The sequence below is a fragment of the Streptomyces sp. NPDC088387 genome (assembly GCF_044753385.1).
Lineage (GTDB): Bacteria > Actinomycetota > Actinomycetes > Streptomycetales > Streptomycetaceae > Streptomyces.
On the sequence record NZ_JBIVNC010000011.1, the window covers coordinates 1 to 110,718 of the forward strand.

112 protein-coding genes and 3 pseudogenes (1 of these 115 only partly in view) are annotated in these 110,718 nt (G+C 70.4%); 55 read left to right on the forward strand and 60 right to left on the reverse strand.

The genetic code is table 11. The features are described 5' to 3' along the window. Positions 1-92 precede the first annotated feature (92 nt). Genes ACIQAC_RS27100 through ACIQAC_RS27115 form a run of 4 tightly spaced genes read right to left on the reverse strand, consistent with a single transcriptional unit; the run spans position 93 to position 3,749 of the window. Positions 93-761, reverse strand: coding sequence for a response regulator (locus ACIQAC_RS27100; protein WP_402195131.1), 669 nt, complete (start codon positions 759-761; stop codon positions 93-95). Further along, positions 758-2,011: a histidine kinase gene (locus tag ACIQAC_RS27105; protein ID WP_402195684.1), complete on the reverse strand. Its 1,254-nt coding sequence runs from the start codon at positions 2,009-2,011 to the stop codon at positions 758-760. The genes ACIQAC_RS27100 and ACIQAC_RS27105 overlap by 4 nt, the downstream gene beginning before the upstream one ends. Positions 2,012-2,028: 17 nt before the next feature. Next, complete coding sequence (locus tag ACIQAC_RS27110) at positions 2,029-2,817, reverse strand: ABC transporter permease (protein WP_402195134.1); 789 nt, start codon at positions 2,815-2,817, stop codon at positions 2,029-2,031. Next, entirely contained in the window at positions 2,814-3,749 is a 936-nt protein-coding gene (locus ACIQAC_RS27115) for an ABC transporter ATP-binding protein (RefSeq protein WP_402195135.1), read from the reverse strand. Before ACIQAC_RS27115 ends, ACIQAC_RS27110 begins: the two co-directional genes overlap by 4 nt. 95 nt (positions 3,750-3,844) lie before the next feature. Between ACIQAC_RS27115 and ACIQAC_RS27120 the strand changes: the two genes are divergently transcribed. Beyond that, the gene (locus ACIQAC_RS27120) at positions 3,845-4,408 is read left to right on the forward strand and encodes a GNAT family N-acetyltransferase (RefSeq protein ID WP_402195137.1); all 564 of its coding nucleotides are present in this window, start codon (positions 3,845-3,847) and stop codon (positions 4,406-4,408) included. A 52-nt stretch (positions 4,409-4,460) separates the two neighbouring features. Here the strand turns inward: ACIQAC_RS27120 and ACIQAC_RS27125 are convergent, their stop codons facing one another. From ACIQAC_RS27125 to ACIQAC_RS27150, 6 genes are all read right to left on the reverse strand, one after another. Further along, positions 4,461-6,017 carry a type VI secretion protein gene (locus ACIQAC_RS27125; protein WP_402195139.1) on the reverse strand — a complete coding sequence of 519 codons (1,557 nt, stop codon included), beginning with the start codon at positions 6,015-6,017 and terminating at the stop codon, positions 4,461-4,463. A 9-nt stretch (positions 6,018-6,026) separates the two neighbouring features. Next, positions 6,027-7,436: an ATP-binding protein gene (locus ACIQAC_RS27130; RefSeq protein WP_402195141.1), complete on the reverse strand. Its 1,410-nt coding sequence runs from the start codon at positions 7,434-7,436 to the stop codon at positions 6,027-6,029. 9 nt (positions 7,437-7,445) lie between these two features. Beyond that, the gene (locus ACIQAC_RS27135) at positions 7,446-8,984 is read right to left on the reverse strand and encodes an SCO6880 family protein (RefSeq protein ID WP_402195686.1); all 1,539 of its coding nucleotides are present in this window, start codon (positions 8,982-8,984) and stop codon (positions 7,446-7,448) included. 23 nt (positions 8,985-9,007) lie between these two features. Continuing rightward, a complete protein-coding gene (locus ACIQAC_RS27140; protein ID WP_402195143.1) occupies positions 9,008-10,324 on the reverse strand; it encodes a hypothetical protein in 1,317 nt (438 codons plus the stop codon). Continuing rightward, positions 10,314-11,162 (reverse strand): hypothetical protein, encoded by an 849-nt coding sequence (locus ACIQAC_RS27145; RefSeq protein WP_402195146.1) that lies wholly within the window; start codon positions 11,160-11,162, stop codon positions 10,314-10,316. Before ACIQAC_RS27145 ends, ACIQAC_RS27140 begins: the two co-directional genes overlap by 11 nt. 253 nt (positions 11,163-11,415) lie before the next feature. Continuing rightward, entirely contained in the window at positions 11,416-11,724 is a 309-nt protein-coding gene (locus tag ACIQAC_RS27150) for a hypothetical protein (RefSeq protein WP_151483054.1), read from the reverse strand. A 660-nt stretch (positions 11,725-12,384) separates the two neighbouring features. On the opposite strand from ACIQAC_RS27150, the gene ACIQAC_RS27155 reads away from it, so the two are divergent. Continuing rightward, complete coding sequence (locus ACIQAC_RS27155) at positions 12,385-13,332, forward strand: NlpC/P60 family protein (protein ID WP_402195688.1); 948 nt, start codon at positions 12,385-12,387, stop codon at positions 13,330-13,332. A 255-nt stretch (positions 13,333-13,587) separates the two neighbouring features. Continuing rightward, positions 13,588-14,295, forward strand: a complete 708-nt coding sequence (locus ACIQAC_RS27160; RefSeq protein ID WP_402195149.1) for a phosphatase PAP2 family protein — start codon at positions 13,588-13,590, stop codon at positions 14,293-14,295. A gap of 143 nt (positions 14,296-14,438) precedes the next feature. Here ACIQAC_RS27160 and ACIQAC_RS27165 read toward each other — a convergent pair whose 3' ends face one another. Next, the gene (locus ACIQAC_RS27165; RefSeq protein WP_402195152.1) at positions 14,439-16,007 is read right to left on the reverse strand and encodes an FAD-binding oxidoreductase; all 1,569 of its coding nucleotides are present in this window, start codon (positions 16,005-16,007) and stop codon (positions 14,439-14,441) included. A 552-nt stretch (positions 16,008-16,559) separates the two neighbouring features. Here ACIQAC_RS27165 and pstS point away from each other — a divergent pair. From pstS to pstB, 4 genes are all read left to right on the forward strand, one after another. After that, positions 16,560-17,687 carry a phosphate ABC transporter substrate-binding protein PstS gene (gene pstS / locus ACIQAC_RS27170; RefSeq protein ID WP_402195155.1) on the forward strand — a complete coding sequence of 376 codons (1,128 nt, stop codon included), beginning with the start codon at positions 16,560-16,562 and terminating at the stop codon, positions 17,685-17,687. Positions 17,688-17,814: 127 nt separating this feature from the next. Then, positions 17,815-18,822 (forward strand): phosphate ABC transporter permease subunit PstC, encoded by a 1,008-nt coding sequence (gene pstC / locus ACIQAC_RS27175; RefSeq protein WP_402195157.1) that lies wholly within the window; start codon positions 17,815-17,817, stop codon positions 18,820-18,822. Then, positions 18,819-19,874 (forward strand): phosphate ABC transporter permease PstA, encoded by a 1,056-nt coding sequence (gene pstA, locus ACIQAC_RS27180; RefSeq protein ID WP_402195159.1) that lies wholly within the window; start codon positions 18,819-18,821, stop codon positions 19,872-19,874. Before pstC ends, pstA begins: the two co-directional genes overlap by 4 nt. Positions 19,875-19,918: 44 nt before the next feature. Beyond that, positions 19,919-20,695, forward strand: coding sequence for a phosphate ABC transporter ATP-binding protein PstB (pstB, locus tag ACIQAC_RS27185; RefSeq protein ID WP_402195162.1), 777 nt, complete (start codon positions 19,919-19,921; stop codon positions 20,693-20,695). A 450-nt stretch (positions 20,696-21,145) separates the two neighbouring features. Here pstB and ACIQAC_RS27190 read toward each other — a convergent pair whose 3' ends face one another. Together ACIQAC_RS27190 and ACIQAC_RS27195 are read right to left on the reverse strand one after the other, a co-directional pair. Beyond that, positions 21,146-22,144, reverse strand: coding sequence for an anion permease (locus ACIQAC_RS27190; protein WP_402195164.1), 999 nt, complete (start codon positions 22,142-22,144; stop codon positions 21,146-21,148). 9 nt (positions 22,145-22,153) lie between these two features. After that, entirely contained in the window at positions 22,154-22,774 is a 621-nt protein-coding gene (locus ACIQAC_RS27195) for a DUF47 domain-containing protein (RefSeq protein ID WP_402195166.1), read from the reverse strand. A gap of 230 nt (positions 22,775-23,004) precedes the next feature. Here ACIQAC_RS27195 and ACIQAC_RS27200 point away from each other — a divergent pair, with 230 nt between their 5' ends. Continuing rightward, positions 23,005-23,364 (forward strand): metal-sensitive transcriptional regulator, encoded by a 360-nt coding sequence (locus ACIQAC_RS27200; protein WP_402195167.1) that lies wholly within the window; start codon positions 23,005-23,007, stop codon positions 23,362-23,364. Positions 23,365-23,423: 59 nt separating this feature from the next. On the opposite strand, the gene ACIQAC_RS27205 is transcribed toward ACIQAC_RS27200, so the two are convergent. Together ACIQAC_RS27205 and ACIQAC_RS27210 are read right to left on the reverse strand one after the other, a co-directional pair. Continuing rightward, entirely contained in the window at positions 23,424-23,600 is a 177-nt protein-coding gene (locus ACIQAC_RS27205; RefSeq protein WP_402195170.1) for a hypothetical protein, read from the reverse strand. A gap of 113 nt (positions 23,601-23,713) precedes the next feature. Further along, positions 23,714-24,550, reverse strand: a complete 837-nt coding sequence (locus tag ACIQAC_RS27210) for a hypothetical protein (RefSeq protein WP_402195172.1) — start codon at positions 24,548-24,550, stop codon at positions 23,714-23,716. Between the two features lie 198 nt (positions 24,551-24,748). Between ACIQAC_RS27210 and ACIQAC_RS27215 the strand changes: the two genes are divergently transcribed. Then, the gene (locus ACIQAC_RS27215) at positions 24,749-24,922 is read left to right on the forward strand and encodes a hypothetical protein (protein ID WP_402195175.1); all 174 of its coding nucleotides are present in this window, start codon (positions 24,749-24,751) and stop codon (positions 24,920-24,922) included. Between the two features lie 45 nt (positions 24,923-24,967). Here the strand turns inward: ACIQAC_RS27215 and ACIQAC_RS27220 are convergent, their stop codons facing one another. The 7 genes from ACIQAC_RS27220 to mshD form a co-directional block, all read right to left on the reverse strand. Continuing rightward, positions 24,968-25,387 carry an NUDIX hydrolase gene (locus tag ACIQAC_RS27220; RefSeq protein WP_402195176.1) on the reverse strand — a complete coding sequence of 140 codons (420 nt, stop codon included), beginning with the start codon at positions 25,385-25,387 and terminating at the stop codon, positions 24,968-24,970. A gap of 40 nt (positions 25,388-25,427) precedes the next feature. After that, positions 25,428-26,609: a CHAD domain-containing protein gene (locus ACIQAC_RS27225; RefSeq protein ID WP_402195178.1), complete on the reverse strand. Its 1,182-nt coding sequence runs from the start codon at positions 26,607-26,609 to the stop codon at positions 25,428-25,430. Then, positions 26,590-28,935: an RNA degradosome polyphosphate kinase gene (locus ACIQAC_RS27230; protein ID WP_402195180.1), complete on the reverse strand. Its 2,346-nt coding sequence runs from the start codon at positions 28,933-28,935 to the stop codon at positions 26,590-26,592. The genes ACIQAC_RS27225 and ACIQAC_RS27230 overlap by 20 nt, the downstream gene beginning before the upstream one ends. Before the next feature lie 193 nt (positions 28,936-29,128). Next, positions 29,129-30,106 carry an ABC transporter permease gene (locus ACIQAC_RS27235; protein WP_402195182.1) on the reverse strand — a complete coding sequence of 326 codons (978 nt, stop codon included), beginning with the start codon at positions 30,104-30,106 and terminating at the stop codon, positions 29,129-29,131. Continuing rightward, the gene (locus ACIQAC_RS27240) at positions 30,103-31,023 is read right to left on the reverse strand and encodes an ABC transporter ATP-binding protein (RefSeq protein WP_402195184.1); all 921 of its coding nucleotides are present in this window, start codon (positions 31,021-31,023) and stop codon (positions 30,103-30,105) included. The genes ACIQAC_RS27235 and ACIQAC_RS27240 overlap by 4 nt, the downstream gene beginning before the upstream one ends. After that, entirely contained in the window at positions 31,020-31,406 is a 387-nt protein-coding gene (locus tag ACIQAC_RS27245) for a GntR family transcriptional regulator (protein ID WP_402195689.1), read from the reverse strand. Before ACIQAC_RS27245 ends, ACIQAC_RS27240 begins: the two co-directional genes overlap by 4 nt. Positions 31,407-31,506: 100 nt before the next feature. After that, complete coding sequence (gene mshD, locus ACIQAC_RS27250; protein ID WP_402195186.1) at positions 31,507-32,433, reverse strand: mycothiol synthase; 927 nt, start codon at positions 32,431-32,433, stop codon at positions 31,507-31,509. A 172-nt stretch (positions 32,434-32,605) separates the two neighbouring features. Between mshD and ACIQAC_RS27255 the strand changes: the two genes are divergently transcribed. Continuing rightward, positions 32,606-34,423, forward strand: coding sequence for a bifunctional metallophosphatase/5'-nucleotidase (locus ACIQAC_RS27255; protein WP_402195187.1), 1,818 nt, complete (start codon positions 32,606-32,608; stop codon positions 34,421-34,423). Between the two features lie 185 nt (positions 34,424-34,608). Here the strand turns inward: ACIQAC_RS27255 and ACIQAC_RS27260 are convergent, their stop codons facing one another. The 6 genes from ACIQAC_RS27260 to ACIQAC_RS27285 all read right to left on the reverse strand — a co-directional run bounded on the left by ACIQAC_RS27260 (position 34,609) and on the right by ACIQAC_RS27285 (position 40,310). Then, the gene (locus ACIQAC_RS27260; RefSeq protein WP_402195189.1) at positions 34,609-36,081 is read right to left on the reverse strand and encodes a sensor histidine kinase; all 1,473 of its coding nucleotides are present in this window, start codon (positions 36,079-36,081) and stop codon (positions 34,609-34,611) included. Next, positions 36,078-36,809 carry a response regulator transcription factor gene (locus tag ACIQAC_RS27265; RefSeq protein ID WP_402195191.1) on the reverse strand — a complete coding sequence of 244 codons (732 nt, stop codon included), beginning with the start codon at positions 36,807-36,809 and terminating at the stop codon, positions 36,078-36,080. Before ACIQAC_RS27265 ends, ACIQAC_RS27260 begins: the two co-directional genes overlap by 4 nt. A gap of 152 nt (positions 36,810-36,961) precedes the next feature. Continuing rightward, a complete protein-coding gene (locus ACIQAC_RS27270; protein ID WP_402195193.1) occupies positions 36,962-37,141 on the reverse strand; it encodes a hypothetical protein in 180 nt (59 codons plus the stop codon). A 10-nt stretch (positions 37,142-37,151) separates the two neighbouring features. Further along, positions 37,152-38,219 (reverse strand): S1C family serine protease, encoded by a 1,068-nt coding sequence (locus ACIQAC_RS27275; protein ID WP_402195195.1) that lies wholly within the window; start codon positions 38,217-38,219, stop codon positions 37,152-37,154. A gap of 183 nt (positions 38,220-38,402) precedes the next feature. Then, the gene (locus tag ACIQAC_RS27280; protein WP_402195197.1) at positions 38,403-39,425 is read right to left on the reverse strand and encodes a LacI family DNA-binding transcriptional regulator; all 1,023 of its coding nucleotides are present in this window, start codon (positions 39,423-39,425) and stop codon (positions 38,403-38,405) included. Between the two features lie 96 nt (positions 39,426-39,521). Then, positions 39,522-40,310 carry a winged-helix domain-containing protein gene (locus tag ACIQAC_RS27285; RefSeq protein WP_402195198.1) on the reverse strand — a complete coding sequence of 263 codons (789 nt, stop codon included), beginning with the start codon at positions 40,308-40,310 and terminating at the stop codon, positions 39,522-39,524. A 183-nt stretch (positions 40,311-40,493) separates the two neighbouring features. Between ACIQAC_RS27285 and ACIQAC_RS27290 the strand changes: the two genes are divergently transcribed. The 8 genes from ACIQAC_RS27290 (at position 40,494) to ACIQAC_RS27325 (ending at position 46,156) form a co-directional block, all read left to right on the forward strand. Beyond that, positions 40,494-41,345 (forward strand): alpha/beta hydrolase, encoded by an 852-nt coding sequence (locus ACIQAC_RS27290; protein ID WP_402195200.1) that lies wholly within the window; start codon positions 40,494-40,496, stop codon positions 41,343-41,345. A gap of 56 nt (positions 41,346-41,401) precedes the next feature. Next, positions 41,402-41,656 carry a MoaD/ThiS family protein gene (locus tag ACIQAC_RS27295; protein WP_402195202.1) on the forward strand — a complete coding sequence of 85 codons (255 nt, stop codon included), beginning with the start codon at positions 41,402-41,404 and terminating at the stop codon, positions 41,654-41,656. An 8-nt stretch (positions 41,657-41,664) separates the two neighbouring features. Continuing rightward, a complete protein-coding gene (locus ACIQAC_RS27300) occupies positions 41,665-42,891 on the forward strand; it encodes a hypothetical protein (RefSeq protein WP_402195204.1) in 1,227 nt (408 codons plus the stop codon). 156 nt (positions 42,892-43,047) lie between these two features. Next, positions 43,048-43,791 carry a DUF2993 domain-containing protein gene (locus ACIQAC_RS27305; protein ID WP_402195207.1) on the forward strand — a complete coding sequence of 248 codons (744 nt, stop codon included), beginning with the start codon at positions 43,048-43,050 and terminating at the stop codon, positions 43,789-43,791. Positions 43,792-44,239: 448 nt separating this feature from the next. Further along, complete coding sequence (locus ACIQAC_RS27310; protein ID WP_402195209.1) at positions 44,240-45,085, forward strand: sulfurtransferase; 846 nt, start codon at positions 44,240-44,242, stop codon at positions 45,083-45,085. Between the two features lie 36 nt (positions 45,086-45,121). Beyond that, positions 45,122-45,409 carry a DUF1416 domain-containing protein gene (locus tag ACIQAC_RS27315; protein WP_004986406.1) on the forward strand — a complete coding sequence of 96 codons (288 nt, stop codon included), beginning with the start codon at positions 45,122-45,124 and terminating at the stop codon, positions 45,407-45,409. A 90-nt stretch (positions 45,410-45,499) separates the two neighbouring features. Continuing rightward, positions 45,500-45,760, forward strand: coding sequence for a DUF3099 domain-containing protein (locus tag ACIQAC_RS27320; RefSeq protein WP_402195211.1), 261 nt, complete (start codon positions 45,500-45,502; stop codon positions 45,758-45,760). Between the two features lie 9 nt (positions 45,761-45,769). Then, entirely contained in the window at positions 45,770-46,156 is a 387-nt protein-coding gene (locus tag ACIQAC_RS27325; protein WP_402195213.1) for a VOC family protein, read from the forward strand. Positions 46,157-46,180: 24 nt separating this feature from the next. On the opposite strand, the gene ACIQAC_RS27330 is transcribed toward ACIQAC_RS27325, so the two are convergent. Next, entirely contained in the window at positions 46,181-46,543 is a 363-nt protein-coding gene (locus tag ACIQAC_RS27330; protein ID WP_402195216.1) for a DsrE family protein, read from the reverse strand. Positions 46,544-46,709: 166 nt separating this feature from the next. On the opposite strand from ACIQAC_RS27330, the gene ACIQAC_RS27335 reads away from it, so the two are divergent. From ACIQAC_RS27335 to ACIQAC_RS27365, 7 genes are all read left to right on the forward strand, one after another. Then, positions 46,710-47,447, forward strand: a complete 738-nt coding sequence (locus ACIQAC_RS27335; RefSeq protein ID WP_402195217.1) for a hypothetical protein — start codon at positions 46,710-46,712, stop codon at positions 47,445-47,447. After that, complete coding sequence (locus tag ACIQAC_RS27340) at positions 47,444-48,334, forward strand: hypothetical protein (RefSeq protein ID WP_402195220.1); 891 nt, start codon at positions 47,444-47,446, stop codon at positions 48,332-48,334. Before ACIQAC_RS27335 ends, ACIQAC_RS27340 begins: the two co-directional genes overlap by 4 nt. Next, positions 48,331-49,350 (forward strand): hypothetical protein, encoded by a 1,020-nt coding sequence (locus tag ACIQAC_RS27345; RefSeq protein WP_402195222.1) that lies wholly within the window; start codon positions 48,331-48,333, stop codon positions 49,348-49,350. The genes ACIQAC_RS27340 and ACIQAC_RS27345 overlap by 4 nt, the downstream gene beginning before the upstream one ends. 63 nt (positions 49,351-49,413) lie before the next feature. Further along, the gene (locus ACIQAC_RS27350) at positions 49,414-49,545 is read left to right on the forward strand and encodes a hypothetical protein (protein WP_402195718.1); all 132 of its coding nucleotides are present in this window, start codon (positions 49,414-49,416) and stop codon (positions 49,543-49,545) included. A gap of 25 nt (positions 49,546-49,570) precedes the next feature. Then, positions 49,571-50,146 carry an FABP family protein gene (locus tag ACIQAC_RS27355; RefSeq protein WP_402195225.1) on the forward strand — a complete coding sequence of 192 codons (576 nt, stop codon included), beginning with the start codon at positions 49,571-49,573 and terminating at the stop codon, positions 50,144-50,146. Positions 50,147-50,162: 16 nt separating this feature from the next. Continuing rightward, positions 50,163-50,600 (forward strand): Fur family transcriptional regulator, encoded by a 438-nt coding sequence (locus ACIQAC_RS27360; RefSeq protein ID WP_402195227.1) that lies wholly within the window; start codon positions 50,163-50,165, stop codon positions 50,598-50,600. A 9-nt stretch (positions 50,601-50,609) separates the two neighbouring features. Beyond that, positions 50,610-51,575 carry a YgfZ/GcvT domain-containing protein gene (locus tag ACIQAC_RS27365; RefSeq protein WP_402195229.1) on the forward strand — a complete coding sequence of 322 codons (966 nt, stop codon included), beginning with the start codon at positions 50,610-50,612 and terminating at the stop codon, positions 51,573-51,575. Between the two features lie 285 nt (positions 51,576-51,860). Here ACIQAC_RS27365 and dtd read toward each other — a convergent pair whose 3' ends face one another. Further along, positions 51,861-52,286, reverse strand: a complete 426-nt coding sequence (gene dtd, locus ACIQAC_RS27370) for a D-aminoacyl-tRNA deacylase (RefSeq protein ID WP_402195232.1) — start codon at positions 52,284-52,286, stop codon at positions 51,861-51,863. 178 nt (positions 52,287-52,464) lie between these two features. Between dtd and ACIQAC_RS27375 the strand changes: the two genes are divergently transcribed. Both ACIQAC_RS27375 and ACIQAC_RS27380 read left to right on the forward strand, forming a co-directional pair. Beyond that, entirely contained in the window at positions 52,465-53,052 is a 588-nt protein-coding gene (locus ACIQAC_RS27375; protein WP_402195234.1) for an aerial mycelium formation protein, read from the forward strand. Positions 53,053-53,130: 78 nt separating this feature from the next. After that, positions 53,131-54,387, forward strand: coding sequence for a GNAT family N-acetyltransferase (locus ACIQAC_RS27380; protein WP_402195237.1), 1,257 nt, complete (start codon positions 53,131-53,133; stop codon positions 54,385-54,387). Between the two features lie 301 nt (positions 54,388-54,688). On the opposite strand, the gene ACIQAC_RS27385 is transcribed toward ACIQAC_RS27380, so the two are convergent. After that, positions 54,689-54,874 (reverse strand): hypothetical protein, encoded by a 186-nt coding sequence (locus ACIQAC_RS27385; protein ID WP_402195239.1) that lies wholly within the window; start codon positions 54,872-54,874, stop codon positions 54,689-54,691. A 158-nt stretch (positions 54,875-55,032) separates the two neighbouring features. On the opposite strand from ACIQAC_RS27385, the gene ACIQAC_RS27390 reads away from it, so the two are divergent. Beyond that, complete coding sequence (locus ACIQAC_RS27390; RefSeq protein ID WP_402195241.1) at positions 55,033-55,944, forward strand: winged helix-turn-helix domain-containing protein; 912 nt, start codon at positions 55,033-55,035, stop codon at positions 55,942-55,944. 32 nt (positions 55,945-55,976) lie between these two features. On the opposite strand, the gene ACIQAC_RS27395 is transcribed toward ACIQAC_RS27390, so the two are convergent. Beyond that, positions 55,977-56,165, reverse strand: a complete 189-nt coding sequence (locus ACIQAC_RS27395; protein ID WP_402195243.1) for a hypothetical protein — start codon at positions 56,163-56,165, stop codon at positions 55,977-55,979. 232 nt (positions 56,166-56,397) lie between these two features. Between ACIQAC_RS27395 and ACIQAC_RS27400 the strand changes: the two genes are divergently transcribed. Both ACIQAC_RS27400 and ACIQAC_RS27405 read left to right on the forward strand, forming a co-directional pair. Beyond that, positions 56,398-57,270, forward strand: a complete 873-nt coding sequence (locus ACIQAC_RS27400) for a GntR family transcriptional regulator (protein ID WP_402195245.1) — start codon at positions 56,398-56,400, stop codon at positions 57,268-57,270. Beyond that, a complete protein-coding gene (locus ACIQAC_RS27405) occupies positions 57,270-58,019 on the forward strand; it encodes an HAD family hydrolase (RefSeq protein WP_402195247.1) in 750 nt (249 codons plus the stop codon). Before ACIQAC_RS27400 ends, ACIQAC_RS27405 begins: the two co-directional genes overlap by 1 nt. Here the strand turns inward: ACIQAC_RS27405 and ACIQAC_RS27410 are convergent. Further along, complete coding sequence (locus tag ACIQAC_RS27410) at positions 58,010-58,192, reverse strand: hypothetical protein (protein WP_402195248.1); 183 nt, start codon at positions 58,190-58,192, stop codon at positions 58,010-58,012. The genes ACIQAC_RS27405 and ACIQAC_RS27410 overlap by 10 nt on opposite strands. A 30-nt stretch (positions 58,193-58,222) precedes the next feature. On the opposite strand from ACIQAC_RS27410, the gene ACIQAC_RS27415 reads away from it, so the two are divergent. The 4 genes from ACIQAC_RS27415 to ACIQAC_RS27430 all read left to right on the forward strand — a co-directional run bounded on the left by ACIQAC_RS27415 (position 58,223) and on the right by ACIQAC_RS27430 (position 63,974). After that, positions 58,223-58,750, forward strand: coding sequence for a hypothetical protein (locus tag ACIQAC_RS27415; protein WP_402195250.1), 528 nt, complete (start codon positions 58,223-58,225; stop codon positions 58,748-58,750). Between the two features lie 213 nt (positions 58,751-58,963). Next, entirely contained in the window at positions 58,964-61,189 is a 2,226-nt protein-coding gene (locus ACIQAC_RS27420) for a phosphotransferase family protein (protein WP_402195693.1), read from the forward strand. A gap of 9 nt (positions 61,190-61,198) precedes the next feature. Beyond that, on the forward strand, positions 61,199-61,867 hold the full coding sequence (locus tag ACIQAC_RS27425; RefSeq protein ID WP_402195252.1) for a TetR family transcriptional regulator: 669 nt from the start codon (positions 61,199-61,201) through the stop codon (positions 61,865-61,867). 52 nt (positions 61,868-61,919) lie between these two features. After that, entirely contained in the window at positions 61,920-63,974 is a 2,055-nt protein-coding gene (locus ACIQAC_RS27430) for a HelD family protein (protein WP_402195254.1), read from the forward strand. Positions 63,975-64,002: 28 nt separating this feature from the next. Here ACIQAC_RS27430 and ACIQAC_RS27435 read toward each other — a convergent pair whose 3' ends face one another. Together ACIQAC_RS27435 and ACIQAC_RS27440 are read right to left on the reverse strand one after the other, a co-directional pair. Then, complete coding sequence (locus ACIQAC_RS27435) at positions 64,003-64,827, reverse strand: nitroreductase/quinone reductase family protein (RefSeq protein ID WP_402195257.1); 825 nt, start codon at positions 64,825-64,827, stop codon at positions 64,003-64,005. A gap of 556 nt (positions 64,828-65,383) precedes the next feature. Beyond that, positions 65,384-66,298: an NAD(P)-dependent oxidoreductase gene (locus tag ACIQAC_RS27440; protein WP_402195260.1), complete on the reverse strand. Its 915-nt coding sequence runs from the start codon at positions 66,296-66,298 to the stop codon at positions 65,384-65,386. Between the two features lie 65 nt (positions 66,299-66,363). On the opposite strand from ACIQAC_RS27440, the gene ACIQAC_RS27445 reads away from it, so the two are divergent. Then, positions 66,364-66,705 (forward strand): winged helix-turn-helix transcriptional regulator, encoded by a 342-nt coding sequence (locus ACIQAC_RS27445; protein ID WP_402195262.1) that lies wholly within the window; start codon positions 66,364-66,366, stop codon positions 66,703-66,705. A gap of 120 nt (positions 66,706-66,825) precedes the next feature. Here ACIQAC_RS27445 and ACIQAC_RS27450 read toward each other — a convergent pair whose 3' ends face one another. The 5 genes and pseudogenes from ACIQAC_RS27450 to ACIQAC_RS27470 all read right to left on the reverse strand — a co-directional run. Then, a complete protein-coding gene (locus ACIQAC_RS27450; RefSeq protein ID WP_402195264.1) occupies positions 66,826-67,422 on the reverse strand; it encodes a DinB family protein in 597 nt (198 codons plus the stop codon). Between the two features lie 57 nt (positions 67,423-67,479). Beyond that, positions 67,480-68,001 carry a putative immunity protein gene (locus ACIQAC_RS27455; protein WP_402195265.1) on the reverse strand — a complete coding sequence of 174 codons (522 nt, stop codon included), beginning with the start codon at positions 67,999-68,001 and terminating at the stop codon, positions 67,480-67,482. 70 nt (positions 68,002-68,071) lie between these two features. Next, positions 68,072-68,962, reverse strand: a complete 891-nt coding sequence (locus ACIQAC_RS27460) for an RNA polymerase sigma-70 factor (RefSeq protein WP_402195695.1) — start codon at positions 68,960-68,962, stop codon at positions 68,072-68,074. A gap of 101 nt (positions 68,963-69,063) precedes the next feature. Further along, entirely contained in the window at positions 69,064-70,275 is a 1,212-nt protein-coding gene (locus ACIQAC_RS27465) for an NAD(P)/FAD-dependent oxidoreductase (protein WP_402195268.1), read from the reverse strand. Between the two features lie 348 nt (positions 70,276-70,623). Then, positions 70,624-71,019, reverse strand: a pseudogene (locus ACIQAC_RS27470) (FAD-dependent monooxygenase); the annotation flags it as partial. A 222-nt stretch (positions 71,020-71,241) separates the two neighbouring features. Here ACIQAC_RS27470 and ACIQAC_RS27475 point away from each other — a divergent pair. Further along, positions 71,242-72,144, forward strand: a complete 903-nt coding sequence (locus tag ACIQAC_RS27475; protein ID WP_402195269.1) for an NADP-dependent oxidoreductase — start codon at positions 71,242-71,244, stop codon at positions 72,142-72,144. Positions 72,145-72,197: 53 nt separating this feature from the next. On the opposite strand, the gene ACIQAC_RS27480 is transcribed toward ACIQAC_RS27475, so the two are convergent. Further along, positions 72,198-73,067, reverse strand: coding sequence for a GNAT family N-acetyltransferase (locus tag ACIQAC_RS27480; RefSeq protein ID WP_402195272.1), 870 nt, complete (start codon positions 73,065-73,067; stop codon positions 72,198-72,200). 84 nt (positions 73,068-73,151) lie between these two features. Next, complete coding sequence (locus tag ACIQAC_RS27485; protein ID WP_402195274.1) at positions 73,152-73,943, reverse strand: hypothetical protein; 792 nt, start codon at positions 73,941-73,943, stop codon at positions 73,152-73,154. Between the two features lie 12 nt (positions 73,944-73,955). Here ACIQAC_RS27485 and ACIQAC_RS27490 point away from each other — a divergent pair, with 12 nt between their 5' ends. After that, positions 73,956-74,276, forward strand: coding sequence for a hypothetical protein (locus ACIQAC_RS27490; RefSeq protein WP_402195275.1), 321 nt, complete (start codon positions 73,956-73,958; stop codon positions 74,274-74,276). A gap of 98 nt (positions 74,277-74,374) precedes the next feature. Here the strand turns inward: ACIQAC_RS27490 and ACIQAC_RS27495 are convergent, their stop codons facing one another. Further along, the gene (locus tag ACIQAC_RS27495) at positions 74,375-74,788 is read right to left on the reverse strand and encodes a DUF5958 family protein (RefSeq protein WP_399345417.1); all 414 of its coding nucleotides are present in this window, start codon (positions 74,786-74,788) and stop codon (positions 74,375-74,377) included. A gap of 64 nt (positions 74,789-74,852) precedes the next feature. Next, positions 74,853-75,614: an SMI1/KNR4 family protein gene (locus ACIQAC_RS27500; RefSeq protein ID WP_402195277.1), complete on the reverse strand. Its 762-nt coding sequence runs from the start codon at positions 75,612-75,614 to the stop codon at positions 74,853-74,855. Positions 75,615-75,803: 189 nt separating this feature from the next. Here ACIQAC_RS27500 and ACIQAC_RS27505 point away from each other — a divergent pair, with 189 nt between their 5' ends. The 3 genes from ACIQAC_RS27505 to ACIQAC_RS27515 all read left to right on the forward strand — a co-directional run bounded on the left by ACIQAC_RS27505 (position 75,804) and on the right by ACIQAC_RS27515 (position 77,517). Then, positions 75,804-76,295, forward strand: coding sequence for a helix-turn-helix domain-containing protein (locus ACIQAC_RS27505; RefSeq protein WP_402195280.1), 492 nt, complete (start codon positions 75,804-75,806; stop codon positions 76,293-76,295). An 83-nt stretch (positions 76,296-76,378) separates the two neighbouring features. After that, a complete protein-coding gene (locus ACIQAC_RS27510) occupies positions 76,379-77,047 on the forward strand; it encodes a hypothetical protein (protein ID WP_402195283.1) in 669 nt (222 codons plus the stop codon). A 128-nt stretch (positions 77,048-77,175) separates the two neighbouring features. After that, on the forward strand, positions 77,176-77,517 hold the full coding sequence (locus ACIQAC_RS27515; RefSeq protein WP_402195696.1) for a DUF2516 family protein: 342 nt from the start codon (positions 77,176-77,178) through the stop codon (positions 77,515-77,517). 244 nt (positions 77,518-77,761) lie between these two features. Here the strand turns inward: ACIQAC_RS27515 and ACIQAC_RS27520 are convergent, their stop codons facing one another. The 3 genes from ACIQAC_RS27520 to ACIQAC_RS27530 form a co-directional block, all read right to left on the reverse strand. Then, positions 77,762-79,117, reverse strand: a complete 1,356-nt coding sequence (locus ACIQAC_RS27520; RefSeq protein ID WP_402195285.1) for a PP2C family protein-serine/threonine phosphatase — start codon at positions 79,115-79,117, stop codon at positions 77,762-77,764. Positions 79,118-79,580: 463 nt separating this feature from the next. Further along, positions 79,581-80,663, reverse strand: coding sequence for a C40 family peptidase (locus ACIQAC_RS27525; protein WP_402195698.1), 1,083 nt, complete (start codon positions 80,661-80,663; stop codon positions 79,581-79,583). A gap of 224 nt (positions 80,664-80,887) precedes the next feature. Further along, complete coding sequence (locus ACIQAC_RS27530; protein ID WP_402195288.1) at positions 80,888-81,700, reverse strand: class I SAM-dependent methyltransferase; 813 nt, start codon at positions 81,698-81,700, stop codon at positions 80,888-80,890. A gap of 245 nt (positions 81,701-81,945) precedes the next feature. Between ACIQAC_RS27530 and mshA the strand changes: the two genes are divergently transcribed. From mshA to ACIQAC_RS27545, 3 genes are all read left to right on the forward strand, one after another. Next, positions 81,946-83,286 carry a D-inositol-3-phosphate glycosyltransferase gene (mshA, locus tag ACIQAC_RS27535; protein ID WP_402195290.1) on the forward strand — a complete coding sequence of 447 codons (1,341 nt, stop codon included), beginning with the start codon at positions 81,946-81,948 and terminating at the stop codon, positions 83,284-83,286. Between the two features lie 14 nt (positions 83,287-83,300). Then, positions 83,301-83,804 (forward strand): YbjN domain-containing protein, encoded by a 504-nt coding sequence (locus ACIQAC_RS27540; RefSeq protein ID WP_402195292.1) that lies wholly within the window; start codon positions 83,301-83,303, stop codon positions 83,802-83,804. Between the two features lie 120 nt (positions 83,805-83,924). Then, a complete protein-coding gene (locus tag ACIQAC_RS27545; RefSeq protein ID WP_402195294.1) occupies positions 83,925-85,691 on the forward strand; it encodes a glycosyl hydrolase family 28-related protein in 1,767 nt (588 codons plus the stop codon). On the opposite strand, the gene ACIQAC_RS27550 is transcribed toward ACIQAC_RS27545, so the two are convergent. Continuing rightward, positions 85,661-86,416 carry an AraC family transcriptional regulator gene (locus tag ACIQAC_RS27550; protein WP_402195297.1) on the reverse strand — a complete coding sequence of 252 codons (756 nt, stop codon included), beginning with the start codon at positions 86,414-86,416 and terminating at the stop codon, positions 85,661-85,663. The two genes, ACIQAC_RS27545 and ACIQAC_RS27550, sit on opposite strands and share 31 nt — an antisense overlap. A 130-nt stretch (positions 86,417-86,546) precedes the next feature. On the opposite strand from ACIQAC_RS27550, the gene ACIQAC_RS27555 reads away from it, so the two are divergent. Continuing rightward, the gene (locus ACIQAC_RS27555; protein ID WP_402195299.1) at positions 86,547-87,092 is read left to right on the forward strand and encodes a DUF2000 family protein; all 546 of its coding nucleotides are present in this window, start codon (positions 86,547-86,549) and stop codon (positions 87,090-87,092) included. A 19-nt stretch (positions 87,093-87,111) separates the two neighbouring features. Here ACIQAC_RS27555 and ACIQAC_RS27560 read toward each other — a convergent pair whose 3' ends face one another. After that, positions 87,112-88,401 carry an MDR family MFS transporter gene (locus tag ACIQAC_RS27560; protein WP_402195302.1) on the reverse strand — a complete coding sequence of 430 codons (1,290 nt, stop codon included), beginning with the start codon at positions 88,399-88,401 and terminating at the stop codon, positions 87,112-87,114. Between the two features lie 161 nt (positions 88,402-88,562). On the opposite strand from ACIQAC_RS27560, the gene ACIQAC_RS27565 reads away from it, so the two are divergent. Then, on the forward strand, positions 88,563-89,324 hold the full coding sequence (locus ACIQAC_RS27565) for a phosphoglyceromutase (protein ID WP_402195303.1): 762 nt from the start codon (positions 88,563-88,565) through the stop codon (positions 89,322-89,324). 665 nt (positions 89,325-89,989) lie between these two features. Here ACIQAC_RS27565 and ACIQAC_RS27570 read toward each other — a convergent pair. Together ACIQAC_RS27570 and ACIQAC_RS27575 are read right to left on the reverse strand one after the other, a co-directional pair. Further along, a pseudogene (locus ACIQAC_RS27570) lies at positions 89,990-91,265 on the reverse strand (tyrosine-type recombinase/integrase). Beyond that, positions 91,265-91,468: a helix-turn-helix domain-containing protein gene (locus ACIQAC_RS27575; protein ID WP_402195305.1), complete on the reverse strand. Its 204-nt coding sequence runs from the start codon at positions 91,466-91,468 to the stop codon at positions 91,265-91,267. Before ACIQAC_RS27575 ends, ACIQAC_RS27570 begins: the two are co-directional and overlap by 1 nt. Between ACIQAC_RS27575 and ACIQAC_RS27580 the strand changes: the two genes are divergently transcribed. Both ACIQAC_RS27580 and ACIQAC_RS27585 read left to right on the forward strand, forming a co-directional pair. Beyond that, positions 91,413-91,796 (forward strand): hypothetical protein, encoded by a 384-nt coding sequence (locus ACIQAC_RS27580; RefSeq protein ID WP_402195307.1) that lies wholly within the window; start codon positions 91,413-91,415, stop codon positions 91,794-91,796. The two genes, ACIQAC_RS27575 and ACIQAC_RS27580, sit on opposite strands and share 56 nt — an antisense overlap. A 412-nt stretch (positions 91,797-92,208) precedes the next feature. Beyond that, the gene (locus tag ACIQAC_RS27585) at positions 92,209-93,408 is read left to right on the forward strand and encodes a protein kinase family protein (protein ID WP_402195309.1); all 1,200 of its coding nucleotides are present in this window, start codon (positions 92,209-92,211) and stop codon (positions 93,406-93,408) included. 48 nt (positions 93,409-93,456) lie between these two features. On the opposite strand, the pseudogene ACIQAC_RS27590 reads toward ACIQAC_RS27585, so the two are convergent. The 5 genes and pseudogenes from ACIQAC_RS27590 to phoU all read right to left on the reverse strand — a co-directional run. Further along, positions 93,457-93,654: pseudogene (locus tag ACIQAC_RS27590) on the reverse strand (hypothetical protein); the annotation flags it as partial. 31 nt (positions 93,655-93,685) lie between these two features. Further along, positions 93,686-94,372, reverse strand: a complete 687-nt coding sequence (locus ACIQAC_RS27595) for a hypothetical protein (protein WP_402195310.1) — start codon at positions 94,370-94,372, stop codon at positions 93,686-93,688. 849 nt (positions 94,373-95,221) lie between these two features. After that, a complete protein-coding gene (locus ACIQAC_RS27600) occupies positions 95,222-95,713 on the reverse strand; it encodes a hypothetical protein (protein ID WP_402195313.1) in 492 nt (163 codons plus the stop codon). A gap of 991 nt (positions 95,714-96,704) precedes the next feature. Continuing rightward, positions 96,705-96,860, reverse strand: coding sequence for a hypothetical protein (locus tag ACIQAC_RS27605; RefSeq protein WP_402195316.1), 156 nt, complete (start codon positions 96,858-96,860; stop codon positions 96,705-96,707). A gap of 109 nt (positions 96,861-96,969) precedes the next feature. Further along, on the reverse strand, positions 96,970-97,659 hold the full coding sequence (gene phoU / locus ACIQAC_RS27610) for a phosphate signaling complex protein PhoU (RefSeq protein ID WP_402195318.1): 690 nt from the start codon (positions 97,657-97,659) through the stop codon (positions 96,970-96,972). 265 nt (positions 97,660-97,924) lie between these two features. On the opposite strand from phoU, the gene ACIQAC_RS27615 reads away from it, so the two are divergent. Further along, complete coding sequence (locus tag ACIQAC_RS27615; RefSeq protein WP_402195319.1) at positions 97,925-99,253, forward strand: sensor histidine kinase; 1,329 nt, start codon at positions 97,925-97,927, stop codon at positions 99,251-99,253. Then, a complete protein-coding gene (locus tag ACIQAC_RS27620) occupies positions 99,250-99,930 on the forward strand; it encodes a response regulator transcription factor (RefSeq protein WP_073941673.1) in 681 nt (226 codons plus the stop codon). Before ACIQAC_RS27615 ends, ACIQAC_RS27620 begins: the two co-directional genes overlap by 4 nt. Positions 99,931-100,042: 112 nt before the next feature. Here ACIQAC_RS27620 and ACIQAC_RS27625 read toward each other — a convergent pair whose 3' ends face one another. Continuing rightward, positions 100,043-100,768, reverse strand: coding sequence for a DUF461 domain-containing protein (locus ACIQAC_RS27625; protein ID WP_402195322.1), 726 nt, complete (start codon positions 100,766-100,768; stop codon positions 100,043-100,045). Positions 100,769-101,417: 649 nt separating this feature from the next. Here ACIQAC_RS27625 and ACIQAC_RS27630 point away from each other — a divergent pair. The 6 genes from ACIQAC_RS27630 (at position 101,418) to ACIQAC_RS27655 (ending at position 107,864) form a co-directional block, all read left to right on the forward strand. Beyond that, on the forward strand, positions 101,418-101,900 hold the full coding sequence (locus ACIQAC_RS27630; protein ID WP_003953493.1) for a CarD family transcriptional regulator: 483 nt from the start codon (positions 101,418-101,420) through the stop codon (positions 101,898-101,900). Between the two features lie 264 nt (positions 101,901-102,164). After that, entirely contained in the window at positions 102,165-102,917 is a 753-nt protein-coding gene (gene ispD / locus ACIQAC_RS27635) for a 2-C-methyl-D-erythritol 4-phosphate cytidylyltransferase (RefSeq protein ID WP_402195324.1), read from the forward strand. After that, complete coding sequence (gene ispF, locus ACIQAC_RS27640; protein WP_402195326.1) at positions 102,907-103,404, forward strand: 2-C-methyl-D-erythritol 2,4-cyclodiphosphate synthase; 498 nt, start codon at positions 102,907-102,909, stop codon at positions 103,402-103,404. Before ispD ends, ispF begins: the two co-directional genes overlap by 11 nt. 231 nt (positions 103,405-103,635) lie before the next feature. Beyond that, a complete protein-coding gene (gene cysS / locus ACIQAC_RS27645) occupies positions 103,636-105,036 on the forward strand; it encodes a cysteine--tRNA ligase (protein WP_402195329.1) in 1,401 nt (466 codons plus the stop codon). Between the two features lie 104 nt (positions 105,037-105,140). Beyond that, positions 105,141-106,082 (forward strand): 23S rRNA (guanosine(2251)-2'-O)-methyltransferase RlmB, encoded by a 942-nt coding sequence (gene rlmB / locus ACIQAC_RS27650; RefSeq protein WP_402195332.1) that lies wholly within the window; start codon positions 105,141-105,143, stop codon positions 106,080-106,082. A 117-nt stretch (positions 106,083-106,199) separates the two neighbouring features. Beyond that, complete coding sequence (locus ACIQAC_RS27655) at positions 106,200-107,864, forward strand: DoxX family protein (RefSeq protein ID WP_402195334.1); 1,665 nt, start codon at positions 106,200-106,202, stop codon at positions 107,862-107,864. Between the two features lie 119 nt (positions 107,865-107,983). Here ACIQAC_RS27655 and ACIQAC_RS27660 read toward each other — a convergent pair whose 3' ends face one another. From ACIQAC_RS27660 to ACIQAC_RS27670, 3 genes are all read right to left on the reverse strand, one after another. After that, positions 107,984-108,715, reverse strand: coding sequence for an NDP-sugar synthase (locus tag ACIQAC_RS27660; RefSeq protein WP_402195335.1), 732 nt, complete (start codon positions 108,713-108,715; stop codon positions 107,984-107,986). A 265-nt stretch (positions 108,716-108,980) separates the two neighbouring features. Further along, positions 108,981-109,433, reverse strand: coding sequence for a hypothetical protein (locus ACIQAC_RS27665; protein WP_402195699.1), 453 nt, complete (start codon positions 109,431-109,433; stop codon positions 108,981-108,983). 257 nt (positions 109,434-109,690) lie between these two features. Then, on the reverse strand, positions 109,691-110,718 hold the 3' portion of the coding sequence (locus tag ACIQAC_RS27670) for an ABC transporter ATP-binding protein (protein WP_402195338.1). 61 nt of this gene lie beyond the right edge of the window; only the last 1,028 of its 1,089 coding nucleotides appear in the window; the start codon falls outside the window, past its right edge — the gene reads right to left on this strand; the stop codon is at positions 109,691-109,693.

Genomic DNA, 110,718 nt, shown 5'->3' on the forward strand with positions numbered 1-110,718 from the left:
TGGTACTGCAGGGGGGACCCTGTGGGAGAGTAGGACGCCGCCGAACAATTATTGAGGAAACCCCGCATCTTCGGATGCGGGGTTTTCTGCGTTTAGGGGACCAGTTTTGTTTCGTACGCCAGGATCACTGCCTGGATGCGGTCCCGGGAACCCGTCTTCGCCAGGATGCGGCTGATGTGGGTCTTCACCGTCGACTCGGCCAGGTGCAGGCGGGTGGCGATCTCCGTGTTGGTCCAGCCCCTGCCGATGACCGTGAGGATTTCGCGTTCGCGGTCCGTCAGGGGTGCGAGGCGTGGGTCCGGGCCGGGGTCCGAGGCACCACCCTCGGACGGCGTGGGCAGGAAGTGGACGTAGGCGTCCAGGAGGCGGCGGGTCAGGGCCGGGGCGACCACCGCGTCACCCGTGGCCACCGCGCGGATGCCGGACAGGAGTTCCTCGGGCTGGGCGTCCTTCACCAGGAAGCCGGAAGCGCCGGCGCGGAGGCCGGCGTAGGCGTATTCGTCGAGGTCGAACGTGGTGAGGATGAGGACCCGGGTGCGGTTGCCGGTGGCGGTGACGCGGTGGGTGGCCTCGATGCCGTCGAGTCCGGGCATGCGGATGTCCATGAGGACGACGTCGGGGTGGAGTTCGGCCGTCATACGGACCGCCTCCGCTCCGTTCCCGGCCTCGCCGAGGACCGTCATGTCGTCCTGGCTCTCCAGCAGCATGCGGTAGCCGAGGCGTTGCAGCGGCTGGTCGTCGGCTATGAGGACGGTGGTCACTGCGGGGGTTCCTCCGGTAGGTGCAGATGGATGCGCCAGCCCCGGTCCGGGTGCGGGCGTGGGCCGGCCTCAAGTGTGCCCCCGTAGAGGGATGTTCGCTCGTGCATGCCGGGGAGGCCCTTGCCCTCGCTGTGTGAAGGGAGCTTCTGTGTGCCTCGGCCGGTGTCGGTCACGGTGAGGGTGACGGCGCCCTGGGTCTCGTAGGCGAGGGTGATGTGGGCTGTGGTGCCGGGGCCCGCGTGTTTGAGGGTGTTGGTGAGGGCCTCCTGGACGATCCGGTAGACGGTGAGCTGGCGGCCTGCCGGGAGGGACGCGGGGGTGCCCTTTGTGGTGAGGGTGATGGGGAGGCCGGCCTTGCGGACGCCGTCGAGGAGGGGTTCCAGGTCGGTGAGGGTGGGTTGGGGGGAGCGTTGTGGCTCCGCCGCCGTACCGGTGTCCTCGTCGAGGATGTCCAGGAGGCGGCGTAGCTCGTCCAGGGCCTGGCGGCTGGTGGTGCCGATGGCCTGGAGGGCCTGGGCGGCGCGTTCGGGGGACTTGGCGGCGGCGTAGCGGCCGCCGTCGGCGAGGCCGGTGATGACCGAGAGGTTGTGACCGATGATGTCGTGCATCTCCCGGGCGATACGGGCGCGTTCGGCGGCGGTGGCGAGACGGGCCTGCTGGTCGCGTTCGATCTCCAGGCGCCGGGCGCGGTCCTCCAGGGCCTCGGTGTGGTCCCGTCGGGTGCGCACCGCGATGCCGACGGCGGCGACCAGGGCCAGGGACATCAGCTGCGGGACGACGTCCTGGTCCCAACTGCCCCTGGGATGGCGGACGGCGGTCACGACGACCGGGGCCGTGGTCACCGCCGCCGCCCACCACAGGGTGCGCAGCGGCAGCCGCAGGGCGATCTGGAAGACCACCACGAGCTGGAGCAGCGCGGCCTGGAGGACCGCGCCTGACCAGGCGTTGACGAGGGCCACCGGGGCCATGACCAGCAGGACCGCGAGGGGGTGGCTGCGGCGCCGGACGAGCGGGACCGTGAGAGCGAGGCTCATCGTCAGGACCAGCCAGCCCGGCGCGTGCGGGTCGCGGGCGATGTTGCGCCAGCCGTCTCCGGTGTAGTCGATCAGGGCGGCCGTCACCCAGAACGCGGTGAAGTGGGCGTCCCACACCAGCGGGTGGCGCCGGTCGAGGGCGCGCACCCGCTGGATCGTGCGGTGGACGTACTGGGTGAGGGGTTCTGTCGTCCGGTCCTGGGCCACGGGGTCCATGGTCGCCGCTCGTCGGCTCATACGTCCCGGCGCCTCAGCAACAGGGCCGCCGCCCCCAGCGTCGCCGCCGCCCACAGGGCCAGGGCGAGCAGGGCCGCGCCCGCCGAGGTGCCGCCGGGTGCCGGGTCGGCCTGGGTGAGGGTCTCCAGGGCCTTCGCGGGGAAGTAGCGGACGGTGTCGTCGATGACGTCGTACGGGAGCATTCCGAGGACCTCCGGGAGGACCATGACCGCGCCGATCAGGACGCCGATGGCGGCCGGGACCGAGCGGACGAGGGCACCGATGGCCAGGGCCATGACACCGAGGAGGGCGAGGCCGGCGGCGTTCCCGACGAGCGCGCCGGCCACGCCCGGGTCGCCGAGGGACGCGGACCTGCCGGTGCCGTCGAGGAGGGGCTGGGCGGCGGTGAAGGTGACGAGGTTGGTGATCAGGACGGTGACGAAGGAGAGCGCGGCGATGATCGCCGCCTTGGACCACAGGACGGGCAACCGGCGCGGTACGGCCGTCATGGTGGAGCGGATCATGCCGGTCGAGTGCTCGCCGGCGGTGGCGAGGATACCGAGTACACCGACGATGATCTGCGAGAACTGCATACCGAGCAGGACCAGCAGGACGGGGTCGATGTCGTCGTCGCCTCCGCCGGACTCGAAGGAGCCGGCGATCGCGAGGCCGGTGGCGAGGGTCAGCGCGAGGGTGAGGGCGAGGCTGACCCAGGTCGAGCGGAGTGTGCGGAGCTTGTGCCATTCGGCGTGCAGGACGCGGGCCGGGGTGACGCGGTGGGCGGCGGGTGCGGTGATCGTGGTCATGCGGCTGCTCCTGCCGGGGTCCTGGGCGTGGCGAACTCGACCGAGTCGCGTGTGAGATCCATGAAGGCCTGCTCCAGGGAGGCGGCCTGCGGGGTGAGTTCGAGCAGCGGGATGCCGTGGGCGGCGGCCGTGCGGCCGATGTGCCCGGCGTCCGTGCCGTGGACGTGCAGGGTGTCAGGCGTGTCAGGGGTGCCGGTGGTGATCTCGACGCCGGGTGCGGAGAGCAGTCGTACGAGGGTGCCGGCCTCGGGGGTGACGACCTTGACGGAACCGGCTCCCGACTGCCGTACGAACTGCTCGACCGTGGTGTCGGCGAGCAGCCGGCCGCGGCCGATGATGATCAGGTGCTCGGCGGTCAGCGCCATCTCGCTCATCAGGTGGGAGGAGACGAGGACCGTACGGCCTTCCGCGGCGAGGGACTTGAGGAGGGTGCGGATCCACAGGACGCCCTCGGGGTCGAGGCCGTTGACGGGTTCGTCGAGGATCAGGACGCCCGGGTCGCCGAGCAGCGCGGCGGCGATGCCCAGGCGCTGGCCCATGCCGAGGGAGAAGCCCTTGACGCGGCGGTGGGCGACCTCGGTGAGGCCGGTCAGTTCGAGGAGGTGGGTGACGCGGGCGCGTGGGATGCCGTGGGTGAGGGCCAGCGCCATGAGGTGGTGGTGGGCGGTGCGGCCGGGGTGGACCGAGCGGGCCTCCAGGAGCGCGCCGACCTCGGTGAGGGGCGCGGGGTGGGCGGCGTAGGGGCGGCCCGCGATGGTCGCGCCGCCGCGGGTCGGGGTGTCCAGACCGACGAGCATGCGCATGGTCGTGGACTTGCCGGCGCCGTTGGGGCCGAGGAAGCCGGTGACGGTGCCCGGCCGGACGGTGAAGGACAGGTCGTCGACGGCGGTCCTGCCGCCGTAGCGCTTGGTCAGGTGCTCTGCCGTAATCATGGGTCGATCGTCGGCCGCGGGGGGTGGGCGTCGCGTCGGACCGCGGGCAGTATTCCAGGTGAGGGGCGTAGTACCCGGGTACTACCGTGGCCCGTATGAGCACCGACATCGAAGAGCGGTACGTGGTCCGGTCGATCCGTGCCGACGAGTGGCCGGCGGCGAGGGAGCTGCGGCTGGCCGCGCTGCGGGACCCGGTCGCGCACCTGGCGTATCTGGAGACCTACGAGCAGGCACTCGCGCACCCCGAGTCGTTCTGGAGGGAGCGGGCGGAGCGGTCCGCGGAGGGCGCCTCGCAGTCGCAGCAGATCATCGCGGAGGGGCCGGACGGACAGTGGGTGGGCACGCTGACCGTACTGATCGAGGAGGCCGGCACGAAGGACTGGGCCGGGTTTCCGGTCGAGCGGCGGCAGGGGCATGTCGTCGCGGTGTTCATGCGGCCCGAGCACCGCGGCTGCGGGCTGACCGAACTGCTCTTCGACGAGGGACTCCAGTGGGCGTGGCGGCAGGGAGTGGCGCGGGCGCGGCTCATCGTGCACGAGGACAACGGGCGGGCGCGGGCGTTCTACCGGCGGACCGGGTTCACCCCGAGCGGGGTGACGGTGCCGCTGCCGGGGAGCGCGGGGGAGACGGAACTGGAGTACGTGCTGGAGCGGCCCTGAGCGGCCCCGAGCGGGCCAGCGGCGCGGTGGACCTCTGCGCCGACGACTGCGGTCAGCCCACCGGGAGTTCGGTGTTCGGCCAGCGTGACCTGGCTTGCTCCCGGGAGCGGATGAGGGCCAGGGTCGGCAGGCCGAGGTCCGCGCCGGTCGACAGCAGGTCGGGGAGGCCCGGTACGGGGGCCACCGCGGCGATGTCGTCGAGGACCAGGGTCATTGGTGGGTCGAGCCGACCGGCCGATGACCGTTCGGCCATGTGCCGGCCGTGCTCGACCACGCTGGAGACGAGGGCCGTCAGCAGGGGCATCGCTCCCGGGTTCGCCCTGGGGTCCTCGATGGATTCACCGACCACATAAAGCGTGCCCCCTTCGTCCACGAAGGAATCCAGGGAGAGCGCGTCGGCTCGGTTGGGTGTGCAGGCCTCGCGGACGTTGACCGTGAAGAGCGCGGACAGGGCGCGGCCGACCAACTCCTGTGCGATGTCCCGGCGTTCGGGATGCGCGGTGAGCGCGGCCTCCAGTTCGCCCGCGGCGCCGGCGGCCGCCTTGGGGTGGGTGCGGAGGGTGCGTACGGCGTCCTGGATCTGGTTGCCCTGGGCCCAGCGGTGGACGTGGCGGACGGTACGGCCGTCCAGTGCGGCGGCGTGCAGGCAGCTGCGCAGGAGGGTCTGCGCGGTGTCGGCCACCGCCTGGTCGATCTTCGCGGTCGGGCGGACCGGGGCGAGCAGGGCTGTCGCCCGTGCGAGTGCCGTTGCCTTGTCCTCGCAGCCGGTTGTGGGGGACCAGTGGAGGCGGGCCGGGGTGTCGCAGCGGTGGGTGGGGTCGTAGAGGAGGACGGGGCCGAGTTTGGCGCGGGCGTCCTTGGTGTCCTGCCAGAGGGTGGGGTTGGAGGTGACGATCAGGGCAGGGCCCTCGGCGTCGCGGATTGCCTGGGTGGCGGTGGTGTGGCGGTGTTCGGGGGTGTCGAAGAGGACGGCGGCGCCGTCGGTGCGGGTGCCTGTGCCGGCTGGTGTGGGTGGTTTGCGCAGTTCCCCGCGCCCCTGGGGTGTTGAGGGTTGCTGGTCGGGTGCGGGTGGGTGGGGCTGAATCGCGCCGTTCCCCGCGCCCCTGGGGGTGTGAGGGTTGTCGGTCGGGTGCGGGGCGGGCGGTGCCATGAGAGGCTGCTGGACCGGCACGGCCGGCTGGATCGGTGCGGCTTGCTGGACCGGCACGGTCCACTTCTCGTAGGCCTGTTCCGTCCGGTCCGCCCGCGCCCGAGTCCGTACCGCCTTCCACCGTGCCAGCGTGCCCATCACGAACACCGTCAGCACGACCAGGATCATCAACTGCCCGATGAGTAGGCCCCAGAACAGGCCGTAGCCCGATAGCTGGTCGGCCGGGGTGTCGGGCCAGGCGGCCGCGATGTCGTGCGGCTGGGCGACGAGGGCGCGGATGGCCAGCGGGGAGCGGGCGTAGGTCACGGCGTGGGGCCACGCGCCGTGCGAGAACAGGCCGGCGAGACCGGTCGCCGTCCACACCAGCACGGTCATGCCGAGCAGGAACGCGAGTATGCCGACCAGCAGGCCGTCCGGGACGCCGCCCTGGCCGTCCTGACGGTGATCGTCCCGTCTCACGCCGCCCCCTTATGCCACCGTCGACTCGGAGTCACCGAGGTGTTGTTCCACAAAGGCCGCCGCGCGTTCCTCCGCCTCCAGCTCGGCGGCGCGCAGGGCGTCGTCGGCGTGTTCGGCGGAGGTCTGGGTCATCGCGCGGTCGGTGAAGACCAGCGGGCGTTCGGTGTCGGTGATCAGGTGTTTGACCACCTGGACATTGCCGTTGACGTCCCAGACGGCGATACCCGGGGTGAGTGACGGGATGATCTCCACGGCCCATCTGGGCAGCCCGAGGACCTTGCCGGTCGCGCGGGCCTCGTCCGCCTTCTGGGCGTAGATGGTCCGCGTCGACGCCATCTTCAGGATCGCCGCGGCCTCCTTGGCGGCCGCCCCGTCCACCACGTCGGAGAGATGGTGGACCACCGCCACGAAGGACAGACCGAGGCGGCGCCCGAACTTCAGCAGCCGCTGGAACAGCTGCGCCACGAACGGGCTGTTGATGATGTGCCACGCCTCCTCGACCAGGAAGATGCGCTTCTTGCGGTCGGGGCGGATCCAGGTGTGCTCCAGCCACACGCCGACGATCGCCATCAGGATCGGCATGGCGATGGAGTTGCGGTCGATGTGGGACAGGTCGAAGACGATCAGCGGCGCGTCCAGGTCGATGCCGACCGTCGTCGGACCGTCGAACATGCCCCGCAGGTCACCGTCGACGAGCCGGTCGATGACGAGGGCGACGTCCAGGCCCCACGCGCGTACGTCGTCTATGTCGACGTTCATCGCCTCGGCCGACTCCGGCTCGGGGTGCCGTAGCTGCTCGACGATGTCGGTGAGGACCGGCTGGCGTTCGACGATCGTCTCGTTGACGTAGGCGTGCGCGACCTTCAGGGCGAAGCCGGAGCGTTCGTCGAGGCCGTGGCCCATCGCCACCTCGATGATGGTCCGCAGCAGGGCCAGCTGACCGGTCGTGGTGATCGCGGGGTCGAGCGGGTTGAGCCGGATGCCGTGGTCCAGGGCGGCCGTCGGGTCCAGCCGGATCGGCGTTATGCCCAGCTCCTGCGCGATGAGGTTCCATTCGCCGACGCCGTCCTCGCCCTGGGCGTCGAGGACCACGACCTGCCGGTCGCGGAAGCGGAGCTGGCGCAGTACGTACGTCTTCTCCAGCGCCGACTTGCCGTTGCCGGACTCGCCGAGGACCAGCCAGTGCGGGGCCGGGAGCTGCTGGCCGTAGAGCTGGAAGGGGTCGTAGATGTAGCCCTTGCCGGAGTAGACCTCGCGGCCGATGATCACGCCGGAGTCGCCGAGGCCGGGGGCCGCGGTCGGCAGGTAGACCGCCTGGGCCTGGCCCGTGGACGTGCGCACCGGGAGCCGGGTGGTCTCGATCTTCCCGAAGAGGAAGGACGTGAAGGCCTCGGTGAGGACGGACAGCGGATCCCGCATGTATGGCCCCTACCTTCGAATGCCGGTGGCGAACGGGAGCGTGTTCACAAAGGCCCGGTGGTGCTCGCGGTCGCACCACTCCAGCTTCAGATACGACTTTCCGGCCGACGCCCTTATCGTCCGCTTGTCGCGCTGGAGTGCCTCCGGGGAGCGGGAGGAGACGGTGATGTACCCGACCAGGTTGACGCCGGCCGCGCCGGACGCGAGGTCCTCGCCGCGCTGGTCGAGGCGGTTGTGGGCGGCGATGTCGCGGGGGTCGACGGTCCGGTTCATCTTGGCGGCGCGGGACGCCTCGGCGTCGTCGTTGGTCTTCTCCGTCAGCATGCGCTCGATGGCGATCTCGGTGGGTTCGAGGTCCATGGTGACGGCGACCGTGCGGATGACGTCCGGGGTGTGGACGAGCAGCGGGGCGAGGAAGTTGACGCCGACGGGAGTCATCGGCCACTCCTTCACCCAGGCCGTGGCGTGGCACCAGGGGGCGCGGGTGGACGACTCGCGGGTCTTCGCCTGGAGGAAGTTCGGGTCCATGGCGTCGAGTTCGGCCGGCCAGGCGTTGCGCTTGGTCATCGCCTGGATGTGGTCGATGGGGTGGTCCGGGTCGTACATGGAGTGGACCAGGGAGGCGAGCCGGCCCTGGCCGAGCGGCTGGCGTACGCGGATGTCGGCTTCCTGGAGCCGGGAGCAGATGTCGGTCAGCTCGCGGGCCATGACGACCGCGAGTCCGGAGTCCCGGTCGGCCTTCCCGCCGTGCGGGCGGGCCGCGCGGGCCATCGCCTGGGCCTCGGCGGCCAGTTCACGGTTGTAGTGCATACAGGCCACGAGATAGGCGCGGTGCTGCTCGCTGCTGGTCGACACCATCGACTGGAGCTGGTCGTACGACTCCTGCAACCAGGGCAGCGCCTTCTCGTCGCCGCGCACGGAGACGTCCTTGGCGTGGGCGTCCGGGTCGGCCGGCAGGGTGCGGGCGAGCATCTGGATGCGGGTGACGAATCCGTCGCCGTTGGCCACGTGTTTGAGCAGGGTGCCGAAGCGGTCGACGAGGGCTTCCTGGTCCTCGCTGTCGCGCAGGCCGACGCCGGGGCCCTCGATCTCGATGGCGGCGGTGACCGTCTTGCGGTCGGCGTGCAGCAGTACGGCGATCTCGTCGGGCCCGAACGGGGCGGCGAGCCAGGTGATCCGGCCGATGCCGGGCGGCGGGCCGATCTCCACCTCGCGTCCGTCGATGCGGGTGCCGGCCTCCATCACGCCCGAGCGGTAGGCGGTGGTCGAGCGCAGGGTCCGCTTGTAGCTGCGGTTGATCTCGAACCACTTGTAGAACGTGCGGCGCTTGTAGGGGACGTAGACCGCCGCGAAGGCGACCAGCGGGAAGCCCATGAGGAGCACGATGCGCAGGGACAGCACCGGGACGAGGAGTCCGCACATCATGCCGAGGAACGCGCCCGTGATGATCAGCGCGATCTCGCCGGTCTCGCGGTTGCGGCCGACGATCGCGTTCGGCCGGGCGCGGCCGATCAGATAGGTACGGCGGGGCGCGACCGGATGGGACAGATGAGCCGAGTGGGAATCAGCCGTCAACGCCCTTCACCTCCTGTGCTCTTGCGGTTGTTGCCGGCGTGCGGGGTGTTCACCGGGCTGGGCGCGCGCGGTGCCGGGGCGGCGGAGGGGACCGTTCCACCGCCCCCGGAGGAGGGACGTGAGCTGTGCGCGGCGACTCCGCCGGCGGCCTGGTTGGCCGGGCGGGCGCCGGCGCCGGACTGGCCGCCGTTGTTGTCGGCGCGGGAGCTGTGGGTCTTGATGCCCTGCGCGACGAGGGTGGCCGGGGAGCTGATCACGGCGGCGGCCTTGCCCTCGGCGCCCTGCATGATCCGGTTGTTGCGGGAGCCGGCGATCTCGTCGCCGAAGCCGGGGACGAAGCGGTAGATCATCGCGGAGGCGAAGATGGCCAGCAGGATGATGGCGAGGCCGGAGACGACGGCGGAGAAGGCGTCGGGGCCGTCGTCGGCGGAGAGCGCGCCGGCCAGCCCGAGGACGATCACCACGACCGGCTTCACCAGGATGACGGCGATCATGATGCCGGCCCAGCGGCGGACGTGGCCCCACAGGTTCTTGTCGACGAGCCCGGCGTACACCACCGTGCCGAGCAGGGCGCCGACGTAGAGCAGGGCGGCGCGGATGACGAGTTCCAGCCAGAGCACACCGGCCGCGACGATCGACACCAGGGAGACGACGATCAGCATGATCGGGCCGCCGCCGATGTCCTCGCCCTTCTCCAGGGCCGCGGAGAAGTTGCCGAAGAAGACGTCGGTCTGGTCGCCGGTGGCCTGGGCGAGGACGTCGCTGATGCCGTCGGTCGCGGAGACCACGGTGTAGAGGATCAGCGGGGTGAAGGCGGAGGCGAGGACGGTCAGCCAGAGGAAGCCGATGGCCTCGCCGACGGCGGTGGCGAAGGGCACCCCGCGCACCGCCCGCTTGGCGACCGCGAGCAGCCACAGCAGCAGGGTCAGCACGGTGGACGCGGCGAACACCACGGCGTACTGCTGGAGGAACTGGGGGTTGGTGAAGTCGACGTTCGCCGTGTCCTGCACTGCCTCGCTGAGCTTCTCGACGGTCCAGGACGCGGCGTCGGCGCAGCCCTTGGCGAGGGAGGACAGGGGGTCGGCGGTGTCGGTGAGGTTGTTGGGGGTGGAGCCGCCGGTGCCGGCGTCGCTGCCGCGCTCGCAGTAGCGCTTGGCCTCACCGGAGATGAGCTCGCACTCGCTGTTGCTCGGGGACGGCGTGGGGCTGGGTGTGGGCGCGGCCAGCGCCCGGGTGGCGAACAGGACCAGTGACGTCTGTACGGCCGCCACGATGCCGGCGAGCCTGAGCGCGCGCTGCGCGTTACCGGGCATACGTGAAGCCTCCGTACTCCTCGATGGCCTTGCTGATCTCGTCGGAGGTCGCGGCCCGGTCGTCGCCCGGGACCGGGGCGGGGCCGTCCGTCTGCGTGTCCTCGGTGATCTTCCAGTCGCCGTCGGCCCAGCGCAGGTCGAAGGTCCAGGTCTTCCACGTGGAGGTCACGGGGTCGGTGGAGCGCTCGCCGGACATGCCGATCATGCCCATGTACCAGACGGCGACCTTGGTGGTGGCGTCCGTGTACGCGCTGACCGTGGTGCCGACCGGGACGACCCGGGAGACGAAGGTGTTGCCGGTGGGCGGGTTGCCGTTCGCGTCGAGGCCCATGGTCTTGAGGAAGTCGGCCGAATAGGCCTGGTCCATGGGGGCCTTGAGCCGGGCCGCGGCCTCGGCGGTGAACAGGCCGTCCACGAGGGCGTGCCGGGCGTCCTTGTGGAACATCTGGGTCGAGCCGAGCGCCACCGCGTAGTTGGCGGCGGCGGACTGGGCGCCCTGCTCGGTCCGTGGGAAGCCGGACGGGACGCCGTTGTTCGTGGTCTGCACGGGCTGGGTGCCGCTCGGGGCGGTCGTGGAGGTCTGCGGTCTGTCCTGGCTCTCGGCGGCCGAGCCGGCGGAGTCGCCGCCGCCGCGGTTCGCGAAGGCGATCGCCGCGATCAGCACCACCACGACACCGACGACCGTGACCAGGCTTCTGGACGAGGAACGGCCGCGCCGGGCGCCGCCGTAGGAGTCGCTGTCCGGGAGCCGGGTGCGGGTGGTGCCGCTGCCGCCGTACTCGCCGGAACTCTCCGCCCGCGCGGAGTCGCCGTAGCCGTGGTCGTCCCCGAGGCTCATGCCGCGTACGCCCCCTCGACGTCGTAGCCGTAACCGCCGTACCGGAAAAACGTGTCGCCGTACGACGGTAGCCGTGCTGGTTCCCGCGCGGGCGCGGTGTGGTGACTCGACATCAGGGAAACGCAACCTCAGCCGGTGGGCACGACGGGTGGGTGGAGTGGAGGGGGACCGGGCGTGCCCGGACGGGACAGGGGACCGCCAGTGCGTCTGCTGACCGTGCGTCACGCGCGGGCACGTGCCTGGTGGTGCGCGGCTACACGGCCATGCCGTACACGATCGTGAACAGGGTGCCGAGGGAGCCGATGATGAAGACCCCGGTGAGGCCGGCGATGATCAGGCCCTTGCCCTGCTCCGCGCTGAAGGTGTCGCGCAGGGCCGTGGCGCCGATGCGCTGCTTGGCCGCGCCCCAGATGGCGATGCCCAGGCAGAGGAGGATGGCGACCGCCATCACCACCTCGATCATCACCCTCGCCTCGTTGCCCAGGCTGCCGAAGGGGCCCCAGTCCGGAGCGATCCCGCCGATGATGGTGTTGATGTCTCCCTTTTCGGCCGCAAAGAGCATGTAAGTCACCGCCCCTGTTGGGTAGTTCCGCAGTCCCCTGCGGTGTGCAGAGGTCAGGCCTCATTCTCGCCGACGATGGCGCCCGAGTATGTCGACTTGGCGTCATCGGCTGGCGGGTTTCGTACGAAAACCACTTATGGTCACTCTGTGTATCACGGCAGGTCACGCCGGGCAACGAAGTGGGAACGGAACCTGTCGTGTGGTGCCGTCGTTGAGCCCCTCTGTGCCCCGGACCGTTTGTGACGGTCCGTCGGGGGCGAGGTCGCGCCCATGTTCTGCGGGTGAAGGCTATATCCGCGCGCGCGGCGGCGGGTGACGCGGGGGCGCGGGAGACCGCCGATGTGCCGGGTGTTGGCGACCGGCGCCAAAAAAGGCCGGAAAGCGATCCCCCGGCGGCGGCGGGCGGCCGTCGGACGACCGCGCCGCGGACGGGGACGTACGGCGGTCGGGGGCCGCCGTGTTCTCGAAGGTGAAGCCCGGACGGGCCCGCGCGGGCCGTGCGGAGGCGGGGCCCGACGGGTGCCGAACAGGCCGGAAAATGGCCGACTCGGCGGCCACATGGGCGAAGTGGCCTTGAACGGGGCCGGGATGGGGGAAGGTTGAGACGTGCGGAAATGGTGGGTCGGTGGCGGCATAGCGGTCGCGCTCGGGCTGAGCTTCATGATGCTGCTCGTCGTCGGGGTGTACGTGATCGCCGGGAACGTCGCGGGCGGTGTGGGCGGCGGGACGAAGGCACTGGCCAAGGGGTCGGTGCCCGCCGCCTATCAGACGTTGGTGCAGAAGTGGGGCAACCTGTGCCCCGCGATCAACCCGGCCCTGCTCGCCGCGCAGCTCTACCAGGAGAGCGGCTTCAACCCCACCGCCAAGAGCCCGGCACAGGCGCAGGGCATAGCGCAGTTCATCCCCGGGACCTGGGCGACGCACGGGATCGACGGCGACGGTGACGGCGACCGTGACGTGTGGGACCCGCAGGACGCGATCCCCTCGGCCGCCACGTACGACTGCGAACTCGCCTCGTACGTCAAGGACGTGCCCGGCAACGCCACCCACAACATGCTCGCCGCCTACAACGCGGGCGCGTACGCGGTCATCAGGTACGGAGGCGTCCCCCCGTACAAGGAGACCCAGAACTACGTGCAGATCATCACCACGCTGGAGGAGAGCTTCGCCGCGCCCGTCGGCCGGGTCGACCCCTCCGAGCAGGCCGCCGGCGCCATCCACTACGCCCAGCAGAAGCTCGGCACGCTCTATCTGTGGGGCGGCAACGGTACGGCGGACCAGGGCGGGCGGTTCGACTGCTCGGGCCTGACCAAGGCGGCCTACGAGAGCGTCGGCATCACCCTGCCCCGGGTGGCCAACGACCAGTACAACGCGGGACCGCATCCCTCGCGGGACGAACTGCTCCCCGGCGACCTCGTGTTCTTCTCCGACGACCTCACCAATTCCCGGGCCATCCGCCACGTCGGTATCTACGTCGGTGGCGGGTACATGATCGACGCCCCGCGTCCCGGCGCCGTGATCCGGTTCGACCCCGTCGACACCCCCGACTACTTCGGTGCGACCCGGGTCACCGAGGATGGCGCGAAAGCGCTCCCCACAAACGTCTGAGCCGGGTCGAAAACGGTTCGAACCGAGTGTGAACCTGCCCCCTGAGCTGCGATGATGAGTCTCTCTTCGATAACGTCTGAGTGATCTTTCGGTGGAGTGTGGAACGTACTGAGAAGGGCCGTGCGTTTCTGTTCACGTAGTCGAGCGGACGTGTGACAGGACCGGTCCCACCAAGCGGATCTACAGACCACGGGGGTGGCAACACGGCGCGTACCCACGCGCGCCGGAAAGAGGACGACGAAGGGGCCGCTGAACATGGCTGGACTCGCGCTATCCGGGTCGAACCCCGACGTCGAGCTGCTCTACGACATCAATGGCCTGGCCAAGGACGCCCCGCAGTGGCTCGACCGGACGGTGGCGTACGTCGGTGAGTACGGGCTGCTGCTCGCGCTGGTCCTGCTGGTGCTCGGGGGCTGGTGGTCGGTGCGGCGCCGGTCGCCCAGTGCGGAGGAGGCGGCGTCGTCCGTCGCCGCGCTGATCTGGGCGCCGCTCGCGGCGGGTGTCGCCGTGCTGGTCAATGTGCCGATACGGGGGTTCGTGGAGCGGCGGCGGCCCTTCCTCGACCATCAGGGGCTCGACGTCCTGGTGTCCGGCAAGACCGACTTCTCGTTCGTGAGCGATCACGCGACGATCGCGATGGCTCTGGGCGTGGGGTTGTTCGTCGCCCATCGGCGGCTGGGGCTTGCCGGGATCGCTGTGGCGCTGGTCGAGGGGTTCTGCCGGGTGTACATGGGCGTGCACTATCCGACGGACGTGGTGGGGGGATTCGCGCTCGGCACGGCTGTTGCTCTGCTGTTGTCGCCGGTTGCGTCGGCGTTGTTGACGCCGGTCGTACGCGCGGTTGCGGCTTCGCCTGGGATCGGGGGGGTTGTGTGGCGCCGGCCCCGGGGGGTTGGGGGTGTGGTGGCCGGGGACTGTGCGGAGGAGTCTGCCGGGGGGCGTGAGAGGGATCTTGCGGCCTAGGGGGCGGGGGCGGGTGCCGGTGCCGGTGCGAGTGTCGGTGCGGGTGCGTTGTGGCTTGTCGCGCAGTTCCCCGCGCCCCTAGGTGGGTGGGTGTTTCTGGGTTGGAGAGGTTCCCCGTGCCTGGGTTGGAGAGGTTTCCTCTCTTACAGGGACTGGGGGTATGTGAAGAACTTTTGTGGGTCGTACTGCTTCTTCAGTTGGGCCAGTTTCGGGGCTGCTTCTCCGTAGTAGGCCTTGCGCCAGTTGGGGAGGGTGGGGTCCGTGTAGTTCTGGTAGGCGGCGCCCGAGGCGTGCGGGGCCATGGACTTGTGGGCCTTGGTCAGCCAGGACTGGGCCGTGGTGCCCGTCGTGCCGGCGCGCCAGGAGACGATGTACTGGGCCAGCATCCGCGAGCGGCGGTGGACGAAGGCGGTCGCCGTGGGGGAGACGCGGTTGATCGCGCCGCCGAGTGCCGTGAAGGCGATGCTGCCCGCGCCGCCGCGTACCGCGCGCATCTGGGACATCAGGGTCTGGATGCCGGCGGCGGACAGGGAGCGGTCGAAGAAGTCGGAGCGGGCGGCGTACGTCTCGCGGCCCAGCGCGCCCTGCGGTGAACGGCCCGGGGTCGGGCCCGGAAGGTGGCACTGCGCGTCCTTGGTGAACGACGAGCAGCCCGCGTACACCTCCATCGCGTCCTCGTAGCCCCGGCGGCGCAGCGAGACGTTGCTCGCGGAGGCGCCCACGCGGTCGGCGAGACGGTCGACGGCGTTCTGGAGTTCGCCGTACGTGCCGAGGGAGAACGCGGCGACGGAGATCGTGGGGGTGCCGCCCTCGGCGTTGGCGAGGTGCAGCGACGACCAGATCTCGTCCGGCTGGGACGGGCCCCACTCCTGCCAGGCCCTGATGACGGCGGCGGCGCGCGACCAGGGCCAGGAGAGGTAGGCGGAGACGGCCTGGGGCGCGGGGTGGGTGCGGAAGCGCAGCTCGGTCACCACGCCGAAGTTGCCGTTGCCCGCGCCGCGCAGGGCCCAGAAGAGGTCCTTGTTCTCGCGGGCGTTCGCCACCAGCTGCTTGCCGTCGGCGGTGATCAGCGTGGCCTGGGTGAGGCTGTCGCAGGTCAGTCCGTAGGCGCGGGAGACGACCCCGTGGCCGCCGCCGAGGGTGAGCCCGGAGACGCCGACGGTCGGGCAGGAGCCGGCCGGGATGGTCACTCCGCGCGCGGCCAGGGTGCGGTAGACGTCGATCAGCTTGGCGCCCGCGCCGACGACGGCCTCGTTGCCGCTCGCGCGCACCCGGTTCAGCTTGGAGACGTCGACGATCAGCCGTCCGTTGCCGGAGGACCAGCCCGCGTAGGAGTGGCCGCCGTTGCGGATGGCGACCTTGAGGTCGTGGGCGCGGGCGTACGTCACCGCCGTACGGATGTCGTCGGGGTGGGCGACGTAGGCGACGGCCGCCGGCTTGAGGGTGTCGAAGCGGGTGTTGTAGAGCTGCCGGGCCGCCGCCCAGGAGGCGTCACCCGGGCGGATCAGCGGGCCGTCGAGATCGCGGGCGAGGCCGGCCCAGTTCGCGGCGGCCGTGGCGGCGGCGGTGCGCACCGCCGTGCCGGTGCCGGAGGACGCGGCGGGCCCGGTGCCGGACGCCGTGGCGTCCGCCGGTCCGCTGCCGGTGGTGCAGGATGTCGCCGCCGCTGTGATGAGTGCGGCAGCGCCGCCGATGAACGTACGCCGCTCCATGTGGTGCCCCTCGCGTCGGCGCCGTTCCCCTGAGCGGGACGTCGCTTGCCGTACGTCGAAAACGCGCCGATTCCGGCGAGCGAAAGCGACGCTTCCTGTGGAACGAGACGGTGCCGCGGCATTCGGGGTTCCCGGGGCGGGAGGGGCGTTGCGCGGAGTGCCCCGAGGGGCCGCGGGGCCGGGTGCATTGGTGTAGCGTCAGCCCGGAAAGTCCTGTTTGTCCCTCATGGTTGAGCTCGCGACGCTGGTTGGCAAGGGGGCGGCGGAGGGCCGGAAGGGAAGCGGGGATTCCGTTTTGTCCGGCTCGTGGCGGCCCCGCGTGACCGGTTCGATGCCGGGACCGTCACGTGCTCTCCCCGTGAGCATTCCGTGACCTAACCACAAAGTCCCGAGGGGTTCACGCCTCGTTCACTTTCGGCCATAGGCGGCTTCACCTGATCTGCCTAATTTCGGCCCTACCGATGCGACGCGTGCTCGAAAGCATGTCCGCGTCACCAAGACTTCGCACGCCGCCGGATTCAGGACGGCGGCTCCTGGAAGGACATTCCGAAAGTGAAGCTTCAGCGCATGAACCGGCGGGCCCTCACCCTCGGTGCTCTCGCCGTCTCCGGCGCCCTGGCCCTCACGGCGTGCGGCTCGGACGACACCGGCACCAGCGGCAGCGACAGCAGCGCCTCGTCGACCGGTGCGGCCAGTGACATCGCGTGTGACGACGCCAGCGGCCAGATCCTCGCCGACGGCTCCTCCGCGCAGAAGAACGCCATCGACGCCTGGGTCAAGCAGTTCACCCAGGCCTGCAACGGCGTGCAGATCAACTACAAGGGCGGCGGCTCCGGCGCCGGTGTGACCGCGTTCACCCAGGGCACCGTCGCCTTCGCCGGCTCCGACTCCGCGCTGGAGCCCGAGGAGATCGAGGCGTCGAAGCAGGTCTGCTCCGGCGGCCAGGGCGTCGACCTCCCGATGGTCGGCGGACCGATCGCCCTCGGCTACAACGTCCCGGGTGTCGACAACCTCGTCCTGGACGCGCCGACCCTCGCCCAGATCTTCGACGACAAGATCACCAACTGGAACGACGAGGCCATCGCGAAGCTCAACCCCGACGCGAAGCTTCCCGACCTGAAGATCCAGGCGTTCCACCGTGCCGAGGACTCCGGCACCACGGACAACTTCACCAAGTACCTGATCGCCACCACCCCGGACAACTGGAAGTACGAGGGCGGCAAGGCCTGGCAGGCCAAGGGCGGCCAGGCGGCCACCGGTTCCGCGGGCATGGCCCAGCAGGTCAAGCAGAACTCCGGCGCCATCGGCTACATGGAGCTCTCGTACGCGAAGGACCTGTCCGTCGTCGCCGTCGACACGGGTGCGGCCGAGCCGGTCCAGGCCTCCGTCGAGAGTGCCACCAAGGCCGTCGCCGACGCCAAGGTCGTCGGCACGGGCAAGGACCTGGCCCTGGAGCTGAACTACGCGACCAAGGCCGACGGCGCCTACCCGATCACCCTGGTCACGTACGAGATCGTCTGCGACAAGGGCAACAAGTCCGAGACGCTGCCCGCCACGAAGGCGTTCCTCACCTACATCGCGAGCGAGGACGGCCAGCAGCTGCTGGCGGACAACGACTACGCCCCGATGCCGGCCGACATCATCGCCAAGGTCCGGACCACCATCTCCGAGCTGAGCTGACCCGAGTGCGGTCCGGTCCCCGTCCGGGGCCGGGCCGCACCGTCCGGTGCACCGCCGCCCGGAGCCGCTCCTCGTACGCGGCTCCTCCGAGCCGCGCGAAGCGCGGTTCCGCAGACCGGAGACTCCGATGGACATAACGACGAAGAACACTGACGCACCTCCCCCCGCACCACAGCCTTCCGACCCCGAGCAGAAGCGCGCCGCCCGCGGCGCGACCCGGCCCGGAGACCGTGTCTTCCTCGGTCTCACCCGCGGGTCGGGCATCCTGCTGCTCGCCGTCATGGCCGCCATCGCGGTCTTCCTCACCTGGCGCGCGGCCGTCGCGATCAGCAAGGACGAGGGCAACTTCCTCACCACCTTCGAGTGGAACACCAACCTCCAGCCGCCGGTCTTCGGCATCGCGGTCCTGGCCTTCGGCACGGTCGTGTCGTCGATCATCGCCATGGTCATCGCGGTCCCGATCGCCGTCTCCATCGCGCTGTTCCTCACGCACTACGCGCCGCGCCGGCTGCGCGGGCCGATCGGCTACGTGATCGACCTGCTCGCCGCCGTGCCGTCCATCGTGTACGGCCTCTGGGGCGCCCTGGTCCTGGTGCCGCACATGGCGGGGCTGTTCGGTTGGCTCGACACCTACTTCGGCTGGACCGGCATCTTCGAGTGGTCGGGCGGCGCCCCGCGCTCGATGCTCACCGTCGGCATTCTGCTCGCGATCATGATCCTGCCGATCATCACCAACGTGAGCCGTGAGGTCTTCCGGCAGGTCCCGCAGATGCACGAGGAGGCGGCCCTGGCGCTCGGCGCCACACGCTGGGAGGTCATCCGCATGGCGGTGCTGCCCTTCGGCCGCTCCGGTGTGATCTCCGCGTCGATGCTCGGCCTCGGCCGCGCGCTCGGCGAGACGATGGCCGTGGCGACCGTGCTGTCCCCGAGCTTCACCATCGAGGCCAGCCTGCTCGACCCGGGCGGCGGCACCTTCGCCCAGAACATCGCCAGCAAGTTCAGTGAGGCCTCGGAGTTCGGGCGGGACGCGCTCATCGCCTCGGGTCTGGTCCTCTTCGTCATCACGCTGCTGGTCAACGGCGCGGCCCGCGCGATCATCGCCCGCCGCAGTGAGTACTCGGGGGCCAACGCATGAGCAACGCCGTCATCGACCAGAAGCCGCACACCCTGCGCGGCGCGACCCTGCCCAAGTGGACGCCGTACGCGGTGGCCGGCGGCTCGATCGTGCTCGCCGTGGCCATCGGCCTGGGCGCCGGCCTCGACAGCCGGGTCCAGTGGGGCCTGATCGCCGCGATCCTGTTCCTCGTCATCACCTTCGGCGTCGCTGCCAGGGTCGAGGGCAAGCGGCAGGCCAAGGACCGGATCGCCACCGCGCTGGTCTGGGTCGCCTTCCTGCTCGCCGTCGTACCGCTGGCCTCCCTGGTCTGGGAGACCGTCGAGCGCGGTGTGAAGGTCCTCGACATCTACTTCCTGACCCACTCCATGGGTGTGGTCGCCGACTCCGAGGTCGGCGGTGGCGCCTACGCCGCCATCCTCGGCTCCCTGGAGCAGGTCGGCCTGGCCACGGCCATGGGCGCTCCGATCGGTATCTTCACCGCGATCTACCTGGTGGAGTACGGACGCGGCAAGCTCGCCAAGGCCGTCACCTTCTTCGTCGACGTCATGACGGGCATCCCGTCGATCGTCGCCGGTCTGTTCATCCTCAGCATCATGCTGATCTTCGACATGCAGCCGTTCGGTTTCGCCGGCTCGCTCGCCCTGGCCATCCTGATGATGCCCGTGGTCGTCCGCTCCACGGAGGAGATGCTCAAGCTCGTACCCAACGAGCTGCGCGAGGCCTCCCTGGCGCTGGGCATCCCGAAGTGGCGCACCATCCTGAAGGTGGTCCTGCCGACCGCCATCGGCGGTATCACCACCGGCGTCATGCTGTCGGTCGCCCGTATCGCGGGTGAGACCGCGCCGGTGCTGCTGCTGGTGTTCGGCAACCCCTTCATCAACGCCAACCCCTTCGAGGGTGCGCAGGCCTCGCTGCCGCTGTACATCTACCAGCAGTATCAGCAGAGCCAGTCCGAGGCGGCGTACGACCGTGCGTGGGCAGCGTCGCTGACGCTGATCGCGTTCGTGATGATCCTGAACCTGTTGGCCCGCGGCATCGCCCGCTGGAAGGCCCCGAAGACCGGTCGCTGACGCGGCCATGAAGCGACCGATTTCCGAAAGAAGCAGTGATTTCCATGGCCAAGCGCATTGATGTCAGCGGCCTCAGCGCCTACTACGGCTCGTTCCTGGCCATCGAGGACATCTCGATGACCGTCGAGCCCCGTTCCGTGACGGCCTTCATCGGCCCGTCCGGCTGCGGCAAGTCCACGTTCCTGCGCACGCTCAACCGGATGCACGAGGTGACGCCGGGCGGCCGGGTCGACGGCAAGGTCATGCTCGACGAGGAGAACCTGTACGGCGCCGGGGTCGACCCCGTGGCCGTACGGCGTGAGGTCGGCATGGTCTTCCAGCGGCCGAACCCGTTCCCGACGATGTCGGTGTACGACAACGTCGCGGCCGGCCTGAAGCTGAACGGTTCGTACAAGAAGTCCCAGCTGGACGACATCGTGGAGAAGTCGCTCAAGGGCGCGAACCTCTGGAACGAGGTCAAGGACCGTCTGAACAAGCCGGGTTCCGGGCTCTCCGGTGGTCAGCAGCAGCGGCTGTGCATCGCGCGGGCGATCGCCGTCGAGCCGAACGTGCTGCTCATGGACGAGCCGTGCTCGGCGCTCGACCCGATCTCCACGCTCGCGATCGAGGACCTCATCGGTGAGCTCAAGGAGCGGTTCACGATCGTCATCGTGACGCACAACATGCAGCAGGCTGCGCGGGTCTCCGACCGTACGGCGTTCTTCAACCTCGCTGCCGTGGGGCAGCCGGGGAAGCTGATCGAGATCGATGACACGGAGCGGATCTTCTCCAATCCGTCTGTGCAGGCTACGGAGGACTACATCTCCGGTCGGTTTGGCTGAGGCCGGCCGTTGGGACCCCTCGCGGTGCTGCATGGCGGTGCCACCGCGAGGCAGAAGAGGGCCCGCCCCCTTTGGGGGGCGGGCCCGTTTCGCATCCCGGACGCGCGGTGCCTGCGGCGGCGGTGCGTTTGCGGGTGCGGGGTGCCTGCGGCGGCGGTGCGTTTCCGGGTGCGGGTGCTTCGTGGCTGGTTGCGCAGTTCCCCGCGCCCCTATCGCCTCGCGGGGGCGTCGGGTGTGTGGCGGGTGCGGGTGCGTTGTGGTTGCTCGCGCAGTTCCCCGCGCCCCTATCGCCTCGCGGGGCGCCGGTTGTGTGGCGGGTGCGGGTGCGTTGTGGTTGCTCGCGCAGTTCCCCGCGCCCCCAAGACGGCGGCGTTCACCGGAGGTTTTTTTAGGGGCGCGGGGAACTGCGCGACCAGCCACGACGGGCCCGCGGGGAAATGTTTGCCGGGGTTACAGGAATGCCAGGTAGACGATTCCGTAGGCGCCGGCTGCCACCAGCCCGGCCGCCGGCATCGTGATGAACCAGCCGAGGACGATGTTCTTGGCGACGCCCCAGCGCACCGCGTTCACCCGCTTCGTCGCTCCGACGCCCATGATCGCCGACGTGATGACGTGGGTCGTGGAGATCGGGGCCTTGAAGAGGAACGCCGTGGTGAACATGATCGCCGCGCCGGTCGTCTCCGCGGCGAATCCCTGTGGGGGGTCCAGTTCGATGATCTTGCGGCCCAGCGTCCGCATGATCCGCCAGCCACCGGCGTACGTGCCCAGCGACAGCATCATCGCGCAGACGATCTTCACCCAGACCGGGATCGGGTCGCCGTAGTCCTCCACGTCGGCGATGACCAGGGCCATCACCACGATGCCCATCGTCTTCTGGGCGTCCTGGAGGCCGTGGCCGAGGGCCATACCGGCGGCCGACACGGTCTGCGCGATACGGAAGCCGCGCTTGGCCTTGTGCGGGTTGGACCGGCGGAACATCCACATGATCGCGGTCATCACGAGATAGCCGACGCCCAGTCCGACCAGCGGCGACACGAACATCGGGATGATGACCTTGTCGAAGACACCGTGCCAGTACACCCCCGTACCGCCCGCGAGCGCGGCGCCCACCAGGCCGCCGAACAGGGCGTGCGAGGAGGACGAGGGCAGGCCGAAGTACCAGGTGATGAGGTTCCAGGTGATCGCGCCGAGCAGCGCGGCGAAGAGGATGCCCATCCCCTTCGAGCCCTCGGGGGTCTCGATCAGCCCCTCGGAGACGGTCTTGGCGACACCGCTGCCGAGGAACGCGCCGGCCAGGTTCATGACCGCGGCCATCAGCAGCGCGGCCCTGGGCGTCAGGGCCCGGGTCGACACGGAGGTGGCGATGGCGTTCGCCGAGTCGTGGAAGCCGTTGGTATAGGTGAAGAACAGCGCGACCAGGATGGTCACGACCAGGGCAAGAGTGTCCATGGCCGGGCCTCAGGACTCCTTTACCGCGATGGTCTCCACCGTGTTCGCCACGTGCTCGAAGGCGTCCGCGGCCTCTTCGAGGACATCCACGATCTGCTTCAGCTTGAGGACCTCGATGGCGTCGTACTTGCCGTTGAAGAGGTGGGCCAGCAGCTTGCGGTGGATCTGGTCGGCCTGGTTCTCCAGGCGGTTGACCTCGATCCAGTACTCGGTGAGGTTGTCCATCGTGCGCAGGTTCGGCATCGCCTCGGCCGTCAGCTCGGCGGCCCGCGCCAGCACCTCGATCTGCTGCTCGACGCCCTTGGGAAGCTCCTCGACGTTGTAGAGGACGACCAGGTCGACGGCTTCCTCCATGAAGTCCATGATGTCGTCGAGGCAGGACGCGAGGTTGTAGATGTCCTCGCGGTCGAAGGGCGTGATGAACGAGGAGTTCAGCTGGTGGAAGATCGCGTGTGTGGCGTCGTCACCGGCGTGTTCCGCTGCCCGCATACGCTCCGCGATCTCGGCCCGGGCAGACGCGTCCGCCCCGAGCAGTTCCATCAGGAGTTTCGAGCCCGTGACGATGTTGTCCGCGGATGCGGCGAACATGTCGTAGAAGCTCGTCTCCCGGGGGGTCAGACGAAAGCGCACGTGGGGTCCTCTTGGTGCTTCGGTTTCGGTCAGGCTGATGCTAGGCGCATCATCCGGCCACGGCTAATGGGCCGTCCCCCAGTGTCGCCCATAAAGCAGACTTGTCGGCACGGGGGCGGTACGAGGTCGCGGCCCGGCCATTGCCGGAGGCGTTGGCCAAAGGCCCTATACCCAGGAGAATTCGCTACCATATACCCAGTAGGGGTATGTGTCTGGAGCTGGAGGACGCGATGACGACCACAGAGGCCGGCGCGGGAGCGCCCTCCGCCCCCGTGACCGGGGAAGTGGTCACGGACCACGACCGCGGAGTGCACGGCTACCACAAGCAGAAGGACGAGCACCTGAAGCGGCTGCGCCGGATCGAGGGGCAGATCCGCGGTCTCCAGCGGATGGTCGACGAGGACGTCTACTGCATCGACATACTCACGCAGGTCTCCGCGTCCACGAAGGCCCTCCAGTCCTTCGCGTTGCAGCTCCTGGAGGAGCATCTGCGGCACTGCGTGGCCGACGCCGCCGTCAAGGGCGGCGACGAGATCGACGCCAAGGTCGAGGAAGCGACGAAGGCGATCGGGCGGCTGCTGCGCACCTGAGCCGCGGAAGTGGCCGAAAACCGGCGGGTGGGCACTCGGTGTCCGCCCGCCGGTCGCGTTCAGCCGCTCTGCGTGCCGCGCTCCTCGGCCACCCGCAGCACCTCGTCGATGCTCTCCAGGCTGAGCCGGTCCTCGTGCGCGGCCGAGGCCGCGATGATCAGCTCTCCGCAGAGCTCGATCTCGGCGAGGGCCACGTAGTCCTGTACTGCCGTACCGCCGACCGGAGCCACGTGCATCACCTCGTCTCTGCCGTCACCGACTTCCTAGAGTAGGGAGCCGTCAACACAACGCGCATGGCACGGACGGGCTAGTTCTCGCGCCCTGGGGCGGGTCGTCCCTGGGGGCCCGCTCACTCCTCGGCGATTCTGCCGGCGTAGATGTCCGCGCGGTCCGGCAACCGTACGTCCACCCGGACCCCGAAGTCGTACAGCAGGGTCGTCGAGGCGACCGCCACGGTGCCCCTGTCGCGTCCGCCGACAAAGCTGAAACGGTGCCTGACCTTGCGGATCCTGCCCTCGTCGTCGAGGAACACGTCGAACGGGACCGCGGCCGTGGCGAACCCTTTCGCCGCCGCGCGCAGCGAGTCACGGCCGCCCGCGGAGGCGCCCTTCGCGGCCAGTGCCAGATCGGCGGTGCCGCGGTAGTGCCGGACCTCGGTGCCCGCGACCTCCGTCTCGCCGACGTACGTCGCCGTCCGCGCCCCGCGCAGCACCTCGGCCGCGGCGAACGGGTCGGTGGCCCCGCCGGTCACCAGGTTGCCGTCGGACAGGGAGGCGGTCTCGACCCGGACCCACTTGTCGGCGGGGACTCCGGCGCCGCGGTTCTTCATGAACAGGGCGCCCGGCGCGAGCAGTTCGGTGATGGGCGGGTCCTCGCCGCGGCCCGCCGGGTCCTGCGGCAGCCGTACCTTCAGCTCGCCGAGGCGGCGGGTGTAGTCGTAGACGCCCTCGCCGCGGATGGTCACACGGGTGCCGCCGGTCGCCATCTCCATCGACGTACGGGCCTTGGAGGTGCCGGCGTCGACCAGGGCGTCCGCGGCCCGGTGCAGGGCCGGGACCGGATCGGGGGCCGGCGCGTCGTCGGCGACGGCACCGCCGCCGGAACAGCCCGCGGCGGCCAGACAGACACCGGCCATGAGCCCCGCGACGACCGTGCCGCCCGCCTTGCCGTGCTGCCAACGCGCCATCTGCCGCTACCCCCAGCCGTCCGTGTCCCGGGCCCGCCGTCGTTCCGGTTAACGACGGGTAGGAAGCGCCGTCACGCTCGCCGCAGGGGAAGGGGGTGCCCCGGACACGGGGGTCCGCTCCGGCGTACGCAAGGGTCGTTACACGACCTCGACGCGCGCCATGCGCACTGTTTACCCGGCCTCGCTACCTTGGAGGACGTGACACACGAGGAGCGGTCCGCCGCCCCGCAGGACCTTCCGGAACACCGCACGAGCACCGTCGAACGGGGCCCCTTCTGTCTGGCCAGCTGCGTCTGCGGCTGGCGGGGCCCGGCCCGGCGCGCCCGCAGCCTGGCGAGAACGGACGCCCAGGGCCATCTGACGGCCGGGTGAGCCCTGCCCGCCGGTACCGGCTCCGGCCCCCTGGAGCCGTGCCGGTCAGTTCCCCGTGTGTTCGAGCGCGCGGACCAGTTCGGTGACGAGGTCCTGGTCACGAGGCTGGGTGAGGCGGGTGCGGGCCTCCTCCGGGGTGAGCCAGAGGATGCGGTCGACCTCGTCGTTCGGGGCGAAGGCGCCGCCGGTCGCCTCGGCCGCCCAGTAACGCACCTCTTTGGGGCGGCCGTTGGCGAGGTAGCGGGTGGTGCTGAGCTCGGTGCCGGGCGCCGCGGTGTAGCCGGTCTCCTCGGCCACCTCGCGCAGCGCCCCCGCGAGCGCCTCCTCGCCCCGCTTGAGCTTGCCCTTCGGGTGGGACCAGTCGTCGTACTTCGGCCGGTGGACGAGACAGAGCCGCAGTCCGCCGTCGAGCGGTGAGCGGCGCCACAGGAGACAGCCCGCCGCCAGGACCGTGGTGTCGTGCATACGGGTCACCCCTGAGCTCGTCGTCCTGTGGTCCGCCCGGTCAGGGCGTCCTCACCGTTTCCTTCTGCCACGCCTGCTGGAACGCGAACCGGGCCGCCTCGACCTCGTGCCGCTGGTCGGCGTGGAGCACCCCGAGGGCGTACGCCGTCGCCGGTGCGATCCGGGGGGTGCGCGCCGCCTGGGCCGCGGCGGACGCGGCCTCCGAGGCGTCGCGGTGCCGGTTGAGGGCCTGGCCCGCCTCAAGCAGCCGGACGTCGTCGGGGGTCTGGCCGCGGAGCACTTCCAGTGCATAGCGGTGCAGGCGGAGCAGGAGGCGGACCTGGTGCCAGGGGGCGTCCTGGGGGTGCGGGGCCGGGTCCGGGGAGAGGCCGTGGATGAGGGCCTCCGCGTTGTAGGGGTGGCCCGCCTTGACGAGGGGGAGCGCGGCTACGGCGTCCGTGAGGCGTTCCTCCGCGGCGGTGGCCGGGGTGTGGAGGGGGGCCGTCGTGGCCGTGGCGGTGAGGGGGACCTCGCTGGCGAGGACGGCGACCTTGTCGGCGACCGCGTGGAAGCGGCTGCTGCCGAGGGCCTGGAGGGCGGTGCTGTGTGCCCTTGTCCGGGCCAGGGTGAGTTGGCGGTCCAGCAGCGCGCCTGCCTTTGCCGCGCCGACTGTGAGGTTGCCGCGCTCCTGGGGGGCCGTCGGGTGGGTGGGTGCGCCGGCGTTGCCTGGTGCCGCTGCGCCCACCCGTGCCGCCCCAGCGGCACGACTGCCCGCAGCTGCGTCGGTGCGACTGCCCGTAGCTGCGTCGGTGCGACTGCCCGCGGCTGCGTCGGCACGACTGCCCGCAGTTGCGTCCGTGGTTTGGGTGGGGAGTTGGGGGGTGCCCGAGAGGCGGTGGAGGGCTTGGAGGAGACGGTCCAGGCGGGACTCGTAGGCGTGCTCCAGGGCCAGCGTGCCGGAGAGCCAGGCCAGTTCGGGGCGGATCGCCTCCGACCAGTCGGGGTCCAGCAGGGGACGGAAGGTGTGCAGGCTGCCGCTGATGCGGCGGGCCGAGCGGCGCAGGGCGCGCGCCGAATCGACGGACTCCTCCGTGCCGTTGTGGTGTGCCCCGGCGCCGGTCTCCCGGTGCTGCCGGAGGGCACGGAGGAACTCCGTGGCCTGGGCGCGCAGGTAGCCCGCGAGGGCGTCCCCCGTCACCGCCCCGGTCAAGGGCTCCGTCTGGTCAAGGTGTTGCTGTGCCACGCCGGCGCCTCCGGGCGTCTATGAGCGTCTCCTGGACGTTCCGCAGTGGCCCGCCGTCCGCGTCGGTCGCGTGCCGGGTCCACTCGCCGTCCGGGCCCAGGTGCCAGGACGCGGTGGCGTCGGACATGCCCGACTCCAGGAGCCGGTTGAGCGCGGCGCGGTGGGCCGGCTCGACGACCCGGACGAGGGCCTCGATGCGGCGGTCGAGGTTGCGGTGCATCATGTCGGCGCTGCCGATCCACACCTCGGGTTCTCCTCCGTTGCCGAAGGCGAACACGCGGGAGTGTTCCAGGAAGCGGCCGAGGATCGAGCGGACCCGGATGTTCTCCGAAAGGCCCGCTACTCCGGGGCGCAGCGCGCAGATGCCACGCACCCAGATGTCGACGGGTACTCCCGCCTGGGACGCCCGGTACAGGGCGTCGATGATGGCCTCGTCGACGATCGAGTTGACCTTGATACGGACGTGGGCGGGACGTCCGGCACGGTGGTGCTGGACCTCCTTCTCGATCCGTGAGACCAGGCCGCCGCGCAGGGATTTCGGGGCGACCAGGAGCCGGCGGTAGGTCTCGCGGCGCGAGTAGCCGGAGAGCCGGTTGAACAGGTCGGACAGGTCCGCGCCGACCTGCGGGTCGGCGGTGAGCAGACCGAGGTCCTCGTACAGCCGGGCCGTCTTGGGGTGGTAGTTGCCGGTGCCGACGTGGCAGTACCGCCGCAGGGTGTCGCCCTCCTGGCGGACCACGAGCGACAGCTTGCAGTGCGTCTTGAGGCCGACCAGGCCGTAGACGACGTGGCAGCCGGCCTCCTCCAGTTTGCGCGCCCACTCGATGTTGGCGTGCTCGTCGAAGCGGGCCTTGATCTCCACCAGGACGAGGACCTGCTTGCCGGCCTCGGCCGCTTCTATGAGCGCGTCGACGATCGGGGAGTCGCCCGAGGTCCGGTACAGGGTCTGCTTGATCGCGAGGACGTCGGGGTCCTTGGCCGCCTGCTCCAGGAAGGCCTGGACGGAGGTGGAGAAGGAGTCGTACGGGTGGTGGAGCAGGACGTCGCGCTGGCGCAGGGCGCCGAAGATGTCTGCGGCGGAGGCCGACTCGACCTCGGCGAGATCGCGGTGGGTGCCGGCGATGAACCGGCGGTACTTCAGCTCGGGCCGGTCCAGGCGGTGGATGCGGAACAGGCCGGTGAGGTCGAGCGGGCCGGGCAGCGGGTAGACCTCCGCCTCGGTGATCTTCAGCTCGCGCACCAGCAGGTCGAGCACCTCGCGGTCGATGGACTCCTCGACCTCGAGTCGCACCGGCGGGCCGAAGCGGCGCCGCATGAGTTCCTTCTCCAGGGCCTGGAGGAGGTTCTCGGTGTCGTCCTCCTCGACCTCCAGGTCCTCGTTGCGGGTGACCCGGAAGGCGTGGTGCTCCAGCACCTCCATGCCCGGGAACAGCTCTTCGAGGTGGGCGCCGATGATGTCCTCGATCGGCACGTACCGGCCCGGGGAGCTCTCCAGGAAGCGGGCGAGCAGCGGCGGCACCTTCACGCGGGCGAAGTGCCGGTTGCCGCTGACCGGGTTCCGTACCACCACGGCCAGGTTCAGGGAGAGGCCGGAGATGTACGGGAAGGGGTGGGCCGGGTCGACGGCCAGCGGGGTGAGGATCGGGAAGATCTGGTTGCGGAAGAGCATGAACAGGCGGGCCTGTTCCTTCTCCGCCAGCTCGTTCCAGCGGACCAGGTGGATGCCCTCCTCGGCGAGTGCCGGGGCGACGTCCTCGTGGAAGCAGGCGGCGTGCCGGGCCATCAGCTCGCGGGAGCGGGCCCAGATCATCTCCAGGACCTGGGACGGCTGGAGGCCGGAGGCGGAGCGGGTGGCGACGCCGGTGTCGATGCGGCGCTTGAGTCCGGCGACCCGGACCATGAAGAACTCGTCCAGGTTGCTGGCGAAGATCGCGAGGAAGTTGGCGCGCTCCAGGAGCGGGGTGTTCGGGTCCTCGGCGAGTTCCAGGACCCGTTCGTTGAAGGCGAGCCAGCTGCGTTCCCGGTCGAGGAAGCGGCCCTGGGGCAGCTGCGTCCCGTCGTCGGCCGAGTCGTCGTACGCGTCGAGGTCGGCGTCGATGTCGGGTTCCAGGTCGGAGACCGTGGCGGCCACCGTGTGCGGGCGGTGCGCGGCGAGGGAGCCCACGGAGGGCTGGGGGTGCTGGGTCTCGGCCTTGGGGGTGGTTTGCTGGCTCATGGACCCATTCTTCCGCGCGCCGACGCTAACGGGCGCGTCGGAGGGCGCTGGCGGGAGCGCGACGACCATTCCCTCGGGGGTCGGTGACGGCTCGGGCACGGCGGGGTTCATTGGCAGAGCGTCGCAAGACCGTCTGAATCAATGGTTACGGAGACATGACGTGCGGGATAGCGGGGGGCGGCTCGCGGGGGTCGAAAGGCGGTCCGCCCGGGTGAGCACAAGCGCCCCGGCGGGTGTACGTCCTTCCCGCTCGTGACGGGACGTACACCCACCGGGGTGGGACCGGGCCTGTGCGGCGCCCGCCCTAGGCGACCCGGCGCCGCAGGATACCGAACGCCGCCCAGATCGCGAGCCCGGCGACGGCCAGGAGGACGGCCGTCTCCACGAGCTGGAGTGGCCAGAAGTGGGCGGGCGGGTGGAATTCCCGGTAGTAGCCGACGACGCCCTCCCGGACCTGGCACTCGACGTTGTCGAGGCAGAGCGGGTCGGTGATCCGGTCGCCGGAGGCGGTGAGGGCGCCCTCGTCGACCATGGTGCCGTTGATCGGCGGGTACTCGTTCGGGTCGGTCACCGTGTCGACCGGCCACAGCCGCGGGCGCAGCTCGTTCACGGCCCCGGTCACCACCAGCAGGCCCAGCACGCCCAGGGTGAGTCCGGAGGAGGCCTTGCGGGTGAGCATGCCGGCCAGCACGCCGATGGCCAGGGCCAGCAGGGCGTAGGCGGTGGCGATCGTGCCGTTGGTGGTGAAGGTGGGGCTGTTGTGCCACTCGCGGGTGTTGGTCGCCTCGCGCAGGAAGCCGTCGGCGGACCACAGCAGCCGGTGCAGCAGGGTCAGCACCAGGGTGCCCGAGGCGATCACCACGGCGGGCAGGGCCAGCTTCGAGGCGAGCCAGCGGGCCGGGGTCACGGACTGTGTCCAGGTCAGCCGGGCGGTGCCCTGCTCCAGCTCGCGGCCGATCAGGGAGCTGCCCGCCCACCCGGCGATCAGGATCGGGGCCACCAGGAGCAGGCCGGTGGCGAGACCCCAGGCCATGTCGTAGCGCTGGAAGGCGCCGCCGCTGGTGTCGCAGAGTCCGGGGGAGCAGTCCATCCGCCGGAACACGTCCTCGGCCGCGTCGACCCCGAACCCGTACGCCCACAGCAGGGCGCCACTGCCGACGGCCACCAGCATCGCCCAGAACCACAGCGCCGACCGGTGCAGCCGCAGCAGCAGCCAGGTCATCCCGCGGGGCCCGCCCCGCTCCGCCTCGGCGGGCGCGATCGTCGCGACGGTGGCGGTCATACGGCGGCCTCCTCGGCGTCGGTGGTGTGGGTCCCGTTCGTCCCGTCGACCGTGTCGATCACGAGTTCCGGGGCGTCCGGCGAGCGCAGGTGGGCGAGGACCAGTTCCTCCAGGGACGGCTCGGCGCTCTGCCAGCCGTCGCCGAGCGGGCCCCGCGGCCGGACCAGCGCGGTGACCTGGCGGCCGGCCGTGCGGGACTCGACGACCGTGTGCGGGGCGAGGCCGGTGGCCGCGGCGCCGGTGACCAGCGCGTGCGCGGCCATCAGCTCGTCCAGCGGGCCGGCGAGCCGGACCCGGCCGCCGCCCAGCAGCACCAGGTGGTCGCAGGCGTTCTCCAGGTCGGCGAGGATGTGCGAGGACATCAGGAGCGTGGAGCCGTGCTCGGCGGTCTCGGCGAGGAGGGTGCCCATCAGCTCGTGCCGGGCGAGCGGGTCGAGGTCGGCCATCGGCTCGTCGAGCAGCAGCAGTTCGGGGCGTTTGCCGAGGGCCAGGGCGAGGGCGACGCGGGTGCGCTGACCGCCGGAGAGGCTGCCGACGCGGCCGTCCGGGTCGAGGTCGCCGCCCGCGACGATCCGCCCGGCGACGGCCGCGTCCCAGCGGCCGGGGTTGAGCTCACGGCCCATACCCAGGGTCTCGGCGACGCTGAGCTTGGCGTGCAGGGGCTTGTCCTGCGCCACGTAGGCAAGGCGTGTGCGGGCTTCGGCCGGGGTGGTGCCGAGGACGGTGACCGTGCCCTCGGTGGGGCGGAGCAGTCCGGCGACCAGGGCGAGCAGGGTGGACTTGCCCGCGCCGTTCGGGCCGACCAGCGCGCAGACGCGGCCGGCCGGCAGCCGGAAGCCGCACTGGTCCAGGGCGGGCCTGCCGCGCCGCCCGTACCGCTTGCCCAGCGCGGCCGCCTCGATGGCGGTGTCGGTCATTCCTGGTCCCCCTTGAAGTGCTTGTCGAGTACGGACGTGAAGAGCGCGGCGACGTCGTCCCGGTCCAGGCCGGCGGCGTGTGCCCGCCGGGCCCACTCCTCCAGCTCGGCGTGGAGCGGCGAGTCGGCCGGTGCCGTGCCGAGGGTGCGGCGGACGAAGGTGCCGAGGCCGCGTCTGGCCTCGACCAGACCGTCACGTTCCAGCTCGCGGTAGGCCTTGAGCACGGTGTTCGGATTGATGGCGGTGGCCTCGACGACCTCGCGGGCCGTCGGGAGCCGGTCGCCGGGCTCCAGGAGACCGAGGCGGAGGGCCTGTTTGGTCTGCTGCACGATCTGGAGATAGGTGGCGACGCCGGAGCGCCGGTCGATCCGGTAGTCGACCACGCGGACAACCACCCTTTCACTAATTGAGTAGTGAAAGGGTGGTGCAAAAGAGGGGGCGGCGTCAAGTCGCCGCCCCCTCCTCGTCCCCGAAGCGGTGCCCTCAGGTCTCCGTGCGGTACATCAGGTCCGTCTCGTACGTGGTGAAACCCAGCCGCTCGTACACCGTCACCGCCGCCTTGTTGTCGGCGTCCACGTAGAGCATCGCCGTCGGCAGTCCCCGGGCCGCCAGGTGCCGCAGGCCGATCGTGGTGAGCGCCTTGCCGAGGCCGCCGCCCTGGGCCTCGGGGTCGACCCCTACGACGTACACCTCGCCCAGTTGCTCCTCGGCGTGCACCTTCGTCCAGTGGAAGCCGACGACCGTGCCCGCGCGCTCCGCGAGGAAGAAGCCGGCCGGGTCGAACCACGGCTCGGCCTTGCGGTCGTCGAGGTCGCGCTGGGTCAGCGAGCCCTGCTCCGGGTGGTGGGCGAAGGCCGCCGCGTTGACGGCGAGCCAGGCCGAGTCGTCCTGCCCGGGGACGAACGTCCGCACGTCCACACCCGGCGGCAGCACCGGCTCGGGCAGTTCGAGGCCGGTCAGCGGCCGCCGCATCTGGCGCAGTTCACGGAACAGGGTGAGGCCGAGGACCTGGGCGAGATGCCGGGCCGCGGAGTGGCCGCCGTGCGCCCAGACGCGCAGCCGCTTGCCGGAGACGGCGAGCAGGGCCGAGCCGAGCGCCCGGCCGTGTCCGTGCGCTCGGTGCGCGGGGTGCACGACCAGCTCGGCGGCGGGCGCCTCGACCGGGTCGGTGTCCTCCAGCTGCGCGTAGCCGACGAGTTCGCCGCCGACGGTGAGCAGCAGATGCGTGATGCCCGGGCGCTCCCCGCCGCGCAGTTGCAGCCTGCCCTGCTCGGACACCGCCTGCTGCCCGTCGGAGCGGGCGGCCTCGGCGAGCAGTTCGAGCACGGCGGCGGTCTGCCCGGGAGTGAGTGCCGTGAGGGTCTCGATGGTCCGGGCGTGGCCGCCCTGTGCGCTGTCGTCGCTGGTCATGGATACGAGGGTACGGGGCGGCCGGTGCGGTCGAGGGGTACGGGAAACCATCGGGCCGTGGCCCACTGGAAACCATCATGTAACCCTGAAACCCCTGTCGCGCTACGCGCGTTGACTTTAGGCTGCGCCCCGGAACCGGCACATCTCAGCAGAGACCCACAGGGGGCGACGTATGCCACTCATCTCCCAGCCCGACCGGCGCGTCAGACGCCGCACGACCCGGCTGCTCGCCGCGGTCGCCGGCCTGACCACGGCGGGCGCGCTCGCCGCGACGGCGCTGCCCGGCACCGCCGCCGCCGGCGAGGACGGCCGGCAGCCGACCCGGCACCTGCCGAGCCGCTACCAGGACGTCCAGCTGCTGTCCTTCAACGACCTGCACGGCAACCTGGAGCCGCCGGCCGGATCCGCGGGCCGGGTCACCGAACTCCAGGCCGACGGCACCACGAAGACCGTCGACGCGGGCGGCGTCGAGTACCTCGCCACGCATCTGCGCGACGCGCGCAAGGGCGAGAAGTACTCCATCACCGCGGCCGGCGGCGACATGGTCGGCGCCTCCCCGCTGATCTCGGGCCTGTTCCACGACGAGCCCACCATCGAGGCGCTGAACAAGCTCGACCTCGACGTGACGAGCGTCGGCAACCACGAGTTCGACGAGGGCGCCAAGGAACTGGGCCGGCTCCAGAACGGCGGCTGCCACCCCACCGAGGGCTGCTACACCGACAAGAAGTTCAAGGGCGCCGACTTCCCCTACCTCGCCGCCAACGTCCTCGACGAGAAGACGAAGAAGCCGATCCTCAAGCCCTACTGGGTCTGGAAGAAGAACGGCGTCAAGGTCGGCTTCATCGGCGTCACCCTCGAAGGCACGCCCGACATCGTCTCCGCCGACGGCGTCAAGGGCCTGGCCTTCAAGGACGAGGTCGAGACCATCAACAAGTACGCCAGGGAACTCCAGAGCCAGGGCGTGAAGTCCATCGTCGCGCTGGTGCACGAGGGCGGCTTCCCGGCCTCGCAGGCGTACAACTACGACTGTGACTCGCCCGGCGCCGGCGACGGCATCTCCGGTCCGATCGCGGACATCGCCAAGAACGTCACCCCGCAGGTCGACGCGCTCGTCACCGGCCACACGCACGCCGCGTACGTCTGCACGGTCCCGGACCCGGCGGGCAACCCGCGTATGGTCACCTCGGCCGCGTCCTTCGGCCGCCTCTACACCGACACCACGCTGACCTACGACCGTCGCACCGGTGACATCGCCCGTACGGCCGTCGAGTCCGCGAACCACGTGGTCAGCCGGGACGTCCCCAAGGCGCCCGACATGACCTCGCTGATCGGCAAGTGGAACACCCTCGCGGCCCCGATCGGCAACCGCGCCATCGGCCACATCTCCGCCGACATCGGCACCTCCGGCACCGAGTCCCCGCTGGGCGACCTCATCGCGGACGCGCAGTTCGCGTACGGCAAGGAGCTGGACCCGGAGACCGACCTCGCGCTGATGAACCCCGGCGGCATCCGCGCGCCCCTGACCTACGCGGCCAACGGCAGCGAGGGCGACGGTGTGGTGACGTACGCGGAGGGCTTCACGGTCCAGCCGTTCGCCAACACGGTGAACCTGCGGAGCGTGACCGGCGCGCAGCTGATCCAGGTGCTCAAGGAGCAGGTGAGCGGCGCCAACGCGGCATCGCCGAAGATCCTTCAGGTCTCTTCCCAGCTGACGTACACCCTCGACCTGACCAAGAGCGGCGCCGACCGGGTCGTCACCGACTCGATCAGGGTGGGCGGCGCGGCCGTCGACCCGACGGCGGTCTACCGCGTCGCGGCCAACAGCTTCCTCGCGGCCGGCGGCGACGGCTTCCCGACGCTCGGGCAGGGCACGGGTGAGCTGGTCGGCTCGGACGATCTGGCGGCGCTGGAGAAGTATCTGACGGCGAACTCGTCGGCGGCGGATCCGATCGAGCCGCCGGCGGCGAATCGCATCACCGTTGTCAGGTAGCGGACCCTGGTGATCTGAACACCCTCACGAGGCGGGGCCTGGAGTGTGACACCGGGCCCTGCCTCGGTCGTTTCCGGCGGGGTGGGTGGGGTGGGTGGGGTGGTGGGTATGTGCGGGTGCGTTGTGGCTTGTCGCGCAGTTCCCCGCGCCCCTGAGGCGGGCCGGGGTCTCGGTGGCGGGTGTTGTTACGCCGTTTCCGGTGGGGGTGTTGGGGCGCCCGGCAGTCTCACCGTGGCCACCGTGCCGCCACCGTGGGCGTGGGTCAGGGTTACCTCGCCGCCGGCCTGGCGGATCGTGCGGGCGACGATGGAGAGGCCGAGGCCCGAGCCGGGGAGGGCCCGCGCGCTGGGGGAGCGCCAGAAACGGTCGAAGACGTGGGGGAGTTCCTCGGCGGGGATGCCGGGGCCGTGGTCCCGGACCGTGAGGACACCGTTGGTCAGGGCGACCTCGATCGTGCCGCCCTCGGGGCTGAACTTCACCGCGTTGTCGAGGATGTTGACGATCGCCCGCTCCAGCGCCGCCGGCTCCGCCCGCACGTACCAGGGCCGGACGTGCGCGCTGATCGTCAGCTCCGGACCGCGCAGCCGCGCCCTGCGCAGCGCCGCCTCGACGGTCTCCTCCAACGACACCACCTGCACCCGCTCGCCCCGCTGGCCCTCCGAACGCGCCAGCTCCTGCAAGTCGCCGATCAGGGCGGCCAGTTCGGTCATCTGGGCCGTCACCGACGCGAGCAGCGCCTTGCGGTCCGCCGCGGGGATGGGGCGGCCGGTCTCCTCACTGCGGGTGAGGAGTTCGATGTTGGTACGGAGTGAGGTGAGGGGGGTGCGGAGTTCGTGGCCCGCGTCGGCGATCAGCTGCTGCTGGAGGTCGTGGGAGGCGGCCAGCGCCGAGGTCATGGAGTTGAAGGAACGGGACAGCCGGGCGACCTCGTCCTCGCTCTCCTCGTCGACCGGGATGCGGATCGTGAGGTCCTCGGTACGGGCCACGTGCTCGACAGCCTCGGTGAGCCGGTCCACAGGGGTGAGCCCGGCACGGGCGACGGCGAGTCCGGCCGCGCCCGCCACCAGGACCCCGATGCCGGAGACCACGAGCAGCAGCAACGCCAGGTCGTTCAGGGTCTTCTCGGTGGACTTCAGCGGGATGGCCACGAGGAGCGCGGCGTCCGGGACGACCTTCGGGGCGGGGTCGGGCTCGCCGGGGGTGGGCAGCTGTTGCAGCAGCAGCGGCATCGTGAGCACCCGTACCGAATTGCCGTCGCTGTCGGTGCCCGTGCGGAAGACACCGTTGGGGTCCGAGTCGCGGGCGACCGCCTGGTCCTTGTCGTTGGTCTTGACGAAGCCCCTGGAGTCGGAGGACACACAGGCGGTCCCGTCCGACTGGACCAGTTGGAGGTAGTAGTCGTTGGGCCTGTCGAGGCCGGTGTCCGAACCGGCCGGCTCCTGTGTGCAGTTCGCCAGTACCGACTGGATCACGCTGCCCCGCTGCGGAGTGCTGGCCTGGGCCAGATCGTTGTCCACCTCCTGGTACAGCCGCCCCCGCACCACGAACCAGCAGCTCACCGATACCGCCGCCACCGCGAACGCCACCGCCGCCGCGACCAGCAGGGCCAGGCGGGAGCGGATCGGCAGGGACCTGACGCGGCGGAGGAACCCGCTCACTCGGCGCCGCCCTGGCGCAGGACGTACCCCACGCCCCGCACGGTGTGCACGAGGCGCGGTTCGCCGCCGGCCTCGGTCTTGCGGCGCAGGTACATGACGTAGACGTCGAGGGAGTTGGAGGAGGGCTCGAAGTCGAAGCCCCAGACCGCCTTGAGGATCTGCTCGCGGGTGAGGACCTGACGCGGGTGTGCCATGAACATCTCCAGCAGGGTGAACTCCGTACGGGTCAGCTCCACCGGCCGGCCCGCGCGGGTCACCTCCCGGGTGGCCAGGTCCATGCGCAGGTCGGCGAAGGTGAGGGCCTCGTCGTCGGGGGCGTCGCCGCCCGCGCCCGGGTAGGAGCTGCGGCGCAGCAGCGCGCGGATCCGGGCGAAGAGCTCGTCGAGTTCGAACGGCTTGACCAGGTAGTCGTCGGCGCCGGCGTCCAGGCCGGTGACCCGGTCGCCCACGGTGTCCCGGGCGGTCAGCATCAGGATCGGGATGGTGTCGCCCGCGCCGCGGATCCGGCGGGCGGCGGTCAGACCGTCCATGCGGGGCATCTGGATGTCGAGGACGACGAGGTCGGGCCGGTACGCGGCGGCCTTCTCCAGGGCGTCCGCGCCGTCGACCGCGACCTCCGTGTCGTAGCCCTCGAAGGCGAGGCTGCGCTGGAGCGCTTCGCGCACCGCCGGCTCGTCGTCGACGATCAGGATGCGCTGGGGGTCACGGTCGCCATCGGCGGGGCTCATGCTCGTGTCCTCGGGTGCGGTGGGAAGGGGCCGGTCGACGTTCTCAGCAATCAGCGTCGCATGTCGGCCGGTCGTGCCGGTAAGCCTTCGTACGGGATCCACCGTGCCGGACGGGCCGGACGTGTCGGACGTGCCCGACGTGCCGGACGTCGTCAGCCGCGCAGGGTGCGGCTGCGGCGGGCGGTCACCCGGTGGGTCCCGGGCCGGCTCGCACCCGGAGCCAGCTCGGGTGCCCGGGTGCGCGGGCCGTGCAGTTCCGTCGCCACCTCCAGGGCCAGGGCGTAGGAGGCCGGGTCGGTCCCGTTCGTGCTGTGTGTGATCTGCCGGATCATGAGGTCTTTCCTAACTTCCGGAGCCGCCGGCCCGCAGGGTGTCCAGGTCGGCCTTGACCGTGTTGATCGGGATCGCGAAGCCGAGGCCCACGCTGCCCGCGTCGCCGGAGGAGGAGCCCGCCGCCGAGTACATCGCGGAGTTGATCCCGATGATGTTGCCGTTCATGTCGATCAGCGCGCCGCCGGAGTTGCCCGGGTTCAGCGAGGCGTCGGTCTGGAGGGCCTTGTACGTCGTCGTCGAGTTGCCGGTGTCGCCGTTGAACTGCTGGCCACCGAACTCGAACGGCCAGCCGCCCTGTCCGCCCTGCTGTTGCTGCTGGCCCTCGTCCGTGGAGACGGTCACGTCGCGGTCGAGCGCGGAGACGATGCCGCTGGTCACCGTGCCGGTCAGGCCCTCGGGCGAACCGATCGCCACGACCTCGTCGCCGACCTGGACGCCGCTGGAGTCGCCGAGGGTCGCCACCTTCAGACCGGAGGCGTTCTCCAGCTTGATCAGGGCGAGGTCCTTGGCGGGGTCGGTGCCGACGACCTGCGCGGTGTACGTCTTGCCGTCGCTGGTGGAGACCTTGACCTCGGAGGCGCCGGCCACGACGTGGTTGTTGGTGACGATCTCGCCGTCACTGGTGATGATCACGCCGGAGCCGGTGGAGGAACCGGCGTTCGAGGTGGCGTTGATCTCGACGATGCTGGGGCTGACCGCCTTGGCGACACCGGCGACCGTGCCCTGCTGGCTGGACGGGACCACGTTGGTGCTGGTGGAGCTGGAGGAGGCCACGGTGTCGGAGCCGGTCAGCTCCTGGATGCCGTACGCCGTGCCGCCGCCGATCGCCGCCGCCACGATCGCCACGGCCGCGATCAGCGCGATCGGGCCCCGGGTCCGCTTGCGCGGCGCGGCGTGGGCGGCGGGCTCGTGCAGCAGCGCGGTGGGCGCGCCCTCGGCGGCACCGGCCTGCGGCTGGTACGCGGGCGGCGGCGGCCACTCGGGGTTCACGGGAGAGGATGCGTGCTGCTGGGGACCCTGCTCAGGGTTCGTGTGCTCGCTGTCGTACTCGCCGTCGCGGCGGAAGCTCTCGGTCATGTCCATGAGCTTCCCGCCCGCCCATGAGAGCTTCCTGAGCGCCCGCTGAGAAGCCCGCCAGAACCTCGTATGCCCGATATAAGGGCGTTGCTCGGCGTTGAGGGCGCCTTCTCAGGCGCCGTTCAGAGAAACCCACCCAGGGGCGCGACAAGCCACAACGCACCCGCACCCGGCCTGCGACGACTACTCACACCCACAGGACCGGCGCGTCACCAACCGCGAAGGAAACACCTTCAGCCGCTCCCGTCGCGAACCCGCGACCCGCAACCCGTCGTCCAGGACCAGATCCACCGCGGCCCGCGCCATCGCCGACCGGTCGGAGGCGACCGTCGTCATCGGCGGATCCGCCAGCGCCGCTTCCTTGATGTCGTCGAAGCCGACCACCGCCAACTGCCCCGGCACGTCGAGGCGGAGCTCACGGGCCGCGCGCAGCAGCCCGATCGCCTGGTCGTCGGTGGAGCAGAAGACGGCCGGGGGCCGCCGCGGCCCGGACAGGATGTCGAGGGCGACCCGGTACGCGTCGTACCGGTTGTACGGCGCCTCGAACAGCCGCCCCTCCGTGGACAGCCCGGCCCCGCTCATCGCGCGCCGCCAGCCCTCCACGTGGTCGGAGACCGGGTCGCCGACCGACGGCGTCTCCGCGGTGCCGCCCATACAGGCGACGTAGTCGTAGCCGTGCCCCAGCAGATGCTCGACGGCGAGCTGCGCGCCGTTGACGTCGTCCAGCACGACGGCGACGTCGTCGATGGCCTCGGGGCGTTCGTGCAGCAGCACGACCCGGGCGTCCCAGGCGTCGATCTCGGCGGCGGCCAGGTCGTTCAGCGCGTGGCTGACCAGGATCAGACCGGAGACCCGCATCCCGAGGAAGGCCCGCAGATAGTGGACCTCGCGCTCGCCGATGTAGTCGGAGTTGCCGACGAGCACCATTTTCCCGCGCTCGGAGGCGGCCTGTTCGACCGCGTGCGCCATCTCCGCGAAGAACGGCTGGCGTGCGTCCGGCACGATCAGGCCTATGAGGTCGGTGCGCCGCGACGCCATCGCCTGGGCCACCCGGTCCGGGCGGTAGCCCAGTTCCTTGATGGCGGCGAGGACACGCTCGCGCGTGGCCGGGGCGACCGGCCGGGGTCCGTTGTTGATGACGTAGCTGACTACGGCCGTGGATGTTCCCGCCAGCCGTGCCACGTCATCTCTTGTCACCTTGGCCACGCGCGGAGTCTACGCGGATGGACCCGCTCTGGGCAGGGCGTAAGCAAGCCCGGCTGCGGGCCCCCGGCGGGCGCCCGCACCCTGCCCGAGCGCCTCCTACGCCTTGGCCGGCACCTCGGCGGGCGCCTCTGCCGCGACGGCGGGTGCGTTGTCCGCATCCTCCGGCTTTGGCCGGGCCGCCTTGGCCTTCGCCTCGTCCGCGGCCCGGTCCACCTTCTCCGGGGTAACGAATCGATAACCGACGTTGCGCACGGTACCGATCAGCGACTCGTGCTCGGGGCCGAGCTTCGCGCGCAGCCGCCGTACGTGCACGTCCACGGTCCGGGTGCCGCCGAAGTAGTCGTAGCCCCAGACCTCCTGGAGCAGCTGGGCGCGGGTGAAGACCCGGCCCGGGTGCTGCGCGAGGTACTTCAGGAGCTCGAACTCCTTGAAGGTCAGGTCCAGGACCCGGCCCTTGAGCTTGGCGCTGTACGTCGCCTCGTCCACCGACAGATCGCCGTTGCGGATCTCCATCGGGGAGTCGTCGTTGACGATCTGCTGGCGGCCGGTCGCGAGCCGCAGCCGGGCCTCAACCTCGGCGGGTCCCGCGGTGTCCAGCAGTACGTCGTCGATGCCCCAGTCCGCGGTGACCGCGGCGAGGCCGCCCTCCGTCACCACGAGCATGAGCGGACAGCCGGGGCCGGTGGAGCGGAGCAGCTGACACAGGCTGCGGACCTGCGGCAGGTCACGGCGGCCGTCGATCAGGATGATGTCGGCACCCGGGGTGTCGACGAGTGCGGGCCCCTCGGCGGGGGCCACCCGCACGTTGTGCAGGAGCAGGCCGAGAGCGGGGAGCACCTCCGACGACGGCTGGAGGGCATTGGTCAGGAGCAGCAGAGAACTCATACGTCTGGTTCCTCCTCGGTCCCTGCGAGGACGTGTGCGGTGCATCACTGCGCTGCGATCCCGAAGGCCCCGTACACACCGGCGGTCACCTGGGGTTTCCCGCTTCGTATACAACGCTTCCGAAAGCACAAAAGGACCCGGGGGCTTCGCTGCCCGAGTCCTCTGCCGAGCAGAATAGCCCACATGAGCAACGGTCCGGCAGGCCATGCGGCACGATCCATCACCGTTCGTCCGAAGGATGAGACGGCCGGGGGTGGCAGACCCACCCCATCACGGACGTTTCTGCACACCGCCGACGGTGTGCGGATCGACGCCGTATACGACCGGGGTGACGTCGTATACGACACGTTGACGTCACGCTCCGACCATGTGGCGTTCGTCGTCGCCCACGGGTTCACCGGTGATGTGGACAAGCCGCACGTCCGCCGGGTCGTCGACGCGCTGCTGCCGTACGGCGCCGTCGTCACGTTCTCCTTCCGCGGCCACGGGGCCTCCGGCGGGCGTTCCACGGTCGGCGACCGCGAGGTGCTCGACCTGGTCGCCGCCGTGGCGTGGGCACGGGAGCAGGGGCACGAGCGGGTGGTGACCGTCGGCTTCTCGATGGGCGGCTCGGTGGTGCTGCGGCATGCGGCGCTGCACGCGCAGTCGACCGAGGCGGTGGTGTCGGTCAGCGCGCCGGCCCGCTGGTACTACCGCGGTACGGCGCCCATGCGGCGCGTGCACTGGCTGGTCACCCGCCCCGAGGGCCGCCTGGTGGGGCGGTACGGGCTGCGCACCCGGATCCAGCACCGCGGCTGGGACCCGGTGCCGCTCTCCCCGGTCGAGGCCGTGCCCCGGATCGCGCCGACGCCGCTGCTCATCGTGCACGGCGACCGCGACGGCTACTTCCCGGTGGACCACCCCCACATGCTGGCCGCGGCCGCCGGTGACCACGGCGAACTCTGGCTGGAGCCGGGCATGGGCCACGCCGAGCACGCGGCCACCGACGAACTCCTCGCCAGGATCGGGCGCTGGGGGGTCGAGCGGGCGGGCTAGCCTGACCGTGTTCGATGCCGAACCAACAGGACCGACAGGACCGACAGAGGGACGTCATGGCAAAGGTCACCGTGCGGTACTGGGCCGCCGCGAAGGCCGCGGCCGGGGTGGGCGAGGAGCCGTACGACGCGGCCGACCTCGCCGAGGCGCTCGCCGCCGTGCGCGAGCGACACCCCGGGGAACTCACGCGCGTGCTGCGGCGATGCTCGTTCCTCATCGACGGTGACCCCGTCGGGACCCGGGCGCATGAGACGGTACGGCTGGCCGAGGGCGGCACGGTCGAGGTGCTTCCGCCGTTCGCAGGAGGGTGACCGGACCGATGAGCAACCAGCCGTACGAGGGCTCCTACGAGGGGCAGCGGTACGACGCGCAGCGGTACGACGGGCAGGTGTACGACGGGCAGCGGTACGACGCGCAGCGGTACGACGGGCAGGTGTACGAGGGGCAGGGGTACGACCCTTATGCCGCTCAGCCGCAGCCGCAGCCGCAGCCTCAGGCGCCGCCTGCCGCGTGGCCCGGCAACGAGCAGTACGGGTACGAGGATCCGCAGGCTCAGCAGTACACCCAGCAGTGGCAGGGGCAGACCTGGGAGACGCAGGTCCATGCGCCGGTGGCGGATCCGGCGGAGACGTCCTATCTGCCGCCCCAGCAGCCGTACCAGCCGTATGACAGCGGGGCGGGTCATCCCGTGACCGGCGTTGCGGCTCCTGCTGCTGGGGGCGCGCCTGCCCAAGGCGGCGGCACGGGCGAGAGCGGGTACGGGCCCGCGACCCTTGCCGGGAATTCTCGGGTTACCGATGCTCAACGGGCGCGGCTTGAAGGGCGGTCGCCGATCATCGAGCCCGGGGGGCAGCCCGCCGCGCTCACCGCGCTGATCGGCATACTGCTGGCCGCAGCCGCGCCGATCGGATCGTTCGCGCTGGTCGTGCCGCTCGTCGCGCTCCAGGCGCTCACCGCCGCCGGCTGGTTCCGGCTGAACGGGATGTGGCCCGCCCGGCAGGGCATCGCGCTGGCGTTCGCGGGCGCGCTCACCGCCGACGTGGCGCTGCTGGCGCTCGGCCGCGACCAGGGCGCCGCCGCGATCCTCGGCACCCTCGGTGTCTGGCTGCTGCTGACGATCGTCATGCAACTGCGTTCGCACGCCGACCCGGACGAGCGGATGTACGGACTGATGGCGACGGTCGCCTCGTCCGCGCTGGCGATCCTCGCGACCGGATTCCTCGCGGCGGAGCCGGAGGCGGTGAGTGTCGGGGCCGCCGCCGTGGCCGTCGCGCTGCTGGCCCGCGCGCTGCCGCTGCCCACCCCGGCCTCCGTCGTGGTGTCGCTGCTGGCCGCGGCCGGCGCGGGCATCGCGGTGGGCGGGGCCACGGACTACGGCACCCCGGGCGCGCTGCTCGGCGCGGGCGTCGCCGCCTGCGCGCTGATCGGCCACCGGGTCGCCTCGTACGACTATCCGTCGCGCTTTGTGCACTTCACGGCCGGTGTGGCGCTTCCGCTGGCGGCCGCGGCGCCGGTGGTGTGGGTGCTCGGGCGCGCCCTGGGCTGAGGTACTGCCGGACGGCTCCCACGGGGCCGGTGAACGGGGCCCGGACGCGGCCCTGTTCGCCGGCCCCGTTCGTCACAGGTGATCGACAATCGTGCGTCGACCCTTCCCGCCGGGGTTACCGTGACTGCCTTCCGTGACGATGCCGAGGTGGGGAACATGCGTGCACTGCGAATACTTCTGATCGTCGTGGTGATCCTGGGGGGCCTGTTCGTCGGAGCCGACCGGCTGGCGGTGAACTTCGCCGAGGACGAGGTGGCGAGCAAGCTCCAGAGCACCGAGAACCTCGCGCAGACCCCGGACGTGTCGATCAACGGTTTCCCGTTCCTCACCCAGCTGGTCGGCGGCTCGCTCGACGACGTGGAGATCGGTATCGACGGCTACGAGGCCGTCACCGGCGACGACGGCCAGAAGATCCGGATCGACGACCTCGACGCACAGATGAAGGGTGTCGAGTTCTCCGGCGACTACAGCTCCGCCACGGCCCGGACCGCGACGGGCACCGCCCTCATCTCGTACCCGGAGCTGCTGAAGACTGCCCAGTCCTCCGAGGACACCGAGGTCGCGCCCGGTGTCACCGCCAAGGTCGTCGGCCTCTCCGACGGCGGCAACGGGAAGATCAAGGTGGCGGTCGAGGCGACGGTCCTCGGCAACAAGCTGCCGGCCCCGGTGTCGGTGCTGAGCACGGTCACCGTCGTCGACGGCGACAACGTGCGGGTGAAGGCCGACGCGCTGCCCGAGATCGGCGGGGTGCAGATCGCCGAGGACCAGATCCGGGCGATCACCGACTTCGAGCAGTCCATCCGGGACCTGCCCGGTGGCATCCAGCTCGACAAGGTCGAGGCGGCGAAGGACGGTGTCGAGATCTCGGTGAAGGGTTCCGACGTCCGGCTCGCCGGGTAGGACGGCAGGCGGCCCCGGCGGGCAGAGCCCCACGAGGGGTCGCCGGGGCTCACCGGGACGCCGTGTCCGAAGGGCGAGACGCGGCCGTCCGTACCGTAGAAGCGTGGACGGCTCCCGGGCCCGGGAGCCGTGCGGCGGCGGCCCGGACCCGTACGTATTCCCGAATGGCGGACGATCGTGTCTCAGCATGCGACACACCGGTGACATGCCCCGAGTCCGTCCCTACGATCGAGGCCATGAAGCGTCAGGCGGACCTCACGAAGCGGCGGGCAGTAGACCTGTGCCGCGTCGCCGCCATGCTCTGTCGCGCTTTCTGATCCGCGGAGGCGTTCTGTCCTCCGCCCTTCCCGCACCGCCCTGCTCAGGGCACGCGTGCGCCGCCCCCGATGCGTGAGCGCACTTCTCTACTTCGCACGCCCCGCCGTAACTGCCCCGGAGGAGAAAGAGCATGAGCCGCAGCGACGTCCTGGTAGACGCCGACTGGCTTCAGGAGCACCTGGAGGATTCGTCGATCGTCGTGGTGGAGGTCGACGAGGACACGTCCGCCTACGAGAAGAACCACATCCGCGGCGCGATCCGGATCGACTGGACCAAGGACCTCCAGGACCCGGTCCGCCGTGACTTCGTGGACCAGGCCGGCTTCGAGAAGCTGCTGTCCGAGAAGGGCATCGCCAACGACCAGACGGTGATCCTCTACGGCGGCAACAACAACTGGTTCGCCTCCTACGCGTACTGGTACTTCAAGCTCTACGGCCACGACGCGGTCAAGCTGCTCGACGGCGGCCGCAAGAAGTGGGAGCTGGACGCCCGCGAGCTGGTCGCCGGCGACGAGGTCCCCGAGCGCGCCAAGACCGACTACAAGGCGAAGGCGCAGGACACCTCGATCCGTGCCTTCCGCGACGACGTGGTCGCCGCGATCGGCGCGCAGAACCTGGTCGACGTGCGGTCGCCCGACGAGTTCAGCGGCAAGCTGCTCGCGCCGGCCCACCTGCCGCAGGAGCAGTCGCAGCGTCCGGGCCACGTCCCGTCCGCGCGCAACATCCCGTGGTCGAAGAACGCCAACGACGACGGCACCTTCAAGTCGGACGACGAGCTCAAGGAGCTCTACGCCGAGGAGCAGGTCGACCTCGCCAAGGACACCATTGCGTACTGCCGCATCGGCGAGCGCTCGGCCCTGACCTGGTTCGTGCTGCACGAGCTGCTCGGTGTCGAGAACGTCAAGAACTACGACGGCTCCTGGACCGAGTACGGCTCCCTCGTCGGTGTGCCGATCGAGCTCGGCGCCAATAAGTAAGCACGTCCCGACCTTCAAGACCTCTGGAGAGAAAGCATGTGTGGAGCGAAGGCCGGCGGCCCCGACGCCTCGACAATCAAGCCCGGTGAGACCACGATCCAGGGCCAGGTGACCCGCGACGGCGAGCCCGTGACGGGTTACGTCCGGCTCCTGGACTCGACCGGCGAGTTCACCGCCGAGGTCCCCACGTCCGCCACGGGCCAGTTCCGGTTCTACGCGGCCGAGGGCACCTGGACCGTCCGCGCCCTCGTGCCCGGCGGTACCGCCGACCGCACGGTCGTCGCCCAGCAGGGCGGTCTCGCGGAGGTCGCGATCGCGGTCTGACGGACCCCGTCAGCAGCAGGAGGGGCCGCATTCTCCGGGTCGTACACCGGAGGTGCGGCCCTTCCGCGTTCCCGGATCTACGCTGGAGGTATGTACGCGCGCCGGAGGCATGCCTACTTCGCGATGATGGGGACCTGCATCGGTCTCTTCGTGCTGGCGTGGGGCGTGGTGCGGATCTGGTCGGTGCCGGCCGCGGTCGCCATGTGTGTGGTGGCCATGGTGATCCCGCCCTTCGCCGCCATGGTCGCCAACCGCCGGGGTCCCGAGGACCGCTGGTGGGACGACCCCTCCGGCGATCCCAAGTCCGACGAGTGGTGGGACGAACTGGACGGCAAGAAGCGGCGGCAGTAGGAAGGCCGTATGCCGCCTCCGAGTCTGTCGACGGTCGTCCTCGACTGCGCCGACGCCCACCAGCTCGCCGCGTTCTACCAGCAGTTGCTGGGCTACGCCGTGGTCCGGGAGGAACCCGACTGGGTGCTCATCGGACCGCCCGAAGGGGCCGGCGGCACCCACCTCGCCTTCCAGGCCGAGCCCGAGTACGTCCCGCCCACCTGGCCCACCCGCCGGCCCGGCGAGCAGCAGATGATGCTGCACCTCGACATCGAGGTCGACGACCTGGCCGCCGAGACCGAGCGGGTGGTGGCGGCGGGGGCCCGGCTCGCGGAGTACCAGCCGCAGGACGACGTACGGGTCCTCTTCGACCCGGCGGGCCATCCGTTCTGCCTGTGGACGTCCAAGGAGCCGTGACTCAGACGTCCGAGGAGCCGTGACTCAGTAGACGAGCGCCTGTGTCTCGTCGCCCAGGGCCTCCTGCACGAAGAGCTGCGCGCCGGCGATCCGTACGCCCTCGATGACGTCCTTCTCGCTGATGTCGCGCCGGGCCGCGCACTGGGTGCACAGGGTGAGCCGGCCGGCCGCGAGGATCGAGTCGATCAGGTCGGGCAGCGGCGCGGCGTGCGGCAGCTCGAACTCGGCGGCCCGGCCCGGCAGCGCGAACCACGCGGACTCGCCGGTGAGCCACACGGACACGTCCACCCCGCTGGCCACGGCCACCGCCGCCACCGTGAACGCCTGCGAGCAGCGCTCGGGGGCGTCGGCCCCCGCGGTCACCTTGATCACGAGCTTCTTCGCCATGCCTGAATCGTAATCAACTCCCTTACAACCCGGGCCCCGAGCCATGAGTCACCTGTGACGCGCGTGAATGGAATCCGCGCTTCATGTCCTGTGGGGGACGAAATTGGAAGACTCTGAAAGATCGGAAACGGCGGAGGCCGGGGGGAGCCCGGAGGCCGCGGGGGCCGTGGCGGCTCCGGCGCAGCCGGACGCCGGGCCGCGCCGTCGTGGTCGCACCACCTTGCTGATCGGCGTCGCGGCCGTGCTCGGTGTGGTCGCCGGCACCTGCACCGGATACCTCGTCCAGGCGGACCGGGAGCCGACCGCGCTGCCGCCGCTGTCGCAGCCGGTGCTGCCGCAGTCGACCGGCCCGGCGCCGGAGCCGCTCTCGGCCGACCAGGACCGCAGGCTCCGCACCGACGGCGACCTGCGCAAACTGCTGCTGAAGCGGCCCGCGGGGGCGAAGGAGGCGGACTGGCTGCCCTCGTCCGACGGGTGGATGGACATGGCGACGTACGCCGGTTTCTACACCGAGCCCGGCGCCCGGTTCAGCTCCCTGGTCACCGACGAGTTCCGCCGGGCCGCCGTGGCGGGCTGGGAGGTCGGCAACTCGTACACCGTGGAGATCAGGCTGGTGCAGTTCCGGCAGGAGGAGTCCGTCGCCGCGGCCGACGCCGTCAGCAGCCACCAGTCCTGGGCGGACGCCGACACCAAGGGCGACAGCTGGACCATCCCCGGCACCGACGACGGCATGGCGTACGTCCACGCCGACCCGGTGCAGGACCCCGGCTACGAGCCGCTGTACGCGGCCGAGGCGCACGCCTGGCGCGGGGACATCGCCATGGAGATCTGGATCTACGGCGACCGGCCGTTGGCCAAGAAGACGGTCATGGACCTGGCCGAGCGGCAGATGGAGCGGCTGTGAGCACAACCGGAACACCGCAGGACCGGCCGCAGGACCGGCCGGAGGACAGGCCGGAGGACAGGCCGGAGGACGGGACGCTGCCGGCGGAGGGGGCCGAAGGGCCGGACACGTCGGCCGTGCCGGCCGTACCGACCCGCAGGACGCTGCGGCCCCGGCGGGTCGCCGCTGTCGCCGGTTGTCTGGTGCTCGCCGGTGCGGTGGTCGCCGGGGTGAGTACGACCGTCGTGGCCGTGCAGGGGGCCGACCGGGACGCGGGTGCCCCGCGCTGGCAGTTCCCGAAGAGCGAGGCCGAGGACGGGAAGGCGCCGACGGCCACCGGGCTCGCCGCCACGCTGGTGCCCTACGGCACCGACGGCTGGGTCCGCGGACCGGACATCGGCGAGTACGGCTCCGACGTGCTGCTCAGCGGCGCCCAGGCCACGGCCATGCGGAAGGAGGCCCTGAAGGGGATGCCGCGTTCGGTGCGCGAGGAGATGGAGAAGGAGATCGACCGGCGGCCCTCCAAGGGCCTGGCCATGCGCAGCTACTTCAGCGGCGGCACGGTGTGGGACCCCGGCAGCGACCAGGTCTTCTCGGTCAACGTGGTGCTCGCGCGGATGGAGAGCAGCAGCAGCGTCCGTGAGCTCTCGCGGACCCAGCGGGAGCTCTTCGACGCGTTGACCGACGCCAAGGGGCCCAAGGTCAAGGGCCACGAGAAGGACGCCGCGTGCTTCGAGGCACCCGGGGAGAACGACGAGGAGATCAGCGGAGTGTTCTGCACCGCCTACGCGGGTGACGTACTGGTCACCGCCTCGGCGGCCGGGCCCGCCGACGCCGACCTCGGCGACGTCGCCGTACTCCTGCGCACCCAACTCGACCGGATCGCCGAGCCGGGGAAGGCGATATGAACGACCAGACCACAGCACCCGACCCGACCACCGAGCCGGCCTCGGCGCTCGTCCCCGACTCGGTCTCGGAGCCGGTGTCCGGACCTGTCGCCCGGCCGGTGTCCGGGCCCGTTTCCGAGCCGGTCACCGGACCTGGCCCCGACTCGGTCTCCGAGCAGGTCGCCGGACCGATCGCCGGGCCGGTCGCCGCATTGGCCCCGGACGGTGTCCAGGGCGACGCGGTCGCCGTCGTTCCGGCCCCGCCCCCGGCGCCCCGCGACCGGCGTGCGCTGCGTGCCGCGGGTCGCTGGGTTGCCGCTGTTGCCGTGTTCGCGGTGCTCGGTGGTGCCACTGCGTACGGGATCTCCGGTATGGACCGGGAGGACGTGCCGGGGCTGGCCACGGAGTCGGACGGGCGGTGGGACTACCCCGAGCTGACCCGGCCGCCGCTGCCCTCCGGCAGCCCCGGGCCCCTCGCGGACTCCAACCCGGCCGGCAGCCACTACGCCGATCTGCGCGCCCTCCTGCTGCCCGCCCCCGCCGGGGCGACCCAGGACAAGGCGCTGCGCGGCGCGGACGGCTGGCTGAAGACGGAGGACTACCTGGCCGAGTTCGAGGCCGAGTACCGGGAGCCGCTGGGGCAGAAGCTGGCCGACACGGGCCTGCGGCACATCGCCGCCCGCGGCTGGACCACACCGGACGGCATCCGCACCCGGATCTACCTCCTCCAGTTCGGCACCAAGCAGATGGTGGACCAGGAGATCGCCAGCGAGGCCCTGGCGTTCTCCGCCCCCACGTACTCGGTACGCGGCTCCCACGACTCGGTCTACGACGAGCACTTCCCGGACCGGGCCTCCGTCGCCGGAGTCGACCGCACCGCCTACGCCGAGGCGAAGCCCTACGGCGCCGAGCAGGTGCGGGAGGCCTATCTCGCCGCCGGTGACGTGTACGCCGTGATCCTTCAGTCGGGCAAGGGCGGAGTGCCGACCGTGCCGTTCCGGCAGACGGTCGTGCTCCAGAGCCAGCTGCTGGGCTGACGTCCGCGGACGGACCTCGCACGGAAGGCCGGGCCCCGGCCGCGTAAGCTGGGGCCCGGCCTTGTGCACACGTACCCGCTCACCAAGGAGCACCCCGTGATCGTCTTCTTCGAAGCCCTGCTGGTCCTGGTCTGCGTCGGCGTTCTCGCCTTCACCGGTCTGGCCGTGAAGAAGCTGTACCAGGGCCAGCGCTGACCGACGTATCTAGGAACCGCTTCTCATGATCGAGATCCCGTCCGACCTTCACAAGGACCTCGTCCCGCTCGTCTTCCTGCTCGGCAACTGGGCCGGCGCGGGCGTGCACGACTTCCCCGGCTCCGAGAAGTGCAACTTCGGGCAGGAGGTCACCTTCAGCCACGACGGCCGGGACTTCCTGGAGTACCACTCCCACACCTGGGTCCTGGACAAGGACGGCGACAAGGTCCGCCCGCTGGAGACCGAGCACGGCTTCTGGCGCATCAAGGACAGCCGCAAGGTCGAGGTGACGATGACCCGCGACGACGGCGTCATCGAGATCTGGTACGGCGAGCTGGCCCACCAGAAGCCCCAGATCGACCTGGTCACGGACGCCGTCGCCCGTACGGCCGACTCCCGCCCCTACACCGGCGGCAAGCGTCTGTACGGCTACGTCAAGAGTGACCTCATGTGGGTCGGCGAGAAGCAGACCCCCGAGGTCGAGCTGCGCCCCTACATGTCCGCGCACCTGAAGAAGGTCGTCTCGCCGGAGGACGTCGAGCGCTGGGCCAAGGCCCTTCCCGACGACATGCCGGACGATGGGATCGCCTTTTTCAAGTAGTCCTACACTTGCGGGTGTGGTGAGCACCGACTGGAAGACTGATCTGCGGCAGCGCGGTTACCGCCTGACCCCGCAGCGGCAACTTGTGCTCGAGGCCGTCGACACCCTGGAGCACGCGACCCCCGACGACATCCTCGGCGAAGTACGGAAGACGGCGTCGGGGATCAACATCTCCACGGTCTACCGCACACTGGAACTGCTGGAGGAGCTCGGGCTGGTCAGCCACGCGCATCTCGGGCACGGGGCGCCGACCTACCATCTCGCGGACCGGCACCACCATCTGCACCTGGTGTGCCGGGACTGCACCAACGTCATCGAGGCCGACGTCGAGGTCGCCGCCGACTTCACCGCCAAGCTGCGCGAGCAGTTCGGCTTCGACACCGACATGAAGCACTTCGCGATCTTCGGGCGGTGCCGCGACTGCACGCTCAAGAGTTCAACCACCAAGTCGTAGGCTGGGTGCATGAAGAGCCCCCTGCTGAGCCTGCCCGGCGCCGTCCCCGCCGAGGGTGTGGACGAAGGCGTCGCCGCCCACTACGGCGAACTGTTCCGTGAGCAGCGCGCCCTCGCCGAAGGCACCGGTTTCGTCGACCTCTCCCACCGCGGTGTCGTCGCGGTCTCCGGCGCCGACCGGCTGAGCTGGCTGCACCTCCTGCTCACGCAGCACGTCAGCGAGCTCCCGGCGGGGGAGGCCACCGAGGCGCTGGTGCTCTCGGCCAACGGGCACATCGAGCACGCGCTGTATCTCGTCGACGACGGCGGCACGGTCTGGGCGCATGTCGAGCCCGGCACACAGGAGGCGCTGATCGCGTACCTGGAGTCGATGAAGTTCTTCTACCGCGTCGAGGTCGAGGACCGCACCGCCGACATCGCCGTGGTGCACCTCCCGGCCGGCTCCATCACCGAGCCCCCGGCGGACGCGGTGGTACGGGAGACGGCGTACGGCCGTGATCTCTTCCTGCCCCGCGCGGAGCTGGAGTCCTTCGCGGACAAGGCGGGGCCGGCGGCCGGGATCCTCGCCTACGAGGCGTTGCGGGTCGAGCAGCACCGGCCGCGGCTCGGTTTCGAGACCGACCACCGGACCATCCCGCACGAGCTGGGGTGGATCGGCACGGCGGTGCATCTTCAGAAGGGCTGCTACCGGGGGCAGGAGACGGTCGCCCGCGTCCAGAACCTGGGCAAGCCGCCGCGGCGGCTGGTCTTTCTCCACCTCGACGGCAGTGAGGTGCTGTTGCCTGCGGCGGGGACGGAGCTGCGGCTCGCTACGGACGAGCCGGACGGGCGGAAGGTCGGGTTCATCACGACCTCGGTGCGTCATCATGAGCTGGGGCCGGTGGCGCTTGCCCTGGTCAAGCGCAATGTCCCTGCGGACGCCCGCCTGATGGCCGACACCACGGCAGCGGCCCAGGAGATCGTGGTCGAACCCTGACGCCGGCGGCGTGGGGCGCGAGTACGGGTGCGGGTCCGTGGTGGCCGGTCGCGCAGTTCCCCGCGCCCCTGGGGGCGACCGGTCGTGGTGCGTGTGCGGGCCCGTGGTGGCTTGTCGCGCAGTTCCCCGCGCCCCTTAAGCCTTCCGGCTCGCGCCCGTCAGAAGCGCACCGCAGCTCGCGTGCCCACTGCCCGCCGTAGCCGCGGGCAATCGTGCCGCAGGGCGGCACCCGGCCCACAGAAGGCGGCACCACGGCGGCGCCGGGTTGCGCAGACGCCCGGTGCGTCACATCTCCAGCAACACCGTGAAGGGGCCGTCGTTCGTCAGGGACACCCGCATCTGGGCGCCGAAGCGGCCCGTTGCCACCGTTGCGCCCAGTGCGCGGAGTTGTGCCACTACCTCGTCCACCAGCGGCTCGGCGACATCGCCGGGCGCCGCCGCGTTCCACGTCGGCCGACGGCCCTTGCGCGCATCCCCGTACAGCGTGAACTGGCTGATCACCAGCAGCGGCGCCCCCACATCACTGCACGACTTCTCGTCGGAGAGCATCCGCACGGACCACAGCTTGCGCGCCAGCTGCGCCGCCTTCTCGGGGGTGTCCTCGTGCGTCACCCCCACCAGCACGCACAACCCCTCCCCGGCGATCTCCCCGACCGTCTCGCCGTCCACGACGACACTCGCGCCGTCCACCCTCTGCACCACCGCTCGCATACGCCCATCATGCCGGGCCGCACCCCACGCCCCGCAGCGGGGAAGGGGATCATCCGCCGAGCCGACTTTCTCTACGCCAACCCCCCATCTGGGGCCGATCGGGGGCACTCGGTCACATAGCGGCCCTTTGGGGTGGCACGATGCTGGCACACGCCGGTCGAGGGGACGGTTGAGGCACATGAGCACACCGAGTATGGGGCAGCCGCCCGGCGCGGTCTCGCCGTCGAGGCCGCCCGCGCAACGCACCGACAGCCCACCACTGCCCGCCACCGGGCCAGGCCTGACCGCGCTGAGCCTGCCGGAGCTGCGCACCCTGCGCCGCGACGCCCAGCGCGACGAGGCCGACCTGAGCTACGTACGGCGGCTGCTCCAGGGCCGTATCGACATCCTGCGCGCGGAACTGGCCCGCCGCGGGACCGCGTCCCCGGTGGCGCCCGGCGAGGCGTCCGTGGTGCAGCGGCTCTCCGAGATCCTCGCGGACGGACCCGCCCGGCACCGTTCGTCGGCCCGGCACGTCACGCTGGGCATCCCGCAGGGCGAGGAGTACCGGCGGCTGGCCGCCGAGATGCTTGCCGAGGTCGAACTGTCGGCCCTGGACGCCCGTACGGACCTGGAACTGACCACGGCGATGGGCCGCCTCGTCCGCTACGAGCAGCAGGTGTCCGGACGCCGCCAGAGCCTCCAGCGCACGGCCGACGAGTGCAGCGCGGAGATCGGCCGCCGGTACCGCGACGGCGAGGCCCAGGTCGACGACCTGCTGACCTGAGCGGCCGGGGGGAGGGCCGGCCCGTCGGGCGCCGGAAAAACACGCGACACCCGCGCACCCTCCCTCTACCGTGACCTCATGAGCCGCAGTGACGACATCGACGTACGTCCGATCACCGAGGCGGAGATCGCCGACTGGACCCGGGCGCTGAACACCGGGTTCCTGCGGCCTTCCGTGTCCTCCGAGGCGGAGATCGCCGAGCGGGCCACGTACATCGTGCCCGAACGTACGCTCGGCGCCTTCGACGGCGGCCGCTGTGTGGCGACCTTCCGTTCCTTCGCGCAGCAGCTCACGGCCGTCGGCGGCAAGGTGGTCCCCGCGGACGCGATCTCGAACGTCGCGGTCACCTCCACCCACCGCCGCCGCGGCCTGCTCACCCGGATGATGGCCCACGACCTGGCGGCCGCGAAGGAGCGCGGCGAGGTCGTCGCGACGCTGATCGCGGCCGAGTACCCGATCTACGGACGGTTCGGCTTCGGCCCGGCGACCTGGACCTCCGAGTGGGCGATCGACGTGGCGCGCACCGGTCTGGACCCCCGGGCGCCGGTGCCGGACGACGGCGGACGGATCGACCTCGTGGACGGCGAGGACGTCCGCAAGCTCGGTCCCGAACTGTACGAGCGGCTGCGCCGCGTCCGCCCCGGTGTGATCGACCGCGACGAGCGTTGGTGGCAGGTCCACACGGGTGCGCTGCGCCTCGACCGTTCACCGTGGTCGGATCGTTTCTACGCCGTGTACCGCTCGGCGGACGGTGAGGTCGAGGGGCTCGCCGTCTACGGGTGCGACGACCACTGGGGTGAGACCAAGCAGCCGCTCAACACGGCCACCGTCCAGAGCCTGATCGCGGTGACGCCGGCGGCCGAGCGCGCCCTGTGGCACCACCTCTGCTCCATCGACTGGATCACGCAGGTGAAGACGGGCTGGCGGGCCGCTGACGACCTGGTCCCGCTGCTGCTGCCCGACCCGCGCGCCGCCCGGCTCGTCACGCACGTGGACTGGCTGTGGGTGCGGATCCTGGACGTCGTACGGGCGCTGGAGGCGCGGACGTACGAGGCGGAGGGGGCGCTGGTCCTTGAGGTCGTCGACGCGGGCGGGCTGGCCGGCGGACGGTACCGGCTGGAGGCGTCGGCGGCGGGGGCCTCGTGCGCTCCGACCACCGCGAGTGCCGATCTGACGCTGGACGTCGGTGAGTTGGGCACCCTGTGGCTCGGTGACGAGTCGGCGGTGCGGCTCGCGGCGCTGGGCCGGGTGCGGGAAGAACGAGCGGGCGCCGCCCGGTTGGCCGACGCCCTGCTGCGTACGTCCAGGCGGCCTTGGTGCCCGGACATCTTCTGAGGTCTCCCTTCTGCCGACGACGGTGGCTCACGCATCCGTAGCGTGCTCTTCAGTTGTGGTGGTGCATCCGTTTCTGCGGGTGGTGCTGTTCAGTTGTGATGCTGTTCAGATGTCGTGCTGTTCAGTTGTGGCTGTACATCCGTAGCGTGCTTTTGAGTTGTGGCTGTGCTGTTGTCCCTCTTCGGTTGTCGATGTTCAGTTGTGACTGGGCCGTGGTGCAGACCGACCGGACTCCCGGCTCCCCTCCGGAAGGGAGCCCGATCAGCCGTACTCGGGGCCGGCGGCGCGCGCCGGGTGGGTGTCAGCCGGACTGGGCGAGCAGCATCACGAGGATGATGGCGCCGATCCCGCCGAGCATGGTGCTCCTTGCCTTGATGCCGACGGTCAGCGCGACGAACGCGATGATCCCCATCGGCCCGTACTTCCACTCGATGAGCTGCTCGAATCCGATGATCAGGGCGGCCAGGACGATGGCGACGAGTGGCATGACGGTTGCTCCTAACGATCCCCCTGGTGGCCAACCTCCTGAAAGCTTGACCATGTTGTAGAAGTTGGCGACCAACTTCACAGTACTTATCTCCGCTTGGAAGCGTCTCATAACCACCTTTCCCTGAACTGCCCAAAGATGGCGGGAAGTTGTAGTGTTTGGTTGTGGACCCGGAACACGGCTCCGTCAATGGCAGAAAAAGGCCCCAGCGGTCCCATGCGACACACCGCGAGGTGGCCGAGGAGCTGCGCGCCCGGATCAGGTCCGGGGCGCTGCGGCCGGGCCAGCGCATGCCCACACAGGCCCAGCTCGCCGAGGAGTTCGGGGTGGAGCGCGGGGCCGTGCGCGAGGCGCTGCGGCTGCTCCAGGCCGAGCGGCTGCTGACCAATGTCTCCAAGGGCAGCCCCGCGACGGTCGCCCCGGACGTCGGCAGGGCCCTGACCGGCGCGTCCGCCGAACCGCAGCCGACCACGGTCGCGCTGGCCCCGCGGATAGCGGACGCGTTCGCCGCCCCGCACGTCGAGATCGACGCCCTGTGCCTGACGTCGATCTCCCTCACCCTCGCGATCGGCGAACCCCTGCGCCGAATCCACACCGGCGAGCTGAAACCGGCCAAGGTCGACGTCCGCGTCCTGCTGCCCTCGCGCGACATCGAGCTGGCGTTCCCGGTACCGGTGGGCGGCCGCGGCGACCGCGACCCGGTCCACCCCCGCTGGCTCGCGCAGCGCAACGCGCAGGGACAGGTCCTCCAGCACAACCTGCTGGCGCTGCGGTCCAGCCACGGCATCGACGTGCACGTGTCCTTCCGCGCGCTGCCGTTCACCCCGCCGGTGAAGCTGTACCTGCTCAACGGCTCGGAGGCGCTGTTCGCGTACTACACGCTGTCGCGGCACGAGCAGGAGATCGACCACGAGCAGCTTCAGATGTACGACGCCCAGGGCACCCAGTCGGTGCTGTTCGGCTTCGAGCAGGGGGCCGGGCTGCGGGACACGACGTTCGTCGAGCAGTCCCACGTGTGGTTCAACGCGCTGTGGGAGACGATCAGTTCGGAGCTGCTGCTCACGAGCTGACGTCTCCCACGGGTCGGGGCCCCTGCGCGGGGCTACATGGCCGGGCGGGTGACCAGGAGGGCGAGCACCACCGCGCCCGCGGAGGTGATGGCCGGGCTCTTCGCCTTGATGCCTATGGTGAGCAGCAGCAGGCCGACGATGCCGGCGGCGCCGTACTTCCACTGGACGATCTGCTGGAACCCGACGACGAAGACGGCGGAGAGGAGGGTGAGGACAGGCACGGTGGTTCCCCCTTCGGGCAGCCGGGGCGGGACGGGCGTGGGGGTTCGGCGCTGTACTGCGGTGGTGCGGGGACGGGGTGCGGCGAGTTGGTGAAGTCTCCGTGCGGAGGAGGCAAAGCTTCCGCCAACTCCCTGGAGTTGGTTACCAACTCTGACTAGGTTGTCCCCACTTGGTAACCACTCATAAACAACTTTTCAGCAACTCCCCTTAGATGGATCTAAGTTGTAGCGTTTGGTCGTGACACAGGAGAACGTGGCAGTGAACGGCAGCAGAAGGCTCACGCCCCAGGAGATCGCCGACACCCTGCGCGAGCGCATCCGCCGCGGCGACCTCAAGGCGGGCGACCGCCTGCCCACCCAGGCCGAACTCGCCGAGGAGTTCGGGGTGGAGCGCGGTGCCGTCCGCCAGGCCCTGCGCTCACTCCAGGACCTTGGGCTGCTCACCAACGTCAGCAAGGGCAGCCCACCGCGGATCGCCGAGCCGGCCCGCATCAGCGACGACCCCCGGCCGACCATGGTCGCCCTCTCCCCACGCCTCGGCGAGGCCTTCTCCGCCGCGCACGTCCGCATCGACGCGGCCTGTCTCACCGCCGAGACCCTGATGCTGGCCATGGGCGAACCCCTGCGCCGCATCCACGCCGGTGAGCTCAAGCCCGACAAGGTCGACGTCCGGGTACTGCTGCCGTCGCGCGACATCGACCTCGCCTTCCCGGTCTCCGTCGAGGGTGACGACAGCGAGGTCCACCAGCGCTGGCTCTCCCAGCGCAACGCCCAGGGCCACGTCCTCCAGCACAACCTGCGCTCCCTGCGCAACTCCCACGGCATCGACGTCAACATCCGCTTCCGCGCACTGCCGTTCACCCCGCCGGTCAAGCTCTACCTGCTCAACGAGGCCGAGGCGCTCATCGCGTACTACACGATCACCCGCCGCGAGGAGGCCACGGACACCGGGACCCTGGAGATGTACGACACCCTGGGCACCGACTCCCTGCTGTTCTCCTTCCGCCGGCGGGCCGCCCAGCGCGACGCCGCGTTCGTGGACGAATCCCAGAAGTGGTTCAACGCCCTCTGGGAAACCATCACCACGGACCTGACACTCTCCTAGTGACTTCTGATACGAGGCAGACGGAACAGGCGGCGGCGAGCACCGAGAACCAGGCGGAGGGACTGCGGGACCTCGTCACCCGGGCCCAGGTGGTCCTGTGGGACTTCGACGGACCGGTCTGCCGGCTCTTCGCGGCGCACCCGGCGGAGCGGGTGGCGACCGAGATGGTGGAGTGGCTGGAGGGCCGCGGACTGCGCGGCCTGCTCACCGAGGGCGACCGGAAGTCCCTCGACCCGCACGCCGTACTGCGCGCCGTGGACCGCCGGCACCCCAGCAGCGACCTCGTCGTCGAGCTGGAGGAACGTCTCACCAAGGAGGAACTGCGCGCCGCGGCCTCGGCGATGCCCACCGCCTACGCCGACATCCTGATACGCACCTGGACCGCCGTCGGCTCCCGCCTCGCGATCACCACGAACAACTCCCCGCGCGTGGTCAACAAGTACCTCACCAGCCGCGACCTGGTCCCCTGCTTCGCCCCCCACATCTACGGCCGCACCCGCGACCTGCAACTCCTCAAGCCGGACCCGCACTGCCTCAACAGAGCCCTGCGCGCCATGGGCTGCGCCCCCTCCGCCGCCCTGATGATCGGCGACACCCCCTCCGACCTCGCGGCCGCCCGCAGCGCCGGAGTCCCTTTCCTGGGCTACGCGCGTAACGAGGACAAGGCCCAACTGCTGCGCAGCGCGGGGGCGACGGCGGTGGTGGGGTCACTGGAGCCGGTACTGAGAGCGGTACGACTTCAGGCCTGAGTCATCATCAGCGCCAGCAGGACCGCGGCCCCGACCGCCAGTCCGCTCCGCCGCGCCCGGATCCCGACGCCGATCACGAACAGCAGTGCCACGCCGACGATGCCGAGCCGGGCCTGTGCCGTCATCGCCAGCGAGAGTTCGATCAGTCCTCGGACCACCTGGAACAGGAGCACGCCCCCCACATCCCTATCGACGTCTACACGTTGACCTCAGAAACTCTCGACACCCACATCAGGCTTCAGACGGAACGGAATTGCGGCGGTTTCATCGCCCCCGAGCGGATCACCCTGCGGATGCTCCTGCCCTCCGAGACGCTCGCCCTGCCCTACCCGACGCATCAGGGCGACCGCGCGGATCCACGCCCCCGGCAGCGGCTGCGGGGCATCACGGACCGTCATACGGAGTCCCTGCACGGGGCGCTGGTCGAACTGCGCACCGAGCGGCTCGTCCCGTCCGTCGAGGTGGAGGTGCGCCGGGTGGATCTGACCCCGGCCTTCAAGCTCTACCTGCTCAACGGTGACGAGGCCCTGCACGGGATGTACCGGGTGGTGGAGCGCCCCCTGGTCCTGCCCGACGGGGAGGAGATCGTGGCTCTGGACGCCCTCGGAGTCGGCGCGACCCTGACCCGTCACGTGAAGGACCGCGACCCGAATTCGCCGGGATCGGTCTTCGTCGACAGCATGCAGTCGTGGTTCGACTCCGTCTGGGACCTGTTGGCAGAACGGTCTTGAGGGGTGCGCTAGCATACGCGCACCGTGTGAGCAACTGCTCGCGTCCGTACGTATGGGATGGCGATCGGCCAGCCTCGAATACCCGACGCGGGAGGAGCGGCACCCCACCCCCCCTGTGTCGGTCCACCCCGGCGACTCCGGTCGTGCGGAACACCAGTCGAGCCAGTTAGCGTTTGCCAGAACCGTCCCCTCATGCGAGTACCGGAGCGGCCCGTGGGCGCACCACCTGTTCCCCGACATCTACTCGGGGAACGTGCTGCCGGTGATCCCCACGGCCCTGCACTCAAAGCGTTCGTGACGGGAGCGGCCCAGTACGGGCTGGAGAGCAGCGGACACCACAACCGCAACTACGTGCTGGCGTTACCGGAGGACATGGCACGGGTGCTGGGGCAGAAGCCCGGTACGTCCGTGACCGTCCGCCTCAGACGGACCGACGCCCTGCCCGTGGTCATCCGCACCTGGCAGGACGAGACCCAGATCCTCGACGCGATCCGCGGCTTCCTGCCACACGCCCCGCAGTGCCTGGCCAAGGGGAAAGGGTTCGCCGTCCACAGCCATGTGGAGGGGGTGCCGCTGTCCACGGTCTGCCCGAACGAGAAGCCCGTCGACACCCTGCTGATGAAGGCGCTCGCCGGGCTGCTCGCCGAGACCACCCGCGTCCGCCGCGGCGCGCTGCCCCGGCTGCCGGCCAGCTGGCCCGCCAACCACTCCGACAGCCGCGGATTCCTCCAGACGCTCGCCCACATGGCGGACAGTCAGATCCGCCAGCCCAACAGCCGGGTGTTCGACGGCCTGTTCAAGGCGCTGGGCATCCCCGAGGACGCGCTGATCCGGCTGCGCGAACGCGTCCCCGCCATGGCCCGAAGGCCGTACAGCCTGCTCCACGGCGACCTGCACCGGGACAACGTGATTACCTCCTACGGCGGTGACCCCCCGCTGATCTGCGTCGACTGGGAGCTCGCCACCTACGGCGACCCCCTGCACGACCTCGCGACCCATCTCGTGCGCATGCGCTACCCGGCCTTTCAGTGGGGCCAGGTCGTCGACGCCTGGGCCGAGGCGATGCAGGAGTTCCGGCCCGCCGCCGTCAACGGCGTCGGCAAGGACCTGCGCCACTACGTCGACTTCGAACGGGCCCAGTCCGTCTATCCCGACGTGATGCGGGCCGCCCGGTCGCTGGAGGTTTCGTCGGACCAGAAGACCCTCGACGAGGCGACCGACTCGGTGCGCCGCGCGCTGGAACTGGCGGAGCGTCCGCTCCGGCTCGGTAGTCTGCCGGGCCGCAAGGAGATCGAGTCGACCCTCTACCGGTGGCGGGCCTCGCGGCGCGCGACGCTCGGCGTCGACTCCGGCCCGGTCGCCGGGGCGATGCGCTGGGATCCGGACCGCCGGGTTCCCGAACGCGGGACGTTCCCGCACTCCTACGTCGAGTCCGCGCTCCGCGAGGAGGGCGCCGTACCGGCCAGCCGGGTCTTCAAGGGCACCGCCCACCTCAACTCCGTGGTCCGGGTACCTGCGTACAAGAAGCCGGTGGTGGTGCGCCGCAAGGTCGCGGGCGCCTGCCGGCGCGAGCCCCGCTACCTCAGCGAGCACGCCGTGCTCGCCGCGATCGAGAAGTCCGGGGCCGAGGTCGCCGCTCCACAGGTGCTGGCGCTGGGCACGGGCTATCAGGACGAGCCCTTCACCATCCACACCTACGCCGGCCCCTACAGCGGCCCGCTCGACCTGGACCGGCCGCCCAACCACCCCGTGCACGGACTGCTGCCGCACGAGGCGGACGGGCTCGTCGACCAGCTGCGCGCCCTGACCGAGGTGGACTACCGCAGCATCGACCCGACCGCGGGCGAGGGCGGCTTCCACCACTGGCTCTGCGACCAACTGGTCCTGCTGGTGGACGCGCTGCCCAAGGAGTCGCAGCACCTGGCCCGGCTGCTCGGCCTGCCCGACGCCCCCCGGCTGCGCGAGATCCTGTCCCGCCACTCGGTGACCCACCGCACGCCCGCACTGCTGCACGGCGACCTCAACCCGTGGAACCTGGTGCGCCGCGACGACCGGCTCGCACTGACCATCATCGACTGGGAGATGGCCCTGGTCGGCGACCCGCTGTACGACCTGGTCCGGCACATGCACCTGACGCCGACCCGGCCGGAGATTCGCGACCGGATGTTCCGCCGATGGGCGGGCAACCTGCCCGGGGGCCACACATTGGACTGGGAAAAGGACTGGCGGGTCTACCGGTCGCTGGAGATCGTCCGGTCCGCGTACATCGACCTCGACCGTCTGGTCACCAGCGCCAGCCTGGACGCGCCCAACGTCCGCCGGGCCGTGGACTCCTACGCCATGACCCTGGCCGTGGCCACGGGTGCGCTGGGATTGCCGGTCCGGCCGACGGCCAATCCCCACCTCGCGCGCGCCCTGGCCTGGCCGGCCGATGCGTAGGCTCTCCCCATGACCCCCGGCGGCCTGCGTGAGCGTAAGAAGCAGCGGATGTACGAAGTCGTCTCCGACATCGCCGTCCGGTTGTTTCTGGCGCGTGGGTTCGACGCCGTGTCCGTCGCCGAGGTGGCGGCAGCGGCCGAGATCTCCAAGCCGACGCTGTTCCGGTACTTCCCGGCCAAGGAAGACCTCGTCCTGTACCGGATCGCCGATCACGAGGACGAGGCCGCCCGGGTCGTCGCCGGCCGGGCGGCGCCGCTCGCCGCGTTGAAGGCGCACTTCCTGGAGGGGCTGGAGCGGGGCGATCCCATCACCGGGATCAGCGACCACCCCTCGGTACTCGCCTTCCACCGGCTGCTGTACGGCACTCCGTCCCTGGTCGCGCGGATGTACGGCCATCTGGAGCGGTCCGAGGCCGCGCTCGCCGAGGCGCTCGGCGGGGACGGGGACGCGCGGCTGGCCGCCGGGCAGATCGTCGCCGTACAGCGGATCCTCGCGCAGGACAACTTCCGGCGGATCACGGCCGGGGAGTCCGTCGCCGAGGTGCGGGCGGATGCGGTTGTCGCCGCCGAGCGGGCCTTTCAGCGGCTTGAGGACGGGCTCAGCGGGCTGAGTGGGCTGAGTGGGCTGAGTGAGTCGCGAGGGTCTGGCGGATCGGGTGCGGCGTCCGGCGCGGAATAGTAGACCGGTAAAGAATTTAACTCGGTTACGTTATTCGAGTACGCTCGCTCGAATGACGGCACCCGAACCCGCCCTCAGCCCACCCGCCCCCACCCATCAGGCCCTCGTCGACGAGCGTGCCCACCACGACGTCTGCCGGGCCGCGCTCGCCGCCATGGTCGCCGGAGCGGACGAGCAGGTCGTCGTCGGTGCCGACGTCTCCGCCTCCGGAGCCGACGCCGAAGTGCTCGGCCACCGGCTGCGCAGTCAGGCCAAGGCCCTGCACGAGCTTCCCGAAGGGCCCCTGTTCTTCGGCAAGTTGGACTTCTGCGACGGGAGCCAGGAACAGGCCCTGCACATCGGACGGCTCCGGATCACCGAGCACCCCTCCGCCCCGCCCCTCGTCGTCGACTGGCGCGCCCCCGTCTCCCGCGCCTTCTACCAGGCCGGCCCCCGCGACCCCCAGGGCGTCGCCGTCCGCCGCCGCTTCGGCTGGGCCGCCGGCAGCCACGGCGACTCCGCCGATCTGACCTCCCTGGAGGACGAGTACCTCGACGCCGGCCGCCCGCCGGCCGCCGGCACCATCGTCGCCCGCGAGATCGAACGGCCCCGCGTCGGGCCGATGCGCGACATCGCGGCGACCATCCAGCCCGACCAGGACGATCTCGTACGGGGAGACCTCGCGCTGTCCGTCTGTGTGCAGGGCGCCCCGGGCACCGGCAAGACCGCCGTCGGGCTGCACCGCGCCGCCTACCTCCTCTACACCCACCCCCAGCGCATCCGCCGCGGCGGACTGCTCATCCTCGGACCCAACCGCACCTTCCTGACCTACATCTCCGCGGTCCTGCCCGCCCTCGGCGAGACCGGCGTACGGCAGTCCACCCTGCACGACGAACTGGCCGACGCCACCGGGCACTTCGCCACCGCGACCGACCCGCCCCGCGCCGCGCTCCTCAAGCACGACGCCCGGATGGCCGAGGTGCTGCGGCGGGCCCTCCACGCGCGCGTCGATGCCGACGCCCACGGCGGTGAGGGGCCGGTCGTGCCGGACGGGTCCTACCGGTGGCGGGTGCCCGCGGACGAGGCGGCCGCGATCGTCGCCGGGGTGCTCGCCGAGGAGCCGCCGTACGACGTGGGGCGCGAGCGGGTGCGCACGCGGCTCGTGGAGCGGCTGCGGCGGCAGGTCGAACGGCGGGCCGGGCCCCCGCCCGCCGCCTGGGTACGGAAGGTCGAACGCGCCCTCACCCCGTACGTCGACGCCGTCTGGCCCCGGGTACGGCCCGAGGAGGTCGTCGCCGGGGTCCTCGGGGAGGGGGACGTCCTCGCGCGGGCCGCACACGGGGTACTGGAAGGTGACGAGCAGGAGGCACTCCTGTGGCCCCGGCCGCCCCGGTCCTGGAAGTCCGCCCGCTGGTCCGCCGCGGACCTGGTGCTGCTGGACGAGGTCGCCGGGCTGATCGCGCATCCCGAGGGGTACGGCCATCTCGTCGTCGACGAGGCGCAGGACCTGTCGCCGATGGAGTGCCGGGCGATCGCGCGCCGGGCGGTGTTCGGTTCGCTGACCGTGCTGGGCGATCTGGCGCAGGGCACCACCCCGTGGGCCGCCCGCTCGTGGGCGACGAGCCTGCGCCATCTGGGCAAGCCGGACGCCACCGTCGTACCGCTGACCACGGGGTTCCGCGTCCCGGCCGAGGTGGTCGGGCTCGCCAACCGGCTGCTGGCGCGGCTGGACGTGGACGTACCGGCCGGGCGTTCCCTGCGGACGGACGGCGAGCTGCGGATCCGGGACGCCGGTGGTGATGTGCCCGGTGCGGTGGTGTGTGCCGTGCGGGAGGCGGTCGGGCGGGAGGGGTCCGTGGGGGTGATCGCCGCCGACCGGCACGTTGACGGGCTGCGCTCCGCGCTCGCCGACGCCGGGATCGAGACCGCCGGGCCCGACGAACTCGGCGCCCGGGTCGCCGTGGTGCCCGCGAGTCTCGCCAAGGGGCTGGAGTACGACCATGTCGTCGCCGTCGAACCCGCGGCGATCGCCGACGCCGAGGACCGGGGCCTGCACCGGCTGTACGTGGTACTGACCCGGGCGGTGTCGCGGCTGGACGTGGTGCACGGGAGGCCGCTGCCGTTCTGAGCGGCGCGGCGGCCTCCCGCTCCGGCCGTCAGCCGAGCAGCGGCATCAACTGCTCCTCCTCGTACGCCAGATGGGCCTCCAGCGCGGTCGTCAGGCGTTCGACCTCGGCGCGTACGACGGGGACCGGCTCGTCGCCCATGACCACGCGGCGCAGCTCCTCGACCAGTTCAGTGATGCGTTCGTGCTCCTCGTTCAGGCGCACGAGGGTCGGGGCCGCCTCGGGATACCGGCCGGCCAGGGCGGGGAACATCGCGATGTTCTCGCCGGTGTGGTGGTTGTCCAGGCCGTGGCAGAAGGTGAGGCAGTTGATCCGCAGCTGGGCCACCAGGTGCGTACCGCCGTCGGTCAACTCCTTGCGGATCATGTCGAGTTCACGGCGGAACGCGTCGTGGACGACCTTGAGCGCCTCGGCCATGGACCCGGCGTTGATGTTCGGCGGGCCCGGTACCTCCTGGAGGGCGACGACCGGGATCAGCCGGTCCGTCCCGCGCTGGTAGTCCGCCCAGCCCTCGTCCGACTCCACGGCCCGCGCCCACGCCCGGTCGCGTTCCTCGCCGGTCAGGACCTCCGCCTCCGCCTCGTAGGTGAAAGCGCCGTTCTCGACCGTCACGCGGGGCTCGGCCAGCAGGTTGTGGTACCAGGCGGGGTGTCTTGGTGAGCCGCCCGCCGTGGCGATGACCAGGATCCGGTCGTCACCGTCGGCGAGATAGCCGACGGGGGTGGTGTGCGGGGCGCCGGAACGGGCTCCCGTGGTGGTGAGCAGAATCAGCCGCGCGCCCTCGAAGTAGCCGCCTACGCGGCCGTGGTTTGCGCGGAACTCCTCGATGACCTGCTGGTTGAAGTCGTTGGGCATGCTGGGGTGTGGTCTCCTTCTCTGGCCCTGGATGGTGGTGAGGGTGAAGAGAAGAAGACGGCGGGCTCCTGGCCCGCGCCGGCCTCACTCAGAGGCCGGGCAACCCACTCGTTCACGGCGCGAGGCCGACCCGGCAGTCATGACAGAGAATTTAGCGGGGGGACTGGCCGTCGGGCAACGTGGTTTTTCGCGGGCGGGCGAGGGCGGGCGCGGGCGGGCGGGTGCGGGCCGGTGGGGCCGGTGCGAGCCGGTGAGGCCGGGTGCGGGCCGGTGGGGGCTGATCGCGCAGTTCCCCGCGCCCCTAAAAGCAAAAGCCCTCCCCGCGCATCCGCGGCCCCCCGTTGCAGCCGCGCCCCCACCCAGCCGCGCCCCCACCCAGCCACGCGCCCCACCCAGCCGCGCGCCCCACCCAGCCGCGGGCAGTCGTGCCGCAGGGCGGCACGGGTGGGCGCGGCGGCACCCCGTCGGCGCCGGGCTGCGCAAAACCCCGCCGAACGCGCACCCGTCGGCGCCCATCACGCCGGCCCACAAGGATTCCGGCGTTTCACGGATGTGCTCAGTGTCGGGACAGCAGTTCCGTCACCCTCAGGAACCCGTCCGAGCCATGACCCTCGGCGATGACCCGGCGGGCCAGCCCCTCCGTCACCCGCATCACGCTCGAGTCGATGCCATGTGCCTCGGCGGCCCGCACCACATGGGCCATCGTCGACACCGCGGACGTGATCGGGTTCAGCTCGCCCGAGTACGTGCCGTCCTCCACGTTCCCCGACATCTCCTCGAACAGCGGCGGCAGAATCGCGCCGATCCCCTGCGCGAACGGCGACAGCTCCCGCGGGCTGATGCCCTCCGCCCGCGCGAGCGCCAGCCCGTGCGCGAAGCCGGACATCGCCGTCCAGAAGATGTCGAGCAGCGCGAGGTCGTAACCGGCGGCCCGCCCGATGTCCTCCCCGAGGTGGGTGTGCGCGCCGCCGAGCGCGTCGAGGACCGCCCGGTGCGTGCCGTACAGCTCCTGCGGGCCGCTGTACAGGAACACCGCCTCGGGCAGCCCGATGGTCGTGACCGGCGTCATGATCGCGCCGTCCAGGTAACGCACGCCGTGTGCGTCGGCCCAGGCGCCCAGGTCACGGGCGCGGTCGGGCGTGTCGGCGGTCAGGTTCACGACCGTACGGCCCTTGAGCGCGGCGGCCACCTCGTCGCGGCGCAGCACGGTGTCCACGGCGTCGTAGTTCACCACGCAGACCACGACCAGATCGCTCGCGGCCACCGCCTCCTCGGGCGAACCGGCGGCCACGGCCCCGCGCTCCACCAACTCGCCGGCCCGCCCGGGAGTGCGGTTCCATACGGTCGTACGCAGACCCGCCGCCAGGAACGCTCCGGCGAGCGCCCGGCCCATCGGGCCCAGACCGAGGACGGTCACGGCAGACTGGTCGGGGGAGGGGTTTTCGTGGGTGGACAGTCCGTGCGTGGACATGGATCAACTCTCCTGGAATAAGCAGGCTAAAAGGCGCAAAACGGTGTGTGAGGAGTCAGCTCGACATGACACGCGGCCGAGCCCGTGATGTGAACGTCTGTGGTGTGACCGCCGCGATCTCCGTGATCGACGGCAAGTGGAAGACGGCCCTGCTGTGGGCGCTGGAGTCCGGCCCGCACCGGCCCGCCGAGCTGCGCCGGCGGCTGCCCGGGCTCAGCGAGAAGGTGCTGACCCAGGCACTGCGGGAGATGGCGGAGGACGGTCTGGTGCACCGAGAGGCGTACGACGTCCTGCCCCCGAAGACGGTCTACTCCCTGACCGACTTCGGCCGTGAACTGGCCGAGGCCCTCGCTCCTCTCTCCGACTGGGGCCACCGCCGCCTGGACCGGCTGACGGCGACTTCCTGATCACGGGAACAGCCTCGCCCGGAACGCGCCGGGTGCCAAGTACCCACAAAAAAGTGGGTGTTCGCCGTCCCGACGGCCTCCCCGCCCCTACAACCTCCCTGCCCCTACAGCCTCCGCGCTCTACGACTTCCCCCCGGGGGCCTCCCGCGCCGCCCGCTCCAGCCGCGCCCGGTACTCCTCCCACCACACCTCGTCGCCCGGCGCCATGCTGGTGTTGTTCCGGCCCATCCCGACCGAACCGTCCATGAGTTCACGCAGGATGTCGGCGTGCCCGGCGTGCCGCTGGGTGTCGGCGATCACGCGGACCACGGCGTGGTGCAACGTCACCTCGGCCCGGTCGCCCGGCCACCAGGGCACCCGGCCGACGGTGTCCAGCGGCAGCGCGTCGATGGTCGCGTCCGCGTGGGCCCAGGCGCGTTGGTAGAGCCCCACGATGTCCGCGCGGGTCTCGTCGGCGGTGGCCCACATGTCGGCGTTGGCCTCCGCCAACTCCTCCGTGGAGGGCAGCACTTCGTCCGACGGCCGCCCGAACGTCTCGCCCAGATAGCCCAGTTCCACTCCGGCCGCGTGCTTCACCAGCCCCAGCAGATTGGTGCCGGTCGGTGTCGACGGCCGCCGCGCGTCGTACTCCGAAAGCCCCTCCAGCTTCCAGAGCAGGGCATCGCGCGCGGACTGAAGATAGAAGTGAAGGTCGCTCTTGGCGTGGGACGGAGTCATGGGGACAGTCTGCCGCTCGGGCCCCCGACTTCCGAGGCTCGCGCGACGGGCGGGCGCTCAGGCCCTGAGGGCCGTCTCCAGTCGGTCGCGCAGCACGTCCAGCCGGCTGCGGCCGGGTGTGAAGGCGGGCAGCCGGCGCAGGATGCCGCCGACCGCGGGCGGCGCATGTTCGATCGCCCAGCGGATCTCCTCGTCTCCGGCGGTGAGGTCGCCACCCGCCGCGAGTTCGGCCGCGCGGGCCGCCTGCATCGCCGGCGAGACGGCGTGCTTGGCCTGGTGAGGGGTGGCCAGGGCGTGGATGTACGGGCTCGCCGCCGCGTAGCCCGCGGCGCGGGCGGCGGCGGTCGCGGCGGGATCGCCCACGTCCCGGGCGGCGGCCAGGGCCGCGTGCGCGAGGGCGCGCAGCGGACCCCGTTCGATCTCCTGGCGGGCGTAGGCGCGCACGGCGTCGAGGGCTTCCCGGGGGCGGGTGTCCGCGGGTGCCGCCGCGTCGAACAGGGCCTGTACCCGCTCGGCGCAGTCGGCCGTCCAGCCGCCGAGCAGCCGGCGGTCCTCGTCGCTGATGGTCACTTCGGTCACCCGCACATCCTCCTGATTTCCCCGGCGCCTGTCGCCGCGGTTTCCGGCGGCCGGGCCGGCCAGGGGGAGTTCAGCGCAGGGTGAGCGGGGTCTCGGTCGTGACGTGGGTGAGTTTCTCGGGGTTGCGGACGTAGTAGAGGCCGGTGACGCGGGCGTCCTCGATGAGCAGGGCGACGACACCGTCGAGTTCGCCCTCAAGGTGCAGGACGAAGCCCGGACTGCCGTTGACCAGGATCGGCGCGAAGGTGACCGGGTCCTTTCCGAGGCCGCCGAGGATGTAACGGGCCACCTTGTCGCCGCCGATGATCGGCCGCAGCGCCGCCTGCCGGTGCCCGCCGCCGTCCGTCAGCAGCACCACGTCGGGGGCGAGTACGTCCAGCAGGCCCTGGATGTCCCCGGTCGCGACCGCGTTGCGGAACGACTCCAGGGCGGCCCGGGTCTGGCGCGCGGAGACCACCTTGCGGGGGCGGCGCGCGTCCACGTGCCGGCGGGCGCGGTGCGCGATCTGCCGTACGGCCGCGGGGGTCTTGTCGACGGCGGCCGCGATCTCGTCGTGGCTGACATCGAACACCTCGCGCAGGACGAACACCGCGCGCTCGGTGGGCGAGAGGGTCTCCAGGACCAGCATCAGCGCCATCGACATACTCTCCGCGAGCTCCGCGTCCTCGGCGACATCGGGCGAGGTCAGCAGTGGTTCGGGCAGCCAGGGACCTACGTAGGACTCCTTGCGGCGGGACAGGGAGCGCAGCCGGTTGAGCGCCTGGCGGGTGGTGATCCGGACCAGGTAGGCGCGCCGGTCACGCACCTGTTCCTGGTCCACCTCGGCCCACCGCAGCCAGGTCTCCTGAAGGACGTCCTCGGCGTCGGCCGCCGAGCCGAGCATCTCGTAGGCGACGGTGAAGAGCAGGTTGCGGTGCGCGACGAAGGCGTCGGTCGCCGGGTCGGTGGGGCGCTCGCCCATGTCCCTGTCCATGCCCGTGTCCATGCCGCCGTCTGTGCCCCTGTCCGTGCTCACGTCCCTGTCCTCCTTCTCCTTGTCCCTCATGGCTGCCCGTCGTCCTTCTAGGCAGCCGGTTCGGTGGCCGCCGCGGGCGCCGCCTTGCCCCGCCCGGACTTGATCTGCTGCCCGCGCTTGGCGCCGCCCGAGACCTTGTGCAGTCGGTACGAACCCGGCTTGCGCGCCTCCCCGGCCAGCTGCTTGACGATGCTCGCGCAGACGAACTCCTTGATCTTCGCGCCGGTGCGGCCCGCGATGTGGAACGGCACCGCGGTGTCGTCCCGGTGGGCGAACTGGAAGATGCCCGCCCCGCGGCCCAGGCTGATGCACTGCCCGGCGAAGAGCGCGTTGAGGTCCGAGGGCCGCTCGCCCGCGATCCGCGCCAGTACGGTGTCCGCGGCCCGCGCGCCCATCGGCATCGCCGCCTGGCAGCTCATCCGCAGCGGCAGCCCCGACGGCGCCGCCGAGTCGCCGGCCGCGACGATCCGCGGGTCGTCGACGCTGGTCAGCGTCTCATCGGTGAGCAGCCGGCCCACGGAGTCGGTGCTCAGCCCGCTGCGCACGGCCAGGTCCGGCACACCGAACCCGGCGGTCCACACGGTCACCTCGCTCGGCAGCTCACGGCCGTCGGCGAGCCGTACGGTGTCCCCGGTCACCGACGTCACCTTGGCGCCGGGCCCCTGGATCACGGTCACCCCGAGCGCGGCGAGGCGTGCGGCGACCGCGCGCCGGCCCCGGGTGTGCAGATACGGGCCGAGGATCCCGCCGCACACGAGGGTGACCCTCCTGCCTGCCTCGCCCAGTTCGGCGGCGGTCTCGATGCCGGTCGGACCGGCTCCGACGACCGTCACCGGGGCCGTGGGGGACGCCTCGTCGAGGGCCGGCCGCAGCCGTAGTGCCTCTTCCAGGCCGGCGATCGGGTAGGCGAACTCGGCGGCGCCGGGGACGCGTTGGTCCACGCTGCCGCTGCCCACCGCGTAGATCAGGTAGTCGTAGCCGACGGCCCCGCCGGTCGCGAGCGTCACGCGGCGCCCGCCGGCGTCGATCCGGTCGACGCTGTCGATCACCAGCCGCACGTCCTCGGCCAGGACGTCCCGGTACTCGACGACCGCCTCGCCGGTACGGCCCGCCAGTTGGTGCAGCCGGATCCGCTCGACGAACGTCGGGCGCGGGTTGACGAGCGTGACGGTCACGTCGTCGCGGTGCGTCAGGCGGTTGGCGGCCATCACGCCGGCGTAGCCGCCGCCGACCACCACGACCTGGGTGTTCTCACTCACGGTGCCTCCTCGGTTGGTGTTCGAAAGGGAGACACCGGGGACGCGCCGAATTGTGACATGACGTGACTCAGGTCACACCTGGCGCCCCACTCCGGGCCGTGTCGCCCCGCTCCGCCCCCGCCGCCCAGGCCACGTGCCCGTCGGGGCGGATCAGGGCGGCACGGACGCCGGCCCAGGCGGGGCGGGCCTGATCGAGGGTGTCGAGGGTGTCGAGGGGGGCGCGATGGACGGCGATCGGGGGTGCCGGGCGGTCGGCGGAGGCGCGGTGGGCGGAGGCGCGGTCGGCGGTAGCGCGGTCCGTGAAGGCGCGGTCGGTGGAAGCGCGGTCCGTGAAGGGCCGGTCCGTGCGGGGCCGGTCTGTGAAGGCGCCGTCCGTGAAGGGCCGGTCCGCGAAGGACCCATCCTCGAATGGCCCCGCTCTTCGAGGATCTCCTCGGTACGGGCCTGGGGGAGGGCGAGGGTGAACGGGAAGGGCGTGTCCAGGCCGCTGAAGTCGAGCCGTTTCTCCAGCGCGCCGAAGTGGCCGCTCGGGATGCGCAGGTCCTCGGCGACGAACTGCTCGTGCAGTCCGCGCGTGGCCAGGATCTCGATGGTGCGCGGGTGGACGGTGAGCGCCTTGGAGAGCTGGTCGATCTCCGTACGTTCCTCGACGACCGTGACGGCGACTCCGCCCAGCCGCAGCTCCCCGGCGAGCCAGAGGCCGACGGGGCCCGCGCCGGCGATGACGACGTGCTGCTGCTCCATGAGCTCCACCTCTTGGTCGGCGACCAACAATGCCCGTGCACAGTCAACTAGGTCAATGACCAAGGCGCAAGCGTGCGACGCGAGGGAGGGCGGGGGTCGTGAGTGGGGGTCGTGAGTGAGGGCCGTGAGCGAGTGCCGCGTGTGTGCCGGCGAGCCGGGATTGCCGACCCGGGGGAGGCTGGACCTCGGGCGGCAGGCCCCGTACAGAGATCGGAGCGAGTGATGAAGGCAGTCCGTTTCAGCCGGTTCGGCGGCCCCGAGGTGCTGGAGATCGTGGATCTCCCCGACCCGCATCCGGGTCCCGGCCAGGTCCGGATCGCGGTGCACGCGGCCGGCGTCAACCCGAGCGACTGGAAGAAGCGCAGGGGCATGATGGACCAGGAGCTTCCGCAGACCCTGGGCTCCGAGGCGGCGGGCGTCGTCGACGAACTGGGCCCCGGCGTCACGGACGTGGCCGTCGGCGACCGCGTCTTCGGACTGTCCGACGCGGGCGCGGCCCAGGCACAACTGGCGGTCCTCGCGCACTACGCGCCGGTCCCGCCCTCGCTCGACCTCCCCGGCGCCGCCGCGCTGCCGGTCGCCGTCGAGACGGCCGTACGCGCGCTCGACCAGCTCGGCGTCGGCAGCGGCGGCACTCTGCTGGTCAACGGCGCCTCCGGGGGCGTCGGCAGCTCGGCGGTGCAGTTCGCGGTGGCCCGCGGCGCCCGTGTGATCGGTACCGCGAGCCCGGCGAACCAGGACTACGTCCGCTCCCTGGGCGCCGAGCCGGTCACCTACGGCGAGGGACTGGTCGACCGGGTGCGCGCACTGGCCCCCGACGGGGTCGACCTCGCCCTCGACGCGGCCGGGAGCGGGATCCTGCCCGAGCTGATCGACCTCACGGGCGGCGCCGAACACGTCCTTACGGTCGCCGACTTCGCCGGTGCGCAGCAGTACGGGGTGCGGTTCAGTACGGGTGAGTCGGGCCGCGCGCTCCACGTACTCGCCGAACTGGGCGACCTGGTCGAGTCGGGCCGCTTCTCCTTGCCGGTCGCCCGGACCCTCCCGCTCACGGAGGTCGCCGAGGCGCAGCGCGAGAGCGAGGAGGGCCATGTGCGGGGCAAGCTGGTGCTGCTGGTGAACTGAGCCGGGCGCCCGCTCAGCCGGCTTCGGGGGCTTCGGGGGCTTAGGTCGGGGGCTTAGGGGGCTTCGTGGATCTCGTACGAGGCCCAGTCGGCGAGCGGGCGGTAACCGAGGCGCTGGTAGAGGGCGTTGCTGGTGGGGTTGGACTGGTCCGCGAACAGGACGACGTCCTCTGCGCCCTCGGCCAGCGCGGCGCGGGTCACGGCGGTCGTCACGGCCGCCGCGTAGCCGCGGCCGCGCAGATGGGCCGGGGTGTAGACGATGTCCACCTGGACCTGGCCGCCGATGTTCGGGTTCAGGCCCGCGACGGAGACGGGGGTGCCGTCCGGGGTCTCCCAGAGCGTGTAGCGCTTGTCGGCGAAGCGGGTGTCGGGCCAGGTGCCGGCGTCGATGGTGACGTCCTCCCCGACGGCCCGGGCGAACTCCCGGCACCAGAACATGACTTCGTCGAGATCCCGCTCCCCGAGGACACGGGCCCGGCCGGCCGGCATCGGGTCCGGCAGGACGAGTCTGTCGAGCCCGTACAGCCGCACCTGGGTGTCGCGGAGCTTCGCCGTCGCGCCGGTGTACCACTGCCAGGCCTTGACGAAGGCGGCGGCCGTGTCGTCGTCCGCGCCGACGCTCGGCAGGGGCTCGCCGAGGGCGGCCAGCCGGGCGGCGAGCGAGTCTGCCTGCTCGGCGGTGAGCGGGGAGGGGGCGATGCCGCGGGGCGGGAGCCGGTAGAAGGTGGCGCGGACCTCGCCGGCCTCCTCCAGTGCGCCGAACAGCGGCGCATCGCATCCGTACGCCGCCGCCCCACGCGTCCGCACCCGCTCGGCCCAGGTCAGCTGCATGACATGCAGACCGGGCCGCGACCGCAGAAACCCGCCGGCCCGGCCGAGGAAGTCGTCCACGTCATCGGTGAGATACCAGTTGTCAGAAGCCATGCCTCATCGTTCCCCAGCCCCGCCGAGAGCCCCACGGATTCCCGTCAATCACGGCCCAGAGACCAAGCCGTCCCGAACGCGGCCTCAACGCCGCCCCCAACGCCCCCGCCGACGAGCACGCCCCCCGGCCCGCCACTGGTCGGCCAGCACCGCCGCGACGGCTGCCACCACCCGCTCATCAGCCCGGCCCGTCGGCGAGGACAGACGGGTCTTGCGGTGATCGACCAGCCCCCAGACCCCTTGATCCCGGTAGCGGATCCGCATCCTCTCGACCGTCCGCGCGCTCACCGTCCAGCCCAGGGCACGCAACTCGGTGGCCTTCGCGGCAATCCGCTCCTCCAAGATATGCAGGGCCGGGTCGTACTCCGGCCGTGGTCCCGCCCCGGCTCCGATGCCGCTTTGCCGCTCGGACTCCAGCTCCAGTAGATGCTGTTTCCAGGCGGTGGCTTTCTCTGCCTCCAGCGGCGGAACGGTGTCCAGCAACGCGAAGGGCGCCACTACCGGTGGCCCGTCCCGCTGACTAAGGAACTCGAAACCTTCGGCGGCCAGTAGGTGAGGCAGCAATACCAGACTCGCCCGACCAGCCTCGTCGGCCAGCCGCACCAGCAGGCTGGCCCAGAAGTCGTCATCGCCTGGCCGTAGGACGCCTTCCTCCTCGGGCTCGAAGTCGTAGGGGGAAACGTCCAGGTGTTCTGGGAACAGCCCGAGTTCGCGGGCGCGAGCTAGAGCTCCTTGGCAGAGTCTGCTGCTGCCGACGTAGAGGTACTGGTCCCACCCGACGTGCACTGCGAAAACGTCTTCCACCTCCAGCCGGCACCAGGCGCCGCTGTCGCGCAGCATGAGGCGAATCAGCTCCAGCCCGATGTCCAGCGGCATCTCTGCTCCGTCGTGGAAGTCGGCAAGACCGCCGGGAAGGAGCCTGTCGAGATCGAAGCCGTCCAGAGATCTCTCAACGCCGAAGTGAGCAAGAGACGAGACCTCCGGCTCGCGGACAGACAGATGGTCGATGCTGGTGTCCGCGGCGAACGCCTTGACCGCCTGAAGATAGGCCGCCTCGATCTCGCCGTGATCGCTGATGCTGTCCTCGGTGCCGGTGTAGTGCCCGTGATCGTCACGGTCGGCGGGGTCGTACTTGCTGACGCGATAGACCTAGGGGAGCTGCACATCGCCATCTTCCAGCGCTTGCTGAGGAAGTGCCACGGCATTTGAGACAAGGGCATCGGTGCGCCCTCTGAGACCCATCCGAATTTTGCTGGTCAGCACGCTGCGTGGTGACACGAGCCGCGAGATCCTACAAGTGCGAGGGATCAGGCCGAGGCTTCGGGGGTGTCGACAGACAGGCGATGCCACGCGTGGCCGCAACCGTCGGAGCAGAAGCGCTCTCGTCGGCGTTCGTCGGCGACGGCCAGCACCGCGATCAGTAGCCGGAATGACTTGAGGCGCTCGTCGTGCGGGGTGAGACTGGCGATCTTTCCGAGCTGCTGGTCGATCCGCCCCCGTGTGATCAGAACTGCCGGTGTGTGCGTGGCGCGAAGTCCGGCGCGTCGGATGCTTTCCGGGCCGTCCTCGGCAGTGGCGCGGGCCTGAATGCAGAAATGTGACAGGAGGCACAGGGTGTTGGACTGCTCTTCAGCGGAGAGGCTCTCGAACCACTCGATTCCCTGTGGCATCGGCCGAAGCTCTTGGGCGAGTTCGTTGAGAATGATGTACGGATCAGCCATTCTCACGCCCCCGTTGCGCTCCATTCACAGTCTTTCCCGGTCATCCAAGCAGACCCTCGGGTGCCTAGAAAGGCAGTTCGTCGGCTTCCAACGGCTCTGAGTACCCACGTACCCAGGGGCTGGGGAGGGCGGTGCAGAGCGACTCCAGGTCGGCGAACGTACTTCCCCGAACGTGCAGCCAGCTGTGGTCACTCAGTCCGTCGAGCCGCAAGAGCTTCCCCGGCGCGGAGAACCAGCACACGGGTGACTCTTCCTTCCCCGTCCACATCGGGTACTCGGGAAAGTCCACCGGCGCGAACCGGCTCGGCAGCTCTCGAATCAGGCTGGCGGGAAGTTCGCAGGCGTTGTAGAGCCGTCCTTCGCTGCCAAGCAGCGTCTCGCTGAGTATCAGCTCGACACAGGCCAGGGAGACCCGCTCCAGGAAGGGGACCCAACCATCCCGTGACTGGACGAACACCGGCGGATCGTCCTGACCGAGGTCCCGCCGCCGTACTCCCCAGAAAGCGCACCCCTGATTCTCGCTGCGGAAGACGAGCACTCCACCGAACTCGTCGTGCACGAACAGCTCAGAAGGGCGCAGCAGCGGGTCCTGGTTGCCGGTGAGGTCGTGACGCGTACCGAGAAGCGAGTACGCCTCGCGCAGCGCGGTCGGCAGTGCGAGCCCCAGCGTCTCCTCGGCCCGCTCCAGCTCCTCCGGTCTCGTACCCGCGCTGTCGGCGAGCGGCTCCGCCCACGCTGCGGCAAAGTCCCGAACGAAGGCCCAGGCTCCCGCCCTGTCGGGTATCCCGCCGCGCAGAGCGTGAGCCACATCGAACACGTCAACCATGCGGTGGACCGTACAGGCCAGCCAGCTTCGCCGGGACTCCGCCATGTCGTTTGCCAGAACCACTGGGACTCGCCACATCTATTGAGAACGGACAGTCCTCCTCAGTCGCAGCGCCCCGTCACCCGGGTGGCGCGTGCTTTTGCAAGCGGATGCTTGCAATAGTTAGCAAGGTTGGGGCACAGTAGGGGCATGGCATCGCTCAACGTCGGCAATCTCGGTGAGTATCTGCGCGAGCAGCGGCGCAACGCGCAGCTCTCGTTGCGGCAGCTCGCCGACGCCGCCGGGGTGTCGAATCCGTATCTGAGCCAGATCGAGCGCGGGCTGCGCAAGCCGAGCGCGGAGGTGCTGCAACAGGTCGCCAAGGCCCTTCAGATCTCCGCCGAGACGCTGTACGTGCGAGCCGGCATCCTCGACGCGGAGCGGGACGGGGAGGAGCACCGACGGGAAGGCGCGACGCGCGCCGTCATCCTCGCCGACCCGACGCTGAACGAGCAGCAGAAACTGGTGCTGCTCCAGGTCTACGAGTCGTTCCGCAAGGAGAACGGCCACGTGGCCGACGGCCACCCGCTCACGGCGGCCACCACGGACACGGATGCCCGCACCGACGGCGACGACGCCGTCGTACGCGGCCCCAGAGCGGCCGACGGCAACGATGCCGGCCCGCAGCAGACAGCCGGTTGAACCGGACCAGGGAGAAACCGGCGCCCCGCCGCGGACCACCACCAAAACCCTCAGCCGAACGCGAATCCGGGAGGACCATCACCATGGCCATCACCGACGACCTGCGCAAGACCTTCAGCGACCCGACCCCCCTCTACTTCGCCGCCGGCACCGCCGACCTGGCCCTCCAGCAGGCGAAGAAGGTGCCGACCCTGGTCGAGCAGCTGCGTACCGAGGCCCCGGCCCGGTTCGAGGCCGTGCGGGGCACCGACCCCAAGGCCGTCCAGGACAAGGCCGCCGCCCGCGCCAAGGAGGCCGGCGCCCGGGTCAAGGAGACCCAGGAGACCCTCCAGACCCGCGTCAACGAGTTCATCAACTCCTTCGACGGCGACCTGAAGAAGCTCGGCACCAACCTCGACGCCGACCTCAAGCGCATCGGCGAGAGCGCCCAGGACATCGCGCTGCGCGGTGTCGGCGTCGCCGCCGAGTACGTGGTCAAGGCCCGCGAGACCTACGAGAAGGTCGCCGAGCACGGCGAGCAGGCCGTGAAGACCTGGCGCGGCGAGGCCGCCGAGGAGATCGAGGAACTGGCGATCGTCGTCGAGCCGAGCGCCGAGCCCGTCGAGGTCAAGGAGACCGTGGCGCCCGCCCCGGCCAAGACCGAGGCCAAGCCGGCCCCCGCCCCTTCCGCCGCCGCCAAGAAGGCTCCGGCGAAGAAGGCCCCGGCCGCCCGCAAGACCACCGCGAAGAAGACCACGCCCCCGGCCAAGTGACGGGCGGTTCCGCGAAACGGGCCGGGCACTTACCGAGTGCCCGGCCCGTTGTCCGGGTAGCGAACCGGTGGATGCGGGTACGGTGACCGGGTAGAGACGATCCGATTCGGGTGGTGGACGTTGTGCTGATGCAGGGCTTCTCGAGCTTCCTGTCGCTGCTGAACCTGGCGTTGACCGTGTTCAGCGCGTTCGCGCTGTTCGACGCCGCCACGCGCCGCGAGGACGCCTACCGCGCGGCGAGCAAGCAGTCCAAGCCGTTCTGGCTGATCATCCTCGGTATCGCCCTTGTGGTGAACCTGATCTTCGGCATCCTGTCGTTCCTGCCGGTCCTCGGCCTCATCGCCACCATCGTCTACATGGTCGATGTCCGCCCGGCGATCCGCAGCCTCCCCGGCGGCGGCCGCTCCCGCCGCACCGGCGGCGGCTCCAGCAGCGACGGCCCCTACGGCCCGTACAACGGCGGCCGGTAGAGCAGGCGGTTCTCCACGGAACGCGGCGAGCCGCAACGCCACGACGGGGCGCGGGGCTCATCTTGATTTGCGGCGACCGCCACTGACTCAAGGGACGCGGGGCTCTGCTTGATTTGCGGCTACCGCCGCGCGGGCCCGACCAGCCCCCACCCACCCGCACCCGGCGTCACCCGCCCGGGCCCCCGCACCCGGCACCCCACCCACCCGCACCCGAAGTCACCAACCCGCCCCCGGCAAGGCCACGTCACCCACGTTCAAGCAGCACCACAGCCACGTCGTCCGTCAACTCGCCCCCATTGAGCTCCCGAACCTCGTTCACGGCAGCCCGCAGCAGCGCCTCCCCCCGCAGCCCCTCCCCCAACTGCCGGCGGACCATGTCGACCATCCCGTCCTGCCCCAGCCGCTCCAGGCGCCCCTCACCGACCCGCCCCTCGATGAGCCCGTCGGTGTAGAGCATCAGGCTCCACTCACGCCCCAGCTCGACCTGCATCCGCGGCCAGCGCGCGCCGGGCAGCAGCCCGAGGGCGGGCCCGTTGTTGTCGTACGGCAGCAGCCGTGCGGTACGGCCGGGCCGGGCGACCAGCGGCGCCGGGTGCCCGGCGAGGCACAGCCCGGCACGGCGCCCGTCCGGCGCGATGTCCACCGTGCACAGCGTCGCGAAGATCTCGTCGTTGTCCCGCTCGTGCTCCAGCACCTGCTGCAACGTCCCCAGCAGCTCGTCCCCGCACAGCCCCGCGAGGGTCAGCGCCCGCCACGCGATCCGCAGCTCCACACCGAGCGCCGCCTCGTCGGGACCGTGCCCGCAGACGTCGCCGATCATCGCGTGCACGGTGCCGTCGGGCGTCCGTACGACGTCGTAGAAGTCACCGCCGAGCAGCGCGCGCGAGCGGCCGGGGCGGTAGCGGGCGGCGAAGCGCAGGACCGAGCCCTCCAGGAGCGGCGTCGGCAGCAGGCCGCGTTCCAGGCGGGCGTTCTCCTGGGCGCGCATCCGCCCCTCGGCGAGCCGCCGCTCGGCGCTGTCGGAACGTTTCCGCTCAACGGCGTAGCGGATCGCCCGGCTCAGCAGCCGTGCGTCCAGCTCGTCCCGGAAGAGATAGTCCTGGGCGCCCACACGGACCGCCTCGGCGCCGCGCTCGGAGTCGCCGGACGCGGTGAGTGCGAGGACGGCGTGCCGGGGCGCCAGCTCCAGCACATGCCGCAGTACGGCCAGCTCGTCGCCCTCGGTGGCTCCGCCGGGCGCGGGCAGCGCGAGGTCCAGCAGGATGCACTGGACGTCGTCGGTGAGCAGCCGCCCGGCCTCGGTGAGATTGCGGGCCGTGCGGACGCGGATCGGCTGTCCGGAGGCGTCGATCAGCTCCGGCACGATCAGCGAGCCGGCCGGGTCGTCCTCGATCAGCAGCAGGGTGAGCGCGCCGCCGCTGGTGTGCGGGTACGGCGTCGTGGCGGTCCGCTCGGCCGGGTGGTGCGTGCGCGGGGACTCCGCCATGGACGGGCCGCCGGTCGCGGACTCCATGGAGGGACCGCCTTTCGCGGACGCGGCGTGCGCCTGACCACTCTCCACGGCCGGGATCGCTCTCTGCCGCGGTACGGGTACGGGCATTGTCCTGGGTTCCTTCCCTCCCCCCGAGGGCATGGCAGGGCGAGGGGTCTCGACCTACCGACGGGGACCATAGCGGGTGGTGGCGCCGGATTGGAATGGTGTGAGGCACGTCGCTCGGCCCACCGCCGCTGTCATATGCCGCGATCCGTACCGCAGTTGGGCAGGGCGCCCATCGGGGCGGGATGACGAAGGTCACGTCACGGGCGGGTTTGCCGCCGACGGGGCGTGGGCCAGGTCACGTGGCCCGGGTCACGACCGTGCCGACCTCGTGCGTCCCGACGCAGAACCCCCGGCCGTCCCGACGTAAAACCCCCAGCCGTCCCGACGCAGAACCCCCAGCCGTCCCGACGTAAAACCCCCAGCCGTCCCGACGCAGAACCCCCAGCCGTCCCGACGTAAAAACCCCAGCCGTCCCGACGCGAAGCCAAGACCGCCCCGACGCGAAGCCAGGACCGCCCCGCCGTCACGCCCCCGGCCGCACCACCCCGAGTATCGGCATGGACCCCGCCCCCGTGATCGTCACCGTCCGCCCCGGCCGAGGGGCGTGCACGATCGACCCGTCGCCGATGTACATCGCGACATGACTGGCGTCGGAGTTGTAGATGATCAGGTCGCCGGGCCGCATGTCCTCGACGCCGACGCGGGGCAGTTGGCGCCACTGTTCCTGCGAGGTGCGCGGGATCGGTGTGCCGGCCGCCGCCCAGGCCTGTGAGGTCAGCCCGGAGCAGTCGAACGTCGACGGCCCCTCCGCACCCCATTCGTACGCCTTGCCCAACTGGTCCGTGGCGTACGCGACGGCCTTCTTGCCCTGCGCGGTCGCCCGGCCCTCGATGTCGTCGAGTATCCCGGTGCCCAGCCAGGCGGTCTGGGAGCGGGAGGCGGCCTGCTGCTCCAGCCTGGCGAGGCGCTCCTTCTCCTCCTTCGCCAGCTGGGACTCGACCCGCTCGGCCGCCGCGATCTGCTTCTTGATCTTCTTTTTCGCCGCGTCCTTGGCCTTGCGGTTGGCCTCCAGCTTCTCCCAGCCGGTGGAGGCGTCCTTGGCGTACTGCTCCAGGTCCTGCTGGGTCCGCGTCAGTTCGGCCAGGGTGTGGTCGGTTGCGCGCTGGCCCTGGAGGATGCGCTCGCTGCCGTCGAGGAACTCGCGCGGAGTGTCGCTGAGCATCAGCTGGGCCTCGGGCGGCAGCCCGCCCGAGCGGTACTGGGCACGGGCCGCGGCGCCCGCCAGCGCCTTCAGGTCCGCCACCTTCTCCCGGCCGTCGACGATCCGCTTGGCCAGCCCGACGATCTGGGCGGACTGCTCCTCGGCCAGTTCCTCCGCGGCGTTGTAGGCGTCGGTGGCGACGGCCGCGTCGTGGTAGAGGTCCTCCAGCTGGAGCCGGATCGACTCGAGTTCCTCGTTCGTCGCCGGCGTCGACGCCGTACCACTGCCCGACCGGGGCGGGGTGGGGTCCGGGGCGGCCAGTGCCGTGCCCGGTGCCGCCAGCACCGTCACCGCGCAGACCACGGTGAGTGCCGCCGCGAGCAGGCCGCGCTTGCCCGATCCCATACCCATGCCCCCCAACTGATGCACCGTCAGTGACGTGTGGACGCCCGAGGGATCGTGCCACGCCAGGTCGCGGAGCGACAGAGGCAGTGAATCCATCCCCCGACCACCGCGTTGTACGACGATCTCCCAGTCTCTGTGACGAACGACTCAGCGAGATCGTTCCTCGATCGTTCCCCGCGAATCGACCGTCCGGGAGAACGAGGGGGAAGGTCTGGGGAAAGGGGTCACGTCCGGGGCGCCAACGCGGGCCAGCGGACGGTGACTTCACCCTGCCGCCAGCGCACCGGCCCGTCGGCCACCGGCCAGTCGGCGGTCAGGTCCCGCACCGCGCGGATCCAGCGCTGCCGGGCGCCGTAGGAGGCGTAGGGCGCGGCGGCGGCCCAGGCGCGGTCGAAGTCCCGGAGGAAGGCGTGCACGGGTTCGCCCGGCACGTTCCGGTGGATCAGCGCCTTCGGCAGCCGTTCGGCGAGGTCCGAGGGGCGTTCCAGCGAGGCGAGCCGGGCCGCGAAGGTGACGGTCCGCGGGCCCTCGGGGCCGAGCGCGACCCACACATGGCGGCGCCCGATCTCGTCACAGGTCCCCTCCACCAGCAGCCCGCCCGGCGCGAGCCGCGCGCACAGCCGCTCCCAGACCGCGGCGACCTCCGGCTCGTCGTACTGGCGAAGGACGTTGGCGGCCCGGATCAGCAGGGGCCGCCCGGGGACCGGGACTTCGAAGCCCCCGTGCCGGAACACCAGGCCCTCGCGCTCGTACGGCTGCGCCGCCGCGACCCGCGCCGGTTCGATCTCCACGCCCACGACGTGGGTGCGGGGGGCGACGGTCCGCAGGCGGTCCAGCAGTTCGACGGCGGTCCAGGGGGCGGCGCCGTAGCCCAGGTCGACGGCCACGGGGTCGGCGGCACGGCGCAGTTCGCCGCCGTGCACGGCGGCGATCCAGCGGTCCATACGGCGCAGGCGGTTGGGGTTGGTGGTGCCGCGCGTCACCGCGCCCACGGGACGGACAGCGCCCCCGGGGCGGTGGGCTGCGCGGGCTGTCATGCGTACGAGGGTATGCGCTGCCGTCACCCCTTGACGGCCCGTACGCCGGCCGCCGGGGCGTCCGCCGCGACCTCCCGAAGTCCTGCCCGCTCCTCCGAAAGGTCTCGAACGGTTGAGCGACACCCGGTAATGATTGGGCAAAGATGCCCGGACCGGAAATGGAGCACCACCTTCCGGTGTTGGATCCGGTTGGAGGGCGCTCAACGTCCTCCGACAGGCATGCCCGCGGCAGGGAGGAACGGCACGTGAGCCAATACGTGAGCAGGCTCGGTCGCCGCCACTCGGCGGCCTCCTCGCGCCTGCGGCTCGGGCACCGCCGCCCGCGCCGGGTCGCCATGCTCTCCGTGCACACCTCGCCGCTCCACCAGCCGGGCACCGGCGACGCCGGCGGAATGAACGTCTACATCGTGGAGCTCGCGCAGCGCCTCGCCGCGATCAACATCGAGGTCGAGATCTTCACCCGCGCCACCTCCGCCGCCCTCCCGCCCACCGTCGAGCTGAGTCCGGGCGTCCTCGTCCGGCACATCGACGCCGGCCCCTACGAGGGGCTCGCCAAGGAGGACCTCCCGGCGCAGCTGTGCGCCTTCACGCACGGGGTGATGCAGGCCTGGGCCGGCCACCGCCCCGGCTACTACGACCTGGTCCACTCCCACTACTGGCTCTCCGGCCACGTCGGCTGGCTCGCCGCACAGCGCTGGGGCGTCCCCCTGGTGCACGCCATGCACACCATGGCGAAGGTGAAGAACGCCAACCTCGCCGACGGCGACAGCCCCGAGCCCGCCGCGCGGGTCATCGGCGAGACCCAGATCGTCGCCGCCGCGGACCGGCTGATCGCCAACACCGCCGAGGAGGCCGAGGAACTCGTCCGGCACTACGCGGCCGACCCCGGCAAGGTCGCCGTCGTCCACCCCGGCGTCAACCTCGGCCGCTTCCACCCCGCCGACGGCCGGGCCGCCGCCCGCGCCCGCCTCGGCCTCCCGCAGGACGCGCTGATCCCGCTCTTCGCGGGCCGTATCCAGCCCCTCAAGGCACCGGACGTGCTGCTGCGGGCGATCGCCGTACTGCTCGACGAGCGTCCCGAGCTGCGCCGCACCATCGTCGTGCCGATCGTCGGCGGCCCCAGCGGCAGCGGTCTGGCCAAGCCGGAGGGGCTTCAGAAGCTGGCCGCGCGGCTCGGCATCGCGGATGTCGTACGGTTCCGGCCGCCCGTCGGCCAGGACCAGCTCGCGGACTGGTTCCGGGCCGCGTCCGTACTGGTCATGCCGTCCTACAGCGAGTCCTTCGGGCTGGTCGCCATAGAGGCGCAGGCGGCCGGCACCCCGGTCCTCGCGGCCGCCGTCGGCGGACTGCCGGTGGCCGTGCGCGACGGACGTACCGGCTTCCTGGTGCAGGGCCACGACCCGGCCGCGTACGCGCGCGTGCTGGGCCGGTTCGCCGACGAACCGGCGCTCACCGGCCGGATGGGCGACGCCGCCGCCCGGCACGCCCGGTCCTTCGGCTGGGACGCCGCCGCCGGCGCCACCGCGGAGGTCTACACGGCCGCGCTGCACTCCCACCGCCGCCGCGCCCGCGCCCACCACGGCTGACGTACGCTCCCCGTATGGAGGCTGGACAGCGGCAGGCGGCGCGGGTCATCGAGGATGTGCTCAAGGACGACGACATCGAGTGGGAGAGCCCCGAGCCCGGCCACTACGTGGTGAAGCTCCCCGGCACCCGCAAGCTGTCGACGACGGTCTCGCTGATCGTCGGCCGCCACTCGCTCTCCCTCAACGCCTTCGTCGTCCGCCACCCCGACGAGAACGAGCCCGCCGTCCACCGCTGGCTCCTGGAGCGCAACCTCAAGCTCTACGGCGTGGGTTACGCCGTCGACCCGCTCGGCGACATCTACGTCACCGGCAGGCTCCCGCTCTCCGTCGTCACCCCGGACGGCGTCGACCGGCTCCTCGGCCAGGTCCTGGAGACCGCGGACGGCGACTTCAACACCCTGCTGGAGCTGGGATTCGCCACCGCGATCCGTAAGGAGCACGCCTGGCGGGTGTCCCGCGGCGAGTCGACACGGAACCTGGACGCGTTCACACATCTGATCGAGCGCCCGTCCAGCTGAGTCGCGTTCCCCTTCAACAAGCGCTGCGCTCCAACAAGCACTGCGCCAACTCTTCCCCGGCTTCGGACCCCGTGGCATGCTCACCGCTGACGCACATATGAACTTCGTTCATATCCATGGATGCTGGAAGGGCGGACGGGCATGGGCAACGCGTACGAGGGCATCACCAGACGCACGGTGCTCGGCACGGCGATCGCGGTCGCGGCGACGGCCGCCGGCACCGCGTCGGCGACCGCCGCCGACACCTCACCGGCCCACGCCGCCACCCCGTCCGCCCCCACTCCGGGCGCGCACCCCGCGAAGAGCTCGCACCCCGCGAAGGGCTCGCAAGTGCCCACCCTCTGGCGCGAGTTCAACCGCTCCCCGTACACCCACCCGCAGATCCCGTTCGTCGGCCGGGCGGGCGCACAGGCCGGCGCCCGCCGCCTCCCGCGCCGCCGGGTCGTCGCCGACGTACGGGACTTCGGGGCCGTCGCGGACGGCACGACCGACTCCGCACCCGCGATCAACCGTGCCATCGCCGCCGCCGGACGGGCCGGCGGTGGCACGGTACTCATCCCCGCCGGCACCTTCCGCATCGACGACGTGATCCGCCTGGGCCACTCCAACGTCGTGCTGCGCGGCGCCGGCAGCGGTCGCACCACACTGCACGCGACGAAGAACCTCACCGAGCTGATCGGCGTCTACGGCTCCCGCTACGGCGGCGACAAGTCCTCCTGGTCCTGGGCCGGCGGCCTGATCTGGCTCGCCCCGACGGCCCGTTGGGAGTCGCTGACCACCGCGATCCGCGCGAAGGCCTGGCCGTTCGAGGGCTGGACCGGCAACAAGCGCGACGAGTGGAGCACCCTCACCACCGTCGAACCGGCCCGCCAGGGCTCCCACACGATCACCGTCGCCGACGCCCGCGGGCTCCGCCCCGGCGCGCTCGTCCTGCTCCGCCTCGCCGACGACGCCGACCACACCCTCCTTGAGCACATGTGCGGCGGCGGCCCCGGCACCGAGGCGTACGACTGGCCCGCCATGACCAAGCTGACCTCGTACGTCCCCTACGAGTGGCCGGTCCGCGTCACCCGCGTGAAGGGCCGCCGGGTCACCCTCGAACGCCCCCTGCCGCTCGACGTCCGCCCCGAATGGGACCCCCGCCTCACCACCCACGTCCCGGAGCTGACCGGGTCCGGCGTCGAGGGCCTCACCCTGGAGTGCGCCGAGACACCCCAGCAGCCGCACCTCCTCGACAAGGGCTTCAACGGCGTCACCTTCCAGTGCGCGTACGACTGCTGGGCGGACGACGTCACCGTCCGCAACGTCGACAACGGCTTCGGCCTCGTCGCCGCCTCCGCCTGCACCCTGCGCCGCACCCGCGTCGAGGGCCGCGGCGCGCACCACCCGTACTTCTGCCGCGAGGGCTCGCACGACAACCTGGTCGAGGAGTTCACGATCGCCGCGCGCACCACCCCGGCGCCCTCCAACGTCCAGCTGCACGGCATCAACGTCGAGGGCCTGTCCTCGTACAACGTCTGGTCGCGCGGTGTGATGGAGATGGGCACCTTCGACAGCCATCGCGGGCTGCCGTTCGCCAACGTGCGTACCGACATCACCGTCAACAACAACGGCCGGCACGGCGGCGACGCGATCGCCGGACCACTGCACGGCGCCCGCTTCGCGCACTGGAACATCCGCGTCACCAACGGCCGCGCGGGCCTGATGAAGATCGACGGACTCGCCCCCTACAGCGCGACCGTCGGCATCAACGAGGTCCGCGAGTTCGACCAGATCGACGTCCCCGACTTCACCGGCGACCTGCACAGCCGCCTGGAGCTGTACGGCACGACGGACACCGTACGGCCGCGCAACCTCTACGACGCCCAGCGCGAGCTGGACCGATAACGGCCCGGGGTCACCCCCACCAGCCGCCGGAAGTGCCGGGTCAGATGCGCCTGGTCGTAGAACCCGGTGGCGAGCGCCGCCGCGGCCGGTCGCGCGCCCGTGAGCAGCAGCCCACGGGCGCGCTCGACCCGCCGTGAACTCAGGTACTGGTGCGGGGCGATGCCGTACGCGCCGCTGAACGCCCGTACGAGATGGGCGGGATGGGCGTCGAGCAGCCGCCCGGCGGCCTCCAGGGACAGCCCCTCGACGACCCTCTCGTCGAGCAGTTCGCGCAGCCGGCGCGCGAGCCCCGGATCGTCGCGCCGGACGGCGGTGCCGAGACGGGGCCGCAGCCGCTCCGCCAGCCGCTCGGCGACGAAGGTCAGCCGGCTCTCCGCCTCCAGCTCCTCGCCGGGCCGGCCGAGCGCGGTGTGCAGCTGCCCCACGCGGTGCCGCAGCAGCGGGTCGCGCAGGTCGGGGGTGTCGACGGCGGCCCCGATCAGCTCGTCCGCGAGACGCGAGGAGTCGAGATAGAGGACCCGCTTGCGGAAGCCCTCCGGGGTGGCCGCGGCGCCGTTGTGCGGCACGTGCGGGGGCAGCAGGGACACCGTGTCGTGCGGGGTGCCGTGCGCGTGCCGCTCCAGGTCGTACCGCACCGCCCCGTCGTCGACGATCAGCAGCGTCCACGCCTCGTGCACGTGCATCGGATAGGCGTACTCGGTGAAGTGGGCGTGGAAGACCTCCACGACGCCCGGGACACCGGGACGCCAGGCGGAGACGGTCTCGCCGGTCCGCGGCGGGGACGCTTCCCGCGGTGGGGATGCTTCCCGCGGTGGGGGTGATGTCCGCGGCGGGGGAGTTTTCCGCGGTGGGGCCATGCAAAGAACGTACAAGACGGTGGCGCGGACCGGTCGGCAGTCTCGTCCCATGAGCACAGACCCGACCTCCACCCCCGCCGCCGTGACCCCCGTGACCCCCGTGACCCCCGTGACGCCCATGACCCCGGAGCCCGTCCGCTTCGACACGAAGATCGCCGTCCTGCTGCGCGAGGACCTGGAGCCCTGGCAGCGGCTGAACGTGACCGCGTTCCTGGTCAGCGGCCTCGGCACCCAGCTCCCCGAGGTGATCGGCGAGCCGTACGCGGACGGCGACGGTGTCGCCTACCTGCCGATGTTCCGCCAGCCGGTCCTGGTCTTCGAGGGTACGAAGGAGACGCTGACCGCGGCCCACACCCGCGTCCTGTCCCGGGCCCTGCCCCGCGCCCTGTTCACCGCGGACCTCTTCACCACCGGCAACGACCGCGACAACCGCGCGGCGGTCCGGGCCGTCCCGACCGCGGCGCTGGACCTGGTGGGGCTCGCGGTCTACGGCCCGAAGAACGCGGTGGACAAGGTGGTGAAGGGGGCGCAGATGCACCCGTGAGGTACTGCGGGCCCGCCGCTCAGCCGGCGCCGACCTCGGGCTTGGCGCGGGCGACGGGAGCCTCCACGTCCCCCGGCCCCGGGTCCGCCCCCGCGTCCACAGGCTCCTGTGCCGGGAGGCGCCGCATGAGCAGGCCGTACCCGGCGGCCGTCACCGTGCCCAGCACCGCGCACAGCCCCCACAGCCACTCCGCCCCGAACCGGTCGATGACAAAGCCGGACATCAGCGGGGCGACCAGCGCGGCCACGGACCAGGACATCGTGTACATGCCCTGGTAGCGGCCGCGCCCGTGGACGGGGGAGAGGCGGACGACGAGCCCGGTCTGCGTCGGCGCGTTGACGATCTCGGCGAGTGTCCACACGCAGACCGTGAGCGCGAAGATCCCGACGGACCCGGCGAACGCGGTCAGCCCGAACCCGTACCCGGCGAGCAGCGCCGAGATCACCAGCAGCCTGCGCGGATCGCGGTGTTCGATGAACCGGGTGACGGGGATCTGGAGCACCACGATCAGTACACCGTTGACGGCGACGGCCATGCCGTAGTCCGCGGCGGTGAAGCCGGCCTCGCCCATCGCGACGGGCAGGCCCACGGAGCCCTGCTGGAAGATCAGCGCGATCAGGAAGGACAGGGTGACGACACCCATGAACCGCCTGTCCCGCAGTACGGTCCCCAGCCCCACGGCGTCCTCCGCGTCCGCCTCCTTCCCGGAGCGGACGGGCCGCGACTCGGGCAGCTTGACGAAGACCACGACCGCGCAGATCGCGGTCATCGCCGCCTCCAGCAGGAACCCGGCGCGGTAGCTGTACTCGGCGAGGAACCCGGCGCCCACGGAGGAGATCGCGAAGCCGAGGTTGATGGCCCAGTAGTTCAACGAGAACGCCCGTACGCGGTCCTCGGGCCGCACGATGTCCGCCATCATCGCCTGCACGGCGGGCCGGGAGGCGTTGGAGGCGGCACCGACCAGGAAGGCGACCCCGGCGATGGCCACGGGGTGGTGCACGAACCCCAGCACCGCCACCGAGACGGCCGTGGAGGCCTGCGCGATCAGCATCGTGGGGCGCCGCCCGAGCCGGTCGGTCAGTACACCGGCGCCGAGCGAGGAGACGACCCCGCCGAGGCCGTGCAGGGCCGCGACCAGACCGGCGTAGGAGGCGGAGTAGCCGCGGTCGAGGGTCAGATAGAGCGCCATGAAGGTGGAGATGAAGGCGCCGAGCCGGTTCACGAGGGTGCTGGTCCACAGCCACCAGAACGCGGGCGGCAGTCCGGAGACGCTGTCGCTGACGGCACGTCTGAGAGCGGCGACGGACATGGGACCCCCGGATGACACGACGTTCGAGTAAGCGGCGACAGCCGCTTTCAGAACTTACGAACGGGGTGTGCCGGCGTCGAGCGAATTAACAGATCCCGTCAACCGTCCGCCAGGCGGGAGGCCCGTGCGGGCGATCGGACCCTTCTATTACGCTCGGACCCATGGCCGACGCACCGTACAAGCTGATCCTCCTCCGCCACGGCGAGAGCGAGTGGAACGCGAAGAACCTGTTCACCGGCTGGGTGGACGTCAACCTCAACGAGAAGGGCGAGAAGGAGGCAGTCCGCGGCGGTGAGCTCCTGAAGGACGCCGGCCTGCTGCCCGACGTGGTCCACACCTCGCTCCAGAAGCGCGCGATCCGCACCGCGCAGCTGGCGCTGGAGTCCGCCGACCGCCTCTGGATCCCGGTCCACCGCAGCTGGCGCCTGAACGAGCGTCACTACGGCGCCCTCCAGGGCAAGGACAAGGCGCAGACCCTCGCGGAGTTCGGCGAGGAGCAGTTCATGCTCTGGCGCCGCTCCTACGACACCCCGCCGCCGCCGCTCGACATCGACGCCGAGTACTCCCAGTTCTCGGACCCGCGCTACGCCACCCTCCCGCCGGAGCTGCGCCCGCGGACGGAGTGCCTGAAGGACGTCGTCGTCCGGATGCTCCCGTACTGGTTCGACGGCATCGTCCCGGACCTCCTCACGGGCCGTACGGTCCTGGTCGCGGCCCACGGCAACAGCCTCCGCGCCCTCGTCAAGCACCTCGACAACATCTCGGACGCCGACATCGCGGGCCTCAACATCCCCACCGGCATCCCCCTCTCCTACGAACTCGACGCCGAGTTCAAGCCCCTCAACCCGGGCGGCACCTACCTCGACCCGGACGCGGCAGCGGCAGCGATCGAGGCGGTAAAGAACCAGGGCAAGAAGAAGTAAGCAGAACTGATCAAGCCCTCTGCCTGCGGGTTCTCCGCTAGTAGGGGGCTTGTTGCTACCCCCGGGCCGTCGCTGGGCCGTGAAAGGGGTTCAGGGCTGCTGTCAAGCCTCCCTACACGCCTCGGTGGACAGCGATGTGACCGGTATGCTGATGCCGCCTCACCTGAACCTCCCTTGAACTCGGCGCGGGGGCGCGCGAGTTCCAGGCTCCGGCCCGAGCAACGGGTCGGTTGGAGGAGGATAGGGAGGTGGTAGAGGTGAGTCTTGAGAAGGACAGGCCTCGTAAGTGGACCGGTGCCGAGAGGTGGCAGGTCTGGCTTGCGGGCGTCGGCCTACTGGTGACCATCGCTACCGGCGTGATGCAGCTCGCTCGATGAGTGAGTCACGCGCGAGGGCGGTTGCGACCGGGAGCTGTGCATGCAGCGAGCCCGGTCTGCTGGTACGCGACCGGGCTCGTTGACTGCAAGAGGGCCTGGATCCGGGTGCCACCGGGTCTGGGTCCTCGGTCGTCCTAGAGTCTTCTAGAACCTTCGCGAGCTATCTAGAGTCAACTAGAACCAACTAGAGCTTGCATGCCAATCTCTCACGCACTGCTAGTTCAATCAACTTGTGAGTCTCTGCGTGAGCCTAGATCTTTCGTCCCTTCAGCGAACGTCTTCGCCGATCTATTCGCGGTGACCATTGAAGAGTCGTATCTCCATCGCTGTCTCTTCTTCTCGTCGGCGACTGAAGACAGACGCCACCACCTTTCGAGTGCGCTCCTGGCTCGAAGGCATGAGGTGTGCGTACACGCGGAGCGTGAGACCTGGGTCCGAGTGGCCGAGGTACTCGGCGAGAGCCTTGATGTTCTCGCCGCCGTCGAGGAGGACCGAGGCGTAGAAGTGGCGGAGGGCGTGCATGCCGTTCTCGCGAGACTCGGCGTACGACTCGCCCGGTTTCCGCTCGGGGATCACGTCGGCCGAAGCCAGTGTTCGCTTCCACACCTCCTCGTTGAGGGACGTCCGCCAGACATGACCACCGCGCGGCCCGGTGAAGATCAGCCGTTTGGTCACCGGAGGCCCGTCTGCCACCTTCCACGGCAAGGTGATCTCGACCGGCGGGAACTGCTTCATGTGCACCCGGAGCGCGTCGGCGACCGGCTCAGGAAGCGGCACGTCCCGGAGCTTGCCGCCCTTGGGCGGGGCGAAGACGGCCTTGCTCCGGCTTAGCTTGAGCTGCTGGACCACGTGAAGCGTGTCCGAGGCGAAGTCGATCGCGTCGACAGCGACGCCGAGGATTTCGCCTTGGCGGAGGTCGCAGCCGCCGCCCAGGTCGGCCATGGCCTGGAAGCGCTCAGGCATGCCGGCCCGGACGGCGAAGAGTCGTTCCGGCGTCCACGGGACGACGCGCTTCGTGTCCACGGCTGGCGGCTGGACCGAGCGAGCCGCACACGGGTTGCGTGGAAGGTGCCCGTCATCCACGGCCGCGCTCAGAGCTGCACGAACGTTGGAGTAGATCGTCCGGGCGTACGAGCCACGGACACCGTTCTCCTGAAGCTGCCGCACCCAGTCACGAATGTGCGCAGGCTGGAAGGAGCCGAGAGGGCGCGAACCCAAGTACGGGAACGCGTGCAACCGAAGCTGCGACTTCATCGACGCCTGAGTGTTCGGGTCCGCGCCCTGCGTGGCAACCCAGCTCTCCGCGTACTGCTGGAACGTGATCCGGGCCGCGCGAGGATCGATGTACTGACCGCGCGCCATGTCCGCTTCGATGTGGGCCAGCCACTGTTCAGCGAGCCGCTTCTGTCGATCAGGGAAGCTCTTGGCCTTCTCCGTTCTGTCCGGACCGACGTAACGCGCTCGGTACCGGAGACCGGAGCCGTAGCGATCGGTCTTGACCTTCCGAACCTTGCCGTCCGAACCGGTCTCCGTCTTGTACCAGCGGTTGGATGTGCCCGGCCATCAGGCAGCAGCCCCGTCCATCAGGGACTCGACCCAGGCCCGAACGTCGTTGGGGTCGTAGCGCAGATGCCGGTCGACCCGGAAGCCGCGGGGACCGGTGCGCTTGCGCCGCCACTGATACACCGTTTCGATCGGCACGCCCAGGAGCTTGGCGACGTCCAAGGGAGTCAGGTTCTGGTGCGAATGCTGGACCCAGGACCTCACAGAACAGGAGCAGCGGCCGGCACTCCGGGCGTCCTTCGATGCGTACTCGCCTCCACAGGCGGACAGATGGGTTGCCGTCGCACTGCGGACGATCTCACCGGCGCTCGATACCGAGGCTTCCGACGACGCGTGGGTCTGGCTCTATCAGGGCCGCATCGCAACACGGCATGCCCTCCTGCACGGCGAGCCCTGCGCAGTCGCGGTCACTCACGGGACCACCCGCATCATGTGGACGATCCGACCGGTGCTCTTCCTGCCGCTCGCACACCGACAGGGTGCTGAACTCCCAGAGCGCGCATACGACTTCAAGCCCCACGCGTCCGACTGAGTTACAACTTTCTCTACTGGTTCAAGTACCCGGCTGCGCTCCGCTCCGCCGGGCGGGCTTCCCGGCTCCGCTCGGGACTGCGCTCCTGCCTTCGGCCCGCTCCGCCCCGGCTGCGCCGACGCCCGCGCACATGTGGATAGGCCCGGCGGCATAGGTCTAGCCCCTGACCAACCCGGCCCACGGTCAAGGACGAAGCCTCCGGCGGGGGATCGGCCGGCACCGGGTGGGAGGGGGCACCGTTCCCGGCCGCGGGCACATCGTGGTGAGCGTTGGGAGCGGGGGCGAGTCGTGGGCGGGATGCCCACCTTGTCCTCTTCCTGGATTCTCGTCCCGCAAGTCCCAAACGAACCTTAACCTGGCTAGGCACCAAGGAGGAAAGCGAGCAACAAACAACCGTCAGGGGGATAAAGAAGTGGCTGACCCTATCGAACTAATGCTGGCCGACCTCTCGAATTCGTATGCGGACACGAAAGTTTCGAATGCTTTCCTTCGCCTATACGTGAGCGATTCTCGTTTCGACCGCGCCTTCGCCAGCCTTCACGAGCGGCTGAACGGGCATTTCGAATCCATCAATGACAGGGCGGAGACGACCCGCCACTACTGGGCCGAACAGAGCAGGGAAATGCTTACGCTCGTCAAGGAAGTTACGAACTTCCTTGACTCCCTCAAGCATGCCGGCATGCAGGTGAACTTAGCAGAATCCTACGCAGACGCAATAAAGAGCTGCCATTCATGGCTAGTGCGCAGCGGAGGCAGCGCTATCCCAGATGACTTCGAGCAAATTACAATCATCAAGTATAAGCCAGTTTTTTCTCGCCCAGAAACAGAGAGCAAACTGAACAAGTCCAGCCAACGCACCCAGTTGCAACTGATCGGCGAAGGTTCGTACGCGAAGGTATTCTCGTTCGTCGACCCTGACTACGGAATCAAATTCGCCGTCAAGCGCGCCAAAAATGATTTGAGCGAACGGGACCTTTACCGGTTCCAGCAAGAGTTCGAGATCCTTAAGCGCCTAAGATTCCCGTACATAGTTGAGGTATTCCAGTACCACGCAGCTCGCAATGAATACCAAATGGAGTTTTGTGAGTCTACGCTCCGCAAGTACATCAAGAAACGCAACAACACGTTGTCATTCTCATCACGGAAGAGAATTGCACTTCAATTTTTGTACGGCGTCAATTACATCCACACTGAAGGCCTGCTTCACCGCGACGTCAGCCTCCAGAACGTTCTAGTGAAGACTTTCAACGGTGGGGCTGTACCTGTAAAGCTCTCAGACTTCGGCCTCGCCAAGGGTAAGAATTCCGAGTCCACGCGAACAAAGACAGAGATGCGCGGAACCTATCGGGATCCCGCCCTGGAGAGATTCAAGGACTATGGCGTACGCAATGAAATATACTCGATCGGTTGGGTGCTTTCCTATATTTTCAGCGGCAAGGAGGTCCTGCTATCCCAAGATGATGCGCCGAGCCAGATCGTGCGGAAATGTACGGCGCATGATGTCGCACATCGGTACGGGAGCGTGCGCGAACTAATCGGTGACGTTGAGGGAATGGAAGCCACCCCCCCACGGACGCTCCAGCTTGACAAGGCCTCTGACATCCACTGCTGACAGCAACGGTGTTGGACGGGCGTGCACACCAGCGTCCCCGCGTGGCCGTCACGCCAACCATCGACAGCACCTGAAGCGAGCGCAGATCGAACTCCTAAATCGGGTGTCGCAGGTTCGAAGCCTGCCGGGGCGCCGACTGTCGTCGTTCACGTGCGTGTAGACGTTCGTCGTGACGGCGAGCTGCGAGTGTCCCAGGATCTCCATGACGGTGCGCGGGGCGATGCCGGCCGCGAAGAGCAGTCGGGCATGCGTTGCACCTGAGCCGCTGCGCTAAAAGTCAGCGCATTCCCCCTTGCGCATCGCTTTTGGCGGCGTTTTCATTGGGAGGGACTGACTCTTTCCACCAGTTAATAAGTGCACCTCTTACTGCATACGCAAAAACATGAAGATGCATGGGAAGCTCAGAAGCATACCATTCACTTTGCCCGCTCCCCCAGACACCGCTTGGCCTCTCGGGATAGTAATCACCGTCTTCCAATTCCGATCCACCGACGCCGGTGAGCAAGGGAGCAGGAAACGGTGCCCCGGAATGCAGGAGGGCCGATCTAAGAGCATAGATTTTTTTCACATGATCAACTAGTTCATCTTCCCAGTTGACGCGATCAGAAAAACTAATTGGGCGCTCTACCGGGGGGACCGGCTGAAACTTTTCCACAAAAGTCTGGACTCTTCGCCCTGCGGAGAGAAGCTTTTTAAAGTATTTCGCGACACCTTTTAGTAGGTCCGCTCCTCCTGCGGCTTCGATCTTCTTCGCTGCACCAGGGTAAGCGGTACGAAAGACATCGGTCGCATCGATGGTTTCAGTCTGATGATGCACGGCAACTACTTCCAAGGCAGTTACGAGTTGCAACCACGCCTGTTCAGGGTCGGCCTCAGCAATCCATAGGCCGTTCGCATAGTGATGCGCCGCCTTCACTAAAACCGTAGAAATGACGGGCGACAGCGCCCCAAAGCTAGAAAGCATAGGATCGCACCCGGCAAGATTTACTTCCTCCTCACCTGGCGGAGGAAAGATACGCGCACGAACAGGAGACTCCAAAAGAGCTGGAGGCGAGTGGTGTCCATACCATGGAAATCCAGAGGGGTCACCCCCCGCTGGGAAAACCCTGACAGGACCTCCATCTCTAATCCTTACTCCGAGAAGTAGGGATATGAGGGATGAGATCTCATCGCCAGTGCTTAGACCAGTGTCATGCTGCGCATGAAGACGCGCCCCCTCCGACTCCCTCGGCCCCCTGTACTCTGTCAGCATTCTGGCAGCTAGGCTTGGACGAAGAACACCCGTCGGATACGTGCCTGTGCTTGTCGAATAGAGCACAAGTGGACCAAAGGTCTCCTTGGGCCCCTCCCAATTCGGAGAACCGCAGGAATCTTTGAACTCTCGATCAGACCACATGAGGTGTTCAATTCCACGGCCGTCCGGATTTGGAAAGTTCCAATCTCTCCATAGAGAGGATCCGCTTTCCAGAGGATTCTGATAGGGCATTCAAGTCTCCTAGCTGCACTTGTGTGCACATAAGCCGAGAATGGCTTCCTAGATGACCGTTCTCTGTATAGCTACGGATCAGAAGGCTTCTGACATCCACGGCTGACATCAACGACGCCGGACGGGGGCGCACACCAGCGTCTCTGTCCGACCGTGCACCAGTCGCCGACAGCCGCCAGAGCACGCTCGGATCGAACTCCTAACGCGGTGCTCATGGACGAGCACCCTCCCGGGCCGTCCTAAAACCGATCTCCGCAACACGGTGACGATCGTTCCCTACTCCATGAGGCCCCCGTGTTGTTGATGCCTTCTACCGCGACAGCGGCCTCAGGCTTCCGTCTCGCCGTCGTTGTCCGCCGGGTCCTGCCGTTTCAGACGCTTCAGCACGCGCGATGTCGCGGGCACGGCAGTCTCAGACCACCAGCGTTGCGCGTGCGGAGCCGCGATCTGCGCAGCCTTCGCCCCGGCCAGCAGCGCAGCAGCGATCGCAATCATTCGCAGATCGACTCGCGCACCGGTGCTATCGGATGGACCCCGGTCAGTGGCACCAACCGGCTCGGCTTCGGCAACGGTCACGTCGTCGGCAGGGAACGACTCGGCGGGCTCAGGCGGAGTTGGCGCATTGGTGATGTCATTCAGCAGAGCCGCGAGAGTCTCATCGCTCCAGGTCGTTGTGGTCCACTGCCGGTAGTAGTGCAGGGACCTGACGTTGCCCCTGTAATGGTCCTCTTGGGTGCCGTACTTCTCTCCCTTGTCGGTTAGGGAGTACGCGCCTGGCTCGCCTGTCAGGTAGCCATACCTATGCAGCAGCAGGTTCATCTGTCGACCGGTTTTGCCAATCTCCCGGCCGAGCACAGTTGCCGATTTACCCACCACTCCCGTACCTCCCCGCTCGGCCGGGCGCAGACAGCTCCCGGCATCCCCAAGGCAGGGAAAGCTACCCGGTGCCACGGCCCTGTGCAGGGCAATTGCGGCATTCGTTATGCGCAGCTCACGTGCGAGGGTGAGTGCAGCTGGTCGCGCCGGTCTTCTGAGAGCCCGTAACTCGATCATGATCCGTGGGGCAGGAGTTGCCAGGCAATGTCTTGGTACAAGACGTACAAGATGCCCTACATGCACAGCCGGTCATCCACCGGTTTCGGCCCTGGTGACTGCTTGGGGCGCCACGGGCTGGGTCGCTACCAGCTCACGGACAAGTGACGAAAGTGGTAGGGACGCGCAACCCGCTGAGCGTCGCACCGCTGCCGCACCAGATCGAGGGGGAACAGCGGGGAACCACGGTAATCGGGCCGAGTGCGATGAGGCCACACCATGGCCATTCACCCTGGTCAGCGACGAAAGCGGCCCCAAACGCTCGCAGCTTCCCAAGCTGAGAGCTCTGGCGCTGTCGTCACAGGTCGGCCGTCACGGCTTGCCCTGGTCAAGGGCATCGACAGCGTGGCTAAGGCCTGTGGGGGTGGCGCGAGGCATACGCGTGCGTGATCGGTCAGCGCACCCGCCGTCGTGGCTGACTGTCTTCGGCTGAGGTTCAGGCGGCGCGCATCGAGGATGCCGGCCGTCAGTCGACGCGCCGAAGCTGGGCCGTCTCTGGGCCGTCCGAGGTTGCTCAACAGCGGCCAAGGACGACCAACGACGACCGCCAGGCGCCCGATCCCACTGCCCCTGAACAGCAAAAACCCAGCTCCCCAAGACCCCCGGCAACACCCAGGGCAAGAAGAAGTAGCACCCCACGACGAGGGGCCCCGTACCGCGGTACGGGGCCCCTCGTGTGTGCGGGAGATCCCCTGTGTTCGGGATATCCGGTGTGCCGTCAGCCGCACTGGCAGGGGCTGCCCTGCTGGCAGCCGCAGGTGCATCCCGAACCGCAGCCGCACGCCGCGATCAGCGGGAGGCTCAGGAGTTCGGCGGGCTGTTCGGTCGGGCGGTCCTGCGTGGGATCGGGCGTCTTGCTGGGGGATTCGGACATGGGTCCCTCCTCAAGGCAGTTGCCTGTGCCCATTGGATGCCCGGTACGGCGGTCGCATCAACGGCGCATCGAGGCTCGCGCGCGCCCCCGGCCCTGCCGGCGGTGGGGCTCAGGCGCCCTCCACCCCCGGCAGTGCCTGTACGTCCTGCTGGAGGGCGTCCGCGTGTTCGCCGGTCACCAGGAAGACGACTCGCTTGGCCACGGCGACCGCGTGGTCGGCGAAGCGCTCGTAGTAGCGGCCGAGCAGGGTCACGTCGACCGCCGTCTCGATGCCGTGCTTCCAGCGGTCGTCCATCAGGTGCTGGAAGAGCGTGCGGTGGAGCAGGTCCATCGCGTCGTCGTCGGCTTCCATCTGCATCGCCAGGTCGACGTCCTTGGTGATGATCACCTCGGCCGCCTTCGCCATCAGCCGCTGCGCGAGCTGGCCCATCTCCAGGATGGTGGCGTGCAGGTCGTGCGGGATCGCCCGCTCGGGGAACCGCAGCCGGGTCAGCTTCGCCACGTGCTGGGCGAGGTCGCCGGAGCGCTCCAGGTCCGCGGACATCCGCAGCGACGTCACGACGATCCGCAGATCCGTCGCCACCGGCTGCTGGCGGGCCAGCAGATCTATCGCTCGGGCCTCCAGGTCGTGCTGGAGTTCGTCGATCTTCTGGTCGCCCTCGATGACGTTTTCGGCCAGCTTCAGATCGGCGTCGAGGATCGCCGTCGTGGCGCGACCGATCGCCGATCCGACCAGCCGGGCCATCTCCACCAGACCGTCGCCGATCGAATCAAGTTCCTCGTGGTACGCGTCCCGCATCTGGGTTCCCTCTCGTACGTTGTTCCAGGGGTGCTTCGGGTTCCGACCTTGCCGTACGACGTCGCGCGGGGGTGTCCTCGGCCGGTGCCCCTGTGGTGCGTCGGACACTGCGGACCCCACGCTCTCACCCTCGACGGTGTACGCGTCCGAATCGGCCATCCCAAATGAACCGATACTGGCTCCAAGGTGAACTCTGGGCGACGAGTGTTCGAGGTCGCACACGGATGGCTGTGGTCACGGCGTGTCCCATGCCTAACCTGGGTGCATGGACGTGAACGCGGCGGTCGCCGCAGCGGCAGCGATCGCCGGGGTGCTTACCGGTGTCATCGCCATGCTGGCGTTCCGCTGGAGCGAGCGCGACCTGAAGCGGCCCACTCGCACCTCCCTGCACACCGACCCGGTGCTCCCACCAGGCGTGGACACCGTCCTGTCGGTACTCCGGTCCTCGGCCGTCGTCCTCGACGAGGCCGACGCCGTGGTCAAGGCCAGTTCCGCGGCGTACGCCCTGGGACTGGTGCGCGGCGGCAAACTCGCCGTCGAACCCATGCTCCAGATGGCCCGGGACACCCGGCGCGACGGTGAGATACGCCAGGTCGAACTCGACCTGCCTCGTCGTGGCACCGGCCGCGGCGAGGCTCTCGCCGTCTCCGCCCGGGTCGCCCCGCTCGGCTCCCGGCTGGTGCTGCTGCTCGTCGAGGACCTCACCGAGGCCCGGCGGATAGAGGCGGTACGCCGCGACTTCGTCGCCAACGTGAGCCATGAACTCAAGACCCCCGTCGGTGCCCTCTCCCTGCTGTCCGAGGCGGTCATGGACGCCTCCGACGACCCGGAGGCCGTACAGCGCTTCGCCGGGCGCATGCAGATAGAGGCCACCCGCCTGACCAACCTGGTCCAGGAGCTCATCGACCTCTCCCGGGTACAGAACGACGACCCGCTGGAGGACGCCGAGCCGGTGCGGGTGGACGAACTGGTCGCCGAGGCCATCGACCGCTGCCGCCACGCGGCCGGCACCAAGCAGATCACCATGGTCGCCGCCATCCAAGGGCCCGACGGACCGTCCGGCGAGAGTGCCGGCGGAAAGCGGGTGACCGCCGCCGACCTGCACGTCTGGGGCAACCGCGGCCAGCTCGCCGCCGCTCTCGGCAACCTCGTCGAGAACGCCGTCAACTACTCCCCGGCCCGCACCCGCGTCGGCATAGCAGCCCGCCGGGTGAGCGCGTCCGGCGGTGACGCCATCGAGATCGCCGTGACCGACCAGGGCATCGGCATCTCCGGCAAGGACAAGGAGCGCATCTTCGAGCGCTTCTACCGCGTCGATCCGGCCCGCTCCCGTGCCACGGGCGGCACGGGCCTGGGGCTCGCGATCGTCAAACACGTGGCCGCCTCGCACGGCGGAGAGGTCACGGTGTGGAGTTCCGAGGGACAGGGCTCCACCTTCACCCTGCGGCTGCCGGAGGCGGGTGTCGCCCGTGACCGGGCCCAACAGCACCCGGCCCTCGACGACGAGGCCGGGCAGGCCGCAAGCTCGTCCCACGACACATCCCCCGAGTCAACCGCGTACCAGACGCTTTCCGCCCCGGAGGTCCTTCCGTGACCCGAGTGCTCGTCGTCGAGGACGAGGAGTCCTTCTCCGACGCCCTGTCGTACATGCTCCGCAAGGAGGGCTTCGAGGTCGCCGTCGCGACCACCGGGCCCGACGGTCTCGACGAGTTCGAGCGCAACGGCGCCGACCTCGTCCTGCTCGACCTCATGCTGCCCGGCCTGCCGGGCACCGAGGTCTGCCGCCAGCTGCGGGGCCGCTCCAACGTCCCCGTCATCATGGTCACCGCCAAGGACAGCGAGATCGACAAGGTCGTCGGACTCGAAATAGGAGCCGATGACTACGTCACCAAGCCGTTCTCGTCCCGTGAGCTCGTCGCCCGTATCCGGGCCGTACTGCGCCGCCGCGGCGAGCCCGAGGAGGTCGCTCCGGCGGCCCTGGAGGCCGGTCCTGTCCGCATGGACGTCGACCGTCACGTCGTCACCGTCTCCGGCTCCAAGGTCGACCTGCCTCTCAAGGAGTTCGACCTGCTCGAGATGCTGCTGCGCAACGCGGGCCGCGTGCTGACCCGTATGCAGCTCATCGACCGGGTCTGGGGCGCCGACTACGTCGGCGACACCAAGACCCTCGACGTCCACGTCAAGCGCCTGCGCGCCAAGATCGAGCCGGACCCGGGCGCCCCGCGCTACCTGGTGACGGTCCGCGGTCTCGGCTACAAGTTCGAGCCGTAGACCGGCACCGCACCCACGCGCCACACGAAAGGGCGGGACCTCCCGAGGAGGCCCCGCCCTTCGCGCGTGTCATCACGGGTCTACGGTCTACGGTCCACGGCTCTACGGTCGTTCAGCTGCCGTCGGCACCCGTGTCCGTGGCCGTCGCCGAGCCGGACGCGGCGTCGGTCGGCGTGCCGGTGCTGCCGGACTCCTCGGTGTTCGGCGAGCCCGTGGTGCCGTCGGCGGGCTCACCCGTGGCCCCGTCCGACTCACCGGTCGACGGCTCGTCCGAGGAGCCCTCCGAGGACTCGCCCGACGGCTCGCCGGAGGCGCCCGGCGCCGCCGGAACCTCGCTCGGGCCCCAGGAGGTGAAGAAGCTGTCGGCCGGCACGACGAAGGCCTGGAGGCTCACGTCACCGGTGGTGCTGAAGGTGAAGGTGACCTTCTGGGCGTCACCGTCGGTCAGCGGCTCCCCGTCCGAGAGCACCGCGGAGGCGTTGTCCTTGCCGCCGAGGATCACGGACCCGCCGGCCGGGACGGTCAGCTTGCCCTTGCCCCCGGCGGGCGTGATCGCGGCGTCCCCGATGCCGTCCACGGCGATCGAGTCCAGCGTCTGCGCCCGGTCGCCCGTGTTGAACAGGGTGGCGGAGACGGCGGCCGGACCGGCGGCGTCGGTGTCGGGCTGGGTGATGACGATGGCGTTCTGGATCTTGATGTCGCCGACGCTGGTCGCCGCGTTGTCCGGCTTGATCTCCAGGGTCTGCGAGTTGTTGCCGGCGCCGCAGGCGGCGAGCGAGGCGATCGAGAACGCGATGGCGGAAGCGGCGAGGGCGCCGCGTCGAAGGCTGCTGCTCACGGCGGCGGCAACTCCTTGGAACGCAGGGGCGGCTTTCCTTGTAAAGCCGCCCTAAGGATCAGTCAGCGGCCTTAGGTTACCGAGCCGTTCCCGCGCCGCCGCACCCGACCCTCCCCCAACCCGGCCGGGTCGCTCAGCAGGCCGTACGCGATCGGTGTACGGCGTGGCGCGCGGCCGCCCCAAGTGACCCACGAGTCACTTTGGCACCGCACTCGTCCGTCATTCACATAAGTGCGCCGGGCATACCGCCGTACATAGCGGAGCGGCCCGGCCGCGAATTTTCCGTGAAGGAATGCACGACCGGCCGGAAATTGATCACGATGCGTCTTGTCGGGGACCCCGTGATCAATTCCGGATTCTCCGAGCCCCCGACTCGCGCACCGAACGGAGTAGCGAGCGTCGAGCACTTGGAAGCGGACATATGGGGACGTTCGTCCACTTGGCAGGGGTGTCCGACGTGTGTAACGTACGCGTTTCTCTCGCCCCGGAGAGCCGCTCCGACCTGCGAATACCTTGTTCCGGGGGTTGGGCGAAGCACGTTCCTGTCGCTGTTGTCAAGCCCCGAGATATGCCCTGACCTGCGAAAACGCCATTCAGAACCCGCCGTTTCCGTGTTACTCTGGATAGCCACGGAAGGGGTACCTGTCACATGACGTTCAAGGTTGGCGACACCGTGGTCTATCCCCATCACGGGGCCGCGCTGATCGAGGCTATCGAAACTCGCCAGATCAAAGGCGTGGACAAGACCTACTTGGTGCTGAAGGTCGCCCAGGGTGACCTGACGGTACGTGTGCCAGCGGACAATGCGGAGTTCGTCGGCGTACGTGATGTGGTCGGTCAGGACGGGCTGGACCGGGTCTTCGAGGTGCTGCGCGCGCCGTATGCCGAGGAGCCCACGAACTGGTCCCGTCGATACAAGGCAAACCTGGAGAAGCTCGCCTCCGGCGATGTCATCAAGGTCGCGGAAGTCGTGCGTGACCTGTGGCGTCGTGAGCGTGAGCGTGGACTCTCCGCCGGTGAGAAGCGCATGCTCGCCAAGGCCCGCCAGATCCTGGTGAGCGAGCTCGCTCTTGCGGAGAACACCAACGAGGACAAGGCCGAGGCGCTGCTCGACGAGGTTCTCGCCTCCTGACGAGGGCGCGGAGCCCGGTCAGCCCCGCACACCAAAATGCCGCGGTGCCCGATGACGTCTTTGCTGTCGCCGGGCGCTGCGGCATGTTCGTACCCGGACGGGTACGCCACTGCCGAGGAAACGCCCCCCGGTACTCGGTACTGTGCGTGCCGGGCCCGGGCAACTGCCTCGACCAGGGTCACGGAAGGGTCCGGTCAAGGCTTCGCGCCCGGCACGATGTGGCCATACCCAAGTAGGCCGAGCACACAAACCTGACAGGAACCGATGTCTGACCTTTCGCGCCCTTCGCCCGCAGGAGTCCGTACCGCCGCGGTCATTCCGGCCGCCGGACGGGGCGTACGTCTCGGTCCGGGCGCCCCCAAGGCGCTCCGCGCGCTGGGTGGGACCCCGATGCTGATCCACGCCGTCCGCGCGATGGCCGCCTCGCGTCATGTCGCCCTCGTGGTCGTCGTCGCCCCGCCCGAGGGAGCCGCCGAGGTCAAGTCGCTGCTCGACGCGCACGCGCTGCCCGACCGCACCGACTTCCTCGTCGTCCCCGGCGGCGACTCCCGCCAGGACTCCGTGAAGCTCGGCCTCGACGCGCTGCCGCCCGGCTACGACGTGGTGCTGGTGCACGACGCCGCCCGCCCCCTGGTTCCCGTGGACACCGTGGACGCCGTCGTCGAGGCCGTCCGCGCCGGAGCGCCCGCCGTCGTCCCCGCCCTGCCGCTCGCCGACACCGTCAAGGAGGTCGTGCCCGCGCAGGCCCCCGGCGAGCCCGAGCCGGTGGTCGCGACGCCCGAGCGGGCGCGGCTGCGTGCCGTGCAGACGCCGCAGGGCTTCGACCGGGACGCCCTGGTCCGCGCCCACGAGACGGTGACCGGCAGCGTCACGGACGACGCCGGCATGATCGAGCAGCTGGGTCTCACCGTGGTGGTCGTACCCGGCCACGAGGAGGCCTTCAAGGTCACCCGCCCGCTGGACCTGGTCCTCGCCGAGGCCGTCCTCGCCCGCCGGAGGCTGAACGATGGCTACTGAGCCGGCCCCGCCCCTGCCGCAGGTCGGCATCGGCACCGACATCCACGCCTTCGAGGACGGCCGCGAGCTGTGGTGCGCCGGCCTGAAGTGGGAGGGCGAGGGGCCCGGTCTCGCCGGGCACTCCGACGCGGACGTCGTCGCGCACGCCGCGTGCAACGCGCTGTTCTCCGCCGCCGGGCTCGGTGACCTCGGGCAGCACTTCGGTACCGGGCGGCCCGAGTGGGCCGGCGCGTCCGGCGTGGCGCTGCTCGCGGAGGCGGCGCGGATCGTCCGGGACGCGGGGTTCCGTATCGGGAACGTCGCCGTGCAGGTCGTCGGTCCCCGCCCGAAGATCGGCAAGCGCCGCGAGGAGGCGCAGAAGGTGTTGTCGGAGGCCGCCGGGGCGCCGGTCTCGGTCTCCGGCGCCACCACGGACGGTCTCGGCTTCCCCGGCCGCGAAGAGGGCCTGATGGCAATAGCAACAGCCCTCGTGATCCGGCTCACCTGAGTACACCTGCGGGTGAGTGGTGGGCTGGTCGCGCAGTTCCCCGCGCCCCTTAAAAGCAGGACGTCACGTGCAGGTGCCTTCAGGGGCGCGGAGAACTGCGCGACCGGCCACGCCGAGACCCGCACCCGCCGGCCGGCACAGCGCGCCCCCGCCGGACGGCGAAACGTCACGAACAGATGGCCTTGGCGGCATCCGCACAAGGCACACCGCCGCGCCCACTACCCTGGAGTGGTGACCATTCGCCTGTACGACACCAGCGCCCGGCAGATTCGTGACTTCGCCCCGATCACACCGGGCTGTGTCTCGATCTACCTGTGTGGTGCCACGGTCCAGGCGGCCCCGCACATCGGCCACATCCGCTCGGGGCTGAACTTCGACATCCTGCGCCGCTGGTTCGCCCACCGCGGCTACGAGGTGACGTTCATCCGCAACGTCACGGACATCGACGACAAGATCATCAGGAAGGCGGCCGAGCAGAACCGCCCCTGGTGGTCCATCGGCTACGAGAACGAGCGCGCGTTCAACGACGGCTACCGCGCCCTCGGCTGCCTGCCGCCCACGAACGAACCCCGTGCCACCGGCCACATCACCGAGATGGTCGAGATGATGCAGGGCCTCATCGAGCGCGGTCACGCCTACGAGTCCGAGGGCAACGTCTACTTCGACGTACGGTCCCTCCCCGGATACCTGTCGCTGTCCCGGCAGGACCTGGACGATCTGCGCCAGCCCGCGGAGGACGGCGAGACCGGCAAGCGGGACCTGCGCGACTTCGCGATGTGGAAGGCCGCCAAGCCCGGCGAGCCCAGCTGGGAGACGCCCTGGGGGCGTGGCCGGCCGGGCTGGCACCTGGAGTGTTCGGCGATGGCCCACAAGTACCTGGGCAGCGTCTTCGACATCCACGGCGGCGGCATCGACCTGATCTTCCCGCACCACGAGAACGAGATCGCCCAGGCCCGCGGCTACGGCGACGAGTTCGCGCGGTACTGGGTGCACAACGCCTGGGTCACCATGAGCGGCGAGAAGATGTCCAAGTCGCTCGGCAACTCGGTGCTGGTCTCCGAGATGGTCAAGGCATGGCGCCCCATCGTGCTCCGCTACTACCTGGGCACCCCGCACTACCGCTCGACGATCGAGTACAGCGAGGAGGCCCTGCGCGAGGCCGAGTCCGCGTTCGCGCGGATCGAGGGCTTTGTGCAGCGGGTGGTGGAGCTGGCCGGCGGGGCCGTCGAGCCCGCCGCCGAGGTGCCGCCCGCCTTCGCCGAGGCGATGGACGACGACCTGGGTGTGCCGCAGGCCCTCGCCGTCGTGCACAACACCGTCCGGCAGGGCAACAGCGCCCTGGCCGCCGACGACAAGGAGAGCGCGGTCGCCCGTCTCTCCGAGGTCCGGGCGATGCTCGGCGTCCTCGGCCTGGACCCGCTGGACGAGCAGTGGTCCGGCGGCGGTGAGCGCGGCGAGGACCTCCACGGAGTCGTCGACAGCCTCGTACGTCTGGTGCTCGACCAGCGTGAGGCGGCGCGCGGCCGCAAGGACTGGGCCACCGCCGACGCCATCCGCGACCAGCTGAACCAGTCCGGTCTCGCCATCGAGGACAGTCCGCAGGGTCCGCGCTGGACCCTCGGCCCGCGCTGAGCGGACCCCCACCGATGTGCCGCTCGCACACGCGGGCGGCACACTGCATAGACGTACGTATTCCACTCACCGACGAACTCATCGAACTCACAGACAGGTAGGTCATGGCCGCGAACAACCGCCGCATGTCCGGCAAGAAGGGCGCGCAGGTCGGCAGTGGCGGCCAGCGACGCCGGGGCCTCGAGGGCAAGGGCCCGACCCCGCCCGCCGAGATGCGCAAGGGACACAAGAAGAACCGGGTCGCCAACGCCAAGGCGAAGCAGGCGGTACGCCGGCCCACCGTGCGCGGGCGCGGCGGCAAGGGCACCTCCGAGCTGGTCGTCGGCCGCAACCCGGTCGTCGAGGCGCTGCGCGAGGGCGTGCCCGCGTCCACGCTCTACGTCCAGCAGTTCATCGACAACGACGAGCGGGTGCGCGAGGCGCTCCAGCTCGTCGCCCAGCGCGGCGGCATCAACCTCATGGAGGCGCCGCGCCCCGAGCTCGACCGGATGACCAACGGGCTCAACCACCAGGGCCTGGTCCTCCAGGTCCCGCCGTACGAGTACGCGCACCCCGAGGACCTCGCCGACGCCGCCGCCGACGCAGGTGAGGACCCGCTGATCGTCGCCCTCGACGGGGTGACCGACCCGCGCAACCTCGGTGCCGTCGTACGGTCCGTCTCCGCGTTCGGCGGCCACGGTGTGGTGGTGCCCGAGCGGCGCGCGGCCGGGATGACCGCCGGTGCCTGGAAGACGTCCGCCGGCGCCGCGGCCCGTACGCCCGTCGCCCGCGCGACCAACCTGACGCGGGTGCTGGAGGCCTACAAGAAGGCCGGCATCGCCGTCGTCGGGCTCGCGGCCGACGGCGAGGCCGAGATCGGCGACCTCGCGGCGCTCGGCGGCCCGGTCGTCATCGTCGTGGGCAGCGAGGGCAAGGGCCTGTCCCGGCTGGTCGGCGAGACGTGCGACTACCGGGTACGGATCCCGATGCCGGGCGGCACGGAGTCGCTCAACGCGGGTGTGGCGACGGGCATCGTGCTGTACGAGGCGGCACGGCGCCGGGCCTGAACAGACGTGCCCCTCCTCACCCTTGCGGGTCAAACGGGGTGAGGAGGGCAACCTTGACGGAGTCCGGACAGATCCGCCCAGTCAAAGCAGTGTCCTAAACACACGTCACTCGGTTAGATGAGTGTGGACACCAGAACACCCCGCACACCCACGGGGGACCGCTCGTCGGGTTTCGACGACGCTCCCGCGCTGAGCATGGTGAAGGTGCCGAGCGATCCGGCGCAGGTCATCGTCAATCATGCGAGCTTCCGCGTGCAGCTGGGCGCCTCCTCGCGCGCGCAGTCGCCGCGCGTGGCAGGCCAGTTGAGCGGCGCGGACACGGCCCGCGTCCCGGCCGTCGGCACGGCGGGCAGAGCGGACGCCGGTGCCGCGGCCCGGCGCCGCCCCGTCGTCTGGAGCGGCCGCTCGGCCCCCGACGACACCGGCGCCCACCGCCTGCTCCAGGCCGTGCGCACCGCGGGCGTCCGCCACCCCGACGAACCCCTCGCCGACGCCGGCGCGACCCAGGTCATCCCGCGCGTCGACGCCCCCGCCGGCTACGACGGCAACGACTACGCCGAGTACGACGGTTACGACGACCTCGACCAGACCGTCGAGACGCCCGTGGTCGGTGCCCAGCGCACCCACGACGGCGGCGACGGCACCCGACTCCTGCCCCACATGCGGACGGTGGGCAGCGCGGACGACGAACTCCGCTACGAGGGCGACGAGTTCGACGACGACTCCGACACCGGATCCGCGGACGGCAACCGCTCCAAGCGGCACGGCGACGACCCCGCCCGGCACGCGTACTACCCGGGCCGCCGGATGAACCTCGGCGTCGTCCTGCTCCCGCTGCGCATCTTCCTCGGTTTCATCTCCATCTACGCCGGCATGGGCAAGCTCTGCGACCCCGTCTACTTCGACGGCGGCGAGCGCGGCTCCATGGTGAAGTGGCTCAACACCCTGCACCCCTGGCAAGTCGCCGAGCCCCTGCGCCAGTTCGCCCTGGAGCACCCCGTCGGGGCCGGCCTGGTGATCGCCTTCCTCCAGGTCATCGTGGGTGTCCTCACGGTCCTGGGCTGCTGGCAGCGGGTGGCCGCGTGCGTCGGAGCACTGCTCTCCGCGGCGCTGCTCGTCACGGTCAGCTGGAAGAGCGTCCCCGCCTACGACACCCCGGACATCATCTATCTCGCCGCCTGGTCGCCGCTGATCATCGCCGGCGCGCCCGTCTACTCCATCGACGGCCGCCTCGCGGGCAGCGCCTGGCGACGCCTCGGACCGCGCGCCGAACTCTGGGACCTGCGCCGGTACGTACTGCGGCGCGGTGCCCTCGTCACGGCCGTCGTCGCCGGGCTCACCCTGCTCGTCGGCTCCCTGCTCGGCGGCGCCGTCCGCGACGCGGACCGGGTGGTCGTGCCCGGCCCCGGAGAGGCCCCGCGCAACGAACTGCCCGGCACCCCGCTCCCCGAGCGGTCCGGCAAGCGCGAGGCGAGCAACACCCCGTCGGCCTCCACCGCCCCCACACAGGGAGCCACGTCGGCCGCGCCCAGCGCCGCCGCGACGCCGGGCGCGACCCGCGACACCGGTACCGAGACCGGCGGCGCCCCCAGCCAGACGCAGGGCACCGGCGGCCAGGCCCCGCCCCAGCAGACCGCACCCGAACAGCAGGCCCCCAGCACCACGACCGGTCCCACCTCCGGCGGTTCCCCGACCGGCGGCGCGGGCAACCCGGGCGGCGGCAGCGGCGGCGGCTCCTCCTCGTCCGGGCAACCCGGGCTGGTGGGCGGCCTGTTGGGGTAGATGGGCCGGTGGGCGGCATTCTCGGCGAGCGGCCCACCGGCTGACCAACACGGCATACGACAGCCCCGCGCACCTCGACGGTGTGCGGGGCTGTGTTGTGCGGGGACGCCCGGGTGCGGTCAGCGTCTGATCGCCGCGAGCTCCTTGGCGGCCTCGGTGAGGTCCTTCGCCGTGTCAATGGCCCGCCAGTACGCGCCCTGCGGGATCGGGAACCCGGCCAGCCGCAGCTCACGCGCCAGCCGCGGGAACGTGGTCCGCTCGTGGTCCCCGCGCTCCGGGAGCATCCCGGCGAACTCGGGGGAGAAGACGTAGACCCCCGCGTTGATCTCGTACGTCGTCGGCGGGGACTCGATGAAGTCCGTGATGTGTCCGAAGCCGTCCGTCTGCACCGCGCCCCACGGGATCCGCGGACGGGCCAGCGCGACCGTCGCGGCGGCGTCCCGCTCGGTGTGGAAGTCCGCCATGTCGCGCAGCGAGAACCGGGTCCAGATGTCGCCGTTGGTGGCGTACCAGGGCTGGTCCGGGTGCGGCAGGTGCGAGGCCGCGAACTTCAGACCGCCGCCGCGGCCGAGCGGCTCGGTCTCCACCGCCGTGGTGACCCGGACCGGCAGGTCGGCGCTCTCCAGCCACTGCTGGAGCACCTCGGCGAGATGGCCACAGCTGACGACCACGTCGGTGACGCCCTCTTCGGCGAGCCACGCGAGCTGGTGACCTATGATCGGCGTCCCCGTCCCGGGGATCTCGACCATCGGCTTGGGCCGGTCGTCGGTGTACGGGCGCAGCCGGGAGCCCTGGCCGCCGGCCAGCACAACGGCCTGGACGGGGCGGGAGGCGACGTTCGGAGCAGTCATGCCCGAACTGTACGTGGCGCCCGCGGGAGGCCCGCAGGACGGATTACGGCACGACGAGATGGCCGTACGGCGTCGGAATGGCCGCACGGCGACGGACCTGCCGTGTACTGCGCGACGGGCTGTTGTGCCGCGTCGGGTGTGCCGTGCCCGGGGCGGGGGCCCGGGTGGCGTGCTGCTGGTGCGGGTGGGTGCGGTGATGGGTGGGGGATGCGTCCGTCCGGCGCCGCGCGGGCGTGGGGTCACGTCCGTCCCGGCGCCGTACGGGTCAGCTGTGGGCGGCGGCGACTCCGGTGGCGTAGGCGGTGTCGCAGACCGGGCGGGCGAAGGACTGGGCGCGCGTCGGGCCGTAGATCTGGACCGCGGCGCGGCCGAGGGCGCGGGCGATCGAGACGCAGTGCCTGGCGAGCGACGGACGGCCGTTGACCGCCTCCTGGAGGTGGGTCAGGGCGACCGCCGGGTCCTCCTCCTGCAACTCGGCCAGCAGCCGGTCACGCAGCACCTCGTGGGGTGCCGGCGGGGCGGCGGGCTTGGAGTCGGACACGGCGCTGTCCGCGGCGGTGAGGACCGGGCCGGTGGGGTTTCCCGACCAGCTGACCCGGGTGACCGCCAGGGTCCCGGAGAGCACCAGGACGACGGGCAGGACGAGAGCGAGCGAGCGGCCGACCCGGCGGGCGGGGCCACGGCCGCGTGGCGGCTGCTGAGTGGTGGAGTGCTTCACGGAGTGCTTCACGCGAGTGAGGGTAGCGCCCGGTAATGATTTGGCGACATTTAGTCACCGGTTCGGGGGATGAAGTGGCGCCTCTTTTTGGGTACGGAGTTGACGCACGCTGCTCGAAATGCCCGTTGTGCCGGGGTATTTGTCGACAACAAGAGCGAATGAAAAGGGCCCCACAGGGGAACTGTGGGGCCCTTGACGTCAACCCGCGGCGCTGAGCTGCGGTTGTTGTGCGTCTCCGGAGGTTTCAGCCTTGCGGGTCAGTCGGAGAGACGCGCGCCCGTCGACGTGGAGAAGACGTGGGTCTCGCCGGAGCGCGGTACGACGCTCAGCTGGCTGCCCTTCTCCGGGACGTCACGGCCGCTGACGCGGACCACGAGGTCCTTGGAGTCGTCGCCGACCTGGGCGGTGCCGTAGACGTAGGCGTCGGCGCCGAGCTCCTCGACCACGTTCACGGTGACCGCGAGGCCCTGCTCGGACTCGGGGCCCGCCACGTCGAAGTGCTCCGGGCGGACGCCGACCGTGACGGTCTTGTCGGTGGTGGCGGAGAGCGCGTCGCGGTCCACCGGCACCACGGACTTGCCGAACTTCACACCGCCGTCGGCGATCGGGACCTCGACCAGGTTCATGGCCGGGGAGCCGATGAAGCCGGCGACGAAGAGGTTGGCCGGGCGGTCGTACATGTTGCGCGGGGTGTCGACCTGCTGGAGCAGACCGTCCTTGAGGACGGCGACGCGGTCGCCCATCGTCATGGCCTCGACCTGGTCGTGGGTGACGTACACGGTCGTGATGCCCAGGCGGCGCTGGAGCGAGGCGATCTGCGTACGGGTCGACACACGGAGCTTGGCGTCGAGGTTGGACAGCGGCTCGTCCATGAGGAACACCTGGGGCTCACGCACGATGGCGCGGCCCATGGCCACACGCTGGCGCTGACCGCCGGAGAGCGCCTTCGGCTTGCGGTCCAGGTACTCGGTCAGGTCGAGGATCTTCGCGGCCTCCTCGACCTTCTGCCGGATCTCCGCCTTGTTGATGCCGGCGATCTTGAGCGCGAAGCCCATGTTGTCGGCGACCGACATGTGCGGGTACAGCGCGTAGTTCTGGAACACCATGGCGATGTCCCGGTCCTTCGGCGGGAGGTGCGTGACGTCGCGCTCGCCGATGCGAATGGTGCCGGCGTTGACGTCCTCGAGCCCCGCGAGCATCCGGAGCGAGGTGGACTTGCCGCAGCCGGACGGGCCGACCAGAACGAGGAACTCGCCGTCCTCGATCTCGATCTCGAGCGCGTCCA

Bases quoted from the DNA above. Each gene is read 5' to 3' on its own strand.
- ACIQAC_RS27190 (WP_402195164.1), bottom strand. From the start codon at position 22,144: ATGGACACTCTTGCCCTGGTCGTGACCATCCTGGTCGCGCTGTTCTTC.
- ACIQAC_RS27115 (WP_402195135.1), bottom strand. From the start codon at position 3,749: ATGATTACGGCAGAGCACCTGACCAAGCGCTACGGCGGCAGGACCGCC.
- ACIQAC_RS27430 (WP_402195254.1), top strand. From the start codon at position 61,920: ATGACGGCACCCGAACCCGCCCTCAGCCCACCCGCCCCCACCCATCAG.
- dtd (WP_402195232.1), bottom strand. From the start codon at position 52,286: ATGCGAGCGGTGGTGCAGAGGGTGGACGGCGCGAGTGTCGTCGTGGAC.
- ACIQAC_RS27630 (WP_003953493.1), top strand. From the start codon at position 101,418: ATGACGTTCAAGGTTGGCGACACCGTGGTCTATCCCCATCACGGGGCC.
- ACIQAC_RS27300 (WP_402195204.1), top strand. From the start codon at position 41,665: ATGAGCAACCAGCCGTACGAGGGCTCCTACGAGGGGCAGCGGTACGAC.
- ACIQAC_RS27140 (WP_402195143.1), bottom strand. From the start codon at position 10,324: ATGCCCGGTAACGCGCAGCGCGCGCTCAGGCTCGCCGGCATCGTGGCG.
- ACIQAC_RS27330 (WP_402195216.1), bottom strand. From the start codon at position 46,543: ATGGCGAAGAAGCTCGTGATCAAGGTGACCGCGGGGGCCGACGCCCCC.
- ACIQAC_RS27560 (WP_402195302.1), bottom strand. From the start codon at position 88,401: ATGTCCGTCGCCGCTCTCAGACGTGCCGTCAGCGACAGCGTCTCCGGA.
- ACIQAC_RS27660 (WP_402195335.1), bottom strand. From the start codon at position 108,715: ATGACTGCTCCGAACGTCGCCTCCCGCCCCGTCCAGGCCGTTGTGCTG.
- ACIQAC_RS27120 (WP_402195137.1), top strand. From the start codon at position 3,845: ATGAGCACCGACATCGAAGAGCGGTACGTGGTCCGGTCGATCCGTGCC.
- ACIQAC_RS27460 (WP_402195695.1), bottom strand. From the start codon at position 68,962: ATGGGCGAGCGCCCCACCGACCCGGCGACCGACGCCTTCGTCGCGCAC.
- ACIQAC_RS27425 (WP_402195252.1), top strand. From the start codon at position 61,199: ATGACCCCCGGCGGCCTGCGTGAGCGTAAGAAGCAGCGGATGTACGAA.
- ACIQAC_RS27515 (WP_402195696.1), top strand. From the start codon at position 77,176: ATGCAGGGCTTCTCGAGCTTCCTGTCGCTGCTGAACCTGGCGTTGACC.
- ACIQAC_RS27255 (WP_402195187.1), top strand. From the start codon at position 32,606: ATGCCACTCATCTCCCAGCCCGACCGGCGCGTCAGACGCCGCACGACC.
- ispF (WP_402195326.1), top strand. From the start codon at position 102,907: ATGGCTACTGAGCCGGCCCCGCCCCTGCCGCAGGTCGGCATCGGCACC.
- ACIQAC_RS27285 (WP_402195198.1), bottom strand. From the start codon at position 40,310: ATGAGTTCTCTGCTGCTCCTGACCAATGCCCTCCAGCCGTCGTCGGAG.
- ACIQAC_RS27205 (WP_402195170.1), bottom strand. From the start codon at position 23,600: ATGCACGTGGCTCCGGTCGGCGGTACGGCAGTACAGGACTACGTGGCC.
- ACIQAC_RS27320 (WP_402195211.1), top strand. From the start codon at position 45,500: ATGTACGCGCGCCGGAGGCATGCCTACTTCGCGATGATGGGGACCTGC.
- ACIQAC_RS27160 (WP_402195149.1), top strand. From the start codon at position 13,588: ATGGCTGGACTCGCGCTATCCGGGTCGAACCCCGACGTCGAGCTGCTC.
- ACIQAC_RS27365 (WP_402195229.1), top strand. From the start codon at position 50,610: ATGAAGAGCCCCCTGCTGAGCCTGCCCGGCGCCGTCCCCGCCGAGGGT.
- rlmB (WP_402195332.1), top strand. From the start codon at position 105,141: ATGGCCGCGAACAACCGCCGCATGTCCGGCAAGAAGGGCGCGCAGGTC.
- ACIQAC_RS27605 (WP_402195316.1), bottom strand. From the start codon at position 96,860: ATGTCCGAATCCCCCAGCAAGACGCCCGATCCCACGCAGGACCGCCCG.
- ACIQAC_RS27520 (WP_402195285.1), bottom strand. From the start codon at position 79,117: ATGCCCGTACCCGTACCGCGGCAGAGAGCGATCCCGGCCGTGGAGAGT.
- pstC (WP_402195157.1), top strand. From the start codon at position 17,815: ATGGACATAACGACGAAGAACACTGACGCACCTCCCCCCGCACCACAG.
- ACIQAC_RS27150 (WP_151483054.1), bottom strand. From the start codon at position 11,724: ATGCTCTTTGCGGCCGAAAAGGGAGACATCAACACCATCATCGGCGGG.
- ACIQAC_RS27325 (WP_402195213.1), top strand. From the start codon at position 45,770: ATGCCGCCTCCGAGTCTGTCGACGGTCGTCCTCGACTGCGCCGACGCC.
- ACIQAC_RS27600 (WP_402195313.1), bottom strand. From the start codon at position 95,713: ATGAACCTGCTGCTGCATAGGTATGGCTACCTGACAGGCGAGCCAGGC.
- ACIQAC_RS27495 (WP_399345417.1), bottom strand. From the start codon at position 74,788: ATGGCTGATCCGTACATCATTCTCAACGAACTCGCCCAAGAGCTTCGG.
- ACIQAC_RS27505 (WP_402195280.1), top strand. From the start codon at position 75,804: ATGGCATCGCTCAACGTCGGCAATCTCGGTGAGTATCTGCGCGAGCAG.
- ACIQAC_RS27220 (WP_402195176.1), bottom strand. From the start codon at position 25,387: ATGCACGACACCACGGTCCTGGCGGCGGGCTGTCTCCTGTGGCGCCGC.
- ACIQAC_RS27305 (WP_402195207.1), top strand. From the start codon at position 43,048: ATGCGTGCACTGCGAATACTTCTGATCGTCGTGGTGATCCTGGGGGGC.
- ACIQAC_RS27200 (WP_402195167.1), top strand. From the start codon at position 23,005: ATGACGACCACAGAGGCCGGCGCGGGAGCGCCCTCCGCCCCCGTGACC.
- ACIQAC_RS27165 (WP_402195152.1), bottom strand. From the start codon at position 16,007: ATGGAGCGGCGTACGTTCATCGGCGGCGCTGCCGCACTCATCACAGCG.
- ACIQAC_RS27450 (WP_402195264.1), bottom strand. From the start codon at position 67,422: ATGACTCCGTCCCACGCCAAGAGCGACCTTCACTTCTATCTTCAGTCC.
- ACIQAC_RS27595 (WP_402195310.1), bottom strand. From the start codon at position 94,372: ATGCTTTCTAGCTTTGGGGCGCTGTCGCCCGTCATTTCTACGGTTTTA.
- ACIQAC_RS27525 (WP_402195698.1), bottom strand. From the start codon at position 80,663: ATGGGATCGGGCAAGCGCGGCCTGCTCGCGGCGGCACTCACCGTGGTC.
- ACIQAC_RS27315 (WP_004986406.1), top strand. From the start codon at position 45,122: ATGTGTGGAGCGAAGGCCGGCGGCCCCGACGCCTCGACAATCAAGCCC.
- ACIQAC_RS27345 (WP_402195222.1), top strand. From the start codon at position 48,331: ATGAACGACCAGACCACAGCACCCGACCCGACCACCGAGCCGGCCTCG.
- ACIQAC_RS27265 (WP_402195191.1), bottom strand. From the start codon at position 36,809: ATGAGCCCCGCCGATGGCGACCGTGACCCCCAGCGCATCCTGATCGTC.
- ACIQAC_RS27235 (WP_402195182.1), bottom strand. From the start codon at position 30,106: ATGACCGCCACCGTCGCGACGATCGCGCCCGCCGAGGCGGAGCGGGGC.
- phoU (WP_402195318.1), bottom strand. From the start codon at position 97,659: ATGCGGGACGCGTACCACGAGGAACTTGATTCGATCGGCGACGGTCTG.
- pstB (WP_402195162.1), top strand. From the start codon at position 19,919: ATGGCCAAGCGCATTGATGTCAGCGGCCTCAGCGCCTACTACGGCTCG.
- ACIQAC_RS27500 (WP_402195277.1), bottom strand. From the start codon at position 75,614: ATGGTTGACGTGTTCGATGTGGCTCACGCTCTGCGCGGCGGGATACCC.
- ACIQAC_RS27290 (WP_402195200.1), top strand. From the start codon at position 40,494: ATGAGCAACGGTCCGGCAGGCCATGCGGCACGATCCATCACCGTTCGT.
- ACIQAC_RS27230 (WP_402195180.1), bottom strand. From the start codon at position 28,935: ATGAACCCCGCCGTGCCCGAGCCGTCACCGACCCCCGAGGGAATGGTC.
- mshD (WP_402195186.1), bottom strand. From the start codon at position 32,433: ATGACCAGCGACGACAGCGCACAGGGCGGCCACGCCCGGACCATCGAG.
- ACIQAC_RS27110 (WP_402195134.1), bottom strand. From the start codon at position 2,817: ATGACCACGATCACCGCACCCGCCGCCCACCGCGTCACCCCGGCCCGC.
- ACIQAC_RS27480 (WP_402195272.1), bottom strand. From the start codon at position 73,067: ATGGCTTCTGACAACTGGTATCTCACCGATGACGTGGACGACTTCCTC.
- ACIQAC_RS27155 (WP_402195688.1), top strand. From the start codon at position 12,385: ATGATGCTGCTCGTCGTCGGGGTGTACGTGATCGCCGGGAACGTCGCG.
- ACIQAC_RS27615 (WP_402195319.1), top strand. From the start codon at position 97,925: ATGGACGTGAACGCGGCGGTCGCCGCAGCGGCAGCGATCGCCGGGGTG.
- ACIQAC_RS27565 (WP_402195303.1), top strand. From the start codon at position 88,563: ATGGCCGACGCACCGTACAAGCTGATCCTCCTCCGCCACGGCGAGAGC.
- ACIQAC_RS27540 (WP_402195292.1), top strand. From the start codon at position 83,301: ATGGAGGCTGGACAGCGGCAGGCGGCGCGGGTCATCGAGGATGTGCTC.
- ACIQAC_RS27445 (WP_402195262.1), top strand. From the start codon at position 66,364: ATGACACGCGGCCGAGCCCGTGATGTGAACGTCTGTGGTGTGACCGCC.
- ACIQAC_RS27295 (WP_402195202.1), top strand. From the start codon at position 41,402: ATGGCAAAGGTCACCGTGCGGTACTGGGCCGCCGCGAAGGCCGCGGCC.
- ACIQAC_RS27655 (WP_402195334.1), top strand. From the start codon at position 106,200: ATGAGTGTGGACACCAGAACACCCCGCACACCCACGGGGGACCGCTCG.
- ACIQAC_RS27435 (WP_402195257.1), bottom strand. From the start codon at position 64,827: ATGCCCAACGACTTCAACCAGCAGGTCATCGAGGAGTTCCGCGCAAAC.
- ACIQAC_RS27240 (WP_402195184.1), bottom strand. From the start codon at position 31,023: ATGACCGACACCGCCATCGAGGCGGCCGCGCTGGGCAAGCGGTACGGG.
- ACIQAC_RS27530 (WP_402195288.1), bottom strand. From the start codon at position 81,700: ATGACAGCCCGCGCAGCCCACCGCCCCGGGGGCGCTGTCCGTCCCGTG.
- ACIQAC_RS27375 (WP_402195234.1), top strand. From the start codon at position 52,465: ATGAGCACACCGAGTATGGGGCAGCCGCCCGGCGCGGTCTCGCCGTCG.
- ACIQAC_RS27130 (WP_402195141.1), bottom strand. From the start codon at position 7,436: ATGCGGGATCCGCTGTCCGTCCTCACCGAGGCCTTCACGTCCTTCCTC.
- ACIQAC_RS27275 (WP_402195195.1), bottom strand. From the start codon at position 38,219: ATGACCGAGAGCTTCCGCCGCGACGGCGAGTACGACAGCGAGCACACG.
- ACIQAC_RS27510 (WP_402195283.1), top strand. From the start codon at position 76,379: ATGGCCATCACCGACGACCTGCGCAAGACCTTCAGCGACCCGACCCCC.
- ACIQAC_RS27380 (WP_402195237.1), top strand. From the start codon at position 53,131: ATGAGCCGCAGTGACGACATCGACGTACGTCCGATCACCGAGGCGGAG.
- ACIQAC_RS27475 (WP_402195269.1), top strand. From the start codon at position 71,242: ATGAAGGCAGTCCGTTTCAGCCGGTTCGGCGGCCCCGAGGTGCTGGAG.
- ACIQAC_RS27355 (WP_402195225.1), top strand. From the start codon at position 49,571: ATGATCGAGATCCCGTCCGACCTTCACAAGGACCTCGTCCCGCTCGTC.
- ACIQAC_RS27440 (WP_402195260.1), bottom strand. From the start codon at position 66,298: ATGTCCACGCACGGACTGTCCACCCACGAAAACCCCTCCCCCGACCAG.
- ACIQAC_RS27270 (WP_402195193.1), bottom strand. From the start codon at position 37,141: ATGATCCGGCAGATCACACACAGCACGAACGGGACCGACCCGGCCTCC.
- ACIQAC_RS27555 (WP_402195299.1), top strand. From the start codon at position 86,547: ATGCAAAGAACGTACAAGACGGTGGCGCGGACCGGTCGGCAGTCTCGT.
- pstA (WP_402195159.1), top strand. From the start codon at position 18,819: ATGAGCAACGCCGTCATCGACCAGAAGCCGCACACCCTGCGCGGCGCG.
- ACIQAC_RS27385 (WP_402195239.1), bottom strand. From the start codon at position 54,874: ATGCCACTCGTCGCCATCGTCCTGGCCGCCCTGATCATCGGATTCGAG.
- ACIQAC_RS27310 (WP_402195209.1), top strand. From the start codon at position 44,240: ATGAGCCGCAGCGACGTCCTGGTAGACGCCGACTGGCTTCAGGAGCAC.
- ispD (WP_402195324.1), top strand. From the start codon at position 102,165: ATGTCTGACCTTTCGCGCCCTTCGCCCGCAGGAGTCCGTACCGCCGCG.
- ACIQAC_RS27545 (WP_402195294.1), top strand. From the start codon at position 83,925: ATGCTGGAAGGGCGGACGGGCATGGGCAACGCGTACGAGGGCATCACC.
- ACIQAC_RS27485 (WP_402195274.1), bottom strand. From the start codon at position 73,943: ATGCCGCTGGACATCGGGCTGGAGCTGATTCGCCTCATGCTGCGCGAC.
- ACIQAC_RS27105 (WP_402195684.1), bottom strand. From the start codon at position 2,011: ATGGACCCCGTGGCCCAGGACCGGACGACAGAACCCCTCACCCAGTAC.
- ACIQAC_RS27210 (WP_402195172.1), bottom strand. From the start codon at position 24,550: ATGGCGCGTTGGCAGCACGGCAAGGCGGGCGGCACGGTCGTCGCGGGG.
- ACIQAC_RS27145 (WP_402195146.1), bottom strand. From the start codon at position 11,162: ATGAGCCTCGGGGACGACCACGGCTACGGCGACTCCGCGCGGGCGGAG.